This window comes from Paenarthrobacter sp. 10L412, from assembly GCF_056395565.1.
On record NZ_JBFTJT010000011.1, the window covers coordinates 1 to 109,604 of the forward strand.

The window sequence follows — 109,604 nt, forward strand, 5'->3', positions numbered from 1 at the left end:
ACGATGAAAGAGGAAAACACAGTGAGTAATCACCACACCGGGCGGGTTTGGAAGACCGCCGCCGCCACGATCGCCGGGGCGGTGTTGGCGATGTCCTTCTCCGTGGCCCCGGCTTCGGCCGCACCGTTGGTTGATGGGGACCAGACCGGTTCCATCACGGTCCACAAGTTCGAACGTCCCGCGACTCCGACGGGCCTGCCGAACAACGGCACGTCCGTGGATACCACCGGCCTGACACCGTTGGCCGGTATCGAGTTCACGATCCAGCAGGTCAACACCATTGACCTGTCCACCAACGCCGGCTGGGACGCGGCGCACAACCTCTCGGGCGTGTTCGCCCCGGCCAACGCCGCGGGCTCGATCACCGGTGCCGGTTACACCCTGGGCGCTGCCCAGGCGAAAACCACCGACGCTGCCGGGACCGCCGGTTTCACGTCCTTGCCGGTGGGCCTGTACCTGGTGACGGAAACGAACTACCCGGCCGGTGTGACACCGTCGGCCCCGTTCCTGGTKTCCGTGCCGTTGACGGACCCGGACAACAAGGACAACTGGATCTACGACGTCCACGTSTACCCGAAGAACTCCGTTGCCGGGGCCGARAAGACCGTCACGGAYGCCCCTGACGTGAAGCTCGGGGACCAGATCGACTTCACCATCACCGGTGACATCCCGAACGAAGCCGTCATCGATGGCTACAAGATCGTGGACGTYCTGGACCCGAAGCTGACCTACGTCGGCGCGTCCGCGACCCTCGTTGACGGCACGCCGTTGACGGCCGGCACGGATTACACCGTGAGCTTCGACGCCGCGACCAACACCGTCTCGGTCATCTTCACCGCCGCAGGCCGGGTCAAACTSGCTGCACACACCGAYACCCGGGTGCAGGTCATGGTCAACACCAAGGTCAACACCATTGGTGAGATCGAAAACGAAGCCCTCGTGTACCCGAACGCTKCCAGCTTCACCGTYGCACCGGGCCAGCCCGGTGGCCCGGTCGTYACGCCCCCGGTCGTGACCAAGTGGGGCGAAATGACGCTGCAGAAGGTCAACGAGAACGGTGCAGCCCTCGCTGGCGCTTCCTTCTCGGTTTATACCAACGAAGCCGACGCGAAGGCCGGAACGAACCCGGTGGACCTCAACGGCCAGACGGTCTTCACCGTCGCCGCTGACGGCACGCTGACGATCTCGGGCCTGCGCTACTCGGACTGGGCCAACGGCGCCGCCGTGGCACCCGGAACCCCGGACTACCGCACGTACTACCTGGTAGAGACCACCGCCCCGGCAGGCTACGAACTGCTCGCCGAGCCGGTGTCCTTCCTGATCAACGGCACCACCACCACGGTCGGTATCGACCTTGAAGTGAAGAACATCCCCTCCAACAGCGGCTTCCAGCTGCCGCTGACCGGTGGCGTCGGAACCGGCATTCTCTACGCAGCCGGTGCCCTCCTCGTCGTCGGTGCAGCCTTGATGTTCGTCCGCAACCGCCGCACCAGCAACAACTAACACCAACACCAGCAACAGCACCACAGCTGGTAAACAACACCGCAGGGGCCGCTACCCGCGGCCCCCGCAGTGACCCCAAGTGGGGAAGAACGCCAACCACGCGCTCTTCCCCACTTGCATTCCCACTTTGCAGTCCTATTAGCTGCTGCACTCTTCATAACTGCCGTCTTCCAACCGACTCACCCAGCTACAGGATTTTGATGACACAGGCACCAACCCGCACCCGTCGACTCCGGCATCTGACCGGACCCTGGAACCGGCAACGGCTCCTGATCGTGTTGGTGGCGGTCATTGGCGTCGGAATCCTGCTTTATCCCACGGCCGCAGCCTGGTTCTCGGACCGAATCCATGCCACCGAGATCAGCGGCTACGTGGATTCTGTCCAGACCATGAACCCCTCCGCGAAGAAGTCGCTCCTGGACCAGGCACGGGAGTTCAATGATGAACTGCCTTCAGGACCCCTCCGGGACCCGTACTCCTTGAATGAAGCAGGCGAGCAAACCACCATCGGTGCCGGCTCTGAGGCGTACAAGAAGATGCTGGCCGTCGGGCCTGGAGGAATGATGGGCCGCATCAGCATTCCCTCCATCCACGCAGATTTGCCCATCTTCCATGGCACGGACGAGGACACCCTCTCCAAAGGCGCCGGCCACCTCTTCGGGTCCGCGCTGCCAGTGGGCGGCAAAGGTACTCATAGTGTCTTGAGTGCCCACTCAGGATTCGTCAACGCCACTCTTTTCGACGACCTGGACAAAGTTCATGAAGGCGACGTCTTCAGCATCAACGTGCTTGATGAAACCATCTACTACAAGGTCGACCAGATCCTCACGGTACTGCCCGACCAAACCGAGGCCTTGCGCAAAGTCGAGGGCAAGGATTACCTGACGCTCATTACCTGCACACCCAAAGGCATCAACAGCCACCGACTCCTGGTTCGCGGCGAACGAACCACCGCACCCACCAGCGCTGATGGACCCCGTACTCTGCCGTCCACCACAACGGACCCCGGATTCCCTTGGTGGATCCTTGGCATCACCGGCTCGATAGCGCTGGCCATCATTGCCACCAAGCCACGCAGGCGATCCTCAGACGAAGAGCACTCGACCCTCTGACGAAAAGACAGGGCGCCGGGAGCGTTCAGCGCATAGTCTAGGCGCATGACGACTCGAGCCAATGAACTCACCGCCCTGGTCACCGGCGCCACGGCTGGGCTCGGTGCGGAATTCGCGCGCCAGCTCGCCGAAGCCGGACACCACCTCGTCCTGGTAGCCCGCGATGAAGAACGCCTCAAGGAAAAGGCCGAGGAGTTCGAACGCGACTTCAGTATCTCGGCGGAGGTTCTGTCCGCCGATCTGACCACCGACGTCGGGGTTTCCTTGGTGGCCGAGCGCTTGCGGGACGCTGCGCGACCTGTGGACGTCGTGGTGAACAACGCCGGGATCGGACTGCTGAAGTCGTTCGAGCAGAACGAGTTGGAGGAAGAAAAGCGGCATCTACGCCTCCACGTGCAGACACCGATGGAGCTGTGCCATGCGGCGCTTGAAGTCATGCTGGCTCGCGGAAAAGGCCGGATCATCAACGTTGCCAGCGTCGCAGCCTTCGCCAACAGGGGCACCTACTCGGCGGCCAAAGCCTGGCAGGTGACGTTCAGCCGCTGGGCGAACATTGCATATGGGAAGTCGGGCGTGCAGGTCACAGCGGTGTGCCCTGGCTTTACGCACACCGAATTCCACGACCGCATGGGCATGGATAAGTCCGTGGCGCCGCGATTCCTGTGGCTCGGCGCCGAGCGCGTGGTGCGGGAAGGGCTGGAGGACAACGCCGAGGGCAAGGCTGTTTCCATCCCGACGCGTCGATACAAAGTGGTGAGCTTCTTTGCGCGTATCTTGCCGGCGAAGTTTACTTCCGGCCCGCCGCGCCGGCCTCTGCAGCCTTAGGAACCGCAACGCCAGGTGCCCTGACCAACACCGCTACCGCGATTCCAATCACCGCTCCAACGAACGTCTCAACCGCGCGCTCCATCACCAGTACGCCCGGATCCATGGGCGATGCCAGTTGGGCGATCAGCAGGACCACGGGCGTGAAGAACACCATGGCCCAGCCGTAGTGCCGCGCCATGAACAGCTCAGTGGGGAACTGGCAAAGGACCACCACAATGGCCAGGACTATGGCCGTTTGGCCGGGGAAATACTGCAGCGGTGACAACGGAGTTGGGAAAAGTACGACGGCGACTACCGCCAACCCCAGGAACGTCCCCACGATGCGGTGGATGCCTCGGTGGACGCGGCTCGGGAGGTCCGCGCCTGCCAACGGCACGGCGGCTGCGGCCATGGCCCAATGCGGGTGGCCGCTCCCGCTCAGAACTCCGCACACGCCGGCAGCACCGACAGCGAGAGTGTAGCGGGCCGCATGAACAAGGGCAGATTGCCGTAAGGGTCCGCGGAGGACAGGGACATCGCGGGCAGCGCCCGGCTCCCACTTTCGGTGCCGAAGCCAGCCAGCGAATCCGACCAGAATCGAAAACGCCGCTGAAGCAGTGCCGATCAGCACCGCCGTCAGGAACGGAACGCTGGTGTGGACCGACGCGCATGCCCCCAGGGCGAGGATGCCGAAGAACGGCCCGATCGGTTTAAGGCGCACGGAGTCGGCATATAAGGAACCCGCACCGGCAAAGAGCGTTGCCACCAACACCAGCCACCAAGAGTGGATGTGGTTGACGGAAAGAAACGTGCCAATGGAGAGTCCGCCAACCAGAACCAGCGCGGCCTGGGCTTGATGTTTGAGCCGGAGTTGGTGGGTTTCATTGCGTCCGTACATTCCAGTGAGCGCGCCGAACACCGCATACATCATCAGGTCCGGACGGCCTACGAGAATCAGGACCAGCCCCGGAACTGCGACACTGAGGGCCACCCGAACGGCGGAGAGACGATCGTTGTTCGCCGGCCCAAGTTTATGGAGCTCCCGGGCGTGCGCCATGAATGCGGGCAGGAAAAACACCACCAATCATTCAGGGCTTGTGGGCGAGCTATCTGTATCGAAAATTATCAGGAGCAGCGGGTGGGCCGCCATAAGCCGGGTCACAACCCGTAGTAAGGCACTGGCAGTACCCCTTACGTCAGTACCTCCCATATGAGTCGAGAAGGTTGTTGACTGGATCAAGCGAGTTACTTGGATCAAAGGGAGGCGCATCATGCACACACGGACACTTGGGCAAGGTTTGAAGGTCTCGGCCATCGGTCTTGGCTGCATGGGTATGTCCCAAAGCTACGGACCCAACCCGGGGGACCGGACGGCGATGATCAAGGTACTTCGTGAAGCGGTGGACCTTGGTATCAACTTCTTTGACACGGCTGAGGTTTACGGGCCGTTCGTCAACGAGGAACTCGTCGGCGAGGCGCTTGCTCCTATCAAGGACCAGGTGGTCATTGCCACGAAATTCGGCTGGCGCATCGAAGACGGCAAGTCCGTTGGGTTGGACAGTTCTCCTGAACGGATCAAACGGGTGGCGGACGAGTCGCTCCGCAGGCTTGGGGTGGAGGCCCTGGACCTTTTTTATCAGCACCGCGTTGATCCAAAGGTGCCCATCGAGGACGTCGCGGGAGCTGTGGGTGAGCTGGTCCAAGAGGGCAAAGTACGCCACTTCGGCCTGTCCGAGGCCTTCGCCGCCACAATTCGTGCAGCCCACGCAGTCTTTCCCGTGACCGCCGTCCAGAGTGAGTATTCGTTGTGGACACGGGATCCGGAACCGGAGGTGCTGCCAACGCTCTCGGAACTCGGCATTGGCTTTGTCCCGTTCAGCCCACTCGGCAAGGGGTTCCTCACGGGCACCGTGGATCCGTCCACCCAATTTTCATCGGGTGACGTCCGCGGCACTATCCCTCGATTCACCGCAGAAAACCGCGCGGCCAACCAAGCACTGGTGGATCATGTGGCCGAACTTGCCGCCTCGAAAGGAGCAACACCTGGTCAGATCGCGCTGGCTTGGCTTCTCGCGCAGCAGCCATGGATTGTCCCGATCCCGGGCACGCGACGTCGGGAGCGACTAGAAGAGAATACTGCCGCGACCAACGTTGCACTCTCCGCTGATGAGGTTGCCGATCTGGATGCCGTGGCGAGCCGGATCGGGGTGCAGGGCAACCGCTACAACGATCAACACATGGGCCTCGTGGGAAGGTAACGGCAACACTGGAGCGCTGCCCGGCAGAGTCTGGGAAGATCAAGGTATGCCCGTTGCTTTCGTCTGCCGAACCCGCTCCGCCATGTCACCGCAGGAGCTGTTCGACCTGTCCCGAAACATCGACGCGCACGTGGGGTCGATGACCAAAAGCAGGGAAAAGGCGATAGACGGCGTCACCACAGGTCTGATTTCGGAAGGCGAGCAAGTCACCTGGCAGGCGTGGCACCTCGGAGTCCGTTTCCGCATGACCAGCCGCATCACGCGTATGGAGGCACCGGCGTCGTTCACTGACGAGCAGGTGCGCGGCCCTTTCAAGTACCTCCGCCATACGCACGAGTTCCGGCAGGACGGCAGCGGGACGCTGATGGTGGACACCGTGGAATTCGCTGCGCCGTTCGGCGCGCTGGGCCGCCTGCTGGAGAAGCTGGTTCTGGCCAGATACCTGCAGGACTTGATCGAAACCCGCAATGGATTCCTCGTCGGACAGGCACCTCCCGCACTGGATAAACGGTGATCCGGCTAGCTCGACCAGACGATCTGCCGCGTTTGCAGGACATTGAGCGGGCAGCGGGGGAAGCCTTCCGGGGCCTGGGCATGGATCAGATCGCGGATGACGAACCCTTCTCCTTGGACGAGATGAACGCCTACGTGACTGCCGGGCGTGCCTGGGTGTGGGTCGATGGGTTGGACTACCCCTTGGCGTATCTATTGACGGACATTGTTGATGGCAACGCGCACGTGGAACAGGTAACCGTGCACCCGGATCAAGCACACCAAGGACTCGGCCGCGAACTGCTGCATGCTGCACGGGTGTGGGCCAGGGGGCATGGCATGCAGCGCCAGACGCTGAGCACGTTCCGCGACGTGCCGTGGAACGCGCCGTACTACCGGCGCCTGGGGTTTCAAACGCTCGACGCCGGCAGCTGGGGCCCGGAGCTGGCCAAGCTCATGGAGCACGAAGCTGAGTTGGGGCTGACGCGTTGGCCTCGGGTCGCCATGTGGCGTCCAGTGGTTCCGCCGAGGTAGCTACTCAGCCACCAGCTCAACTTCGTAGCTGTCAGTGTTGATCAAATACGCGGCGTAGTGGTCCGGACCGCCCGCGTGCGGGTACTTCGACTCGAACATCTCGTACCAACCGGCGTCGGCACCGAGCGCGCGAATCCGGTCCACATTTTCCCGGGTGCCGGCATGGAAGGCCACATGATTTAGCCCGGGATCCGTGCGCCGGTGGGCCGTTCCGGTGATGGCATCGGTGCCTTCCACCACCACGTACGTGCCATTGAGCTTCCAACTGCACCCCGTGGGCCAGTCCTGGAAGGGTTTGTAACCAAGCTCGCCCAAGAGCCAGCCCCACTCCTCCCGGGCTCGTTCAAGGTGCGGCACCCAGATCTCAAGGTGATGGATGGAACCCACAGTTGTGTCAGGCATGGGCCGAGTCTACGAGATCAGGGCCTTGGCATGGCAGCGTCAGGACTCGACGGCGGGTTGAGCCTTACACGGACAGCGGCACCTGCGCAGAGGATCACGGCGAGTCCGCCAAACGCGGTGGTCCACGTCATCGATTCTCCCAAGAGGAGGCTTGCCCACGCGATGGTCATGACCGGTTGGACCAGTTGGATCTGGCTGACTTGCGCCATGGGGCCGATCGCCAGGCCGTGGTACCAGGCGAAGAATCCGAGGAACATGCTCACAATGCCCAGGTAAGCGAAGGACAACCACTGAACCGGTGTAGCCGAGGGCGCACCCGAACCCAGTGAAAGCAGTGTCAGCAGCAGCATCGCGGGGGAGGCAACCACCAGCGCCCACGAGATTGTCTGCCAGGGGCCGAGTTCCCGCGCCAGCAGACCTCCTTCCGCATAGCCTATGGCTGCCGCAATCACGGCGCCGAGGAGCAGGAGGTCAGCCCAATGAAGCTGACCGAAACCGCCGGACTGAACCAACGCGAAAACCAGAGCCGCAATAACACCTATGGCAGTCAGGACCCAGAACAGGAGCCGCGGACGTTCACGGCCCCGGATCACCGCTACCGTTGCCGTGGCCGCAGGCAGTAGCGCGATGACGATGGCTCCATGGCTTGCGGTGGTGGACGTCAGCGCGAACGTTGTCAGCAAGGGGAAACCCGCAACGATGCCACCGGCCACCACAGCCAGTCGAAGCCATTGGGTGCCCTTCGGGAAACGTTGGCGGGTCAAGCCCAAGGCCAGTGCTGCAAGAACGGCCGCAACCACGGCCCTGCCTGCCCCGATGAACAGGGGAGATAAGCCTTCAACGGCCACCCGGGTGAAGGGAACCGTGAACGAGAATGCGACAACGCCAAGAAGGCCCCACCAGACGCCTGTCGACGTCCGTCTGGATACCACTGGCCGCGAAAGTGTAGTAGCGCTACTATTGTGACTCATGAATAACGATAGCAGTTCCCGGATTGTCTCGCGACTAAAAGAATGGATCGCAGGGGCCGCGCCGGGAGCCAAACTGCCATCCACCCGCCAACTCGTGGCCGAATACCAGGCAAGCCCTGTAACGGTGCAGAAGGCCTTGAGAACCCTCACTGCCCAAGGCCTGATAGAAAGCCGCCCCGGCGTCGGCACCTTCGTCCGGGCATACCGCACCGCCAGACCGTCCGATTACGGCTGGCAAACAGCTGCACTCCGAGCCGCCCAAACACCGCGCCTGCTGAACTCTGGCGCTATGCGCAGCGCTTCGAACGATGTCATCGCCTTCCACTCCGGCTATCCGGACCGCGAACTCCTGCCGGAGCGGCTCGTCCGGGCCGCGCTTACCAGGGCTGCCCGCGGCGACGCTGCGCTGTCGCGGCCACCGGCCCAGGGCCTTCCCGAACTGCAATCCTGGTTCGCGCACGAGCTCAGCACCTCGACGCCGGTTGGCGTCACGCCGCCCCAGCCGAGCGACGTCGTCGTACTTCCCGGGAGCCAGAGCGGACTAAGCTCGATCTTTCGCGGCCTGGTGGGGCATGGGCGGCCACTGCTGGTGGAGTCGCCCAGCTACTGGGGTGCGCTGCTGGCCGCCGGCCAGGCCGGTGTTCGCGTCATTCCGGTGCCGTCCGGCCCTGACGGGCCGGATCCTGACGAGCTGGCGAGGGCTTTTGAGGAATCCATGGCCCGGATGTTCTACGCCCAGCCCAACTTTGCCAACCCCACGGGTGCCCAATGGTCTCCCGAACGGGGCGAGGAGGTCCTTCGGATTGTCCGTCAGCACGGAGCGTTCCTTGTGGAGGACGACTGGGCCCATGATTTCGGTATCACCGCGCAGTCCGTTCCGCTCGCCGCCAAGGACGATTCCGGCCACGTGGTGTACATCCGCTCCCTGACCAAAAGCGTCTCGCCGTCCATCCGCGTGGCAGCGATTATCGCCCGCGGTCCCGCACGGGAACGGATCATGGGTGCGCAGGCTGCGGAGTCGATGTACGTCAGCGGCCTGCTCCAGGCTGCAGCGCTCGACGTCGTCACTCAGCCCGGCTGGCAAACACACCTTCGCGGCCTCGGCCATCAGTTGCAGTCGCGCCGCGACTTGTTGGTCACCAGCCTGCGCGAACACGTTCCAGAGGCGCACCTTAGCCACCTGCCCAAGGGTGGTTTGAACCTGTGGCTGCGGATGCCGGACGGGTTCGACGTCGATCAGCTCACCAAGGATTGCGAAGCGGCCGGGGTTCTCATTGCCGCTGGAACAGAGTGGTTCCCGGCGGAACCTGAAGGCCCGTACATCAGGCTCAACTATGCGGGTCCCAATCCCGGCGGATTCCCCGAGGGCGCGCGGATTATTGGCGAGGCGGTCAGGGGTTTGCTGTCGGTTTAGGCGAGGGCTGCCGCTCGGGCGAGTGCCGCCGTCGAGCTTTAACAGCCGTAGCCACCAATCCCAAGGAGAGCGCCTTGGTATTGGTGGCTACGGTGGGCGGCGGGTTGCCGCGAACTATCTGAATCGCTGCGCAGAAGTTGCAGGCACGTGATCCCTAGGCTGGGGTCAGGTCCTTGTCACGCCGGCCAAACACTTCATCATCAATGGGCTGGCCGTCGAACGGCATTTCGTCCAGGTTGATGAGCGGGTTGGTGTCCTGGGTGGCAACGAGTTCGCGGGCCTCGGCGGCAGTGTCCACGCTGGGCATGGAACCGGGCAGGGGACGCTGGGCGGATTCGCGCAGGAAGTAGATTGCGATCGCACCCACGATGGACGTTCCCATCAGGTAGTAGGCCGGCATCATGTCATCGCCGGTTCCTTCAATGAGGCCCTGCACGATGAACGGAGTGGTTCCTCCGAAGATGGCCACCGAGAAGTTGTAGGCGATGCCCATTCCGCCGTAGCGGCTGGACGTCGGGAACAGTGCCGGGAGTGCCGAGGCCAGGTTGGCAATGTAGAACGTCACGGGGAACGCGATCAGGGCAAGCCCTGCCAGCGTAGACCAGATGTCGCCGATGCCGATCAGCATGAAGGCAGGAACGGAGAACGCGATGGTGCTGCCGGCGCCGATCCACAGCACGGGACGGCGCCCGATACGGTCGGACAACTTGCCCGTGAGCGGAATACACAGGGCCATGATTACCAGGACCGGGATGGTCAGCAGGGTGCCATGAACGGGGTCGTAGCCCTTTGAATCCGTAAGGTACGTAGGCATGTAGGAGGTCAACGCGTAGCCGACCGTGTTGGCTGCGGCGGCGAGGATCATGGCCAGCACAATCTGGCGCCAGTAGGCCTTGATAATGCCAACCGGGCCCTTGGCGACGTTGGCATCCTGTGCCGCGGCGTCCTTCGCGATGGCTTCCTGGGCGTCCAGGGTGGCCTGGAACTGCGGGGATTCCTCGATCTTGCTACGGAAATACACGGCGATCAGGCCCAGCGGACCGGCGATCAGGAACGGAAGCCTCCAGCCCCATTCCTCCATGGCTGCCTGTCCGAGCGTGAGCTGCAGGACCGAAACCAGTGCGGCGCCGAGGGCGAAGCCGATGTAGCTGCCCATATCCAGGAAGCTGGCGAAGAAGCCGCGGCGCTTGTCCGGGGCATATTCGCTCACGAAGGTTGTAGCACCGGCGTACTCACCACCGGTGGAGAAGCCCTGGACGAGCTTGAGGATCACCAGCAGCGCGGCGGCCCAGATGCCGATCTGCGCGTAGCCAGGCAAGAGTCCGACGGCGAACGTGCTTGCCGCCATCAGCATCAGTGTTGCTGCGAGCACCTTCTGGCGGCCCACCTTGTCGCCGAGCCAACCGAAGACGACGCCGCCAAGCGGGCGGGCGATAAAGGTGGCGGCGAAGGTGCCGAGAAGGAAGAGTGTCTGGACGGACTTGTCCGCTTCCGGGAGGAAGACGGGGCCCATGGTGGTGATGAGGTAGCCGAACACGCCGACGTCGTACCATTCCATGGTGTTGCCGACGATCGTGCCGCCGAGTGCTTTCTTCAGCATCGGCTGGTCCACAACATTGACGTCGGATTCTTTCAACCGGCGCTTGCTGCGGAGCTTCGTTTTCTTGGGGTTCTTTACAGTGTTGGCAGCGGCCGTTGTAGCGGCCGAAACCAGGTTTCCAGTGGCGTTCCTTGCGCCTGGCGGAGAGACGGTGTTGCTTTGGTCTATGGGCATTTGGGCTTCTCCTAGGGAGGTCATTTGCTTGCGACTTCTGGCTGCCCCGCTCCGGGCAGGTGTTCAATTTTACGCGGTTTCCCCCTCAAACCCCAGTTGAGATCCGATTTATGGGGTGTTTCAGGGGGCAATTTGCCTAGTTGTCTTACATCTTTTTGCCCGGTCTTGCCCTGCAATGGCGCGGAATCGGCGAAGTTTTTGCCCCGCCGGGCACGTTGTTACCAAATTGTTTAGCTGAGCCCATGAAACGGGGCGTTTTTGGGGTCAAAAGCTGACTGATCCCGGGCCTCTTCTTGCCGTCCTGTCTGGACGATACCCAGCACGATGGTTGCGTCCAGATCGTCGTCTGTCACCACCTGTGCACGCAGTCCGGATTGGTCCATGATCCTGGCGGTTTCTGGCGCCTGGTCTTCCGAGGTTTCAATCAGGAGGCAACCGCCCGGCGACAACCACTCAGCCGCGTGCTCTGCAACCCGGCGCTGGACATCCAAACCGTCAGTACCGCCGTCGAGCGCCACCATTGGTTCATGCAAGCGCGCCTCAGGCGGCATCATGCCGATGGAACCCGTAGGCACGTAAGGCGCATTGGCGAGCACAACGTCCATGCGTCCCCGAAGTTCAAGGGGGAGGGCGTCGTATAGATCGCCTTCGAAAACGCGCCCGCCACGGGGCTCTACGTTCTTGCGGGCGCAGCTCACCGCGGCCGGATCAATGTCCGCGGCGTATAGCTCGCAGCTCCCCAGAAGATCGCTGAGTGCCGCACCGATCGCCCCAGAACCACAGCAAAGATCGACGACGACGGCACCGGACCGTGCGATTTTCGCCGCCTGGCGCACCAGGAACTCCGTGCGACGCCGTGGAACGAAGACGCCGGGTCCAACAACCATGCGGCTCCCGCAGAAGTCCACCCAGCCGAGGATGTGTTCCAAGGGCATTCCCTTGACGCGCTGATCCACCATGTAGTCCAGATGGTCTGGACTCGTGGCGGCATTAATGAGGAGTTGCGCTTCGTCCTCAGCGAAAACGCATCCAGCATCGCGGAGGGTGGTGGCGACGGACATTCTCCAGGTCACGGGTGCCATGCTAGCCGAGGGGTTCACAAAAGCGCCGATTCTTGGTTAGGGTATGACGCATGGGAACACTGATTTTTGAGTAGACCGGCCTCCGCCCTTAGCGGCACAGCCGAGTTTCACCTGACAAAAATCCACGCCTGTTGAGGCCCTGCCTCCATGCCGTTCCCGTTGTCGACGCAATTTTTTTCGAACCGCAACGCCATGGTTTTGGTGCTTCTTCAGGACTCACATCTAAGAGGAGTCCACTTTTATGACTGCCAATCCTTCCGAAAACAACACCCCGGAGCCCGCTGACTCGGGAAATGACGCTGCTGCGTCGGGAAGCCCAAAGCCTGCCACCGGCGGCATCAAGTCCAAACTGACCGATGCCCAGAAAGCGATGCTCGCCAGTAAGTCCGGCGGCGGCGCTCCCGCTGGCTGGCAAAGCACGGGCAAGGGCCATAAGCCCACGTCCGCCAGCGGCAAGCAGGCCAAGACGGAGAAGAAGGTCCGCTGGTGATTCCTGGGCATAGGTAAGTCCTGCAGACAACCATCTTCGGCGCGCCTAGTATTGAAATTCCTTCGTTTCATAGGGAAAGGAAGAACCATGACTGCAACGAATCCAGCCGAAAATATCGATCCCGAGGTTGCCAGCCACTTGGTGGAGGCCATGGACATGGCTCCCATGCCTGAACCGGCAACCATTGACGTATCTCTGGGTTTGGACCAGGAACAGCACTGGCCCGACGGTAGCGGTAAACGCCGGCACACGAAGGACCGCGGCCAAGCCCTCGGACGGATGGGCCAGGGCGCTGCAGTGACGGCGATCCACCGGACCAGCCGCCCGCAGATGCCGCACTCGTCCTAGTCGCTGCCACCCGAGCCGACCCACGTAGGCAGCCCAACTGACTAGCACTTGTGGTTGTTATGAGCGCTGAGAACAACCACTAATGCCAGTCAGTTGGGCTGGCTTACGTCTTCCGGGGATTTGTCCGGACGCCACCCACGCCACACGGGATGCCGTAGTCTGCCTGGGCCCGTCCATTCTCCGAAGGTCACTTCTGCTACCAGTTCCGGATCCACCCAGCGGGCACCTGCTGCGTCCTCGCGCGGGATATCGGCGAACGGAGAATCAGCAACCACGCGGGGCCCCAGCTTCTCCATGACATCCCTCAGCTGCCACTCCTTGAACCCGGTGCCCACCCGGCCCACGTAGTGCAGCTTCCCGCCCTCCGGAATGCCCAACAGTAACGAGCCAAAGGTCCCGTTCCGGGCCCCGGCGCCGGGACGCCAGCCGCCCACGACCACTTCCTGGCTCAGCTCCAGCTTGAGTTTGATCCACGAGCGGCTACGCCGGCCGATCACGTAACGGCTATCTGCTTTCTTCGCCATCACTCCTTCCAAGCCGAGCTCACCTGCGCTTGCCATGAGGTCTTCGACGTCGTGGTCCAACACGGCCGAAAGGTGAAGCGGGCAGCCAGAGCGCAAGCGCCCGGCAAACGCCGAAAGCCGCTCCCGACGCTCACGGAAAGGCAGGCCGCTCAGATCCGTGCCGCCGTCGTACAGAAGGTCGAACAGCATCAGCTGCACCGGGACGGAAGCCCGGGCCCGTTCGATGTCTGCGGTTTTAACCAGGTTCATCCGGAGTTGCAGGCGGCCAAAATCAGGCCGTGAGCCCTTGCCAAGCGCCACGATTTCACCGTCGGCCACGAAATCGCCGTCGGGCCAGCAGGACCGGTCTGTTAGTTCGGGATAGGTGGCGGTGAGATCGTTGCCGTTGCGGCTCATCAGACGGATCTTGCCTTCAGTGCCGGTGATGATGGCCCGGATTCCGTCCCACTTCAGTTCGTACAGCCAGTCGTCGCCGCGAAGGTCGTCCACCGTGCCGGACGTGGCAAGCATCGGGGCGTAATTGGGCATTGGCTGGGGAGCGGCTGGCTTCGATGCTGCGGGGGGTGCGACCTTCTCGGAAGGGCCCTTGCGGAGCCGTCCGCCCGGCTGCTCCTTCATTAAGTGGATCAGCCAACGGTCACCGGTATTGATCAGCGCCAAACGTTTGGTCCCGTGCAGCCCACCTCCCGGCTGGCCCGTCAGCGTTGCGATCACTTCCTTGCCGTCCCGCCATTTCTCGCACGTGTACTCGCCACGGTCCCAAATGGTCATGGTCCCTGCTCCGTACTCACCTTTGGGAATGACGCCAGCGAAGTCTGCGTACTCCATCGGATGGTCTTCCGTATGTACGGCAAGGTTGTTCCGGTCGGGCGTCTCCGGGACACCACGCGGCAAAGCCCAGGACGCAAGGACGCCGTTGTGCTCCAACCGCAGATCCAGGTGGTAGCGCCGGGCGTGGTGCTCCTGAATGACGAAGATCCCGCCGGGCGGTGCAGGGTCGCCCGGCTTGGGCTGGTCTGAGGAGGAGCTTCCGGGCGACGAGGAGGCAAAAGCAGCCGACGACGCCGGGAACGGCTCCGGGGTCTTCTCCGGATCGCGCATCCCCACATATTTGGCGAGACGGTTCTCTGCAGTCACCACGCGCTCGCGGGTGCCTGAACCGCCGCCGGTTCCTGCGCCCTCGTCGTCATCCGTATACTCTCCGTGCGGCGGTAGGTGCCGTGAGGAGATAGGGGCGAAGTGGTCCTTGCCGGTCTTGACCCGCTTCATCACGGCCGTGTAATCAAGGTGGTCCAGGGTGCTTGAGGAGAGTTCGCGCCACGTGCGCGGTGCCGCGACCGTAGGGTGGGCTTTCCCCCGGAGCGAATAAGGGACGATCGTGGTCTTGTTGCCGCTGTTCTGGCTCCAGTCCACCAGCACTTTGCCGTTGCGGAGGGACTTCTTCATGTCGCTGACCACCAGATCGGGATGGTCGGACTCAAGGGCACGTGCCAGCTCATGGGCGAAGGCCGAGACCTGCTCGGACTTCAGCGTGCCCTCCAGCCCGGTGTAGAGGTGGATTCCTTTGCTGCCGCTGGTCACCGGCACTGGTTCCATTCCCATGTCCTGCAGGATGGAGCGGGCAAGTTTGGCCACTTCAACGCACTCAGGCAGGCCTGCGCCGGGACCGGGGTCAAGATCCAGGACGAAGCGGTCAGGCCGGAGCGGATTACCTTCAGCGTCAACCTGCCATTGGGGGACGTGGATCTCCAGCGACGCGATCTGTGCCATCCATGTGAGCGTGGCGAGGTTGTTGACCATGGGGTAGACGTTGGTGTGGTCCGAGTGCTGGATGGCGGTGCGGGGGATCCACTTGGGCGCGGAGTCTTCAAGGTTCTTCTGAAAGAACACCTGTCCCGGGTGCTCGGCGGTGCCCACCCCGTTGACCCAGCGCTTGCGGGTGACGGGCCTGTTGGCGGCGGCAGGAATGAGGAAAGGCGCCACTGCGGCGTAGTACTCCAGGACCTCGGCCTTGGTGGTTCCGGTCTCGGGGTAGATGATCTTGCCCAGGTTGGTGAGGGTCAGCTCGTGGCCTTCCACGTTCACCCGCTCCTGTTGCTTGCCTGCCACCTCTTCTCCTCTGCTGTCTTGTGCTGTTGACTGGGTGCATGAGGGCCATATGGAAGGGATCTATCGCGTTCGGTCTGGTCAACGTACCAGTGAAGCTTTACAGCGCCACGGAGGACCACGATATTGGCCTTCACCAAGTCCACAATAAGGACGGCGGACGCATCCGGTACCAGCGGAAATGTGAAATTTGCAGCGAAGTTGTTGCTTACGAAGATATCGACAAGGCCTACGAAGAGGAAGGCCGCACAGTGGTTCTCACGGCGGCTGAATTGAAGTCCTTGCCGGAAGAGAACAGCCGCGAAATTGAGGTAGTGGAATTCATCCCTGCCGAGCAACTGGACCCGATCATGTACGAGCGCAGCTATTTCCTGGAGCCGGATTCCAAATCCCCCAAGGCCTATATGTTGCTGCGGCAGACACTTGAGGACACGGACAGGATTGCAATTGTCCAGTACGCGCTGAGGCAGAAGACGCGGCTCGGGGCCCTGCGAGTACGCGGGGACGTACTCCTTCTGCAAGCCCTTCTCTGGGGCGACGAAGTCCGCGAGGCCAAGTTCCCCTCCCTCGAAACGGACATCAACATCTCGGATAAGGAACTCGAAATGTCCTCCGCGCTGGTGGATTCCATGGCCCACGATTTCGACCCCGAAGAATACACCGACGACTACCAGGTGCAGCTCCGCACGTTGATCGAGGCCAAGCTGGAAAAGGGCGAGGCACTGGACACGGAAGCCACGTTCGGTGTCACGGAGAGCGAAGGGGAAGGCGGCGACGTCATCGATCTCATGGAGGCGCTGAAGCGGAGCCTGGACAAGAAACGCGGCAAGGAAAAAGCGGCCGACGACGACGCTGCCGCCAGCAAAACTACCAGCAAGCCAAAGGCGCGGGCCAAGAAAAAGGCGTGACCCGGCGTCGGGCTCTGTTTTATTCGATAGTGGTTCCGAAACCTTTAGTGGTTGCGCAGCATTGAAATGATCTCGGACTTCTTCTTGCCGGAGTAGCCCTTGATTCCGAGTTCCTTGGCGCGGGACTTCAGTTTGTCCACAGTCCAATCGTCGTAGTCGCCGGACTTGCCTCCCTTGCGTCCTACTTCCTTGCGCCCCTGCTTGGCCGCAGCATTTGAAACACGGGCCGCTTTTTCCTTGGAAGCGCCTTCGTCGCGGAGTTCTTCATATAGCTTCGGGTCCTTCAGGCTCGAATTCTTCTTTCCAGGCATGATGCGTTTCCTTTCGCGTATTGATGACGTGCCTTTTTGCTCAGGGTGCATTTCCGCTCTTGCCGTTTCCGTTTTGCAGGGCCCGCCGGTGCAGCCAGAGCGGCATCCCCACAACGAGTACCAGCAGGACCATGATGATGAAGCTACCGGCAACCATCGCTGCTGTTCGGCCGGCGGTGACATCGAAGACCAGGGTGGCCGAACCTACAATCAGGATGGCTACGCCGGCCAATGCCCATTTGGTGATGGCATCGGCGCTGGAGACGAGAGTGGCTTTGAGGCCCCGGCGGAAAAGGCGGCGGTGCACGCTGACCGGAAGCAGGATCAAAGCAGTTGTCAGGGCCGCTGCCATGACATTGAAGAGGTAGAGGCCGCGTTGCCAGTCGTCCAGGTGCTCAAAGCGCGCCTGGAAAGGCAGGGTCAGCAGGAAGCCGCCCAGGATCTGGACACCGGTCTGGAGCACCCGCAGTTCCTGGATGAGCTCCATCCAGTTGCGGTCCATCCGTTCTTCAACGGATTCGTTCCTGCCGATCCTGGGAACCTGCTCCGGCTCTACCATTCGTACACCTCCAGATAGCTATTGGTGGACGCTGACACTACACCGGACTACGGTCGAACTGTCAGCATTCCTCGAACAATTTTCGAAGGCCTCAAAGGATTTCCAAGGAGGAAGAAATGAGTCAGGACGAACACCGCGTTGACCCGGAAGACGCTGCCGGCGGCTACGGCACGCCAACTCCTGAGCAGGAAATGCCAGGACAGGGATCGGAGCGTGAAACACCGGAACGGCCATCGCCGGGAACGCCTCCCGGACCGGGGGCACCACCTGAAGGCAGCCCAACTCCGGAAGACCCGGATACTTCTCCCGTTCCGGAATCACCGGACGAATTCCCCACTCCGCGGGATCCCGACGCGGCGCCCCCTCCCAGTACGGGCGGCTGAAGCACGGCGGCTAAAGCGACTGTTCGGGGGCGGGTATCCGGGAGCAGGTATCGGGTCCCGGATGCGCCGGAGGACTGCCCCTGGCTGCAGTTCCACTGCAGTGGGGCAGTCCTCACGTTCCGCGGTATTCATCGGCAGGCCGACCACAGTACTTGGCCGGTGCGGGTCATTGTCGCGGTGCGTGCCCTATACCGTATGTCCCCTGCGGCCCGACATGAAGCTGAGCAGCCAGCCGATAGCTGCGATGACGAGGAGGACGACGCCTACCCACAGCAGCCAGTTCAGGGCCGACGAGAAGCCGCCCACCAAGAGAAGGACAATTGCAACTACACCAGCAATGATCAGAAGCGTGTTCATGGTCAGCACATTCCTTTCTGGGGGAATCCGCAAAGAATCTTTTGGATTCCTGACTATGCATTCCTATTTACCTCGATTTACTTCCACGGGTACTTGGGAGCGTTCCACCGCCTCCGAGTGCCTTTTATCGCTATCACTTCCGGTCCGCCCTGAGGGGCGAAGTTCGCCAGATGTGAACAGCAACACTTCTCATTGTACTACTAAGCAACCTTATGAAAGAGTTATTGAAGTCGCCACTTGATGATTGACCCACATCGAAGGAATTCGACACCAGGGTTTTTCGCTTGCACCGGCCGTCCAAGGAGAGGAAAACATGAAAGCGTCACAGCAGCTTGCAGACAACCTTCAAATCGTCCTGACAGACCTGATCGAGCTACAGCTCCAAGGCAAGCAGGCGCACTGGAACATCGTCGGTCCGAACTTCCGGGACCTCCACCTCCAGCTGGACGAACTCGTGGCCGCCACCCGCAAATATGCGGATGACACGGCCGAGCGGATGAGGGCCCTTCACGCCCTGCCCGATGGCCGGAGCGGGACCATCTCGGCGGGTACGCGCCTTGAAGAATTCCCGGGCGGGCTGGTCAACACTAAGAACGCCGTCAAGCTGATTACGGACCGAGTGGAGCGCACCGTCCAGACCATGCGTGACGTCCATGACGAGGTGGACGAAGAAGACCCCACCACGGCGGACCTCCTGCACGAATTCATCGCCCGGCTGGAGCAGCTGGTGTGGATGATCAACGCCGAAATCATGAGCGCGGGAACCGCTGTCACCGATCCCGACGAAGCTTAACCGGGGCCACAGCAGACGCGATCCTCGGATTGAAAATGCCAAGGCTTCGGCGAAGTGACCTTTCCAAGCCCGGCATTGAACGCCGCAGGGCCGGTAAAGGGTTCAGTTACAGGTATCCCGACGGGAGCCTGGTAAGCCAAGAGGATCGCCAGCGCATTATTGCGCTGGCGATCCCGCCTGCGTGGACCGAGGTGTGGATCAGTCCCGACAGCAATGGGCACATCCAGGCCACGGGGGGTGGACGCGGCGGGTCGAAGCCAATACATCTACCACCCCCGATGGCGCGAACGTAAAGACACCGAGAAGTTCCAGCGGGCCGCGGAATTGGGCTCGGTGCTCCCTGCCGTGCGCAGGACTGTCACGCTGCACTTGAAAGACACCTCGTCTCCCCGGCAGCAGACCCTGGCCGCAGCCGTGCGTCTCATGGATCTCGGCGCTCTCCGCGTGGGCTCTGAAAGCTACATGCGTCAGAACGGCTCCTATGGACTCACCACGCTCAGGTGCCGACACGCCCGAATCAAGGACAACGCCGTCGGCCTGAAGTTCCCTGGCAAGAGCGGGCAGTGGTGGGACATCTCCATCCAGGATCCCGCGCTGGCAGCTTTCCTGGAGCCGCTGGCGCGCCGGCCCGGCAAAGAACGGTTGCTGGCCTACCGATCCGATGGTTCATGGGTTTCGGCGGATGCTGCCATGATCAACGAGTACCTGCGCGGAATTGCCGGAGCGGCCTACACTTCCAAGGATTTCCGCACCTGGAAGGGGACCTCGGCGGCAGCCCTGTCCTTATTGAAGTCCGAAGGCACCATGACGCGGCCCCAGGCTTTGGTGAAGGCCATGAAGGACGCTGCCCACCTGCTGGGCAACACCCCCACCGTGGCGCGTACCTCCTACGTGGATCCCAGGATCGTAGAGGCCTATCTGTCCGGGGAATTGCAGGACGTGAATCCGACTGAGGCCTCGATTGCCGCTTTCCTCATTGGGAAGCAGAGCTAGCTGGGCCGCGTGCCCCCGCCGGTTTGTTTAGCACTATCTCCTAGGTAGACCCTTACGGCATCGATCAAGTGGCCGACGTGCTGGTGCATCAGTTGCCCCGCAGTCTCAGCATCCCGCCGGGCCAAAGCAGCGGCCAGCTGCGCGTGGTCATGGGCCTGTTCGGAGACAACCTGGGAGTTTAGGGACACTTCTTCCAGAACGCTGGTCAGATTCGGATTGGCCGGTTCGATAAGGAGATGTGCCATGGACTCGAGGATTCTGTTGTGTGTTGCGGCGGCAACTGTGCGATGAAACAGGGTGGAGGAATCCCTGTTGGGGGTTGCCCCGGCCGCTACTGCGTCGCTATGGCTGGTGGCCTGGCGGGTGATCTCTTCGAGCTCCTCATCTGAGGCGTTTTCCGCGGCCAGTCGCGCGCCTTCGGATTCGACCGCGCGGCGGACCACCAGAATGTCCAGGAGTTCATTTAGGTCGGTAGTGCTGGCGGCCCGGACCAGATTTGCTCCGTTTTCCTGGGCGCGCAGGGCTGCCCTGAGTTCTTCAAGTCGCTGCTGGCCTAGTTCCGTAACCACCCGCCCTTGCTTCGGGCGCGGGATGAGGGTGAGGCCCTGTTGATCAAGTGAGCGCAGGAAGCGGCCGGCCGTTGCCTCTGCCACATGGATGCCGGACTCATTGAAAGCCTCTGCCAAACGGGACGAGCCTACGGGGCGTTCTGACTCCCGGATCAGGGTGAGTGCCAGGATTTCCATCTCAAGGTTCGGTGATGTCACCAGCGGCCTCCTTTCCCGTGGCGTAAGGGTTCGCGCGTCTGCATGGAAGCCATCTTCCCACAGCTCCCGGAGCAGGCACTGCTCAGGAAGCAGCTGTTGACTGCTGCGCATTAGTACTTCATCATTGGTGATGAAGTACTAATGCTGTCGAGGAACCTCGGTTCGAAGTGTGGGTGGATTCAATGAAAAGTTCTCAGAGTGATCTGGGGCCTGTGCGGGACTTCATCGGCTATGGCAGACATAAGCCCCAAGTATCCTGGCCGCAAAACGCAGCCGCCGTGGTGAATTTCTGCATCGCCTACGAGGAAGGCGCTGAGCGGAACATCCTCGAGGGTGATGCCCGGGGCGAGAGCCTCGGGCCGGGGCGTGAACCCAGGCCAGGACACCGGGACCTCGCCGTCGAGTCCATTTACGAATATGGCAGTCGGGCCGGGATCTGGCGGATTGCCGATCTGCTTGATGAGTACAGTCTTCCGGCTACGCTCTTCGCTCCAGCCGTTGCTTTGGAAAAGAACCCGGAGGTCTGCCAATGGGTGGCCGAACGGGGACACGACATCTGTGCACATGGCTGGCGCTGGACTGACCCCGCGGAACTGACGCAGGACCAGGAGAGGGAGCGGATCAAGCTGGCAGTTGAATCAATAGAGCAGACCTGCGGACGCCGGCCGGTTGGTTGGCGTTCGCGGACGGGGCCAAGCCTGTACACGCGTCGCCTGCTTGTCGAAGAAGGTGGGTTCATCTATGACTCGGATGCCTATAACGATGACCTTCCGTATTTTACAGAGGTCGGAGCCCGCGAGCACTTGGTGGTCCCGTACACCTTGACCTATACGGAAGGCCGGCTCGTCCAGCCCATGGGGTTCACAAGTCCATTCGATTTTTGGGAAACATGCCGCCGCGGCCTGGACGAGCTTAGGCGCGAAGGACACCGGGGTTTCCCAAAGATGATGTCGATCGGCATCCACCCCCGCCACACCGGACAGGCCGGCCGCATGGCGGGAATGCGCGACTTTGTCGAATATGCGCTGGGCGCCGGGGATGTGCTGTTCAGCACCCGTGAGGCGATCGCCAGGCATTGGATCCGGGAACGGCCGGCAGCGGGGGAACGACTTCAAGCATCAGCAAACGCAGGAGGAGAACAATGACGCATCAGATACTCGGAACTCAGCGCCGTACTGCGCACATCAATGGAAAACCTGTTGACGCCAAGGATTCCTTCGCTGTTCTGGATCCGGCGACAGGTCTGGAACTGGCCCACGTGGCGGCCTGTGGCCCCGATGAAGTGGACCAGGCGGTAAGCGCAGCACGCAGGGCTTTCGACGGCGGGTGGAAGCGGACAACGGCGGCTGAACGCGCCCGGATCCTGCGCAGTATTTCGTCGGCCATCGTGGCGAATGGGGACGAACTGGCCCGAATAGAGAGCGAGGATACGGGCAAACCATTGCGGCAGGCCGTGGTGGACGTCAACTTTGCCGCGCGCTTCTTCGAGTACTACTCCAATATGGTGGAGGCTGTCTTCGGCAGCATCATTCCCGCCGCGACGGACCGCATGACCTTCTCGGTCCGGGAACCTTACGGTGTCACCGGGCACATCACTCCCTGGAACTACCCATTGGGCCTGGCAACCCGAACGCTTGCGCCTTCCCTGGCGGCGGGAAACTGCTGCGTGCTTAAACCGGCAGAGGAAGCGCCGCTGTCCACGCTGCGCCTAGCCGAAATCATGTCTCAAGCTGGCCTGCCGGACGGCGTCCTCAATGTTGTCCCCGGTATCGGGGCAGAAGCGGGAGCCGCGTTGGCAGCGCACCCCGGCTTGGGCAAGCTCTCCTTTACCGGCTCCGTGCCGGTGGGCGTGAAGATCGGGCAGGCCACAGCAGCCAACCTCGTCCCGGCAGACCTGGAGCTGGGCGGAAAATCGCCCAACATCGTCTTCGCGGACGCAGACATGGACGCTGCTGCTTCGACCGTGGCCGCTTCGATCCTGCAGAACGCCGGCCAGACGTGCTCGGCCGGTTCCCGCCTCCTGGTCCATGACAGCGTCCATGATGAATTCGTCGACCGGCTCGTGCGTATCTTCCAGAGAACCACCCTCGGCCCGGGACTGGCGAATCCCGGCTTAGGCCCGGTGATTTCGCGCAAACAGCAAGCGAGGGTACTCGATTACATTGCCTTGGGCCGACGAGAAGGCGAACTCCTGGTCGGCGGCGGCGTGCCGGATGATGAGGCCTTGGCCGGAGGGAACTTCATCCTTCCCACAATCTTTGACGGCGTGAGCCCGACCGCCTCGATTGCCCAACAGGAAATCTTCGGACCGGTACTTACGGTGACCAGCTTCGATAGCACTGACGAAGCAGTGGAACTTGCCAATGGAACCGACTATGGACTGGTGGCAGGTGTATGGACCGCTGACGTTGGCCGCGCCCACAGGATGATCCGGGACCTGCATTGCGGCCAAGTGATGGTCAACACCTTCTCCAACGGGGTGGAACTGCCGTTCAGTGGGCGGAAACAGTCCGGATACGGGACGTCGAAGAGCTACGAGGCCCTACTTGGCTACACACAGTCCAAGGGTGCCGTGATCATGATGGCCGAACACTAATGGGCGCGTCACGAAACGGGCTGGTCGTTGCTGGTGGGCGGGTGGTCCTTCCCGAGCGAATTATCGACGCCGACCTTCTGGTTCGGGACGGAAAGATCGTGGCCCTCCGTGAACGATTGGGCCGCGACACGGCCGCCGAAGCTGCGGCCGAACTCTCCGGAGCTGAGACTGTGGACGCGAGCGGCCTGATGGTCATGGCTGGGATGATTGATACTCATGTCCACCTCCGGGACCCAGGTCACCCCCACCGCGAAACATTCAGCACCGGGACTGCAGCCGCCGCTGTGGGTGGGGTTACCACCGTGCTTGAGATGCCATCGGGGATTCCTGCGGTTGCGGATGCTGCGAGCTGGCACTACAAGAACGACGTCGTTGCGCCCAAGGCCATCGTCGATTATGGACTATATGGTGGCGCCGGTTACAGCAACACCGGGCGGATCGTGGAACAGGCCGCGGCCGGCGCGGTGGCATTCAAGTCGTTCATGAACGCTCCGGCGCCGGGAGCGGATCCCGGTTTCGATTCGCGGGCACTTCCGGACGACGCATCGTTTCTTGCCGCCATGAAAGCCATCGCGTCAACAGGGCGTGTCGCCGTCGTTCACGCTGAAAGCGACTCCATCTGCGGATGCCTTGCGGCGCAAATGAAAACAAACGGACGCAAAGACCTGCGCGCACATGCAGAGTCAAGGCCGCCCCTGGCCGAGGAGGAAGCAGTGGCCCGGGCCATCCTGTTAGCGGGCGCCGCCGGCGCCCGGCTTTCAATTGCCCACATCAGCACCGGAGCCGCAGTGGAGCGCGTCCGTCGGGCAAAGGCCAAAGGGCAGGTGGTAACGGCCGAGGCGTGCCCCCATCACCTGTTCCACACATTGTCTGCCAGCGAACATCTGGGCCCCTATGCCAAGATCAATCCGCCCCTACGTGAGGAGGCTGATGTTGTGGCGTTGTGGGCAGGCATCGCCGACGGCACGATCGACTACATCGGTACGGACCATGCCCCTTACACCACCGTGGACAAGGACAAAGGCTGGGATGACATCTGGAGCGCACCATCCGGAGTCCATGGGCTGGAGTCCGTCGTGCCCGCATTGTTGACCGCGGTCAACCAAGGGAAACTGACGTTGCCCCAGCTCACGCGGGCAATCTCCCTGCGCGCATCGCAGGTCTTCGGTCTCGTGTCCAAAGGCGAAGTACGTGAGGGCGCTGATGCGGACTTCATTCTGGTGGACATGGACCGAAGCGGCGTGATCGACCCGGGCAGACAGCACTCAGTGAGTCATGAAGCGGCGAAACTGTGGGCGGGACGCCTGATGCGCGGAGCTGTGGTTGCCACGTATGTCCGCGGACGGATCGTCGCCAAGGACGGCAAGGTGCTCGGCCAGCCCGGGTTCGGTCAGCTGGTCCGACCCGGCGGCGGCCGCCCATGACACCGGTAGGGATCATCGGCTGCGGAAGCACGGGGCTTGCCCTTGCCGCGCACGTGACGCAGCAGGGCGGGGCGGTACGGGCTATGGTTGACCAGAATCATCATTTGTTGGACAGGCTTCGCCGCTCAGGAACGCTCACGATGAGCGGTCATTTGGGAGACGCCGTATTTGCTCTTCCAGAGTTGTCTGAAGGCTACGACAGCCTCGCGGAATGCGGACTGATCTTCATTGCGACTACCGCGGACCGACATCTGGCTGTGGCTCAACGTCTTGCCAGCGTGCTGCACGAAGGCCAACTTTGTGTACTCGTCACGGGTTACGCCAACGGGGCATCCGCATTTGCGAAGGCGCTTACCGAAGCAGGGTTCTCAGGTGGCAAAGACTGCGTCGTTGCGATGAACACGACGCCCCACCTGTCGTACGCCCCTGGTGACGGTTCGGTACATATTTCCGCAGTGAAGAGCTGGTTCGAAGTCTCTGGGGCGACTGAGCTTGCCGCCATCAAAGGCATGTCCTTGCTGACGCCATGGCTTCCTGCGGCAACGCTGGCCAGGCACCACGTGGCCTCGTCCCTGAACAACCCGAACCCCGTCGCCCATGTACCCGCAGCTGTTCTGAACGCGGTCATAGCCTCTCAAGAGGCGCACGGATTGATCCCACCCCAGGGGGCGTTCCACTTGGGCGACTTCGGTGCACCGGCGCTGGAAGCATTGCGTAACGTGCTCGACGCTGAACGACTCGCTGTCATGAGAGCCCTTGGCATGGGCCGGCACGGCGTAAGCAGGAACGACTTCTCGTCGCGGGCCTACGGACCCAACGCACGGGAAATGTTACCGCCCCGGGTTGGTCCAACCTTCCAACGGCGCTTCGTCACAGAGGACGTTCCGTGCGGCCTCGTTCCCCTGGAAGTACTCGGCCAACGGTCAGGTGCTCCTACGCCAGCGATGACTGCCGTGATCTCCTTGATCTGCACGCTGGAAGGTCAGGACTTCAGAGAACACCCCGCTGTGCCCGGTCGGGTGGCTGATCTGGGACCAAGCGGCATGGCAGGACTGCGGTACCGGGTAGGAGCCCTGAAATGAGCGGAGAATCGCCGCACACTGGCAAGCGGATTGCCATCACGGGAGCAGCCCGGGGGATCGGGCGCGGGATTGCCGAGCGCTTCGCGGGCGCAGGTGCCCATGTCACCCTGCTCGACAAGGACGGGCCCGAAGCTGAGCGGACGGCAATAGGCATCCCCAATGCCACGGCCGTTGAACTCGACGTGACCGACGCCAGGGCTACGGAGGACTTCTTTGCTGACGCAGAGCACGCGTTCGACGTCGTCATAGCCAACGCCGGCGTGTCTCTGCCCAAACAGTCCGCACTGGACACCTCGGATAAAACCTGGGATTGGCTGATGGACAACAACCTCAAAGGGGCCTTCAATACGATGCGTTGCGGGGCGGCCCGCATGCTCAGGGATGGGGTTCCTGGAAGAATCATCGCCACATCCTCAGTGGCAGGCCTGACGGCCGAGCCCGGCTATGCCGTCTATGCAGCCGCCAAGTGGGGACTTATGGGGCTGGTGAAGTCAATGGCCATGGAGCTCGCACCTTCGGGAATCCTTGTCAACGGTGTGTGCCCGGGGGATGTTCAGACAAGGTTCCTCAGCGAGACAGCGGACGCCGGCATCTACAGCGGAGCGCTGGGTCGGCCTGCGCGCATAGAAGAAATAACTGGCGTCTACCTTTGGCTTGCCGGCCCTGAGGCAAGTTATGCCGTGGGTGAGATGGTCGTCCTGGACGGCGGTTTGTCCCTTTCCGCCATGTCCCGGTAGCCGTCCGGGAGCGGTAGACCCAAGAGGAAAAAAGTTATTGCATCATCATTGATGATGAAGTAGATTTGGTGGCACGGATCACACTGAAGCCCGGAGGGGCTCAGGCTCCGGCTTCACAAAAAACAAAGTGGCAGGCAATGGTGCAGCCGCTGTTTCCGGAAGCACTCAGCCCATCTCAGGAGGCAAAAAATGAGTTCACTAGACATAAAGGGCGGCAGCCCCAGACTTAATTCCATGCTGTTGAAGCTCTCCGAATCGGTCGACAAGATTCCGCTGACACGGACCCACTGGACAACAATCCTGCTGGTTGTCGCCGGTATGTTCTTCGACATCCTCGAGTCCAACTCACTTGGCCTGGCTGGCCCGCAGATTATTGCGACCTTCGGCATCTCCAAAGCCGAATTTGCCTTGATCAGCTCCATGACCTTCATCGGACTTACGATCGGGGCGTACCTGGGCGGGATGCTCTCGGATATCAAGGGCCGGAAGTTCGCCCTCGTAGCGAATCTCGTCGTTTACTCAGTGGGCGGCGTACTCTGCGCGCTGGCCCCAAACTACGAAGTTCTCATGGGGTCGCGATTGATAGTGGGTATCGGCCTTGGCGGCGAGCTGGCAGTGGGAATTGCGCTGATCTGCGAAATCATGCCCACCAAATACCGCGCCCAAGCGGTAGCCGCCCTCAATGTTGGTTCCGGTGGGCTTGGCAACGTCGTTGCCCCCGCTTACGCCGCCCTGGTCCTTGTAGCCCTGGGAAACTTCTTTGGTGGGCCGCAGGTTGCATGGCGTTGGCTGTTCGGCCTTCTGATCCTGCCGGTCCTTCTTGTTTTGGTGATTCGGCGCAACATGCCGGAATCACCGCGCTTTCTCCTCACGCGCGGCGACATTGCCGGCGCAAATCGAAGCCTGACCGCGTTGGCAGCGGGCAAGGTCCCTGACGATGAAATCCATATCCGTGAAGAAGACCTCCAAGCCACAGACGGTAACCGCATTGTCCGCCCCGAGAAGATTCGTTTGGGCGAGATCTTCACCAGCGGCCTGCGCCGCCGGACTGCAACGGCCAGTGGCGCGTACTTCATGGTTGTGGCCGCCCAGATGTCACTTCTGACCCTGATGCCAACCTTCCTTGTCGCCCGCGGTTCAACTCTTGGCCAAAGCCTGCTGTACACGCTGATCATGCAAATTGGCAGCCTCCTCGGTGCCCTATGTGCGGCAACCATCACGTATCGATTCAAGCGTCGCACGGTAATGGTCACTGGTGCCGTGCTTGGCTGCCTGGTTGGCCTGGGATTCGGTCTGCTGGCGAACACGGACCCGCTGATTCTGGTGTTCGGCTCCCTGTTCCAATTCTTCACACTCCTGCTAACCACCACGTTGTGGTCCTGGGCCCCGGAACTGTTCCCCACCAGGGTGCGCGGGTTCGGAGTCTCCTTCGTCAAGGGCACCGGTGGCCTGGGCATCATCGTCATGCCGCCGTTGATTGCTCTTATCTTCGATAAAGGCGGCCTTCCGGGGGTCTTCACCACCATGGCAATCATGTTCGCCATAACGGCCGTCCTGGCGTGGGCTGGTGTTGAAACCAAGGACCAGACGCTCGAAGAGGCCAACGAGGCGAGGCCCGTCTTCCATGGCTGAAACGCTGACGCCCGTTCCGGGCGGCACCATACGCATCGCTGCCGCCCGGAACCTTGCCTACCTACCCCACTACGTGGGAATCTCCCGCGGCTACTTTGCCGGCCAGGGGATCAACGTTGAGGTGATCGAGAAGCAGCCCGGACATGGCACTATCACCGATTCAGTGATCCGCGGCGAAGCCGAGCTTGTCCTGGGAAGCGTCGTTTTTGCAGACCGGCTCAACAGGACGACACCCAGCGTGATTGCTGCAGTGAGCAACACCCAGACCCGGCATTTCCTCTTTCAACGGGCCGCTGACGCCGTGATTGGTGGAAGCCCGGATTCTTTCGACTGGCAGGAACTGCGTGGCAGGGTTGTGCTCGTGGCCCCAAGTTTTGTCCCTACATCATGGGTCGCCTTCCTGGAGGTCCTGCACCAGCGCGGCATCCCCTTGGGAGACGTCAGGCTTCTGGTTGGCTACCAACCTGAAGCTGTGGTGGAGGAGTTCCTCAGCGGACCGGGAGACTTCCTCCTGGCCGGCGGTCAGGAAGCCCAGGACCCCCGTTTGCGTGAAGCGGTCCCCCTGGCCAATGGGCTAGGTCCCGTCCCATGGTCTGTCTACTGCTGCACCCGGGTGTGGGCGCAAGATCATGGCGCTGAACTCGATGCCTTCCGCGCTGCTTTGGAGGAAGCCCAGGCATGGCTGGCAGTGCAAAGCTCCGCCGATGTGGCTGCAGCAGCACGCGAATGGTTTGCTGCCATTCCGTTCGGGGAGCTGAAGGGCACGGTTGAACAGTTCCAGCGCATCGGGTTCTGGGCAAAGAAGCCGCAAGCAGTTCCGGGGGAGTTCAGGGCTTGGCAAGCCGCGCTCGTGCGGGCTGGGCTGCTCGCAAACGACACGGAACTCCTGGAAATGATCGAAGAAACCTCCGGCACAGAATTCCAAGGAGACGAGAATGACACAGACGCAGCTTGATCACCCCTACCTCTCCCGGGAGGTGAGCAGGGACGAAGATCAGCACGCCCTGGAACTCCACTCCAAGGCAACGGTGGTGGATACCTGCGGCGCGATTCCTCCGGGTGGAGATGGATCCTTGGATGATTCCATCGCCCTCCTGCGCCGTGGGGGAGTGGACTGCGTGGGCATGACCCTCTCAGCGGAGGAACACGATCAGCGGGCGGCCATGGACCAGATCACTTTCTGGAACCGCAATATCCGCAAGCACTCGAGGGACCTCGTGAAGGTCACATGCGCCGACGACATCCGGCAAGCCAAGGAGGATAGCCGAATCGGCGTTTACTACCTTTTCCAGAACGCCAAGCCATTTGGGGATGATCCCGGCAATGTAGAACTCTTCAAAGACATGGGGGTAGTCTCATCGGCGATCACATACAACAAGCGCAACTTCCTGGGCGACGGCTGCGCTGAGCCGGAAAACTCCGGGATCAGCAGCATCGGTCGCGACATGATTTCTGAGATGAACCGGGTGGGCATGTTGGTCGATCTCTCCCACGGCGGAAAGCGGACCCAACTGACTGCTGCACAGGCTTCAACCGCACCGCCATACTTCTCCCACAACAACTGCTACTCCGTGTTCGGAAACCGCAGAAATGCCACGGACGAGACTATGCAAGTGGTTGCCAGCAAGGGCGGCATGATGAGCACGATGCCCCTGGAAATCAACGATGAATACCAGCCCACGGTGGCCAACATGGTTGACCATCTCATGCATACTCTGGAAATCTTCGGCGCTGGAGGCGTAGGCGTCTGCACGGACTTTCCCAAGGGCAGACGGAGTGTCTATGACTCCGCATACATCGATGAACACGGATATCTCAATATCCAGTACGACGGCACGCTATACGTCAAGCGGATGAAATGGGAAGGCCCGGGCTGTCTGCACAGACCGCCGTGGTACCCCTACGCCGAGGGCATCAAAACCTACGAGGGCCTTCCCAACGTCACCCGGGAACTGGTCATCCGCGGGGTTGATGACAACACCGTGCTGGCCGCGCTCGGCGGCAACTTCATTGACCTGATGAGCCGGGTCGTCGGCTAGACGAGCATTCCGGTCCACGACACAGAGGTCCAAGACACAGAAAAGGCCTGAGGCCACCCAAATCCGGGTGTCTTCAGGCCTTTTCCGTGTCGCTGAGCGGTTTCGCGGTCTTACTCGGCGTCGTGGTCCGTTTCGAGGATCTTCACCAGGCTGTCCAGGGCTGCTTCTGCGCCTTCGCCTTCGGCGCGCAGCACTACGACGTCGCCGTGGGAAGCGCCCAGGCTCATGAGGGACAGGATGCTTGCTGCGTCCATGGCGTCATCGGCCGGCTCGCCTTCGCGGGCGATCGTGACCTCGAGGTCAAGGTCTCCTGCGGCTTCAGCGAAGATGGCTGCCGGGCGGGCGTGGAGGCCGACGCGGCTTGCGATGGTGGCGGTACGTTCAGGCATTGGTGCTCCTTAGATGTGGATGGTTGTGGGGAAGTCTAGAGGCCGAGCTCGTTCAGGATGGGAAGCTGGGCCCGGACGGCGCTGCGTGCCGCGGCTGAGTTGGGGGCTGCCAGGGCGGTCGCCGCGAGCTGTTGCGCCTGGGCAACAGTCACCGTGGCAAGTACGGTGGCGACGGCGGCAAGCGCCCGGGCACTCATTGACAGCGTCGCAACGCCAAGTCCAACGAGTACGACGGCGAGGGCCGGGTCCGCTGCTGCCTCACCGCAGACGCCAACCGGCTTGGCCGTGCCGCTTTCGCCGCTGACCTGCGCGGCGCCGTCGGCCGTTAGCTTGACCAACTGCAGGACTGCAGGCTGCCACGGATCGTTCAGGGTGGCGAGCGGCCCAAGCTGACGGTCCGCTGCCATGGCGTACTGGGTGAGGTCGTTGGTGCCCAGAGACGCGAAACTGACTTCGCGCAAAACTGTGGCTGCAGTCAGTGCTGCCGACGGCACTTCCACCATGACACCAGGGGTCTTGAGCCCGGCGGCGGCGCAAAGTGTGGCGAACCGCGCGGCCTCGTCCGCCGTCGAGATCATGGGTGCCATGACCCAGACCTCGGCGTTGTTGGCTGCTTCGGCGGCGGCGATAGCCTCGAGCTGCCGTTCGAGGACGCCGGGGGAGGTGAGGTCCGTGCGGTATCCGCGGACACCGAGCGCAGGGTTCGGTTCGTCGGCATTGGTGAGGAACGGCAGCGGCTTGTCAGCGCCGGCGTCCAGGGTCCGGACCACGACTTTTTTACCCGGGAAGGCTGCGAAGACCGCGCCGTAGGCGGCGATCTGTTCCTCCACAGTGGGTTCGTCGTCGCGGTCCAGGAAGCAGAATTCCGTGCGCAGAAGTCCAACGCCTTCGGCACCGGCGTCGGCCGCTTTGACCGCGTCCGCACCAGTGCCGACGTTTGCCAACAAGGGCACCCGGAAACCGTCCGCCATGGTGTTGTTCCCGCTGAAGGCGGCCAGCGTGGAAGCCTGGGTGGCCCATGCCTTGGCAGCCAATCGCAGGTCTTCACCGGGCTCAACTGTGATGGTGCCTGCGGCGCCGTCAACATAAACCTCGGTGCCGTCCGCGATCTCGTCCACGCCCAGGGCCGCGACAACGGCGGGCAAGCCGAGCGCACGGGCAAGGATGGCTGTGTGGGACTGCGGTCCGCCGCTGGAGGTAATCAGCGCGACTACCTTGGATGGGTCCAGCGTGGCAGTATCAGCAGGCGCCAGGTCCTCGGCCGCCAGGATGAAAGGGACATCGGAAGCCGGGATTCCCGGTGCCGGCAGGCCCCGAAGCTCAGACACGATGCGTGCCCGGACATCGAGGACGTCCGCCACGCGCTCGGCCATGTACCCGCCAAGGCCCTTGAGCGTCTCAGCCACCGTTCCGCCAGCTTCCCAGATTGCACGTTCAGCAGTCCGTGCACCGCCTGGAGCCTCGGGAGACAACAGCTTGATGGCCGATTTCACCAGCATGGGGTCGGCGGCCATCAAAGCCGTTGCTTCCAGGACTTCCTTGCCTTCTCCGCTGGCCGTAGCCGCGCGGGCCCTCAGTTCCGCCTGAACCGCCTTGGCAGCGTCCTTGATGCGCTGCCCCTGCGATTCAACCGTGACGTCGGCAGGAATGTTGACGTTCGCGTGCGGTTCCTGGACCGGTTTCGGCATTTGCTTTACCGGTGCCAGGACGCGCCCGGGAGCTACGCCTACGCCTGAGAAGGTCTGCATGTATCTGATCCTCTGATTGCTTGGGTGCTGTTGGGCTGACGGGGTATCGGGCGGCGCTTACACGCCTGCCGGGACGGGAACTGCCTCGGCCTCAACCGGCTTGCGGACAGCCCAGCGCTTGAGGGCAATCACCAGGAGGGCGGTGATGACCACACCGACAGCGATCGACAGGAAGAACAACAGGAAGTTGTCGATTGCGAAGAACACGAAGATGCCACCATGCGGAGCCTTGGACGTGACCGCAAATGCCATGGACAGTGCACCGGTTACGGCACCGCCCACCATGCTGGCAGGGATGACGCGGAGCGGGTCAGCAGCTGCGAACGGGATGGCGCCCTCGGAGATGAACGATGCACCCAGAAGCCAGGCGGCCTTTCCGTTTTCACGTTCAGCCAAGGAGAACAGCTTCTTGTCCAGCACAGTAGCCAAGGCCATGGCGAGCGGCGGAACCATGCCTGCTGCCATCACTGCAGCCATGATCTGCCACGGTGCCTGGTTTGCCACAGTTGCCGTGCCGAGGCCGGCAACAGCGAACGAATAGGCAACCTTGTTGACAGGGCCACCGAGGTCGAAGCACATCATGAGGCCAAGGATGACACCGAGGAGGATGGCGCCAGCGCCGGTCAGGCCCGAAAGGCCAGTGTTGAGTGCCTTGGTCAGTGCCACGATCGGCGCGCCGAGGATCAGGAACATGAGGCCGGAGGCCACCAGGGAGGCGAGCAGCGGGATGATGACAACAGGCATCAGGCCACGCAGCCAGCGGGGAACATCGAGCTTGCCGATCTGGAAGGCGATGTAGCCGGCCAGCAGACCACCAACAATGGCCCCAAGGAAGCCAGCGCCCATGAACCCGGATACAGCGCCGGCAACAAAACCGGGGGCAATGCCGGGACGGTCAGCGATGGCGTAAGCGATGTAGCCGGCCAGCGCGGGAACCAGGAATCCGAGGGACAGTGCGCCGATCTTGAACAGCACAGCACCGATGTACGCGCCCAGCGGACCCCATGCGTTGTTCGGGAATTCGGTGGGCAGGTTGAAGATGCTGTTTTCAACCAGCATCTTGTCAGCGAAGCCGGTGATGTCGTAGCCGCCAAGCAGGAAGCCGATGGCAATCAGCAGGCCGCCACCCGCTACGAACGGGATCATGTACGAAACACCCGTGAGGAGTGCGCGCTTCAGCTTCTGGCCGATGTGCTCGCCCTTTTCCTCAGCAGCACGCTCTGCCTGCTCTTCGGCACCGAAGTGCGGGACGCGGCGGGCGTGCGGGTCGTCCGCAGCAGCCAACGCTTCCTGGACCATCTTGGTGGGTTCGTCAATGCCGCGCTTGACCGGAGCGTTGATGACCGGCTTTCCGGCGAAGCGCTCCTTGCCACGGACGTCCACGTCGACAGCGAAAATCACTGCGTCAGCAGCGGCAATGATGGCCGGATCCAGCGGCTTGGCGCCGGAGGAACCCTGCGTCTCAACCTGGAGGTCCACGCCCATTTCCTGGGCCGCGGCAACCAGCGAGTCAGCCGCCATGTACGTGTGGGCGATGCCGGTTGGGCAGGCGGTCACGGCGACGATGCGCTTGGGTGCGGCAGCCGCCGTCGTGGTTGATCCGGCAGTGGCCCCAGCAGCAGCGGGTGCCGCGGCAGGTTCGGTGGCCGGAGCAGCCGGCTTGTCCGCCAAGGCCCCATCCACGAGGTCCACGATGTCCTGCTCAGTGGCTGCGGCACGCAGCGCTGCCGTGAAGTCCTTCTTGATGAGGGAGCGGGCCAGCTTGGAGAGCAGCTTCAGGTGCTCCTGGTCAGCACCGTCCGGCGCGGCAATGAAGAAGATGAGGTCCGCCGGGCCGTCCTTGGCGCCGAAGTCCACCTTGTGGGACAGGCGGGCCATGGCCAGGGCGGGCTCGGTGACTGCGGCTGAGCGGCAGTGCGGAATCGCTATGCCGCCGGGGACGCCGGTAGCGGTCTTCTGCTCGCGGGCGAAGGCATCCGTGAAGAGCCCTTCAACCTCGGAAGCACGGCCAGCGGCGGCGACTTTGCCGGCCAGGACGCGGATGACGTCGGCAGGGGAGTCGCCCAGGTTCTGGTCGAGGATGACCAATTGGGGTGTGATCAGCTGGGTCACTGTTAGTCCTTCTGGAGGGCCGTGATGGTTACGGCGTTGGGGGTTGTCTGGTGGACTGCAGGGACAGTGGAGCCCGGCAGCGAAGCAGCAGCGGCACCATGTGCCACGGCCTGACGAAGGCAGTCCTGGGCGGAACCGCCTTGGGTAGCAGCCAGCAAGTAGCCGGCCAGTGCAGAATCCCCGGCGCCCACCGTGCTGACGGCTTGGATGGGGGGATGGGTGGCAAGCCACGCCCCATCAGCCGTCACCAGGATTGCGCCCTTGGATCCGAGTGTTGCCAGAACGGCGCCCACACCGCTTTCGACGACGGCGGCAGCAGCTTGGGCGGCTTTTGCCGGGTCTGCTTCCAGTTCGTCAGCGGTTGAGACGATGGTGAAACCGGCAGCGGCAGCGAGCTCTGCGAGCTCTTCCGCGTTGGGCTTGAGGAGGTCGGGTTTTCCTGCGGCATCGCCTTTCAAAGCTGCCGCAAGCGGAGCCCCGGAAGAGTCGATGGCGATGCCGGGGATGGCAGTTCCATCAGTGTTCGACCGGAGCCGACGAGCGATTGTGGCGTAGAAATCCGCGGGCACTCCTGGTGGGAGCGAGCCTGCGAGAACCACCCAGCTGGCGCCACGGGAGCGCTCCAGCAGCAGCCCGATCAGGGCTTCCTGCTGTTCGTCGCTCAGCTCCGGGCCGGGTTCGTTGATCTTGGTGGTGACGCCATCCGGTTCGGTGAGGGTGACGTTGCTGCGTAGCGCTTGGCCGATAGGTAGGGCAGCGAAGGGCACGCCGGCGTCGTGCAGTCCGGAAAGTACCGGATCCGAGTCAGCGCCCGGAAGCACGGCGAGTGTTTCGAGGCCGGAAGCCACCAGGGCACGGGAAACGTTGACGCCCTTTCCGCCCGACTCCTGGTGGACGGCGACAGCACGCTGTACCTCGCCGCGGGCCAGCGGTGCCGGAAGTTCGACCGTGCGGTCCAGGCTTGGATTGGCGGTCAGTGTGACGATCATGCGATCACCACGTCGACGCCGGCTTCGGCCAGCGCTGCGCTGAGTTCAGCGGAGGGTTCACTGTCTGTAATCAAAGTGTCAACATCCTTCAGGGTGGCGAACTGGACCAATGTCTCGGCGTCCAGCTTGGAAGAATCGGCCAATGCCACAACGCGGCGGGCTGACTTGACGAAGGCGGCTTTTACCGCGGCTTCTTCAGGATCGGGCGTGCTCAGCCCGAAGACGGAGTGGATGCCGTTTGCGCCGACGAAGGCGATGTCCGGACGAAGCTTGTAGGCGGCCTCCACCGTGGACTGTCCGACGGCGGCTTGGGTCAGCCCGCGGACCCGGCCACCCAGGATTTGGAGGGCAATGCCGGCTGTGGAGGAGAGCTTGCCCGCGATGGGAATGGCGTGGGTGATGACCACGAGCTCTTCGTTGCCGTTGCCTGCGGGTGTCCGCTGGGCGAGCAGGTCTGCGAGGGTCTCGGTTGTGGAGCCGGCGTCCAGCAGGATGCTCCCCGTGGTGAGTTCCGGAATCAGGGCGAGTGCGGCAGCTGCGATGCGGTGTTTCTCGGACTGGCGCTGGATGGCACGCTCCAGGATGCTTTCCTCGCGGGTGCTCAAGCGGTCCGAAGGGACGGCCCCACCATGAACGCGGCGCAGGCTCCCCGAAACTTCGAGAGCTGCGAGATCACGGCGGATGGTCTCAGTGGTGATGCTGAAACGGTCGGCGAGGTCAGTGACGCTCACCCGTCCGCGCTCGGCGACGAGTGCGGAGATCAGTTGTTGGCGCTCTTCAGCGAACACTTACCCTCCATTGCGGTAAAGCCATTTATCAGTGCAGCCGCATCAGGTGACTGCTGTCACAACGATGTGGAATTGCTTGACTCTATCTTTGTTTGTGTTGGTAAGTCAATAGAAACCAACATAAACAAAGATCGCATTTGGTGGGCTGTTCGGCTGGGCTGCTCGGCGGGTACGTGGCTTTCAGGGCACGCCAAAGGGCATGCCACACTCCCTGTAGTGCGACATGCCCTTCCTTCGGATCCTGACTGGGGGATTTGCCGGGATCCGGTCTATGGGGTTGGAAACCTTCTAAAGAGGCGGTTGTCCAGTATCTGGCCGCGCCGGTGGAGACGGCACTGTTGGCCCCGGCGTCGGGTCCGGTACCGGGGGCGGCCCTGGCTCCGGCAGGGGAACCGGTTCGGGTGTGGGCCCCGGCTCCCTGGTGGGATCGGGATGCGAACGGTCCGGCGGGAAGTCACTCAAGGTCAAGCGCCCCGTAGGTGGGTGGCGCGCCGATGAAGTTCGCGCCTGACGCTTGGGGAGTACCTGCTGGTGTCCCACCCGGAGGCCGTGTAGTCGATCGGAAGATTGTCCGGGTCCGGTGGATCCGGAAGCTTGTGCTTTCCAGCCGGCCTGCGATCAGTCCCCGTAACTGGAGACTCGTCCTTCTTTGAATCGGTCTGCATGTTTTCCCTTCCTGTTCCTCTACCTCTGGCAAAACTGGTTTCGTTGCTCATGGCGCGTGATCACTTGATCTAGTCCGGGATTTCCATGCGGAAGCCACAGGGGCAGCCGAGGATGCGGGTATTGATGATGACCTCGTACATGCGTAGTTGGCCCCCAGGTTTCAGGACAAGCGGGGCCTGGATCCGCCGTAGCTCGCAACTACTGGTCCTCATGGGTTCCCCACAATGCAAGTACTGGCCCCCGAACTGCAGTATTCCCTGGGAAACCCCGGGGCGGTTCAGGACGACGGCCACCCTTTGTACCGTGGCGGTCTGGTCGTAGGAGTAATTGCAGGCGTGGCATTCGTAGGCCACATCTACCGTGTTGGGGGAGGGAGGATAGTGCGATTGGATCGAATCCACCACCAAATGTTGGTCAGTATTGCAGCGTGTACACCACAGGGGTTCGTCTGGTTGGTGGGCTTCGTCGGGAACTCTGGACTCGGGCTGGGCCGACATGGGATTTACCTCTGCATTGTTAATGCGGGGTGCCCGTCTGCATGAGCTGTAAAGCCTGTCCGGCAAAGCGGACTCTAGCTAGATTGTGCACATAGGTGCACGGCAGATGCAAGGATTCTGGAGCTTGTTCTTCCGGGAGTGACGAGTTGGCTCCGGACGATCGTAAACTGAATCATGGACGAAATGCACGTTGATTTTGCGGTGCCGGACGATGTCCCAGCGCCGCCGGATACTGTCCCATCGCTTGACGATGTTTCGGTGCCTGAACAACTCCAGGACTTGGTGATAGACAGCGATGATGTAGCGGGATTCCTGCATGATCTTGCCGTCTTCTCCGCGGCCTCCGTTTCCGAAGCCGTAGGCCTGGACGTCCTGTGCGGCATCACTTTGAGCAGGCGACGCCGCACTGCAACCGTGGCCGGAAGTACCCATGAAGCGAGGCTGATCGATGAAGTTCAGCAAGCTTACGGTGACGGCCCGTGCCTGGAGGCCATGCGTAGCCACACCACAGTGCATGTGCCCGATACTTCCACCGAGGAAAGGTGGTCCGAGTACTGCACTGTTATCGCCGAACGTGGGCACCTTTCGGCACTCTGTGTCCCGTTGGAGTTGGATGAGGGGGCAACGGCAGCCCTGAACTTCTTTGCCCCGAAGGCCAATGTCTACGACGACGAGACAATCCGGAATTGTGAGTTGTACGCCAGCCAGGCCGAGCGTTCCCTGAGGTTGGCCGTGAGGATTGGCATCAAGCAGCAGCATGCTGATGACCTTCAGGCAGCAATGCAGTCCAGGACAGTGATTGACTTGGCCTGCGGCATCATCATGGGCCAAAACCGCTGTAGCCAGGATGAGGCGTTCAGGATCCTCACCAAGGCTTCCAACGGTCGCAACCAAAAACTCAGGGACGTGGCTGAACAGCTCATCAAGGCTGTGGCGGACGAAGCTCCCGTGGCCCACTTTGAGCCCTAGGAGGAGTGGGTCCGGACCCACACCGGACCTTGCACACTTGTGACGCCCGCCACTAATGAACTACATTCATAGGTGGGTTAAGCAGATAGCCCTTGGAGCCTCATGACCTGAAACCATCCAAGATGGTACAAGAACTGCACCTTAAGCTGTGGCCACAATCGGCCGGCTCGCCGCGTGCATCCATGCAGGCCTCCTCGAGGAGCAATCAGCTTCTCCCGACGCGATTCAATATGTTGTCGGAACCCACCTCGCGGTGGATACGTGCATAAAGGAGAATGGCAATGACGCTTGGATCCCCAATTCCCGCCCCTAAACCCATGGTTGGGGCGAAACCCGCAACTTTTGACACCGCCACACGGCCTTGGTGCACAGTTTGCGATACTGATTCGTACATTTTTGTTGAGACCGTTGTAGAAGCAGAACCGAACCAGTCCGAAATCGTTGAAGTCAGCTACACCTGCAGTGAGTGCGATACGTTTTACGCCCACCCCGTGCCCCTGGCCGAACTAGTACCGGAGATCCAAACCGAATTCCTGTCTACGTCCGCAGCCGGCCTATGGTTCAGCTGCACGCATTGCGGCGAGCCCATGACGTTGGGACGCCCCTCCGAGAGCATCATCGAGCCACCCAGGAGCACTGACGACCTGGGCGGCCCGAGCCTGTTCGAGGTCTACCTGCAAACGCAGGTGCTCCATTGCCGCTGCGGTTTCCAGATGGAGGTTCCGCGCCACGTCGGCTAACCGCAGCCTCTAATTTCATTACTGCGGGGAGGGGTGGCTATGCGCACGTTTGGCGTCGAGGAAGAGTTGCTGATCGCAGATCCCGTTGACGGGATGCCGCTTCCGTTTGCCGCGGGCATTCTTGACATAGCTGCCCAACCCCACATGAACACGGCAAGCTATCCGGACGCCGGTGAATCCCTCAAATCCGAGTTCAAACAGGAACAGATTGAGGTCAATTCCCGGCCGTGCCGGACGGCGGGGGAGCTTCGCGACGAGATCCGCCTTGGGCGGGCGTTGGCCGACTCGGCTGCACGGACCTTGGGGGCCCGGGTGGCCGCTTTGGCTACGCCCCCCGAGTTCCACGCGACCCCCACCTTGGGCAACCAGCGCTACGCAACCATGGGAACCGAGTTCGGCCTCATTTCGCGCGAGCAGCTCACGTGCGGATTCCATGTCCACGTGGCGATCGAATCGCCGGATGAAGGTGCGGGCGTCCTGGACAGGATGCGCCAGTGGCTGCCGGTTCTCCTTGCATTGAGCGCGAATTCCCCGTTTTGGATGGGCTCCGATACAGGCTTCGCCAGTTACCGGACCCAGATTTGGAACAGATGGCCCACGGCCGGGCCCATGGATGTCTTCGGTTCGGCAGAAGGGTACCGTGAAGTGCTCGCGAACCTCCTGGGCACGGGCGTCCCCTTGGATGAGGGCATGATCTACTTCGATGCCCGTCTTTCCAGAGGACATCCCACGGTTGAGCTCCGCATCGCGGACGTCTGCCTGTACGCCGAAGACGCCCTCACCATCGCGGTGATTGCCCGGGCTTTGGTGGAGACTGCGGCGACACAATGGCGGAAGGGGGAGCCGCCGTCGGACGCTTTGACCAGCCTGTTGCGCATGGCCAACTGGCGGTCCAGCCGCTTTGGCATCAACGATCAACTGATTCACCCGTTGGACCACCGGCCCTATCCTGCCGCCGATGTGGCGGGGGCATTGTTGCGGCACGTGCGCGGGGCGTTGACTAAATCCGGGGACCTGGCACTCGCACGATCCGGTGTGGCGAAGATCCTGCGTCGCGGCACGGGTGAACGTCTTCAACGTCAGGCTTACAACCGGCGGCTTAGGCTCTCCGATGTAGTTTCTGCTGCCATCGCATCGACGCATGAGTACGGTGAACGCTCAAGCGCTGGGCTGTTGAGCCACTAACTCTGGACTGCGTATTGCGGAAAGCACGACGGCGGCAGGCGCCCCTTGTAAGTGCGCGGGTGACCTGCCGTCGTCGTACTGATGCTTGGGCGTTAGCCCTGGTTGATGCGGATCATGTTCCCGGACGGATCGCGGAAGGCGCAGTCGCGCGGACCCCACGGCTGAACAATCGGCTCCTGGAGGACTTCGGCGCCCGAGGCCCGCAGCTTTTCAAACGTGGCGTCGAGATCGTCCGTGTTGAAGACGAGCATGGGCATGACGCCCTTGGTGAGCAGCTCCTGGATAGCGTCGCCATCAGCCTGCGAGCGGCCGGCGTGCGGAGGGGACAGAACGAGCTCCAGGTCCGGCTGGGCATCGCTGCCGAGGGTAACCCAGCGCTGGCCGTCCGAGCCGACGTCGTTCCGGACTTCCAGGCCGAGGGCGTCGCGGTAGAAGGCGAGCGACTCATCGACATCGTTGACGGTGACGTGTGCGTACTTCAATGAAATGTTCATGTCTCACACGCTATTGCAGCTGTGAGGCGGGCGCTTCTTCAATCCTGCTCAGGTTCTTATTGCCGTTCCTTTCAGGGCGCGTTTGCTGCTTCGCGATGCAGGTGGGCATCGCCTTTACGGCATGGTGCTCGCGTGAGCGGTATTCGCTGGGCGTCACGCCGACGATCTCCGTGAAGCGGGAACTGAAGGAACCCAGGGATGTACAGCCCACCTCCATGCAAGCATCAGTAACGCTGGTTCCCGCCCGCAGCAGGGCCATGGCCCGTTCGATACGCCGGGTCATGAGGTAGTTGTAGGGCGATTCACCGTACGCGGCCTTGAACTGGCGGGAGAAATGCGCGGGGGACATGAGGGCGCCGGCTGCCATGGTGGGCACATCCAAAGGCCGCGCGTACTCACGATCGATGAAATCGCGGGCGCGCCGCAGATGGGCCAGGTTGGCCAGTTCCTGCGGTGTCATGGGGCCAGTCTACTAGGCTCGTCCCATGGATTCAGTGGTCTGGTCGAAGCCCGAAAACCAGCGCGGGGGCACCCCGTTGTTGGTGATGATGCATGGCTACGGCACCAGCGAGCAGCGCATGGTGGACCTGTTTCCGTCTCTTCCCGCGGAATTCACCTGTGCGGCCCTTCGCGGCCCGAAGGAAATCGGCGACCACTACGGTTGGTTCCTCCTGGACTACTTCCTGACGAACGACTTCGCCGATGTCATCACTTCCACCAACTCCGTTTTCAACTGGATCAACACCGTGAAGGAGAACCACAGCAGCGTCAGCCTGCTCGGCTACTCGCAGGGAATGGCCATGGCCAGCACGCTCCTGCGGCTGCGGCCCCACGCTTTCAAGGCAACTGTTGGGTTGTCCGGCTTTGTCCTGGACAACGACCTCCTGGCGCTCAGCGAATCCTTTGATTCACCTCCGCCCTTCTTTTGGGGCCGGGACAAGGCAGACCCGGTGATCAATGAAGACGCGATCGCCCACACCGAAGAGTGGCTGGAAGCGAACGTAGCCCTGACGGCGCGCACCTATCCGGGAATGGGGCACAGGATCGAGCCTCCGGAGCTTGTGGATGTCAGCGCGTTCCTCCGGTACTACGTCTTGAACGGGAACTGACGGTCTTGAAAGGGCGCTGACGGTGTTGAACGGGCACTGACGCGCTGGAGCAGGCTGGGGATTAGACGGCATCAGCCCCTGAGAATCAACCTTTGCGTGAGATTCGCGTCACAAATTCGCATTCGGCCACACACTATTGAATGACAAAATTGTAAGCGCTTACACTTTTGGCTTGCGGCCGCCCCAATGTGGGAGTTCCCCCGGGGCGCAGTGCCGTTCTCCCAACGTGTCATCGAGTATGGAAAGGGTTGAGGCCGTGTTGCATGGTTAGGGCTCACAGGGTGACAATCCAGGACGTTGCAGTCCTCTCCGGATTGTCCATTTGTACGGTGTCCAGGGCTCTGAGGAATCTCCCCAACGTTTCCGAAAAGGCCCAACGGCAAGTGGCGGAAGCCGCAAACAAGCTGGGCTACAAGGCCTCGGCAGCAGCATCAAGACTGGCCGGTGGCAGCACGGGTTCCGTGGCCATCATCGCCCCCACCGCAACAGCCTGGTTCTTCGCGCAGGCCGTGGAAGCCGCAGAAGAGGTCTTCGGCGACAGCGGCTATGACACCGTCCTGATCAGCCTTCGCAACAAGACCAGCGTCCGGAAGCAAGTATTCGGCGATCTTGAACGGTTGGCGCAAAGGGTGGACGGGCTGCTGCTGCTCAATGTTGACCTCGACCCGGAGGAAGTGGAAGCCTTGGAAGCTTCCGGGCTGCCAGTCGCCAGCGTGGGCATGCGGAATGTTCCGTGGGACAATGTTGGTATCGATGACGAGCACGCAGCTTGGCAGGCCACCCAACACCTGCTGGGGCTGGGCCATTGGGACTTGGCCGTTCTCTCGAGCAATGAACACTCCGTTGCGACTGAGACCCCACGGTTCCACGGCTTCAGGCGTGCACTGGATGAACACCACCTCACCGTCCACCCGGACCTTGTGGTGGCTGCTGGGCCAAGCATCGACGACGGCCGCCGGGCAATGACCGAACTCATCACCCGCGGCGCACGGCCCACTGCAGTGTTCGCCCATTGTGATGAAGCAGCGTTCGGCGCGCTGATGGCCTTGCGGGAGCATGGCCTGTCCGTGCCCAAAAACGTTTCCGTGATCGGAATCGATGACCACCCCATGAGCTGGTTCCTTGGACTGAGCACTGTGGCGCAACCCGTTGCCGACCAGGGTGCCTTCGCGGCGAACCTGCTGTGCGAACGACTTTTGAATACAGATCCCCCCAACCCACCCTCCAATCACCTGCTCGATACCAAGCTCATCGAACGCAAAACCACGCGCCACAAGCGCTGAACGGAACTATGCACATGACTGATCTTCGTAATGCCTGGACTGGCGCTTCGGCGCTCTTGTTCGACCTCGACGGCGTGCTGACGCCCACTGCCGTGGTGCACGAGCAGGCCTGGCAGGAGCTGTTCGACGCCTACCTCGCCGATGCCGGGCACCCGCAGGGATACCAGGAAAGCGACTACTTCGATCACATCGACGGCAAGCCACGCTTCGACGGCGTCCGGGACTTCCTGACCTCGCGCGGCATCACGCTGCCGGAAGGGCCCCTGGACGACGCCCCCACGAACGAAACCGTGCAGGGCCTGGGAAACCGCAAGAACGCAATCTTCAACGAGATCGTGGACACCCGCGGTGTCGATCCCTTCCCCGGCTCGGTCAAGTTCATCAACGCCGCGCTCGAGCTGGGACTCAAGGTCGCCGTCGTGTCCTCCTCACGGAACGCACCCGCCGTACTGAAGGCAGCCGGACTCGATCACCACTTCACGGTGGTCGTCGATGGCCAGGTAGCCGCCGCCGTCGGACTTCCCGGCAAGCCGGATCCGGCCACGTTCACTTACGCGGCGTCCCTGCTGGACGTCCCCACCCAGGAATGCATCGTGGTGGAAGACGCCGTTTCCGGCGTGCAGGCCGGCAGTGCCGGCAACTTCCAGGCCGTCATCGGCGTGGACCGCGGCGCTGGCCGCCAAACACTGCTCGACGCCGGCGCCACGCTGGTGGTCGACGACCTCAACGATCTTCTCTGACCCTACTTTTCGAAGGACCTCTTTAGCCCATGGCACTCATCAGCTCTGATCGGCTGCGCTTTCCCTGCGAGCCTTGGAAGCTCGTGGAAAGTATCCACGTCCCCGGTGACGAGGGAACCCTGGAAACGCTGTTCGCCCTTGGCAACGGCCACCTTGGCGTCCGTGGCGCCCATTCCACGCGTGGCGACGGCGAACTTCCCGGCACGTTCATCAACGGCTTCCACGAGATCTGGGACATCAAGCACGCCGAGAATGCCTACGGCTTTGCGCGTACCGGCCAGCGGATTGTGTACGTCCCGGACGCCAATAACTTCACGGTATCAATCGATGGCGAGGCTCTGAGCCTGGCCGAATCCACGGTGCTGGACTACCACCGGAGTGTGGACTTCTCCACAGGCGTCTATGAGGAAACCACCACGTGGGCTTGCCGCTCCGGCGCTACGGTCACCACGGTGGAGCGCCGCGCTGTCGGGTTCGATTCGCGCGGATGTCTTGGCCTGGAACTGTCTGTGAGCGCTGACCGCGACGTGTCCGCGGACATCGTTTCCGGCGTCGTAAACCGCCAGGACCAGCCTGTGGAGGACCACTCCGTCCACGATCCCCGTCGATCCGGTCGTCACGCCGGCCGTGTCCTGCTGCCGCTGCACCTCCAGGGCGCAGATGGCTCCTTGCGCCTGGCATGGGAGACCTCCGAATCCCGCCAGCGCATCGCCATGGCCGTGGATCACTGGATCTCCGCCGAAGGCCAGCCCTTCGAGACTGTCGTGGCAGAGGACGAATCATCCGTCCGCTATGTCCTGGCCATCAACAGCGGCGAAGCGTTCCGTCTGGAGAAAACGGTCAGCTACGTCGTGGCCGGGCGCACCCTGACGGACGATGACGACGGCGGCGAGAGCCTGGCGGCGGACGCCGAGGCAAACCTGGTAGCGTTCTCCGAAATCCTCGCGCAGAGCCAGGCCCACTACAGCCAGTACTGGACCACCGCGGATGTGGCCATCGGCGGGCAGCCCGAACTCCAGCAAGCCGTGCGGTGGGCCCTCTTCCAGCTTGCGCAGGCAACAGCCCGCGCCGGTGTCGCCGGAATTCCGGCTAAGGGCGTCAGTGGTTCCGGGTATGAGGGCCACTACTTCTGGGACCAAGAGGTCTACCTCCTCCCGTATCTGACGTACACCAACCCCGACGGCGCCCGGAAAGTGCTCGAATCACGGCACGCCATGCTTCCGGACGCGCGTGTACGCGCCAAGGAGCTCAGCGTGGACGGAGCCCTGTTCCCATGGCGCACCATCAATGGGTTGGAAGCCAGTGCCTACTACGCGGCCGGAACAGCCCAGTTCCACATCGCAGCGGCCATCGCGTTTGCGGCCAACCGATACGAGTGGGCCAGCGGCGACGCCAGCTTCCGTTCCCACATTGGTGCCGACCTGCTGATTGAGACGGCACGCATGTGGGTCTCCCTGGGCTTCTTCGGCAAGGATGGCCTCTTCCACATTCACGGCGTCACCGGGCCGGATGAATACACGGCCGTGGTCAACGACAACCTCTACACCAACGTCATGGCCCGGTTTAACCTCCGTGCCGCGGCTGCCTTGGAACACGAAGGCATCGCTGACACGGAACGTTTGGTGTGGCGCCAAGCTGCTGAGCGCATGTCCCTGCCCTACGATCCCCACCTGGAGGTCTTTAGCCAGGACAACGACTTCATGACCTTGGAGCCGTGGGATTGGAATACGCCCAAGTCCAAGTACCCTCTCCTGCTGAACTTCCACCCTTTGGTGATCTACCGGCACCAAGTCCTCAAGCAGGCCGATACCGTGCTGGCTATGTTCCTCCAGTGGCAGGACTTCTCAGCCGAGGAAAAGCAGCGTGCCTTCGACTTCTACGATCCCATCACCACCGGCGACTCCACCCTGTCCGCCTGCGTGCAGGGCATCATGGCTGCCGAAGTTGGGTATGGCGACGTTGCGCTGAAGCACTTCACCGAAGCGTTGTTCATTGATTTGGACAACTCACACGGCAATACGATCGATGGCGTCCACATCGCCTCCACCGGCGGAATTTGGAGCTCGTTGGTCTGCGGTTTCGCCGGAATGCGTGATCAGGGCGAGGTACTGCGCTTCGATCCGCGGCTGCCCGTGGAGTGGGAAGGCCTCTACTTCCGGCTCAAGGTCCGTGGTCGTTTGCTGTCTGTGGAACTCGTTCAGGGATCCATCGCGCTGGCGCTCGTTACAGGTTCGGGTTACAGCGATGAACCACTGCTGGTTCGGGTTCGGGATCACGACGTCACCGTCACCGCGGAGACCATCACGGTGCCGCTGGATACGGTACCCGTCCCGCCGCCGTCGATCTTTCCCAGCGTCTTCCCGACGGCAGGATTGCCGATCGTTCGGGCATAGACCGATAGTTCGGGCGTAGACCGGCACGGCTCTTTGGACTGGTTGCAGCATTAGCGGTTGTTCCCCGCCGTGGGAACAACCGCTAATGCGTCTCAGTGTGGCGAGGGAAACGTCGACGTGTGGTCCTCAATGAGGCCACTCGCTGCGATCTCCCTCAGCGTGTAAATGGCCTTGGCTGCTGCGCCTTTGTCCCTATAGGTGACGGTGAGCGCGAGTTCGATCCCGTCATCATCGACGAGGCGGACCCTGCAGTCGCCGCCAGTGGCGTCAACGACTTCGAAATGCCCCGCCACTAAGCGGCGCCCCGCTGCATTGCCTCTGCCGGATCTGTATCGGCCGCCTGTGTGTCGGTCGCATGCTGATCACTAAGTGAACGACGCCGATCCAACTCGTTGTTGATGAGCTCCAGGAGCGCTTGTGCCGGCTGGGACAAGTGATGGGTATCAGCAGAGCCCAGCTGATCGCAATGGATGAGGACGTGGCGGATGCGCTCAAGCTCGCGGGATGGAACCAAAGGCCACCGATGAAACAGCTGCCGTACGGCTATCGCCCCGAGGAGGGCGTCGGGTTTGTTGGTCGCGACATGGTGTCCTGCTGCTCTTCTTCGAGCGACAGCAGCCGCGGAAGATACGCCTCCATGTGCGAGGAGGATCTCGGATTTGAGGGAGTTGGGGGCCATGCGGACCTCCCGAATAGATCGAGGGAAGCCGGCTGCGTGACTTTCAATCAAGCTTACAGAATGTGAGTTATGTCATGTCAATGATTACGTGATCTGCAATAGTGGCAGGATGATCAACCAGCAACGGCTCTGGGACGAGGAAGCCGCCACCCAGTACGACACCCCAGGGGAAGGAATGTTCTCCCCTGAGGTGCTTGGCCCCACGGTGGAGGTCCTCTCGGAACTAGCAGGAGACGGTCCCGCGGTCGAGTTCGCCATTGGTACGGGCAGGGTGGCCATCCCCCTCTCGGAGGCGGGCGTCCGGGTCAGCGGCATCGAACTGTCCCACGCGATGATCGCCCGATTACGGGAGAAAGTGGGCGAGGACCGGATTCCAGTGGTTCAGGGCGATATGACCCTGGCACGGGTGGGCACCAACTTCTCGCTTGCCTACCTGGTGTTCAACACCATTGCCAATCTGCTGACCCAGGACGAGCAGATCCGCTGCTTCCAGAATGCGGCCAGCCATCTTGCGCCTGGCGGAAGGTTCGTCATTGAGCTCTGGGTGCCGCAGCTTCGCTCGCTCCCACCAGGACACGGGGGAACAGTGGAAGTAAGCGAGCCCGGGTACATCCTGGTGGACAGTTATGACGTGCTCCAGCAGCATGTCATTTCGCACCATGTGCGATTCGGTCCGGAACTGTCCGACGGACGGGCCGCACGCATCGACCGGACACCACACCGATACATATGGCCGAGCGAGCTGGACCTCATGGCGCGGATAGCCGGGTTTGAGCTTGAGTCCCGATGGGCGGATTGGGACCGCAGCGAATTCACCGCCGATTCACACAGCCACGTATCTGTGTACCGGCTGACGGAACTCTAAGCCTCCGGTTGGGGTTGTTAGGCTGGAACGCATGAATCGCCGCCTTGCAACATTGTCCGCCGTCCCCCTGTTTCTCCTCCTCGCCGGCTGCGGCTCCGTGGAGGAAGCCGCCGGGAATGCGGCCAGCGAAGCAGCCTCAAAGGTGGCCACTGCTGCTGCCGAGGAAGTCAACAAACAAATTTGTGCTGTGGTCCAGGACGGATTGGTGAGTGTTGAGGACAAGCAGGTACTCGGTGGGCTGGTCACTGCTGCCCGCACGGCCGGTGTTCCCGCCGAAATCACGACCCCGCTGAACCAGATTGCTGAGGCTGGCGACGACGTCCCGGCTGAGTCGGTCCAGGCATTAAAGGAAGCTTGTTCGGCGTAGCCCTCGTGCCGCATCCGCCCTGATATCAGTTCGAACTGGTGCGGTGCAGCAAGACGTTCTCCAGCAGCATCCCAGCCATGGAAAAGTGGGTAGCAGGCGAAGTTGGTGACCATGACGCTGTTGCCGGCGCCTCTGCCTGCAACGGTGAAGACGGTGCCGGTGAAGACGGCGACGGTGAAGTTGCTGGAGAGCGAGTGTGGCCGGGCAGGGGTGGGGCTTTGGATTGGTAGGCGTGTCCGGTGGGTGTGTTGATTTCCAGTTGGTGACGCCCGCCGGGGATTGTTTTTGTGTTCCAGCCGGGGTTTTCTTTGGTGTGGTTGCAGGCTTCGCAGAGCCCGGCGCCGTTGGCAAGGCTGGTGGTGCCGCCGTTGTGCCAGGGAATGACGTGGTCGGTGTGGCGGATGGGCGCATCGCAGTAGGGGGTGCGGCAGGTGTCGTCCCGGGTTTCGATGAAGCGTCTCATCCCGGGTGGGAAGAGCCGCGCTCTGGAGTCCATGGCCAGCAGTTCACCACTGGCGGGTGCGGTGTAGAGCCGGCGGAGCAAGACGTTGAAGTCCGGGCTCACGTCAGCTTGCCCGTCGACGCCCGCTTTCGCTTCTTGCCCAGCTTGTCCTCCGGTGATGAGGGTTCTGGCCCACCCGGCGGGGACTATTCCGTAGCCTTGGAGGCGTGCTGGTTCGCTGTTGCCTTGGAAGAGGGTCCGGTCGGTCATCACGAGGTTGAGGTTGACGCCCGTGATCCCGCCGGGTGTGCCGGTGAGGCGTTCGACGAGGGTGTCGGCCATGACCTGTCCGCGGTTCCGGGTGTCCCCGCCGGAGCGGGCCGAATCGGCGTGCCGTGTGAGCGCGGCGTAGGCGGCGACGCCTTGGGCAACGGGGAGCAACGCGGTGAGGATGGTCATGGCGTCCGGGGCCGGGCGGAGGCTGACGTGCCGTTCGGACGCGGCATGGGCGGCACGCTGGGTGACGGAGCGCGGATCGCGCCGGTAGGCTGCGGCTCGGGCGGCGGCGATGATGGTTTTGTCTCCGGCGCCGTCGAAGGTTCCGGTGTCGGGGGCGAGTTCCTCATCCACGGCGGCCCGGTCCTCAGCACTGAGGCAGGCGGTTTCCTTTACGAGGAGGGTGGCCCGCCATTCGTTCAGTTGTCCGGTTTCCAGGGCTGCCATGGTGCGGGGCATTTCCGAGACCAGGGCCTTGGCGAGTCCGAGGAGCCGGGAGCCTTTGTTGGGTGATTCACGCCGGGCCAGGGCGATCTGCGCCCCAACACCCTGGCCCTGCTCCGAGGCTGGCACACCGGCGGTGGCTTGTTCACGGCGCTGCCCAAGATCAAACGCCACAGCGATCTTGGCCTGCAGGGCCGTGATCGCTGACTTCACGTCCTCCAGCCCGCGAATCTGATCGATCAACTCGCTGCTGCCTGCGCCAACCCGGAAAGAGCCGACTCCGGCAAGCAACGCCCCAACATCGAACCCACGGGAGCCCGAGCCCTTAGAGCCAGCGGTCAAAGGCTCAGAAACGGGCACAGCGGAAACCGACATAGCTGCTTGGCTCTCTCGGTTCCGCTCCATACCCCTACTCTTCCAGCCGGCAGAAGCGTTAGGGACGGGCCAACCTGCCTATGTGGAAAACCTCGGATGGCTCGTGTGCGGCGTGCAACCCATGCCTCCCTGTGGTCACCCAGCACCGTGAATTAGGATCAGATACTAGGGAAACAAGCTTCACGCTTATCGAAGGATCATGGGATGGACGCAAACGGCCACGCTAAGGGCTATTGGTACGGCAGGGACCCTGGACAGAAAGCCCTTGCCGTTGACGTCCTCAATGCCCTCCGGGATTATCGTGTCTCGGAACAGGCCATGCGTCGAAGGACCCGCTCGGCCATGGGTATGGGTGAAAAGGACCTCTTGGCCTTGCGGTACCTTTTCGAAGCGGAAGCCGCGGGCAAGGTGATGAAGCCCAAGGACCTGGGCGATCGCTTGGGCATAACGTCGGCGTCAATGACTACGCTGATCGATCGTTTAGTGGATTCCGGCCACATTCGGCGGGAACCGCATCCCACGGATCGTCGGGCCTTGATTCTGCGGCCTACTGCCGGTTCGGATCAGGAAGTCCGGCACACGCTGGGCGGAATGCATCGCCGGATTTTGGACGTTGCCAGCGCCCTGGGCCCAGAAGAAGCGCGCGTGGTGATGAACTTCCTGCAAAACATGCGCGAGGCTTTGGACACGATCGACGAAGACCCAGTTGACGAAAAGGACGCGGGACTTAGCCCGTCATGACCTCAGGCTGCCGCGAGGAGATCATTCCGGCGCGTTTGGCACTGGACGTGCCTGGCGCAGGATGTGACAGTCAAGCTTGTGCTCCGAGCCCCAGGGCTTGAACCTCGGTGAGCTGTGGAAATTGCAGTGCCAGCCATGGGCTGAAGACAGCAGGAGTCCTCTCCAGGGCTTCTGCAACGAGTCCCGGCATCATCCATGCGTAGTCGGCGACTTCGAATGGATTTGGCCTGAGCGGTCCAAGGATCCGGGCCACATAGACCGGACAAATCTCATTCTCGACGATGCCTGAAGAGTCCACAGCGCGGTAACGGAAGCCGGGGAGGACTAGTTCGATCCGCCCGACGTCCGCTCCCAATTCGAAGCGGGCGCGCCGGAGAACCGCATCCTCAGGGTCCTCGCCGGGAGCTGGATGCCCGCAAAAGCTGTTGCTCCAGACACCTGGCCATGTCTTCTTCTCGGGGGAGCGACGTGTTAGGAGGAGCTCCCCGAGACCGTTGAGTATGTAGCAGGAAAATGCCAGATGCAGCGGGGTGTCTTGGGTGTGAACCCCCGCCTTGGGGGCTTCGCCGATGGGCCTGCCGGCGTCGTCGAGAAGGACGACCATTTCTGTCGCGTTCACCACACGCCTTCCCTTGGCGCCTTAACTTCAACATTGCTAGATAAGCTAGCTAGAAGCTTAGCATGTGAAGTTAGGCTATCCCAGGCTTATATCCACCAGGTCAGAGAGTTGCTGGGCGCCCTGTAAGCGCGGCAGCGCGGCACATGGGTCTGGGCAGTGCCTTAGGACTGCCCGCTGATCGTCAGCGTAATGAGCACTATGTTCAGGCCAACGATCAAGGTGGCACTGGTCCAGCCCGCTACCTTCAAGGGCTTGGAGTCCACATGGATACCCATGACCTCGCGCTTGCCCGTGAGTCTGATGAGTGGGATCAGCGCGAACGGAATTCCGAAGCTGAGCAGCACTTGGCTCAACACCAGTGCCAGCGTGGGCTCAACACCTGCTCCCAGGATGATCAATGCTGGAATCAGGGTGATTACACGACGGGTCAGCAAGGGGATGCGTACCTTGAGCAGGCCGCCCATGATGGTCGCACCCGCATAGCAGCCCACCGACGTCGACGCGAGGCCGGAAGCCAGCAAGCCAATCGCGAAGATGATGCCGATTGCCGGGCCAAGTGCAGAGGTGACGGCCGCGTGGGCACCGGCAATCGTATCCGTTCCCTCAATGCCCCTCAGGCTGGATGCAGCCAGCAAGAGCATCGAAATGTTCACCACGCCAGCAAGCAAAAGGGCGCCCGCAACGTCAAAGCGGGTAGCGCGGATCAGCCGTGTCCGCACAGCCGGGTTCTCGGAGAAGCCGTGCCGGTCCCTCGCCAAGGCCGAGTGTAGATAGATGGCGTGTGGCATCACGGTGGCGCCGAGCATACTTGCTGCCAACAGAACCGTATCCGTGCCCTCAAAGCGGGGCAGCAAACCGCCCAGTGCGCTTCCGGCGTCCGGTGGGTTGACGAACAAGCCGGACACAAAACCTACTGCGATGATTCCCAGTAATACCAGGATCGCGTACTCAAAGGAGCGCTGTCCGCGGCGGGATTGCAGCGCCAACAGCATCATTGAAGCGAGGCCGACGATGAGGCCGCCAGCCAGTAGTGGAAGCCCGAACAAGAGGTTGAGGGCAACCGCACCGCCAATCACCTCTGCCATGTCCGTGGCGCCGGCAACGATCTCGGCCTGCGCCCAGTAGAGGCGCCGGCGCTTGGTTCCAAGCCGCTTGCCGAGAATCTCCGGAAGGCTCAGGCCGGTTGCCAGGCCGAGTTTCGCTGATTGGTACTGCACAAGGACTGCCATGGCGTTGGCTGCAACCAGCACCCACACCAGCAAGTATCCGTAGTTTGCTCCGGCTGTCAGATTTGCGGCCACATTGCCGGGGTCGACATAGGCGATCGCCGCCACGAATGCAGGGCCGAGCAGGAGCAGGCGCGACCATACCTTTGCTGGCGCTGGTCGTCTTTGAAGGGTGGGGGCGGCCATTGTCGTATCCTCGTCATCGCGGAAGTCTGTTTCGAGGATAACCGAAAGTTAGGCATACCGAAAAGTAGTTCTTAGGCATTCCTTTTCGGAGCTGCTCCAGTCATGGTTCACGAGCGGCTTCAGGGCGCCTCGTTCAGTATAGGAAGATAGGCAACCAGTCACGGTTGTGGGCATGGACCAACGCCAGGAACAGCACGAAATCGAAGAGCAGATGAACTGACACAACGTATGTGAAGGACTTCGTCAGCTTGAACGTATAGCCCTGCAGCAGCGCGAACGGGAAGGTCAGCAGGGGACCCCAGGCCTGGTAGCCGATCTCCCACAGGAAGGACGAGAAGACCACGGCTTGCAGGAGGTTGGCGAGCCGGTCGGGGAAGTGTTGGCGCAACAGCGTGAACGTGGTGCAGATGAAGAACAGCTCGTCCCAAATACCCACTGAGTTCACTCCGAGGAAGAGGCGCCAGAAGATGCTCGGATCGGAGGCGTCCGGCCAATTGTGGTAGACGCCGGTCCGGATCAGGTAAGCCGGCAGGATGAAGTACCCAAGCGCTACAACGCCCACCAGGTATAGTTTCGCGGCGAGCGGCCATGGTCGGCCCGTGTTGACCGGAAATTTGATGATCTTTTCGTCGTACAGGTAGCGGGAAACAATCCACGGAACCAGCACGGCCAAAGCCAAGGCGCCACCCATGAGTGCCATGTGTTCGATGCTGAGATCCGCGTTCAGGGGTACCAAGCTGATGGTGACCATTCCGGCTGCTACCAACGCGAGGTGGCGCATCAAGCCGCGGTCGATAAACGCAGCGGTAACAATGCTCGCCGCGAGGAATGCGTAACCAAGAAAATCATTGCCCAGGGCGAAAAGCGGCACCCCGGACAGGGAGAGCAGCCCCGCTGGCAAAAGCTTCCAGGTGAGCGCGGTCCGGGATTCCGTGGAAATCGACATCACACCTCTAGCATCCCAGTGCTGGCTGCCACACGACACGGTTTTCCTATACTGCCTCAGGCCCCTAACTGGAACGGGGAAATTCTCTGTAAGATTCGTGGCAGGGCCCATGCTTTTCCGGGTCAGGTCATGTCTGGCTTAGCCAGCGGGGGATACTCATGAAGGAATATTCAATGGCTCAAGAAGCGGGCTCTTTTCCACCGGGCGGCGGTGCTGACCACCCATCAGCGGAGGGCGTTGAGGCGTCCACCTTTGCCCAGGACATGACCATGCGCGAACAGGTGATGGACATCATCGATGACATCCTCGCTGATTCTGATCCCAAGAGTGAAGGGGCCAGGAACAAACTTCGCCGGCTCGTCGAAGCTCGTCCAGAGGATCCCGAGGGCGCCTTGCTGGAGCACCTGCTTGAAACCCGGAAGAGCCCTGCCTCAGAGCCTGCGGTGCCGCTTCTGAAAGAGGTTTCCAGTGTCCACCTTGAGTCCTCTGACGCAGCGCGCACCGTGACTGTTCCCGTCAGCCAAGAGGTTCGGGAAGACATCCAGGCAATCCTCGCGGACAAGCTTTTGTTGACGGCCTTCCAGCCGGTCCACGCCCTGCCTGACGGAAACGTAGTGGGCGTCGAGGCACTGACCCGGTTTGTCGGGGCGGACGGCGCGGGTGCGGATGTCTGGTTCCGCGAGGCGGCGGAAGCAGGATTGGGGACTGAACTGGAGATCGCCGCCCTTCACTGCGCGCTGACTGCGGCCAAAGACGTCCCCCACGACATGTATGTTGCCTTGAACCTCACTCCGGCGACGTCCCGTGACCCGAGGGTGCGGAACCTGCTTGCTGCTGCGTCGCTGGCCCCGGACCGGATCATCGTTGAACTAACCGGCAGCCTGGAAGCCTTGGAAGGCCAAACGCGCGACGACGGACTCGGCCAGCTGCGCTCGCTCGGCTTGCGTGTTGCTGTCAGCGCTTCCGGGGCAGGTTTCGTTTCCATGGACCTTTTGAGCGAGCTGAGCCCGGACATCATCAAACTTGATCGCCATCTCATTGAAGGCATCGAAGGCAGCGAGGGACAACGGATCCGGGCCAAGGCCGTGGTCGAGCTCGCCCGGGAAGTTGGAGCTGCGGTGGTTGCGGAGGGCATCGAAACTCCCGCGGAACTCAAGGAAGTCACGGCGTTAAAAGTGACTGCCGCCCAGGGATATTTGCTCGGACGCCCCTCGGTTCACCCCTTGGACTGGTCCGCCTGGAGCATTCGCGCGCAAGCCGAGGCCCAGCCGACGGGCTAGTTTCCGAGGGGTTCTGTTTCACTGTGCGGAACCGTTCCCACGTACGTGCCCGGCGGCATTTCGGCGCCAAAAACAGGCCCGGGATCCGGCCGCTTGGGGTGCCGGTTGTCATCCGCCAGCCTTTGCGTGAGACGTTGAAGAACCCAGGGAACCAGGTGTTCCCGTGCCCAGACGATGTCGTCCGCCCTCGCCTCCCGCCAGCTGCGTGGAGGCAGGGCCTTGGGGATCATCGGCTCCAAGGTATGCGGGACATTGAGGGTATCCAGCACCATCATGGCGATGGTGTGCTGGCCTAGTGGGGAGAAATGCAACCGGTCCCGATCCCACATCTGAGGGTTGGTGAGCTGGCGCAGCGACCAGAGGTCTGCGATCACGGCGTCATGGCGGGCAGCGATGATGCGCATGTTTTCGTTGAAGATGGCTACCTTGCCACGGGTATGTCCGAGCACCGGCGTCGCACCCCAGTCCGGGCCCGCGAACAGCAGGATTGTTGCGCCGGTGGCGGCCAGAACCTTCACGCCGGCATCGAGTTCCAGTGCGAGTTTGTCGGGATCGCTCCTGTGGAACAGCAGGTCATTTCCCCCGGCATTGAGCGTGATGAGATCCGGCCGCAGGTCAAGGGCCGGGCCTACTTGCCCCGTCAGGATCTGGTGGAGCAACAGTCCTCGCACTGCCAGGTTGGCATAGGCGAAGTCCTCGTGGCCGGCGCTCAGTTCTTCCGCAACCCTGTCAGCCCAGCCCCGCAGTCCGCCGGGGCTGCCCGGCTCCGGATCGCCTACCCCTTCGGTGAAAGAATCGCCCATCGCCACGTAGCGGCTCCACGGGTGCAGGCTGGTCCCGAATGCGGCGGGACCACCCTGCGCCGGGCCATCGGCGCTGGAGGCGTTCATTCCCCCATATTGCGCTCTCCCACGGCGCAATGCCATGGCTTTGATGTGTCAACTGGGGCGGAACGGCGCCGGAGATGATGCACGACGGCGGTACGCACCCATGACACGTACCTCGCGGAAGGCGCGTACCGCCGTCGTTGTTTCAGAAGCGGATGTGGACTGCGAAGCTGTCCTCAGGGTGGCCGGTGTAACGTGACGCGGCGTTGCGGGCAGCGGCCGGTATATCGATGAAGCTCCGGGCTGTAGCGGTGAGCCCCGGGTAGTCGTCGAATGCCAGCGTCAACCGGCCGTCAGCAGCGTGTTTGATGTGCACCGTGATGACTGTTTTTGGCGTCTCCGGCGGAAGGCCGGCTGTGGTGAGCGAGTAGTACGGCGTGGTTCTTCCGCGGATATCGGCAGGAACGTTGGCCCGGATGGATCCTTCTTCCTCCAGTTCGGAGAGGCGGGCCTTGACGGTATCTTTGCAGGCTGTGACGCCGTGGGTGATGTCTGATACTTTGCTTGCGCCATTGCGAGCAAGGTAGTTGAGGATTTGGCTTCTGGTGAGTTGGGTTCGGGTCTTGCTGGTGGTTCGGGTTGGGGCTTTGATGGAAGTCGTTGTCATGGCCGTGTCCAAGCGGTCGACTTTTTTGTCATCATTTCCTATGGTTGGGCACCCAGTGGGGCGCAATGAGACGGGGCGGATTCGTCGTTGAATCCATCCGAATGGTGTGGTGGGCTGTGTTGTCCGATCGCGGGCTTTAGGGCGCCGAAACCGGTAGGACAGCCCCAAGCGATCCTTCTACGCCATGAAGGTGCCGCATCATGGCGATCCCGGCATCCTCAGCCGAGCCGTTTTCGATGGCTTCGAAAATGGCCGCGTGCTCAAGTCCGGATTCCTTCCTCCGGTCCACTACCTGGTTCAAGGTGCTGGACTGATTGGCCATGGCCTCATCGATATCGGAAAGCATCGATGCGAAGACGCCATTGCCACTGCTGCGGGCGATGATCGCGTGGAACTCGGAATTGAGGATGACCCACTGTTCCAGATCGTCTTCTTTATCCATGGCCAGCAGGATTTCCCGCAGTGATTCGACATCCTGCTGGCTGCGGTGTTCCGCGGCCAAGCTGGCGGCCGGCACTTCAATGTGAGGCCGTGCCTGCAGGAGTTCGCGTGCCGAGTACTTGCCCAGTTTCAGGTCCTGGCCAACTTTGTCGGCGATGACGAAAGTGCCCTTGCCCGTCCGGGTTACGGTCAGGCCCAAGGCATTTGAAGACTTCAGGGCCTCGCGCACCATGGTCCTGCTGACGCCGAACTGCTGCGCCAACGTGGCTTCCGAATCCAGGCGCGAACCTACTGGAAGGCTGCCGTCTTCAATGGCAGCCCTCAGGGTGGCAAGCACTGCCTCGGCGGCACCGACCCTTACGACTTTGGTTTGTCCAGCAGTCCAGCTGTCCAACAGGCTGATCATGGAATGAATATGGCATGGCTCACAGAGTGGGGCAACTTGTTACGCGGGGAGTTGCGCGGCTTGGCGTGTCTGAAGTGCCGCTTGACGGGCCTCCAGTTGGGTACGGTATCTCTATGGCGGCATCCGAGAAGCGCGATAAACCCGGCTCCACACTGCTGACCGTTGCCATTGCGTTTGCGGCGAACGCCCTCGTTGCGGCGGCCAAATCGCTGGCTGCCATCATCACCGGATCTGCTTCCATGACCGCCGAAGCCGCGCATTCCTGGGCGGACACCGGCAACCAGGTATTCCTCTTCGTAGCGGAACGGCGCTCCCGGCGCCCTAGGGACGACAGCCATCCGATGGGTTATGGCCGGGAAGCGTATGTCTGGTCCATGTTTGCCGCTTTCGGACTCTTCACCGCTGGCGCAGTGGTGTCCATAATGCATGGCATCCAGCAGATCATCACGCCAGAGCCGGCTTCGGACTTCCTGGTGGCATACGTGGTGCTGGCCGTGGCCTTTGTCCTGGAAGGAGTCTCCTTTGTCCAGGCCTTCCGCCAGACCAGGAAGATGGCCCAACAGCTGGAACGGAACACCCTGAAGCAGGTCCTGATCAGCTCTGATCCCACCTTGCGCGCCGTGTTCGCAGAGGATGCTGCTGCACTGATCGGCTTGGTGGTTGCATTTGCCGGCGTGTTCCTGCACCAGATCACGGGTTCGGCTGTGCCGGACGCCGTGGGCTCGATCGTCGTCGGTGTTCTGCTGGCGGTTGTTGCCGTTGTGCTGATCGACCGCAACCGGCGCTTCCTGGTGGGCCAAGGTGTAACGCCGGACATTGAACGTTCCATTGCCCGGCGTGTGCTCGAACACAGGGACATTGCCCGGCTCACCTACCTCCACGTGGAGTTTGTCGGCCCGCGCAAGCTTTACGTCGTGGCCGCCGTCGACCTGCAGGGTGACCACCCGGAACACCAAGTAGCAGTTGCCTTGCGCCGGATCGAGCGTGAGCTGGAGGACCATGAAACCGTGGAGGAGGCCGTGCTGACGCTGGCTACTCCGGATGAAACAGCCTGGTCTGGGGCGTAGCTTCTGGCCAGTGCCTTTGCTACTGGCCACTGCCCATCAGCCGCTGCATCTGCTCGCCTGTTTGCTCCCAAGCGCCGGTGTGTAGACCACGATGTGGAGATCGGGCCTATCTGACGGCGAGACCTGGTGGTGCTCCAGTTGCAGCACGCCCACTGCCGGGTGATGGAAAAGCTGCCAGTGGAGTCTTCCAGACGCGGGCGTTGCGGCCCGCGTCTGATTCAACTGAAAGCTAGGGCAACTTTACGAAGCTGCCGAGACTCTCCCACGTATGCATCTCGTTGTTGAGGACCGTTGTAGCGTTACCGGAACCTTTAGCTTCTCTGAGACCGTACTGGTATCCGGTTATGAAATATTCGTGCAGTTTTCCATCACTGGAAGACTGCGGTAGGAGGAGCGCAATGTATTCTTTGCCCACCTCAACATCGATGTCGTCCGTGATCTTTGCTTGAACATACTTCGTGTCGCTTGGCTTCTCGCCGTGATTCAAGCCGAGTATCTTGTCCTTTTGCGCCTGATTGAGGCTGCTCCAGTAATCATCGTAGGTTACGGTTCCGCCGACTCGGGAATATGTTACCTGAGCACCTGGCTTGAGGTCACCTTTATAAACTTCGCGAATCGTCATCTTGCCAACAGTCTGCGGGAAGACGCTTTGGTTTGAGACAGGACTGAATGTGCGCCCGCCATCGATGGATTCGATATAAACTCGCGCTACGATCGGATATTTATTATATCCGTAAAATGGATCCCGTGGATCCCAGAGGAAATCAATGTCCGACCCCGCCTCCTGAATTTGGTCAAGCGGGATATTGGCATATGCATCATTCGGTTTTATCGATGCAGTCACTCCAGACTGCTGATTTAGTTCTTGCTCGCGCTTCGGTACTTCGGATGCGCAAGACGTGAGGCCGATCATTAACGCTAGCCCAGCAGACGCCAACGATAGTCTTAACTTGTTCATTAGGTAGTTCTTCCCCTTTGACTGTGGATGACAACTAGCAGAATCCGAAGCATCAGTTATTGCCGAACCTGCCATTGCGGAGGATCCTGGCTTTCCTAGTACAGGCTGTTGACAGCGTCGTTATCAATAGCTGCAACTCTTTGTACAGTTCTTCCATACGCCGTCTGGCACATAATGCTGAAAGGGTTGCCGTTGTAATGGGCAAGCCCGAAGGCGTGGCCTATCTCATGAACGGTTGTCCCAATGGCTGCCTCATTCGACGTACTCGATGAAGCGTAGACATTGTTGTTTATGTGCACTTCTGCATACGTCCAGTTCGATGAAGAAGGGTTGACGGTTCCTCCGGTGCTGGAGAAGAAGCTTGTCCGTGCCAACGTGATCATTCCGCCGCCGAAGTACGCGTCGTTATTTTGGTGGAAATCGAGGGTGGAACCAAGGTTGCTGGTGACGAAGTGGATGTAGACCGGATTATTCCATCCTGGATACATCCAATTATTCGTCGCACTTGAAATAGCCCATTCCCAGTTGCCAACGCCCGATCCGTAGTTTAACCATGCGCCGATACTTCCAACACCGTTTTGGTATCGATGCCCGAAGATTGGTGTCGCCGCATGGGCGCTGGTCGCCGGCGCGATGGCCAAGAGTGCCGTGATAACAACTGCTATAAAGGACCTTTTCAGTGGTGTAGTCATAATTGCCTCTCATGGGTTATCCATGCGGGATGTGTTCTATGGAGTGCCGGATTGATCAATGACCTGTTAGCGCATCACATTTCCGCACACGTCTTCCAGAGAAAGATCGCCATGAATTATTACTGATGAGGATGTGGAGCTTGGATTGAGGCAAGCGTCCCCTCGCTGTCCTCGAGCCGGAGATGCCGGTCGTGGGATTAGTCTCAAGGGTTTGTGTGATTATTGTCAATACCTAGATGAGTTTATTAATTAACAGCTTCTGTGACGCGGTATGCCGATTAGTGAGATGCTCATAAAGCGGCAAATATTTAGTGGATTCTGCGTCACGTTCTGATTATTAGACACACTTAATAGGTAGCAACGCGTGTTGCAACATCGACGAAGCGCCAGTGTTGCCAAGCAACATAGTCGCTAGTTTCCCTTCCCCATCAGCCGCTGCATCTGCTCGCCTGCGTTGCTCCCAAGCGCCGGTGTGTAGACCACGATATGGAGATCCGGCCTATCCGACGGCGAGACCTGGTGGTGCTCCATCTGCAGCACACCCACCGCCGGATGATGGAAGAGACGTTCACGGGACTCGAAGCCCAGGATGTCGTAGCGGTCCCAGCTTTCCTGGAACTCCGGGCTGGCTTGCTTGAGCCGTTCAACTTGGAACTCAACATCAGGATCGCCAAGGCGCTGACCCGTTTCGGCCCTGAACTCGGCAAGGAACCGCTTGCTGGTCACGTCCCAATCCGGGAGCAGATCGCGGACGTAGGGATCCGTGAAGACGAGCCACAACAGGTTCCTGTCCGAGGCGTCGAACGTCCCTATGTTCGGGTACAGGGCCTCGTAGGCCTTGTTCCAGCCAGCAACTCCCCAGTCCGGCGAAAGTGCATAGGCAGGGTTGGGATCCAAGGCCTCCAGTAGCCGTTGTACGTGCGGGGGAGCATCAGCTGCAACGGGCCCCTTTGGCATGGCGGACGAATAGCCGCCTAACGACAGAACGTAGCTGAGCCCGGTGTCGGATAGATGCAGCGTGCGGGCTACGGCCTCGAGCACCTGCCGGGAAGGGCTGATATCCCGGCCTTGCTCAAGCCAGGTGTACCAAGTGACGCTGACTCCGGACAGGAACGCGATCTCTTCCCGGCGGAGGCCCCGCTCCCGGCTCCGCCCCACTGGAGGAAGTCCATAGTCAGAACGCAGGGCTTGGTTTCGGCGGGTCCTGAGGAAGAGTCCCAGTTCCTTGCGTCTCTCATCTTTCACGGACCCAACACTATTACTCTGGTACTTTCACTACTAGTAGCAGCACCGTCTTCCACCCGCCGTAGAACAACAGCAGGATGGTACACATGCCTGCACTTCGCTCCAGAACAGTCACTCACGGCCGCAACATGGCCGGCGCCCGCGCACTGCTGCGCGCCTCCGGCGTCGCCAACACGGACATCGGTAAGCCGATCATCGCCGTCGCCAACAGTTTCACCGAGTTCGTTCCCGGCCACACCCACCTTGCTCCTGTGGGCCGGATCGTCTCTGACGCGATCCTCGCCGCCGGCGCAGTGCCGCGCGAATTCAACACCATCGCCGTGGATGACGGCATCGCCATGGGTCACTCCGGCATGCTCTACTCCCTGCCGTCCCGCGACCTGATCGCGGACTCCGTTGAGTACATGGTCAACGCCCACTGCGCCGACGCACTGGTCTGCATCTCCAACTGCGACAAGATCACCCCGGGCATGCTCATGGCGGCCCTGCGCCTGAACATCCCCGTGGTGTTCGTTTCCGGCGGTCCCATGGAGGCCGGCCGCGTGACGCTGACAGACGGGTCCGTGCGCTCCCTGGACCTGGTGAACGCGATTGCCGACGCCGTGGACGAATCCATCTCCGATGAAGACATCAACCTCATCGAAGAGAACGCCTGCCCCACCTGCGGTTCCTGCTCGGGCATGTTTACCGCCAACTCCATGAACTGCCTCGCCGAGGCCATCGGCCTGGCCCTGCCCGGCAACGGCTCCGTCCTTGCAACCCACACCGCCCGCAAGGCGCTGTACGAGAAGGCCGGCACCACAATCGTCGAACTCGTGAAGCGCTATTACGACGGCGACGACCACTCCGTACTGCCGCGCTCCATCGCCACCGCCGAGGCCTTTGACAACGCCATGGCCCTGGACATCTCCATGGGCGGCTCCACCAACACGATCCTGCACCTGCTGGCCGCGGCCCAGGAGGCGGGGGTGGACTATGGCTTGGAAGAGATGGACGCCAAGTCCCGCCAAGTGCCCTGCCTGGCCAAGGTGGCCCCGAACGTCGCCGGAGACAAGACCTATTACATGGAGGACGTACACCGCGCCGGTGGCATCCCCGCACTCCTGGGTGAGCTGAACCGCGGCGGCCTCCTGCACAAGAACGTCCACTCCGTGCACTCTGATGACCTGGACGGCTGGCTGGACGACTGGGACATCCGCGGCGGCAAGGCCACCGAGGAGGCGCAGGCACTATGGCACGCCGCTCCCGGTGGTGTCCGCTCCTCCACAGCTTTCTCGCAGTCGAACCAGTGGACCTCCCTGGACACCGATGCGGAGGGCGGCTGCATCCGTTCGGTGGAGCACGCCTACTCCAAGGACGGCGGCCTGGCTGTGCTGCGCGGCAACGTAGCAGTGGACGGTGCCGTGGTGAAGACCGCAGGCGTGGACGAGTCCATCTGGACCTTCGAAGGCCCGGCAGTTGTGTGCGAGTCACAGGACGACGCCGTGGAAATGATCCTGAACAAGACCATCAAGGAAGGCGACGTTGTGGTCATCCGCTACGAAGGTCCCAGGGGCGGCCCGGGCATGCAGGAAATGCTCTACCCGACGTCGTTCCTCAAGGGTCGTGGCCTGGGCAAGAAATGCGCCCTCATCACGGACGGCCGCTTCTCCGGCGGCACCTCCGGCCTGTCGATCGGGCACATCTCGCCGGAGGCTGCCTCCGGCGGCGCCATCGCTTTGGTGGAGAATGGCGACATCATCAGCATCGACATCACGCAGCGCTCCCTCCAGCTGCAGGTCTCGGACGAGATCCTTGCCGAACGCCGTGAAAAACTCGAAGTCAACGGCGGTTACAAGCCGAAGAACCGCGACCGCCAGGTGTCTCCCGCGCTGCGTGCCTACGCCGCCATGGCACTGTCGGCGGACAAGGGCGCCGTCCGCGACGTCTCTTTGGTGGAGAACCTCTAAGCACAGGTCAGGACTGTTCGGGCGTTTCTCCGTTGGCGATGGCCTCGATCCAATCGATGGCTTCGTCCGGCATCTGCAGTCCCGGACCGTCCTCCTCGGCGACCCACCATGAATCAGCCGGTTGTGGTCCGCCGGCCCCCGCGATCTCGGCAACGATTTCCGGGGGCACGGCGGCGCCGTTGTTATTTATCAACCATTCACGGGTCATGGGACTCAACTGCGTCCACCACTGCTGGATGTTCATTTGACCTCCGCCTCCGCATAGCTGTCCAGTAGCTTCCGGGCCCGCTCGCCGTCGGCGCCTTCTTCTGCCAACGCGGACCGCATGTCTTCGAGCTTCTTTTCCCCGGCAGGGAAGGGCGGAAGCAGCGGGATGTCCGGGTCTGTCAGGACCTCCAGGACTGCAGGGCGGTCCAGCGAGAACGCGTAATCCCACGCGTCGCCGAGCTTGGCCGGGTCCTCCACGCGTATTCCGGCCAGGCCCAGCAGCTCCGCATAGGCGGCGTAAGGAAAGTCCGGGATCTCCTGGCTGGCATTGAACCGCGGTTCAGCCTCATTTTCACGCTGCTCCCAGGAGACCTCAGCAAGGTCGCGGTTGTTGAAAACGCACACCACGAACCGGGGATCGGCCCAGTTGCGCCACCGATGCGCCACGGTGATCAGCTCCGCGATGCCCAGCATCTGCATCCCTCCATCCCCGGCGAGTGCCACCAGGGGCCGGTCCGGGTAGGCAAGCTTGGCAGCCAGACCGTAGGGAATCGCACAGCCCATGCTGGCGAGCGTGCCGCTCAGATGGGCCGGGACTCCCGGCGGGAGGATCAGCTGGCGGGCGTACCAGTAAACGCAACTGCCGACGTCGATACTCAACTGTGCGTTGTCCGGAAGCCTGCCGTTGAGTTCGCGGACCACGAGTTCCGGGTTCACGGGATCTGCCGGTATGTTGGCGCGTTCCTCCGAGAGATGACGCCAGGCGCGGACCTGGGTTTCGACGTCGGAACGCCACTGGGTACGCGCACTTTCCGGCTGGTTGGGCTGCTGATCGAGCCGCTGGGTGAGTTCCGCCAGGCACGCGGCCGCATCGCCCACAACCCCAACCTCCACGGGGTAACGGTTGGCAACCTTCCGGCCATCAATGTCGATCTGGACAGCTTTGGCAGTTCCAGGTTCGGGGTAGAACTCCGTCCAGGGATCGTTGGAGCCGATGATCAGCAGTGTGTCGCAGTTGTTCAGGACGTAGGCACTGGCAGGGGTGCCGAGGTGACCCATGGTGCCGGCAGCGAAGGGCAGCGTCTCGTCGACGTGCGGCTTTCCCAGCAGGCTGGTGGTGATGCCGGCCTGCAGCTTTTCGGCCAGCGCCTGGACCTCGGTCCGGGCACCGCGGGCTCCCTGGCCCACCAGGAACGCCACCCGCTCACTTTTGGAAAGGATCTCGACGGCGGCATCCAGGTCTTCCTCCCGCGGCATCACCCGTGCGGGGTGCCATACAGGGGCGGTGACAACGATTCCGTGCTCATGTTCGAGATCGGGTGCCTCGGCGGACTGGATGTCGTGGGGGATGATCACGACGCACGGGGACTTCGTCTCCAGCGCTGTTCGGAACGCGCGATCCAAGAGCATGGGAACCTGTTCCGGGGAGCTGGCGAGCTGTGCAAATTGTGCCGCAACGTCCTTAAACACTGTCAGCAGGTCAATTTCCTGCATGTAGGCCGAGCCCAGGACGGTGGTACTTTGCTGGCCGATGATCGCCACCACTGGAACGCCGTCCATTTTGGCGTCGTACAGTCCGTTGAGCAGGTGGATAGCGCCAGGACCTTGCGTCGAAGTCACCACCCCGACGCCGCCGGTGTATTTTCCGTGCCCCACGGCCATGAAGGCGGCTGCTTCTTCGTGCCTTGCCTGCACGAATTCCACCGCATCCTGTGCTCTGCGGAGCGCGCCCATGAAACCGTTGATGCCGTCGCCGCTGTATCCGAAGACCCTGTCCACGCCCCACGCTTGAAGGCGTTCCACGATGAGGTCCGAAACTGTTCGTTCGGCCATGCCTGAAATTCCTCTCGCTAGGTACTATCGTCAATTGTTGACAATTGCTACGCTTGGTTCATCACCTGAAACCCGGGCCAAGCATCCGCCGAAGCCCCCTTGCGTGAAGGACCTCCCATGAAGAAGCGACGCCCCGCTACCCTGGCTCCAGAGCTCGTTGAAACATCGCGCACCGGGCACCACTGCCCAAAGACCGGATGGTGGTCAGTTGCGGGAGATCCGAGGGCCACGCGTCTCATTACCAAGGGCGAGGTGATGCCTGCCCTGCACGGGACTCCAGCTCTCTGGATCATGCGCGAAACAGCCGGCATCATGGGCGAAACAGCCGCCCGCCCTGCAGCCGATTTGATGGCAACTTCGTAGGTAATCAGCCCTCCTTCCGGAGGCCGGCTTGCTGCACAAGTTCGGTCAACCAGGGCCGGTGTCCTCTATGGAAGACCATCCCTTCCGGAAGCCCTTGCACGGTGGGAACAGAATCCGCTATATCGATGGTTACCCGTCCGCCACCCATGGGCGCGTTGGTGATATGCAGGTCGCCGTAGGACGCCGGCAGTTGGGGATCCATCCAGAACCCGCCACGTGAAACATGGGCGTCGTACCTCATCAGGCTGGTGACCAGTTGGATGGGCGAAGTGGCTGCCCACGCCTGCGGCGAGCACGCGGTGGGGTACGGAACGGGCTCGCTGTATTGCTCCCTGCTGAAGCCACAGAACAGCTCCGGCAGGCGACCCTCGGAGTAGTCGGCCGCTTCGAGCAAGGCTGTGGAAATTCGTTGGGCCTCTTCCACGAATCCGTAACGCATAAGACCGGCGGCAATCACGGCGTTATCGTGCGGCCACACAGAACCGTTGTGGTAGCTGGCCGGGTTGTAGGCGCCCATGTCGGTTCCGAGGGTACGAACTCCCCAGCCGCTGAACATCGCGGGAGACATCAGCCGTTCGGCCACCAGTGGCGCCTTGTCCTCGTCCACCAACCCCACCCACAGGCAGTGCCCCATGTTGGAGGCGCACGCGTCAACCTGCCTTTTCTTGCCGTCCAAAGCAATGGCGTAATAGCCGCGGTCCGGCATCCAGAATTGCTCGTTGAACCGGACTTTCAACTCCGCCGCCCGATCGGCGAGTTCCCCCGCCAAAGGTGCGTCACCGGCGTCGTACGCTATCCACGCCCGTGCCATGTACGCGTCATAGACGTACGCCTGAACCTCGCAGAGGGCGATAGGTGGCTCCGCGAGGCGCCCGTCCGCAAAATTGATGCCGTCCCACGAGTCCTTCCAACCCTGGTTGATCAGTCCGCGGTCATTGAGCCGCTGATACTCGACGAATCCATCGCCGTCCCTGTCGCCATAGTCCCGGATCCAGTCCAGGGCCCTGTCCGCGTTGGGCAGCAAGGCCGCAATGGTGTCCTTGGCGAACCCCCACCGGCTGACCGAACCCAGCAACACCACGAACAGCGGAGTGGCATCGATGCTGCCGTAGTAAACGGATTTGCCGCCGAGCGACAGGCCGCTGGAGACGTCAAGCCTGACCTCATGCAGGATCTTCCCGGGCTCTTCCTCGCTGATGGGATCCACCACCTTGCCCTGTCGGTCAGCCAGCGTTTGCAGTGTGCCCAGGGCAAGCGACGGATCAACGGGCATGGCCATCTCCGAAGCCCAGAGCGAGTCACGGCCAAACAGCGTCATGAACCACGGCGCTCCGGCCGCCACAACCACCCTGTCCGGGTGCGTGGGGTCTTCAATGCGGAGGGCGCCAAGATCGTCATAACTGCGCCGCAGCGTCCTCTCGATGGAGTGGTTGCCCATGTGCAACACGGGAATTTTGGCCACCCATTCCTGGCGACGCTGATCGCTGCGTGACAACTCGCCGACGGCGGGACGCACCACAGGCGCCGCAGGCGCCCCTCCCTCAGTTCCGGGAGCAATGGTGACCACGGCGCTCCAGTGCCCGCGTGGAGGGATGGTGGTCCGGTACCTGAGGCCCTCGCGGGTCGCCTCGGCAACATCGGAACTTACGACGACGGACTTCCGGACATCCTGCCACCGGGAGCGGATGGTGAGTGTGTTGTGGTGGTACTCGCGGGACTCCTCCCACTGCCTCTGGACCCGCGCTTCCTTGACTTCGAAAACGTCCGCGAAGTCCGAGCCCACTGCGAATTCGACCAAACATTCCACGGGTTCCATCGAATGGTTGCGGATGGTCACATGCTCCACCATTCCCACGCCTACTTCCCGTAAGCGCTCCACGATCAGCGGCGTATCCGCATACCCGTCAGACCGTGTCACGCGGCCGGCAAAGGCTGCCCTGTAGGGCTCTTTCGTCTGGGCGGTCAGGGGCTCCAGCGACTGGCCGTTGATAGTGAGGACCCAATATGACAGCACCCGGGTGTCCTGGAAAAACATGCCGTGGGGATGGTCCGGGTGAATGTCCCCGTTGGGCAGGGAGATGCAGAAGGACGTGCCTTCCACCAAGGTGACAGTCCCGGCGCCGAGGGGTCCGGCTGCTGTATCTGCATTCCATCCGGCCACTGAAAAGGCTCCTCTAAGAACCAGGGACGGCCGGTCCCTGTCCCGGGCTCCCGGCTGTCCTGCTGCATCGTCACCTCGACGGTACTCTTGCCGGCCTGCCGGGGCTAGGGCCTTGGTAGCTGTCAGCCTTGGGAGGCGACCAGCAGATCGTAGTCATCATCGATGTGGAAAAGCCGCCGTTCGCCGATGCGGTCTATTACCCAGATCGTTTGTCCGTCCGCAGTCCGATCGTCCACGGTGCCCCTGTGGTACTCAAAGCCGCGCAGGCTGAGGGAAACTACGTCTCCGGCTTCCAGGGAGTTCCAGAGCGATATCCTCCGGCTTTGCGCGCTGCACGCGGCAGGAGTACTTTCCAGGCTGCTTTTCCAGATGAGTTTCATGGGGAATGTTCTCCTTGGTGACGGGGCTGGCATCGGTGGCAGGGCGTCCGGTGAATATTTTCTCCTTCAAGCCTATCGTCGATTGTTGACAATTGCTAGGATGGAAACTGTGCTTTCCAAAGACGGCAGGCACGTTCAAAAGGGCGCAGCCCCAGAAGGAGAATCCATGATCAAGGCCACTGTCATGAGCGACGCAACAACGCAGGACCCGGGGGAGCACATCCCCAAAGCAACCACCAGCACGCCGGGCCAGACTGAGGTCTCGTTCCGTTTGTGGGCCCGCGACAACCACAAGACGGGCATCTGGGAGGTCACCCCGGGCGTGTTCAAGAGCACCCGCCCGGGTTACGACGAGATCTGCCAGATCCTCAGTGGCAAGGGGACCATCACTGAAGAAGACGGAACCAGCTTCGACATCGGTCCCGGAACGTTGTTCGTTACTCCGGCAGGGTGGACGGGCACCTGGACCATCCACGAGACGCTGCGGAAGATGTGGGTTGTCACGGACGTTCCCACAAACTAACTCCATACAGGAAGGGCCCGGTTCAAGTGAACCGGGCCCTTCCTGTATGGAGACTTTCCTAAGCAGTAATTCCCGTTACTTCCGGGCTGGCAGTGAGGTCCTCCACGGCCTTCTGCATATGGCGTTTGATGGCCTGCTGAAGTCCGCTACGGTCACGGGCCTCAAGGAGGTCCAGGATCTGCTGGTGCTCCTGCACAAGCACGTCAATGCGGGGGTATGCCACCTCCAGGCTCAAGATGCACATCCTGGATTCGGCAGCGAGAGTCTCATAAATGCGTATCAGCCGCGTGTTTCCAGTGCCTGAAACAAAGGCGGTGTGGAATTGCATGTCGAGGCGGGCAATGGCCTGCCAGTCCGAGGCCGCAACCTGCTTGGCCATGTTCCGGATGATGCCCTTGAGCTCCCGGCAGGTGTCCGCCACCTGCTCTGCGTCCGAGTCCAAAAGGGTGCTGGCTGCAGCCAGCTCCACGGCTTCACGGACAGCGTAGATCTCCTTGACATCCTGCGTGGAAAGTTCCAGCACGAAGACGCCCCGGTTGCGCTTGCTCACCAGGATCCCCTCCTGGCACAGCCGCTGGAGAGCCTCGCGGAGCGGACCCCGTGAAGTGCTCAGCTGGCTGGCCAAGGCGGATTCATTGACCTGCTGCCCAGGGCGGAAGGCCCCTTGGACAATGAGCTCACGCAGCTGGTCAGCGATCAGCTGTGCCGTGGGCCGGCCTTCCAATACGAACATTCCCTCCGGTGCCGCCATTGACATCCCCTCATTCCATGCTTCGGCAATTTGAAACTGTTAGACCGCTATTGCGGTGTACTTGTACTCCAGGAATTCTTCGATTCCAATTTTTCCGCCCTCGCGGCCGAGTCCGGATTGCTTGACGCCGCCGAACGGTGCCGCGGGGTTGGAAACCAGGCCGGTGTTCAGGCCGACCATTCCGACTTCCAGTTCCGCGGAGAACCTCAGGGCCTTGTCCATGCTCTCTGTGAACACGTACCCCACCAGGCCCCACTCAGTATCGTTGGCCAGGCGGAGAACTTCGTCCTCACTGTCGAACGCGGTGATTGCTGCGACCGGGCCGAAGATTTCCGTGCTCATCAGTGCGGCGTCCGTGGGCACATCCACCAGGACGGTGGGGGTGTAGAAATAGCCGGGACCTTCCGGACGGCTTCCGCCGGTCAGCACACGTGCTCCCTTGGAGACCGCATCTGCAACGAGGCTTTCAACCTTTTCCAGGCCCTTCTGCTCAATGAGGGGCCCGACGTCGGTGCCAGCAACAGCGCCGTTGCCTACCTGCAATTCTGACATCTTTTTGGAGAACTTCTCGCCAAATTCCTCTACGACGGAGCGGTGGACGAAGAAGCGGTTTGCTGCCGTGCAAGCCTCGCCCATGTTCCGCATCTTGGCCTTCATGGCACCGTCCACGGCCTTTTCGATGTCTGCATCGGCCAGGACGATGAACGGGGCGTTACCGCCGAGTTCCATGGAGGAGCGCATCACGTTGTCGGCCGCCTGCTTCAGCAGGACCTTGCCCACTTCGGTTGAACCGGTGAAGCTGATCTTGCGGGCAATGCCACTGTCAGTCCAGGTCCGAACCACCGTGGAGGCGGTGGATGTTGTCACAACATTCAGCACGCCGTCGGGAAGACCGGCTTCCTTGAACAGGGCGACCAAGGCAAGCGAGGTCAACGGTGTCAGCTCAGCAGGTTTGAACACCATGGTGCAGCCGGCAGCAACGGCCGGGGCGATCTTGCGGGCACCCATGGCGAGCGGGAAGTTCCACGGAGTAACCAGGACCGAGGGACCCACCGGTTCCTTGGTGATGAGGATACGGGTATTTCCATCAACGGAGGAGGCACTGTCACCGCCAATGCGGACTGCTTCTTCGGAGAACCAGCGGAGCATTTCGGCGCCGTAGGCCACCTCGCCCCTCGCTTCTGCGAGGGGCTTGCCCATCTCCGCGGTCATGATCGCGGCGAGCCGGTCCGTGTTGGCGATCACCAGTTCAAAAGCGCGTCGAAGGATATCGGCCCGCTGACGTGGAGTGGATTTGCTCCACTCTGCCTGTGCGCGACCCGCCGCCTGAATAGCCAAGGCAGCGTCTTCAGGACCGCCATCGGCCACGTGGGCAATCACTTCGTTCGTAGCAGGGTTCTCAACGGCGAAGGTGGCACCACTGGCTGCCTTCTGCCACGTTCCGTCAATGAACAGGTCCGTTGGGATGGTGGTGGGATCAAAGGAGGTGGTCATGGTCGCTCTTTCAGTGATCAGGGGGGACTAGGAGGTGGCCGTCTTGAGCGCCTGCGTGAACTTGGACAGGCCTTGCTGAATTTCATCGCTGCTGACATTCAGGGCGGGGATGAGGCGAATGACGTTGCCGTGCGGACCGCACGTGAGGAGCAGGAGCTCTTCCTTGATGGCGGCCTGTTGGACGGCGAGGGCGGTTGCCGCGTCCGGGGTGTTGTCGGCGGCGGTGAATTCGACGCCCTGCATCAGGCCGCGGCCACGCACATTGCCGATTCCCGCGAATTCCGTTTGCAGATTGTCCAGTCCTGCCCGCAGTTCGTCACCGCGCAGCAAGGCGTTCTCCACGAGGTTCTCCCGCCGGATCACACCCAAAGTTGCGACGCCGGCTGCTGCCGCGACTGCGTTTCCGCCATAGGTTCCGCCCTGGGAACCGGGCCACGCCTTGCCCATCAAATCGGCGGAGGCGGCGATTGCGGAGATGGGGAAGCCACTGGCAAGTCCCTTGGCGGTGATCACGACGTCGGGGCTGATTCCTGCCCAGTCGTGTCCCCAGAACTTGCCGGTGCGGCCGACTCCCGCCTGGACCTCGTCCAGGATGAGCACGATGCCGTGCTTGTCGGCGCGCTCACGCAGGCCTTGGAGGAATGCGACAGGGGTGGGGATGTACCCGCCATCGCCCAGAACGGGTTCGATGATGAAGCCGGCGGTATCGCTGGGGGCGCTGATGGTCATCAGAAGGTGGTCGAGTTCCTTCAGGGCAAAGTCGACGGCGGTGGCTTCGTCCCAGCCGTACCGGTACCAGTGCGGGAACGGGGCAACGTGGACGCCGCCCATGATGGGGGAGAACCCGGAGCGGAACTTGGTTCCCGCGGTAGTCAGGGAGGCTGCTGCTACGGTGCGCCCGTGGAATCCACCCTGGAAGGAGATGATGTTGGGCCGTCCGGTTGCCATGCGGGCCAAGCGGATGGAGGCCTCCACTGCTTCGGAGCCGGAGGTTGCGTAGAAGACGCTGTCCAGGCCCTGCGGCAGGACGCCACCCAGGAGTTCCGTGAGTTCCAAGAGGGGCTTGTGCATCACGGTGGTGTACTGGGCATGGACAATCTTGCCCACCTGTTCGCGGGCTGCGGCCACCACGTCGGGGTGGCAGTGTCCGGTGCTGGTGACGCCGATTCCGGTGGTGAAATCCAGGTACTTCTTGCCGTCTGTGGCGTGGATCCAACTACCGGACGCATAGTCCACGACCACCGGAGTGGCCTGCTTCAGGATGGGGCTAAGTGTTGCCATGGCTTCATACTTTCTTAGTAATTGTAGATTGTCAACAATACGCGAATTCGCGGGTCGTTAGCCCGCGAATCGCGTTGTGGTTGCTAGTTCTTGAACCTCTGTGGACGGACGAAGTCCAGGCCGTCAAAACCACCCTTGCCCAGCGCCTCGTTGGCAGCAATCTGGCCGTAGCCGGAAGCCATCTTGAAGCCGGCGCCGGAGAAACCTGTGGCGGAGTAGATCCTCCCTGACTCAGTGAAGAAGCCCAGGAGAGGCTGCGAATCCGGGGTGAACAGATCCGGGAAGGCATCCGACCGGACGATGCTGGGAACCAAGCCGGGGAAGAATTCGGTCACCGTCTCAATGGTTTCCGCAATCTCCGCTTCGGTAAGGTCCCTGGGCACTGAGTCTGCGGCCGGGGTTGGTGCCCCACGGCCATCGAGTGTGGCTTTCACAGTGACGCTGTCCACCGCCGGCGCCCCATACATGGAGCGATCGCCGGAAATCCTGATGAAGATGGGGAACTTTTCCGGGGTGAACTGGGTTGCGTCGCGGGCGACGAACCAGCTCAGGAAAATCCTGCGGGTTTCCGTGTGCGCCTTCAGGTAATCGGGCATGAGCTGCTGGGACCACCCACCGGAGGCGATGATCACCCGTTCGAAAGTCCAGGACTGTTCGCCCGAGGTGACGACAACGCCGTCGTTGGTTTCGGTGATGCTGCTGACGGGAGTATTGCTGAGGACCGTTGCCCCGTTGGCCTGTGCGGCTGCAACCGCAGCGGTAACTGCCCGATCCGTGCGAAGTGCGCCTCCGAAGGGATCGTAAACGGCGACATCGTCAGCCCGGAGATTGTGCTGCGGGTAGCGTTCGGCCATTTCCTCGCGGCTGAGGATCTGGTGGCTCGCACCGTTGATCCGGGTAGTTTCCAACAGCTTGGGAATGTACGGTCCATCAACAGTGCCAATGGAGAGTCCGCCACAGCGGGTGAGGATGTCCTGTCCCGTTTCTGCTTCGAGCTCGGCCCAGAGATCCCGGGAGCGTTCCAGGATGGGGTAGTAGTCCGGCCTTCCCCTGTAAAGCATCCGGAAAAGCCGGGTGTCGCCACCCACGGCACTCCTGCCATGGCCCGGGGCGTGTGCCTCGAATCCGACCACGGAATCGGACAGTCGTGAGGCCTGCCAGAGTGCCATGCTTCCGATGCTGCCCAGGCCGATGACGGCGAGTTTTCCGTCCATCGCTTACAGCACCTGCTTCAGGAACGCCTGGGTGCGTGCTTCCTTGGGGTTTTTCAGGATCTCCCGGGCATCTCCACGTTCCACCACGAAGCCCTCGTCCATGAAGATCAGGGAATCGGCCACTTCGCGGGCGAAGCCCATCTCGTGGGTGACTACCACCATGGTCATGCCCTTCTTGGCGAGGTCCTGCATGACGCCAAGGACTTCCCCTACCTTTTCGGGGTCAAGGGCGCTGGTGGGTTCGTCGAACAGGATGATTTCCGGATCCATGGCCAAAGACCGGGCGATGGCAACGCGTTGCTGCTGCCCGCCGGAAAGTTCGGCCGGGTAGCGGTCACCGAAAGCGCCGAGGCCCACGCTGGTGAGCAGTTCCTGGGCGCGCTTGGACGATTCCTTCTTGTCGGCACCCTTGACGAGCACCGGGCCGGACATGACATTCTCGCGGGCGGTCATGTTCGGGAACAAGTTGAACTGCTGGAAGACCATGCCTACCCGTGTACGTTGCTGGGCAAGCTTCTTAGGGGGCAGCGCGTGGTAGGCGTTGTCGGTCTCGTAGTACCCGAAATCGTCGCCGTTGACTTTCAGGATTCCGGAGTCCACGGTCTCCAGGCCGTTGATGCAGCGCAACAGTGTGGACTTTCCGGAGCCGCTGGGTCCGATGATGCAGCAGATTTCACCGCTGGCAATATCGAGGTCGATATCGTGGAGAACGGTCTTGTGCCCAAAGGACTTACGAATTCGGCGGGCGAGGATCGTGCCGTCGTTGCTCATCGTGCGATGCCTTCCGGTGCGGTCAATACAACCTTCCTGGCCTTGCGGGGGACCCGGGCGGAGGTATGGGAGTATTTCTGTTCGAGCTTGGACTGCGGGTAGCTCAGCAGCAGCGTCATCACCAGGTACCAGAGGCTCGCCACGATCAGCAGCGGGATGGTCTCGTAAGTACGTGCGTAGATGAGCTGGGCGCTCTGGAGAAGTTCCGCAACACCCAGGACGCTGACCAAGGATGTTTCCTTGAACATTCCGATGACCTGGTTGCCGGTGGCCGGAATGATGGAGGGCATGGCCTGGGGAATGATGATCTTGCGCATCTTGGTAGCTGCGCTCATTCCCAGGGAGTCCGCGGCTTCGATTTGTCCCTTGCCCACCGAGGAGAACCCGCCGCGGATGATTTCTGCCATGTACGCGGCTTCGTTCAACGTCAGGCCAACCAAGGCTGCGGTGATCGGACCCATGAGTGCATTCGTGTCGATCGCGGTACCGATGTCGGTAAACGGGATCCCGATGCTCAGGTTCGGGTACAAGGCCGAGATGTTGAACCAGAAGATCAACTGGACCAGGACCGGGGTACCACGGAACAGGGTGATGAAAGCGCCCGCCGTGGCCGCAATCGGCTTGACGCTGGAGGACCTCATGATCGCGATGACCAGGCCCAGGAGGGTGCCCAAGGCCATGCTTGCCACCGTAAGGAAGATGGTGAGCATCAGCCCGCGGAGGATCGATTCGTGGGTGAAGTACTTGGCCACGACGTCCCACTTGAAGTTGGGGTTGGTGGAGACCGAGAAGAGGATGCCCGCGCCAAGCAGGATGGAAAGCACCCAGGCGACGTATTCAAAAGTGCTTCTGCGACGAAGACGGGGCTTGAGTGCCGGATCAATGCCGTTCATTGTCGGTTTGCTTCCGTTACTGATGGTTTGCACCATGGGAGCACCTCTCCTAGTTGAGTTTCGCATCCGTGATGGCACCGGACTCAAGGCCCCAGTTGGCGAGGGACTTCTTGTACTCCGGGCTGTTCAGGACCGACTGGATGGCGGCCTGGAGGGCGGGAGTCAGGGCAGATCCCTTTTTGACGCCGATAGCGGTGAGGTCGCTGGAGCCAACGTTAACCTGGGGGGTCAGGATGGTGAAGGCTTTCGGCTGCTGCTTCTCGGCCCATGCGAGGGAGGTTGTGTCGTAGAAGATACCGTCGATGCGCTTGGACGCCAGTTGGGTCAGGGCTTCCTGGACGTTGGGCAGCGTCACGGCGTTGATCGCTGGCTGTCCCTTGGAGGTGCAGGTCTGCTCGTTAAGGGCCGGGAGGCGCTTGAGCTGGCCGGTCGAGCCCTGGGTAACGGCAATGTTCTTACCGCACAGCGTCTCATTCGTGAGCTTCAGCGGGTTACCCGCGGCTACGGCCACTGAGTTGCCGGCCTTGAAGTAGTCGATCATGTCCAGGACCTTCAACCGCTCATCGGTCTTGGACATCGTCGTGGCGGTGAAGTCGTAGCGGCCGCCGTCCAGGCCGGGGACGATCGTGTCAAACTTTGTGTCCTGGAACTTCAGCTTCAGGCCCAGCTTCTTGGCTACCAGGCGGGCGATGTCCGGGTTCAGGCCGATCGCCGTCGAGTTGTCCTCGGCGAGGAACGTCGTCGGCGGGTAGTGCAGGTCCATTGCGACGGTCAGCTCGCCCTTGTCCTTATAGGATGCCGGCAGGAGGCTCACGGCCTTCTCGTCAGGCTGGACGCCCTCGGAGATGTCTGTAGTGTTTGAGGTCTTGCTGCTGTCCGGTGAATCGCTGCTGTTGGCTGTTCCACCGCAAGCGCTCAGTGCGAGCAGTACGGCAAGTCCTGCGGCTGCAGTCTGGGCCTTGTTACGAATCTTCATGGTGCTTCCCTTCGAGGGAGTCGGTCACTGGGGAGGGAGAAGTTCTAGGTTGCAATGTGATCCGGATCTCTCCGTCATCTAATGCAATGCAACCCCCTCAACAGTAGATTGTCAACAATTGACAGAAACTTTTTTCGCGCTCTCCCTGTATGAGAATGGTTCTAATTACGACTCCAGAAACTGTTGACAATTTACAATTTGGCGGCCTAGAGTCGAATCATCGGGCAAGAACCTTCCAGCCCGCCAGGCACGATTTCGCGGTTCAGTTCGCCTCTTTCGATACCTCCACATACGCGGGGCCAGCCCCCTTCCATCTCCCGAAAAGAACGGAAACCCCATGGCAGAGACCAACTTCCGGCCGAAGTACATCTCCTTCGATGTCTACGGCACGCTGATCAACTTCGACATCGATCCCACCACCCGGCGGCTGCTTGATGGACGCATCTCCGAAGAGCAGTGGCCTACGTTCAAGAAGCAGTTCCGTGGCTACCGCTTCGACGAGGTCCTGGGTGACTACAAGCCGTATGAGGCGATCCTTCAGGACTCCTTTGACCGGGTGTGCAAGCGCTGGGGCATTGGGCCCACCGAAGGTGCCGGCGCAGCGTTCGCTGACGCTGTCCGCGGCTGGGTTGCCCACGAGGACGTGCCGGCCCCGCTGAAGCTCATGGGCGACAACTACCAGTTGGTGGCGTTGTCCAACGCGGACGACAGTTTCCTGGATATCAGCATCCCGAAGCTCGGTGCGGACTTCCACGCCGTGTTCACCGCTGAGCAGGCCCAGGCCTACAAGCCCCGCTACCAGGCCTTCGAGTACATGCTCGATACCCTGAACGCCAAGCCGGAGGACTTCCTGCACGTCTCCTCGCACACCCGGTACGACATGCACCCGATGCACGACATGGGCTTCCGTAACCTCTGGATGCTGGACCGTGGCTATGACCCCATTGGCGAGGGCTACGACCTCAACACCGTTAAGTCCTTGGACGAGCTCAACAAGCACCTCGGTCTCTAAGCCGACTTCCAAGCGAAAGGTCATACCGTGAAACTTGTTCCCTACTGGCTCGATACTGCAGAGCCTTCCGGCGATTACCGCCGCACTCCGGTCCCGGAGAACGTTGATGTTGCGATTATCGGTGCCGGTTTTACCGGGCTGTCAGCAGCCCTTGAATTCGCCAAGCAAGGCGCCAGCGTGGCCGTTTTCGAACGCCACGCTGTTGGCTGGGGTGCTTCGGGCCGTAACGGGGGAATGGCTACGACCGGTTTGGCCATTGGCTTCAGCACGGCAGTCAAGCGCTACGGGGCTCCCCGTGCGGTTGAGATGTTCCGCGAATACAACGACGCCATCGAAACCATCGAGAAGCTGGTGCACGACAATGGCATCGACTGCGACTTCAAGCGTTTCGGCAAGCTCTCCCTCGCGTTCCACAAGTCCCACTACGACGGCTTCCTGAAGTCCCAGGAGCTGCTCGCCAACCTGGTTGATCACCACGTGAAGGTCATCCCCAAGTCCGAGATCCACAGCGAAATCGGCACGGACTTCTACCAGGGGGCCATGATGGATCCGCTGGGTGCGGGTCTCCACGTAGGCAAGTTCGTGCACGGCCTGGCGAAGGTGGCAGCCGACAACGGCGCTGCCATCTGCGAGAACGCATCGGTCACCGAGCTGAACAAGGTCTCGGGGACCGTGCACGATGTGCACACCACCCGGGGGATTACCCGGGCCAAGCAGGTCCTGGTCGCCACCAGCGGCTACACGGGCAACATCACCCCGTGGCTGCAGCGTCGCGTGATCCCGGTGGGCAGCTTCATCATCTGCACGGAGCCTCTGTCCGAAGAGGTAGTGAACCGTATCCTGCCCAACAGGCGCCAGGCCTCTGACAGCAAGATGCTGACGTACTACTTCAGGATCACGCCGGACAACAGGCTGCTGTTTGGTGGCCGGGCCCGATTCGCTTTGTCCAGCCCGGATTCGGACGTCAAGAGCGCCGAAATCCTGCACAAGGCCATGACTGAGCTCTTCCCGTACCTCTCCAAGGCCAAGGTGGACTACATCTGGGGTGGCTTGGTGGATCTCTCCATGGACCAGATGGTCCATGCCGGCCAGCATGACGGCCTCTTCTACTCCCTCTGCTACAGCGGCCATGGTGTTCAGATGGCGGCCCACATGGGTAAGCGGATGGCCCACTACATGGCCGGCGACAAGTCGGCCAATGTGTGGGAAGACCTGAAGAACCCGCCGGTTCCCGGCCACTTCGGCCCGCCATGGTTCCTGCCCTTCATTGGCGGAGCCGCGAAGATCATCGACCGTATCAAGTAGACATTCCGCTAGCCAGGCAAGGTAAAGGTTCCCATGAGTTCATCAACAACCGTCGCTGGAGCGCGCCTAAAAACAGCTGAGGAAACGGCCTACAGGCGGGCAAGCGTCGCGGCGCTTCCCGGTGGCGCGTTCCTCGAAGGCCTTTGGGAGACCGCCGACAGGATCCTGGAAGTCCGGGACCCTGAAGACGGCGTGCTGCTGGGCACTGTGTGTTCTTCAACCCCACAGGATGTCCGCCGGGCGGTTGCCCACATTCACCGCCACCTCCTGGACGATGAATGGCCTCTCCGGGAACGCCGCGAGGCTTTGGAACGGGCCGCAGTGCTCCTGGCTGAGCAGTCGGTACGGTTTTCGGAGATCATCGCCGCCGAGAGCAGCAAGACCATCAACGAGGCCGAGCGCGAAGTACGCCGGTGCATCGAGACGTTGCGGCTTTCGGCGGCAGCTTCGAGCGAACTCGTCGGGGAGACTCTCGGCTTTGAGGACAGCATGGCGGGAGCCAACAAGATCGGCTGGTACAGCCGGAAGCCTGTTGGCATCATCGCCGCCATCACGCCATTCAACGATCCGCTGAACCTCGTGGCACACAAGCTGGGCCCGGCGCTGATCGGAGGCAACGGCGTCGTGCTTAAACCCTCGGGCCGCACGCCGCTGACCGGGCTGGCTTTCGTTCAGCTGTTGCTGGAGGCCGGCGTTCCGACAGGTCGCATTGCCGCGATCGTGTCCGGACCCGGGGTGTCCGAGGCGATCGTGACCGACCCCCAGGTGGACCTCATCTCCTTCACCGGTGGACCAGCGACGGCCGACCGCATTGCTGCCGCCGCAGGAGCCAAGAAGATCCTTTCGGAACTGGGCGGCAACAACGCTACGATCGTCTGCGCCGATGCTGAACCGGCGACCGCTGCTGAGGCAATTGTCGCGGGGGCGTTCGGCGTGGCCGGCCAGAACTGCCTGTCTGTCCAGCGCGTTTACGTCCACATTTCGCTGTTCGACGAAGTCCTTGAAAAGGTACTCACGGGAACCCGCGCGCTCCGCGTCGGAGCGAAGATGGACCGCAACACCGACATCGGTCCGCTGATCACAGAAGCGGAGGCCCGGCGAGTGGAGGCATGGGTGGAGGAAGCCAAAGCGGCGGGCGCCACCGTTCGTGTGGGTGGTCAGCGCCACGGCGCCTTCTACCAGCCAACCGTGCTGACAGATGTCCCGGCAGACGCCCGCCTCATCGTTGAAGAGGTGTTTGGCCCCGTGGTCAGCATCATGCCCTTCATCCAGATCTCTGACGCCATCCACGCGGCCAATGCCTCCGAATACGGGCTCCAGGCCGGTGTCTTCACTGAATCCATTGACCTGGCCCTGGCAATTGCCGACAAGCTGCAGGTGGGGGCGGTGGTCATCAACGAGACAAGCGACGTCCGGATCGATTCCATGCCCTTTGGCGGGTTCAAGAAGTCCGGCGTGGGCCGTGAAGGCGTCAAGCACGCAGTCCGCGAAATGACCGAACCCAAGAGCACCATTATCAAACTGGCGGAGCCCGCCACCCGCTGGCAGCAGCTGACGGGCACCTCAGAACGGAATGCATCATGACTACCCACAAAATCGCGGTCATCGCCGGCGACGGCATCGGCAAGGAAGTGGTCCCCGCGGCCATCGAAACCCTTGAGCGAATCGCTGAAATTCACTCCATCAACCTGAAGTTCACGCACTTCGGCTGGGGATCTGACTACTACGCCCAGCACGGCCGCATGATGCCGGTGGACGGACTGGAGCAGCTGGCGCAGCATGACGCCATTTTCCTGGGGGCCGTCGGCTCCCCGGAGGTGTCCGACGCTGAATCGCTGTGGGGGTTGTTGATTCCCATCCGCCGCGAATTCCAGCAGTACATCAACCTGCGGCCGGTAAAAACGCTCGACGGCGTGAAGTCGCCCCTGGCGAACAAGGAACCGATCGATATCCTCATCGTGCGTGAAAACAACGAAGGGGAATACTCGGAGGTGGGCGGACGCATGTACCGCGGACTGCCCCACGAAACCGCTGTCCAGGAAACCATCTTCACACGCTTGGGAGTGTCACGGGCCGCGCACTACGCCGCCTCGCTCGCGTCCTCCCGCAAGGGCCACCTGACCTCGGCCACAAAGAGCAACGGCATCATCCACACCATGCCTTTCTGGGACGAGGTAGTGGAAGAAACCACCCGCCTCTACCCTGACGTGACGCTCACCAGCGAACTGGTGGACGCCTTGGCTGCGCACCTGGTTCTCAAGCCCTGGACCCTGGACGTCATTGTCGCCTCGAACCTGCTGGGCGACATCCTCTCGGACTTGGGCAGCTCCGTCACCGGCTCCATCGGTGTGGCTCCCAGCGCGAACCTGAACCCCGAAGGTGATTTCCCATCCCTCTTTGAGCCGGTGCACGGATCTGCTCCGGACATCGCGGGCAAGGGACTGGCGAACCCGGTGGGCCAGATGTGGTCCGGCGCAATGATGCTCCAGCACCTGGGTCACCCGGAAGCTGCTGAACACCTGCAACTGGCCTTCGAGGCAGTGTTGCGCGAGGGCCTCGGGACCCGCGACGTTGGAGGCCCGTCGTCGACGTCGGAGTTCACTGCCGCTGTTTTGGCAGCGATCGATGTCATCGATGTGGTTGGCTCAATCCTGGACGGCACGGGAGCCAAGTCTGCGGGAGCGCCGGCGTCGTCATGACGGTTTCCGCTGAGCGCAAGAGACCTGTTGTCGCGGCGCTGTACCGGGAGGCTTTGCCGCCCCGGCTGGAGGAGATCGAAGCCCTGGCCGAGGTCCGACTGACCAAGGCCGAGGGACTGGCTGAAGCGATGGACGGTGCAGATGTCCTGTATCAGTGGCATTCGTTTTCCCCTGCCTTGCGGGAGAACTGGGACGCGGCGTCATCGCTGAAGTGGGTCCACGTAACAGCAGCGGGCGTCAGCCAGCTCCTGTTCGACGAGCTCATCCAGAGCGATGTGGTCTACACGAACTCCCGTGGAGTCCTGAGCCGTGCCATTGCGGAATTCGCGCTGGGCTTCGTCCTGGACATAGCCAAAGACTCGCAGGGCTCGCTCAGGCTTCAGCAGCAGCAGCGCTGGCAGCACAGGGTCACCCGTAAGATCCAAGGCCAGCGTGCCTTGGTGGTGGGCACTGGTTCCATCGGGCGGGAAATCGCGTCGCTGTTCCGTGCTGTAGGCCTGCAGGTCAGCGGTGCCGGGCGAAGCAGCCGTCCGGGAGATGAACTGTTCGACCACATCCATTCTTCCCGGGACCTGGCCGGGATCGTCGGCGACGTCGACTACCTCGTCCTGGCGGCGCCACTGACCACGGACACCAAGGGACTTGTGGACGCTGACGTCATTTCCGCCATGAAATCCACCGCACACCTCATCAATGTGGGCCGTGGGGAACTGGTTCAGACGGACGCGCTGGTGGAAGCCCTGACCTCCGGATCCATTGCCGGTGCAGCACTGGACGTAGTCCATCCCGAGCCGCTTCCCGCGGGGCATCCTTTGTGGAGCATGGACAACGTCATCATCACACCCCACATGAGCGGTGACACCGAGGACTATCTCGACGATCTGGGGCAATTGTTCGTGGACAACCTGCGACGGTTCAGCCAGGGCGAACCCCTGCAGAACATCGTGGACAAAACCCTTGGGTTCGTCCCGGCCTCCTGATCCAACCAACCCCACGTTCTGGTCCCCAGCCGTTCTCGTGCCAACTGCCGAAAGAAGGATGACATGCCTACTACCGTGAAGGCCTATGTAGCCTCTTCTCCCACCGCGGACCTCACCCCTGGCACTGTGGAGCGGCGCGATCCCGGTGACTTCGATGTGCAGATTTCCGTCAGATACACCGGAATCTGCCACTCCGACATCCACGCCGCCCGCGGAGACTGGGCCAGTAACTACCCCCTGGTGGTTGGCCACGAGATCGTCGGAGTGGTGGAAGCCATCGGTCCAAAAGTCACCCGTCATGCGGTGGGGGACCGGGTGGGGGTGGGCTGCTTCGTTGATTCCTGCAGGGAATGCGTCAATTGCCGGGCAGGCGAGGAGCAGTACTGCCTGCAAGGTGCCACGAGCACGTACAACTCGTTCGGCCGTGACGGGCTGCCCACCGCCGGCGGTTACAGCACAAGCATCGTGGTGGATGAGAACTACGTCCTCAGAGTCCCCGACGGCATACCCCTCCAAGAGGCGGCCCCACTGCTGTGCGCGGGAATCACCATATACGCGCCGCTGCGTAACTGGAAAGCCGGGCCAGGCAAGCGCGTGGCCATCATAGGTATGGGCGGACTGGGCCATATGGGCGTGAAGATCGCAGCGGCCTTGGGAGCCGAAGTCACCGTCCTTAGCCAATCGCTCAAAAAGCAGGAGGACGCCGTCCGGCTCGGCGCCAACAGCTACTATGCAACATCCGAACCCGCCACCTTCGAATATCTGAAGGGCCAGCTGGATCTGATCATCAACACCGTCTCCGCGGACATCGATGTGGATGCGTACCTGTCCTTGCTTGCCCTGGACGGCACCATGGTCCTCGTGGGCCTGCCCTCCAAACCGTTGAGCCAGCGCGCTTGGTCGCTGGTGGAATTCCGACGCAACCTTAGCGGTTCAAGGATGGGGGGAATCCGCCAAACACAAGAAATGCTGGATTTCTGCGCCGCCCACGGCCTGGGAGCAGACGTGGAAGTCATCCACGCAAACCAGATCAACGAAGCATTTGAACGGGTGCTCGCCAGCGACGTCCGCTACCGCTTCGTCATCGACGCCACAACGTTCTGAAGCTCCTGGTGGAGCGCAAATTGTTACAGACGCCAAGAACGCCATTTCGCGGAAATAAAGAGGTAAGGCTAACCTAAATAGTCTTCAATTTCCTTGTGCTTCCCCGGGCACACTTAACAGGCGGTTCCTTTGCGCAAACTCAGCCGATTCGCAACCCTAGGTCTTGCGTCCCTCCTTGCCCTCACGGGTTGTGGTCTGAGTGGGGCCCAGACGGGTGCCTCCGGGAAAGTCGCGGATACCAACCAGCGCATTGTGGTGGACAACTTCCGTGCGCCCGTGGCCAACTGGGCGCTGGAATCCGACTCCGCGTACATCCTGTCGCTGTCCGGGTGCCTGGAGACGCTGACCAAGTACGACTCCGCCGAGGGCAAGGTTGTTCCGTTCCTTGCCACCGAATGGAAGCAGGTCTCACCCCTTGAGTGGGACTTCACCCTTCGCCAGGGCGTCAAGTTCCAGGACGGAACCGACCTCACTGCCGAGTCGGTGGCGGCGGCCCTTAACACCGTCCTCAAGGCCAAGGTCCCTGCGCGGGCGTTTAACCCGGGCATTGTCAGCGGTGTCCAGGCCGTAGACGCCAAGACAGTTCGCGTGACAACACCTGCGGAGAGCCCGCTGGTTCCGTTCCGGCTTGCCAGCGTCAACACCGGCATCCTGTCACCGGCTGCTTACCAAGGCGCCACCGTGGACCCCTTCGGTCACTGCACCGGGCCGTTCGTTCCCGTGTCCGAGAAAGCCAAGCAGTCCTTGACGCTGGATCGCAACAAGAACTACTGGGGCGGCGACGTGCAACTCGCTGGAGCCGAAGTCCGCTTCATCACCAACGGCGCCACCCGCGCGGCACAGGTCCAAACCGGGGAAGCTGACATCTCGCTTTCAATCCCTGCCTCCGGCCTCTCCACGCTCAAGAACGCCCCTGAGGTTTCTGTTCTCAAAGCCAACTCGCCCCGCACGGCGACGCTCTACATGAACAATGGACGGGCTCCCTTCGATAACGTCGACTTCCGCAAGGCCCTGCGGTCTGCACTGGATCTAGATGCCCTGGCGGCCAGCGTCTACGAGGGCGCAGCCCTACCGGCAGCGGGACCGTTCGCATCTTCCGAACCGTGGGCTTCAGGCAAAGCAAGCCCACCCAAGCAGAACGTTGAGGAAGCAAAGAAGCTCCTCTCCGATGCTGGATACACCGCGGACAGGCCCTTGGAGATCATTGCCATCGTCGAACGGTCAGAATTCGCCGACGTCGCCACCGTGATTCAGGACAACCTGAAGAGCATTGGTGTCCCGGTCACTATCCAGGCCAAGGAATACGCCTCAGCTGAGCCGGACGTTCTGGCCGGCAACTACGACATGATCCTCAGCCAACGGAACAGGCTGATAGATATCGCAGATCCGATCGGCTTCCTCACCGCGGACTACACGTGCAAGGGCAGCTACAACCTCAGCCACTTCTGCAACGAGGAGTACGACTCCACCATTGCCGAAGCGGCCCGGACGTCCAACACCGAGGAACGCTACAAGCTCTACGCCAAGGCCGGCGAGATCCTGGATGACCAGGCCGTGAACCTCTGGCTGGTCAATGAACAAGCAACTGACGCTATCCGCAGCAACGTCCTCTCCTACGTCCAGGATCCCCTGTCCCGTTACGTCCTGACAGCACAGACCGCAAAGTCCGGCTCCTAGCAGCGAGCTGGGACCAACGAACCAAACCCGCATGATCACGTTCCTTGCGAAGCGGACGGCGACCCTCGTGGCCGCCGTCCTGCTGTCGTCTTTCGCCGTTTTCCTTATTCCCTACGTCACCCCGGGCGATCCCGTCCGCAAGATCATCCGTTCCCGGGTTGCCGGGGATGTTGTGGACGATTCCACTGTCCAGGCCCTCGGCCAAAGCCTGGGTCTCCACGATCCACTCCCTGTCCAGTATTTCCGCTGGCTCGGAGATTTCTTCAGCGGCGACATGGGGTTGTCGCATATCAGCCGGACGCCCGTGGTTGACCAGGTAATGCCCGCTCTTGGCATCACCCTCAGCCTGGTGATCGTGGCCTTGGGCATAGCGGTGGCGGTGTCGCTGCCCTTGGGAATCGTCGCAGGACTGAAACAAGGTGGAAAAGCCGACAAACTGATCACCACCATCACCCAGTCGTTCATCGCAATACCCGAGTACTGGCTGGCGCCGCTCCTGGTCTTGGTTTTCGCCCTCAAGCTGTCCTTCCTGCCGTCAGCTGGCTGGAACACCACATCATCCATAGTCCTGCCGGCGGTAACCCTCGCCCTGCGACCCATCAGCTTCTTCACCTCAGCAGTGCGCTCCGGCATGATCGATGCTTTGGAAGCAGAGCACATACAAGCCGCCAGGGCCCGCGGTCTCAGTCACGTCCAGACCGTCATGCGGCATGTCATACCCAACGGGCTGGTTCCGCTGTCCACTCTTTTCGCCGTATGGTTCGCGGGTCTCCTGGGAGGTTCGGTCATTGTGGAGGTCATTTTCGCGATTCCGGGCATGGGACGGCTCTTGTACGACGCCGTGGTGAACAGCGACATTCCCCTGGCGCAGGGCGGTGTTGTCGTCGTCGTTGCACTCGCCGTAGCGATCACCACCCTCGCGGACTTCCTCCATCGGATTCTCAGCCCTAAGGTGAGTGGCGCCCTTGCGTAACCTCTCAGCGGTAGACAAGGCCGCCGTCGTAGTTCTCGCCTTGGTGATAGCCGCTGTAGCGGCCGCGCCCTGGCTGACGCCGTTCCCGCCGGACGACCAGAACCTGGCCGCGCGCCTTGCATCGCCCAGCGCCAGCCACTGGCTGGGAACGGACCACCTTGGGCGGGACACGCTCAGCAGATTGCTCGACGGCGGTCGCTTCTCTTTGGTGGTGGCCGCACTGGCCACGGTGCTGACCGGACTCGTCGGCCTGGTGATCGGCGTGCTGAGTGCGCGTCGTAAGGGCTGGCTGGACGAATTCTTCACCCGTACCAATGATGTCCTGCTCGCCTTGCCGGAGATGGTGGTGGCGCTGTTTATCGTGGCTGCGATGGGTACCGGATTCTCGTCGTTGCTCGTGGCGCTCACCGTTACTGGATGGACACCGTTCGCCCGGCTTGCACGCACGCTTGCCTATGACGTGTCTGCACGCGGATTCGTTGAAGCGGCGCGCGTGGTGGGCTGTTCGCCGTCGTTCATTATTTTCCGCCACCTCGTTCCGCACCTGGCAGCGCCGATGCTGGGACAGGCGACGCTGCGGTTCGGGCAGCTCCTGATCAGCGTCGGAGCGCTGTCCTACCTTGGGCTCGGTGTCCAACCGCCGCAATCTGACTGGGGCTCCATGGTGGCAGCGGCCCAACCTTACGCAGAGCGGGCTCCGTGGGGGATCATCGCCCCGGGAATTGCCATCTTCCTGGTGGCTCTCTGCGTCACCCTGATCGGCCAGCGGGCCTCCCGCCGGGCAGCGGACCCCGTAGATGTCCTCGTGGAGGAGGGCCAGCATGCCTGAGCTCGTCATCGAGGACCTGACCGTCCGCAGCACGGCCGCACAGCCTCATGTCCTGCCAGGGCCACCGATCCTGTCCGGAGCTCCGGTCCTGTCCGGAGTCAGCCTGACGGTCCGGCCGGGAGAGTTCGTGGCCCTCGTGGGTGGCTCGGGCTCGGGAAAGACCATGACTGCCAAGTCCGTCCTGCAGTTACTGCCGGAGCCGCTGCGGATTGAGTCCGGGTCCATCAGACTTGGCCCGTTGGACGTGACCAACGCGCCGGAATCAGAATTGAACCGTATCCGCGGCGGTCGGCTGGGGATGTTGTTCCAGCAGCCCAAGAGGATGTTCAACCCGAACAAGACCATCCGCAAGCACCTGAAGGAACCCCTTAAGCTGCACGCTGGCCTCGGTGGCAAGCTGGCAGACCAGAAGATGCTGGAACTGCTCGCCGAGGTGGGCTTCGAAGATCCGGAATGGGGTGCGCGGGCCTACCCGCACCAGCTTTCCGGTGGAATGGCGCAGCGGGCAATGACCGCGATGGCGTTGGCAGGCCAACCCGAAATCCTGCTGGCAGACGAGCCCACCTCCGCTCTGGACAAAGTGCTGGAAAGCCAGATCCTGGAACTGCTGGACCGTGAGCGCAGGCAGCGTGGGCTCGGCATCCTGTACATCACCCACAACCTGGCGTCTGTGGCAGCCTTCGCGGACCGGGTCCTGGTGATGGATGCCGGGAAGATCGTGGAGTCCGGCACTACAGAGGCCGTTCTGGGCAGCCCCAATACCGCCTACACGCGGAAGCTTCTGGACGCATCAAACCTGTTGCCCACCAGCATCACGGACGTCACGCCGCAGGGGCGTAACGTGCTGACCCTGACGAACGTCATCAAACACTTCGGGCCTGGTAAGCGCTTGGGGCTGGGTAAGCGTCTTGGTCTTGGCAGCAGCCGCACCCGGCCCGCATTGAACTCGGTTTCGCTAGCCCTCAAGCAGGGCGAGATCCTTGGTGTCCTTGGCCAATCCGGGTCCGGGAAAAGCACCCTCGCCAGGGCAATCGTCGGGCTGGAAGGGATCAGCGGCGGTAGCATCACCCGCACCCTGGCGGCAGGAGAGAGCAGCCCGCCCACAGCTGTGCAGTTGGTTTTCCAGGAGCCCCACGATTCCTTCGACCCCCGCATGACGCTCCGCGCCAGCCTTGAGGCTCCCCTCCGCCAGCACGCTGGGCTTTCGTCCGCCGAAAGGTCACAGCGGCTTCAGGACGCCATGAAGGAAGTAGAACTGGAACCGTGCCTGCTGGACAGGCGCCCTGGACAATGTTCCGGTGGCCAACTGCAGCGCGTCACGATTGCCCGGGCGCTCCTGTTGGAACCCGAGGTTCTCATCTGCGACGAAGCGACGTCGGCCCTGGACGCCCTGACCCAGCGAACCATTCTTGACCTGCTGCAACGCCTGCACCGGGACAGGGGATTGTCGCTGATGATCATCACCCACGACATGGACGTAGTGCGGCACATGTGCCAACGCGTGGCTGTACTCTTCCAGGGCCGCCTGGTGGAACTCACCGACACCCACAAGTTCTTCGCCGAGCCCCAGCACGAGCACAGCAAGGATCTGGTGTCCGCAGCGATTCCCTGCCGGGGCCTGCACCTTAAGAAGATGCGCGCGGCGAGCTAGCCGTTTCCGTACAGCCCCATCAGCAACTCCGCAATCCGCTCGCGCTCCTGCGGCGGATCCTTCGTGGACCACGCGAGGTACACCGACACCGGCGGGGCATCGCGCACCGGACGGTAGATGATGCCCCTGCGCCGATACTGGTGAGCGGTGGATTCGGCAGTCATGCCGCGCGCCGCCCCGCTGCCAATTGTCGTCAACCAATCATCTACATCGTTAATGGGTACGATGTCCGGCCGCCCCTCCGCCGCCCACAAGTCAAGAGTTGTGCTTCCCGTCCGCAAGTCCATGGCGACCGGCCGCTGGGCCACCTGCGCCATGGTTACGGAACGTCGCGCTGCCAGGGGATCGTCCGAGGACATGGCACAGTACCGCTTCTCCTCGCCAATCCGGACGTGCTCGACGCCGGGCGCATCCGGAAGGCGTCGAAGGATAGCGAAGTCGGTGGTTCCATCTGCAAGGCCGCCGGTAGGGGAGTTGGAGTGCAGTAGCAGCAGCTCCACGTCCGGGATTACGGCCGCCCATCGTCGCTGGAACTCCATGGTGTGCTCGCCTAAAGCGGACCACGCGTAGCCGATCCGGATCTTTCCGGTACCGGACCGGGCCTCCCTTTCGAGGTCGCCCAGAAGTGAGAGGACGCGCCGTGCCTTGGCCACCACGCGCTCGCCGGAGGGAGTCAGGCCAACGCTGCGGGTGGTCCGTTCCAGGAGCCGTACCCCGAGAACCTGTTCCAGCCCGGAGATGTTGCGTGAAACGGCCGCTTGGGACATCCCGAGATCAATGGCGGCATCGGTGAATGTGCCTTCCTCGACTACAGCCAGGAGGCACCGTAATTGCCTCACCTCAACGTCCATACCGCCCATCCTATTCATGCACCCATCGCATAAATAGCCTCATCCATGCATTTAGCGGATACACGGTCCAAGCGCAGAATTTCACCATGATCGATACGAGGGCAGTTGGAGTAAAGCCATCCCGGAAGGCCGGGGGCGCGGCGACCCTCCTGGCCAGCGCACTGTCCAACCAACTTGGCGCCGCCACGGCATCATTCGCCTTTCCAGTCATGGGACCCATAGGTGTAGTGGCGGTGCGCCAGCTCGTGGCGGCTGCAGTTCTCTTGCCGATCGTCCGGCCCCGGCTGAGGGAATTGAGCTGGCGGCAATGGTGGCCTGTCCTTCTGCTCGCCGTTTCGTTCGGCACCATGAATCTCGGCCTGTACGCGTCTATCCAACGGATCGGCCTTGGACTTGCCGTCACCCTTGAGTTCCTTGGACCCCTGGCCGTGGCGTTGATCAGCTCGCGACGAAAGAGCAGTGCGCTCTGCGCTGTGATTGCTGCGTTCGGCGTCCTGGCCATCACCCGGCCCGAAGCATCCATGGACATCGTGGGGATTGGTTTGGGGCTCATCGCCGCTTGCAGCTGGGCCGCCTACATCCTCCTGAACCGGACCGTCGGCCAAAGAGTGCAGGGCATCCAGGGCACAGCAGCCGCAACAGGAGTGTCGGCGACGCTGTTCCTGCCTGTCGCCGTCGTGGTTTTCATCAGTCAACCAGTGGACGGCTTGGCTGTTCTTTGCGCTGTGGCGGCCGGAATCTTCGCGTCCGTGCTGCCTTACGTGGCCGATCTGATCGCGCTGCGACGGGTCCCGGCGAACATGTTCGGCGTGCTCATGAGCATCAACCCTGTGTTTGCTGCGGTCATCGGTGCGGTGATCCTGCACCAGGACCTGGCCGCGGGGCAGTGGGTGGGGATCGGGTTGATCGTCGCCGCCAATGCCGGGGTGTTGCTGCTGCGGGAGCGGGGGCGGGGGCAGAGTGCGGGCGGCCTTGGCCCTAAGCCGGAGCCTGCCCGCTCGACCCCCGGACCTGGAGTTGGGACGGCACCAGGTGCAGCCGCGCAGGGAGATCGGGAGTTGTGAGCCGCTCGAGGATGAACTTGCCGGCCTCTACGCCCACGGCGAGGTTGCCGTTGTCCACGGACGTCAGCGACAGGTGCCGGATTTTGGCCAGGTAAGTGTTGTCGTAACCCACCAGTGAGAGGTCGTCGGGCACGGAAAGTCCGAGGTCGTCTGCAGCCGAAAGCGCGCCGATGCACGCGACGTCGTTGTACGCGAAAATCGCAGTGGGCCTCTCCGGCCCGGCCAACAACCTGCTTGCTGTGCTGTAGGCGCTCTCTTCGCTCATGCCGCCGCCCGGTACCGCAAGAGGTTCCAGCCCGGCGTCGTGCATGCTGCGTTCGAACGAGACGCGCCGCAGCTTTCCCACCTCGCCCGGCCCCTGAAGGTGCGCAATGCGCTGGTGACCCAGTGCGATGAGGTGCTCCGTCGCTTGGCGCGCTCCGGCGTCGTCATCATTGACCACGATGTCGACGCCGGCAAGTACCGGTTCGCGCGTCCCGGCGAGGACCACGGGGATGCTCTGCGCAGCCTTCTCAATCGCAGCAGATTCGTTGGTGGTACCCACTACCACCAGGCCATCCACTCGCTGCTCCAGGAGTGTCTCCACCGAGCTCCGGCCCACCCGCTGGTCAGTATATGAATCGGCGAGAACGGGTGAAACGCCTGCTGAGTGAAGAGCTGCCGTGAGTCCCTCGAGGAGTTCCACGAACCACGGATTCCGGATGTCGTTGAGCATCACGCCGATGGTTCCGCTGCGCGGCCCGGAGAGTCGCTGGGCCAGGCGGTTGGGCCTGTAGCCCAGGTTTTCCATGGCTTCCATGACGGCACGACGACGGCTCTCACTGACGTTGGCAGAGCCCTGTAAGACGAGGGAGACCAAGGACTTGGAAACACCCGCGACGCTTGCGACATCGCGGATGGTTGGCTTGGTTCCCGGCGCGCCGGCCGGGGATGGTGCATCAGGCATGGGGCTCTCGTTCCGGTCTGTCAGGTTCGTTCCAAGCTTAGAGGGCTTGACGCCGCCCCTTCTTAGACTCCATTATGGACCGGTCCAAGTAAATTCCAAAACATCAAAGAGGATCTCCATGAGTGCACCCAACACGCGGCGTCTGATCGCCGGAATGGTCGGAGGAGGCGTTGGCGCGGATATTGGCAAGACGCATCGCTATGCCATGCGCTTGGATGACCATTTCGAGCTGCAGGCAGGAGTCTTTGGCCGGGACATCAGCGCTTCGCGGGCGATCGCCGTCGAGCTCGGGGTGCCTGAGGACCGAAACTATGCGGACTACCGTGAAATGGCCGCGGCAGAGTCGGCGCGCGAAGATGGCGTAGACGTTGTGGTGGTGGCGACGCCCAACGACAGCCACTTCGAGATCGCCAGCACCTTTCTCGAAGCGGGCATCTCGGTGGTGTGCGAGAAGCCGCTGACCAGGGACTCAGCCAATGCAGCCGCACTGGTCCGGATCGCTGCGGAAAACGACGCCATTCTTGCTGTTCCGCACTGCTACTCGGCCTACGCGATGGTTCGCCAAGCTGCCCGCATGGTCCGCAATGGTGAACTGGGCACCATCCGGTTTGCCGACGTCGAGCATGCATCCGGCTGGGCGGCCACGCCCTTGGAGGAGTCTGGCCACAAGCAGGCCATGTGGCGTACGAATCCCGACATCGCCGGGTTCCCGAGCGTCGTTGGAGACCTTGGCACGCATGCCTTCCACTTGCTTCGATACATCACCGGGCTGGAAGCAGAGCGCCTCTCCGGCCGCCTGAAAACGCTGGTTCCAGGACGTCGGGTATTCGACCACGCAACGGTGGAGTTGGAGATGTCCGGGGGTGTCCCGGCGCGCGTTTGGGCCAGCATGGCTGCCACCGGCCACAATCACGGGCTACGCATCCGCCTTTACGGTGACACAGGCAGCCTCGAGTGGCAGCACGAGGATCCGCACCACCTCAAAGTCCAGGATCTGAACGGGGCTACGACCATCCTCACGCACGGCCTGGGCACCCTTCACGACGACGCAACGCGGCTCACGCGGGTCGGTCTCGGCCACCCGGAGGGCTTCCTTGAAGCTTTCGCCAACTTCTATTCGGACCTTGCCGAGGTCCTGCGCGCGCGTCGCGACGGCTTGGCGCTTCCCGGCCGTGAGTTGTCCTTCCCCACCGGCATCGATGGGCTGATCGGCGTCCAATTCGTCGAGGCCGTGGCCGCATCGCATCAGGAGGACTCGGCTTGGAAAGTGCCCGCCTTTACGGAGAAACCCGCCTTCACAGAGAAAGCAGTAGTGTGATGAAGCTCCGTTTCGCGCTCATCGGGGCTGGCTTCATCGGATCGGTCCACGCCGCAAACCTCGCCGCCCATCCCGGCATCGATTTCCGCCTCGTGTACGACGTCGACCAGCAACGTGCACAGTCCCTGGCCGGCATGCACGGGGCTGCTGTAGCCGCGGCCCTGGATGACGTCTTCGATGCTTCGGCGATTGACGCCGTCTTCATCGCCTCCTCCACGGACACCCACGCCGGGCACCTCCGCCGCGCTGCTGCCGCCGGCATCGCAGTGCTCTGCGAGAAGCCGATCGACTTGGACCTTGACCACGCCCGCGATGTCGCTTCGTTTGCGCAGCAGACTGGCGTTCCGGTGATGGTCGACTTCAATCGCCGCTTCGATCGCGATTACGCCGAGCTCAAGCGCGTGGTGGACACGGGCCAGATCGGCAAAGTGGAGCTGATTCAGCTGACATCGCGTGGTCCCTCCATGCCTCCGCTGTCCTACATCGCCACCTCAGGCGGCCAGATGCGTGACCAGACCGTGCATTTCTTCGATCTCGCTCGGTGGCTCAGCGGCCTGGACCCGGAAGAGGTTTTCGCGACAGGTTCGGCCTTGGCGGAGCCGGGCATCGTGAAGTACGACGACGTCGACACCTCCGCGGTCACGTTGCGGCTGCCGGGAGGTGCTTTGGTACAGATCGATTCTGTGCGCCGGACTGGATATGGCTACGACGAACGCATCGAAATCATGGGCTCGACCGGAATGGTGGAGGCCCGTCGTCACAGGAACGGTACTGTTTCCCGGTACAGCGGAGGCTCGGTATTGGACGACGGGCTGCATCCCGGGTGGTTCGAACGGGTGCAGCCGACGTATGCAGCGGCCCTCGCCGCCTTCGTCTCTTCCTTGGAGGGAGGATCGGATTCCATGCCGTCGCTGGAAGACGGACTCAAAGCCCAAGCCATTGCAGAAGCTGCGGTTATCTCCCTTCGCAGCGGCCGCATGGAACCGATCAAATATTGACCCAACTGAGTCGCATTAGAGCGCGTTTAGAGCCGTCAAAACGCGCTCAGCTGCGACTCAGTTGGGTGTGAACGCGGCGCGGAAGGCTGCCAACGCTGCGTCGCCCGCCTGGATCCCCTGGCCACCGATTGCACTGGCCTCCATGCCAATCACGCCCGTGTACCCGGCGTCGCGGAGTGCTTTGGCGATGGCCGGGTAGTTGATCTCGCCCGTCCCTGGTTCGAATCGACCCGGGACGTCGGCAACCTGGATCTCGCCCGTAAAGGACTGGGCTGAGCGAACCAGCTCTATGAGGTTCCCTTCACCGATCTGTGCGTGGTAGAGGTCCAGCATCATCTTCATATTGGGGTGGTTCACGGCCGTGACCAGCGCCAGTGTGTCCTTGGCGCGTGCCAAGGGAATGCCTGGGTGGTCCAGGATCGTGTTCAGGTTTTCCAGCGCAAACACGATGCCGTGCTTTTGGCCCAGTTCAGCCAGCTGTTCCAGCGTGCGGAGGCCCGTCAACCACATCTCGCCCGTGGATCGCTGGACCGGCCGGACAGCCCGCCCGCCTTCACCGAGTGCGGCGGGGTGAACCACCATGCGTTCGACGCCCAGCTCAAGTGCAGTGGGGATCAGCTTCTCGGCGGAGGCCAGGACTTCATGCGCAGTGTTGGGATCAATGACGCTGCCGCCGAAGTAGCCACTCATGGAGGAGAACCTGGCGCCGGTTGCTGCGAGGGCTGCGATGTCCCGGCCGCGGGTGTCCCAAAGCTCCACCTCGAAGCCTTGATCGTGAATGCGGCGCACGCGATCGATCAACGGCAGCTCGCCGTAGACCATCTCGGCGCAGACCGCCAAGCGGAAGCTCATGCTCCCTGCCCTGCGGCCTGAAGCTGTGCCGTTGAATGCGTTTCGGCTGGGCGAAGGTCGGCGATCGAGGACACCTCGACGGGCAGCCCCGTCTGGGCTGACCTGAAAGCGGCCAAGGCAACCGCCAAGGCGTTGCGAGCATCCACCCCACCGGGAGCAGCGATAGCGGCGGGCGGGTTTGCCGGCGTCGTGCGTGGATTCACTGTGCCGCGCCGCGCCGCGACGTCGTCCGCGAAGTGGGCCAGCTCTGCCGTATAGGCGTCGTGGAAGAGGTCGATGTTCAGGCGAGTGGTGTCTGATCCGATGCCTGCGGCTGTGTAGCTGGTGGCGTTGGTGGCCTGTGGGCTGCCGGCGGTGACCATGCCGGCAGAGCCGAACACTTCGCCGCGGACGTCGTAACCGTACAGGGCGTTGAAGTTTGCTTCCGCTACAGCGATGGCGCCGTTGCTGTAGGTGACAGTGACAACCGCGGTGTCCAGGAGGCCACCGGCCTTGGCTTCTGGGGCAACCAACGCATCCGCCACTGCGTGGACCTTCACGGGGACTGCGCCCGGATTCAGCCAGTTCAGGGTGTCGAAATCGTGGATGAGGGTTTCCAGGAAGATGGTGCCGGGGGCGATCCTCTCCGGGTTGCTGATGCCGGCCTCGGTGCCGGGATCGCGAGTCAGGGAGCGGAGCAGCTGCGGGACTCCGACTGCGCCGTCGTCGATCAGCTTCCGGGCGGCGGCGAAATCCGTGGAGTAGCGGCGATTGAAACCGAAACGAAGTACGACGCCGGCGCTTGCCGCAGCTTCGATGGCGGAGTCGAGTTCGGCGATGGTCCGCCCGCCGGGCTTCTCGCAGAACACGTCCTTACCGGCTTTGGCGGCAGCGGCGATCAGCTCGGAATGGAACCGCAGGGGAGTGGCGATAAGTACGGCGTCCACGTCGGGATCGGCGAGGACGTCGGCAACATCGGTGCTGATTTTAGCGACGCCGAGGCGGCTTGCGAGGGCTTCCACGGCAGGTAGGACTGGATCAGCGATGGCTTCCAACCGTGCGTTCGGGCTCCTCAGGGCGATGGATTCGGCGTGGAATGCGCCGATCCATCCGGCGCCGATCACAGCGATGCGGACAGGCCGGTCCTCGATGACCGGGTGCTGAAGGTACGTCATTGTTGTTCCTCGATTCAGGCGTCTAGAACGTTCTAGTCAAGCAATGCTCGCATGCTCGGACCGAAGATGTCTAGATCGTTCTAGCCGCCTCTTGCTGTACTCCGTCTAAGCGGCATCGTTCCGCCGGGCACGGGCATGAGGAAGGTGACGCCCCAAGGCGAGCCTGATGAGCGGGGTCAGTAACAGGAGGAGCAGGACGCTGCCAAAGCCAACAATGCCCGCAAAGAAAACAAGTCCGGCCATGAACAGGAGGTGGATGTCGGGCGCATCGGCGAGCGGTAGGACGGCCGATATTGCCGATACCTGGTTGAGGATGTTCATTTGTGGCTCCTGCCGCGCATCAGTTGCTCGTTCCAACACCTGTTAAGTGCACTGAGGAGAAGAAAAATGTCGCCGTTGTGGCAACACTTTCAGGGCTGCAGGATCACGACGCGCGCAGAAGCATATCCTGGGCCAGTTTCACCACAATCTTCTTGTCGTTGCCGGGGTCCAAGGGGTCGTACCAGAGCGTAGTCTCCTGCCCATCAACCACCGGGTCGGCGGCGTTGATCAAGAGGGGACGCTGCACCCAGCGTTGGATGCCACTTGAGTCATGAAAGGTGAAGGTCACGGTGGTGAGGATCTTGGTGCTGTCGCGGAACGCCAGATACCCTTTGTCGCTGACTCTCGCGGACGTCATGATTCCTGTGCTCATGACACGGGCCTCACGTTCGGCACCAGCCCGCCGCTTCTGCGCGGCCATCACTCCCAGGATCGCCAGGAGCAGGCATACGGCGAGGCAGCCGACGCCTATCCACGTCAGTATGGCCGGGTATTCGAGTCCGACGGCGGCCGCCGCCACACCGATGGCCGCGCCAAGCCACATCAGCGATCCGCCCAGAGTGAGCCCAAGTTTGCGGTGCTTCATCACGATGGCTGTCCAGGCGATGGAGCTCAGGACAATCAGGGGGATGCTGGAGACGACGCCCACCATTGCCAGGACCGGAGGCTCCTCCGACTCGAAGGCTGCAATGTGGGGCCAGCCAAAGCCGGCAGCCAACCCAGCGACGAACTGGAAGGCAAGCGCCAGCACCACGGCAAGCGGGCCCGGGCGCTTGTTGGCGCGTAGTTTCCTGAGGGCGACGGGATCCACGGTGCTCATGGGGTCATTAAACAGGTCCTGTGGAAAACAGCCAGAGCGCTCGCCGGAAAACAGCGATGGAATGTTGCCCAGAGAACGCTGATCGGGGAATGCCGAAGATTATTCCAAAAGCCCGCGTCACGTTTCCGCAGGTCAAAGCACATAAACAGTGCCCAAGTCGTTGTGCCGCGTAATGTGCCGTTGCCCTTTTCGGCGCATGTCCGCGGACAACGCTGAGTTGTCAGTGATGGATGTGGTGGGTTCTGGGGCCCACCCGGGGCGCCGTCACTGCGATACCGGGCTAGTGCGGTCGGTCGTCTGAGTCGCGGCCGGCCGCACGTCTGGGGCAAAACTCCTTTGAGCAGTTTGCGTCTTAGATCGTTCTATAGACTGGCTGCGGGCAAAGGAGGGCCATGATGGGAAAACGTCCCACGTTGATGGATGTGGCTGAAGCGGCCGGGGTTTCCCGTGCGCTTGTTTCCATCGTCATGCGGGACGCCCCTGGAGCCTCTGAAGCCACGCGCGTCAAAGTCCAGCAAGCGGCGAAGGAACTCGGCTACCGCCCCGACAGCCGTGCACGGCTTCTGCGCAGCAGCCGGACGAGGCTTCTGGGCGTCAGCTTTTCCACATCGCACCCGTTCCACGCCGAAATCGTCGACGCCGCCTACGCCGGAGCAACTTTGCGCGGCTACGATATCGCGCTGAGCGCCGTTGCCAACGGCCGGCCGGAATCCCGGGCCGTCGAATCTCTCCTGGATCTGGGCTGTGAAGCCCTGATCATGATTTCTCCAGCGCTGGGGGAGGACGAGTTAGCCGGTTATGCCGCAAGGCTCCCAGTGGTCAGCCTGCTGCGCGACGACGTCGGCGAATCCCTGGACTCGGTCAGCAGCGATGACGACGCCGGTATCCGCATCGCGCTGGAATATCTCACCTCGCTGGGGCATCAGAGAATTGCCCACGTGGACGGTGGGGACGCTGTCTCGGGTCCACAGCGGCGCGAAGCATTCCGGGCAGAGATGGCTGGCCGGGGGCTCGAATCCCGGGTGATTCCCGGTGGAGCCACCGAAGAAGACGGCCTCCGGGCTGGTCGAGAGCTTCTGGATGACCTGCCCACCGCCGTCGTTGCCTTCAACGATCGCTGCGCACTGGGCATCTGGGAAAGCTTCCGGGCGGCTGGGCTCAGGGTCCCTGAGGATGTGTCCGTCCTGGGTTACGACGATAGCCAGTTCGCCCGCCTTAGTTACGTCCAGTTGTCCTCCGTCAGCCAGGACGCCCCGCTCCTGGCGCGGGCCGCCGTCGACCGTGCCATTGATCGGCTGGAAGGCTCGACCCCACCCGCGCACCTTGTGCGGACACCGCACCTGGTCATCCGCAGCACCACAGGGCCCGCCCCGAAATGACGCGCGCGGGTCGGTAGCTTCCTGACCTTCTTTGCGGGCCAAAGCCGCACTTTTCCCGCGATCTGGGTCCCTTTTTGTCTCAATGAAGGTCAGGAAGCCATGCACATTATGAAGCGCCCGACGGCGGGGCGTCGTCGTCGTCGTCGATGTCCGGACCTTCGGCAGGATCCTGGCTGTGGATGCCGGTATCGTGCGAAACCCAGCCCTCCGTTTCTCCCTCTGCAGGAGCGTCGGTGTGGTGCCGGATGATGTGTTCTGTCTTGTCGTTTGCGTTCATTACGGATACTCCCTGTCCTTGCTTGGACTGCTTCCGTGAGTGCACCCAAGTCTACGCCGGGTCGGCTCTCTTGAGAGGTCCGCTCTGCGCTGAATCCTCGCCCGGAAACGCGCAGAACAGGCCTCTCAACGGGCCAAACAAAGCTGGCAGTGGCATAGGCTGAACGCAGTAGTTCTCCGCGAAACGACTAACTGCCATGCAGAGGTGAAGATGCCCAAGCGACCCAACCCGGCGGTGAAAATCGCCCAAGAGACAGCCCATAACGCAGTATTCGACGCCCAAGGCAACACCAAGCCGGGCGTACACAATGTCTTGCTGCGCGCCGTCGAAATCCAGCGGCCACTTGTCCTGGCAAACCTGCGCAGAATGCAGCGCCGGCATCCAAAGGCAACTCCCGCGCAGCTTGCCGCGAAACTGGAGCGCGACTACCTGGCCGCCATCACAGGCGGGGGAGCCGCAGTGGGGGCTACCGCCGTCGTGCCCGGTATCGGAACAGCAGCTTCGCTGGGTCTCTCTGCCCTTGCAACTGTCGGGTTTCTGGAGACGACAGCACTCTACGCGTCGACGCTGGCGGAGCTGCACGGCATCCGGCTGACGGATCCGGAACGCGCACGGACGATGGTCATGGCCATCATGCTGGGCGAGGAAGGCACCTCGCTGCTGGGAGCCCTGAGCGGCCAGTCTCTCGGACGAGGCAAAGGCGTGACCAATGCATGGGGAACGACACTCACCAAGAAGATCCCGGGCAGCGGCTTTGGCGTCATTCGGGATGCCATCCAGCGGGCGTTCCTGAAGAACCTCCTGAAGCGGCAAGGCTCTGCGTTCCTCGGACGGGCCCTGCCGTTTGGTGTGGGTGCCGTGGTGGGTGGTGCCGGCAACCTGATGATGGGCCGCGCCGTAGTTGCAACTGCCAAGGAAGCGTTTGGGCCCCTGCCCGATACGATCCCCGGCGAACTGCTCGCAAGCGCACCCACCGACGAGACCAACAACAACGATTTGACGCTGGAAGGCGGTAACAGTGGACCTCAACGCTGATCTGGGGGAGTCGTTCGGCTCCTGGACCATGGGCGACGACGCCTCGATGTTCCGCATCGTGAGCAGCGCCAACGTGGCCTGTGGTTTCCACGCAGGAGATCCCCTAACCATGCTGGACAGCTGCCGTGCCGCGTTCGAACTCGACGTTCGCGTTGGCGCGCACGTGGGGTACCGGGACCTGGCCGGCTTTGGAAGGCGTTCGCTGGACATGACCTTCGACGAACTGTTCGGGGATGTCCTCTATCAACTCGGCGCCCTGGACGGGATGGCCCATGCGGTGGGAGCGTCCGTGGATTACGTCAAACCGCACGGCGCGCTGTACAACAGGATCGTCCACGATCCCGACCAAGCTGAGGCTGTAGTTGCTGCAGTCCACGCCTACGATCCCGGGCTGCCGGTGCTGGGATTGCCGGGCTCAGCATGGCTGAAGCTGGCCGAGGAATCCGGACACCCCGTCTTCCGGGAAGCATTCGTGGACAGGGCGTACCTTCCTGACGGCACACTGGTCCCGCGATCCGAGGAAGGCGCCGTGCTGCACGATCCCGCCGCGGTGGTTGCCCAGGCTGTTCGAATCGCGACGCGGAAGGAAGTGGTAGCCGTGGACGGAACGGTTGTCCCGGTAAGTGCCGATTCCCTCTGCATCCATGGTGATACTCCGGGCGCTGTGAACATGGCCGCGGCCGTTCGGGCAGGCTTGGAGGAGGCAGGGGTGGAGATTGATGCGTTCGCCTAGTTTGGGCTGGAACGCACCTTGCAGACGAGGTTCTTGAGGAGGTTGTAATGGGTGCCATTGCTGTTGATCCGGGCCCCTCGACCCTGGCCCTTGCACCTGACCAGGTTTTGGATCGGGCTTCCCTGCACCTTGCCAACGCGCTGCTGGGCAACCCGACCTCCGCGGGCGGCCTGGAGATACTTTTGGGTGGTCTCCGGCTTCGGTTCGTCACGGCCTCGGCCCTGGCGGTCACCGGCGCGGAAGGCGTGGTCAAGCTCAACGGCGCCGAACTGCCTTTCAACAAGGCTGTTCGCGTCAGCCCTGGGGCGGTGTTGGAGTTTGGGCCGGCGCTGTTCGGGATCCGGTACTACCTGGCCGTTCAGGGTGGCATCGAATCCCAGGCGGAACCCCTTCGCGCCGGCGGCACGCTGACTTTCGGGCGCCCCCACGGCCACAATATTCCTGCTGAGAACCACGCCTCGCGTCGGGCCCTGGACCCCGAACGTCCGGTGGTCGCCCGGGTGGAGCGCGGTCCGCAAGCCCAAAATTACGACGCCGGCACCTGGCTTCGGCTGACCAGCGAACCATGGATCCTCTCGCAGGAATCGGACCGGGTAGGTGCCCGGTTGGTGGGGCGCCCACTTGAGCCAGCTGGGGTGACGGGCGTCGCTGGCGTGGGGGGCACCGCTGGGCCGGCCGCGACTCCAGCACCCCAGGCACAACCCTTGCTGTCAGGCTCGGTCCTGCTGCCGCCGTCGGGCTTTCCCGTCATTGCACTGGCCGGACACCCGCCGACGAGCAAGTCCCCCGTGATCGCAGTTGTTCGCGATGAAGATCTGGACCTGCTGGGCCAAGCGCGTCCGGGACAGATGGTTCATTTGCTGGGCTGAGTTGAAAAGATCACTGGCAGGTTTTCTCACTGATGCTGGGTAGTGAGAAATGAATGCCGCGATTTTTTCATAAATGGCGATTCGTGAGAAAATCGACTGCGCAAAAGGAGTTCCCGCGTACGCCACTGACCGCCTAGCCAAACAGCAGGTGCGCCACCGTGAAGATCGCGAGGCCAGCCAGGGCACCCACAACCGTTCCGTTGATGCGAATGTACTGAAGGTCCTTGCCCACCTGCAGCTCGATCTTCTGGGACGTTTCCTCGGCATCCCATCGGGCCACCGTGTCTGAGATGACGCCGGCGATGTCCGATCGGTAGGTGTTCACCAGGTAGCCCGCGGCATCGCCGATCCACGTGTTGACCTTGCCTGCGAGCTCGTCGTCGTTGACCAGCCGGGAACCGAAGTCGCGGACGGCGCTCTTGAACCGCTGGCTGAGCTCACTGTCGGGATCGTCGACGGCGGTGAGCAGCGCATTCTTGACTGTTCCCCATGTGCGCGAGGCCAGTTCCCGGACTTCAGGATCGCCAAGGATCTGGGCCTTGATGGTCTCGGCGCGCTCGATCATGGCGGGATCATGCTGCAGGTCCTGCGCCAGGTCCGTCAGGTAGGCGTCGATCGATTTGCGCACTTGATGGTTCTGGTCATTTTGCACCGCACGTATGAACTTCAGGAGTTCGACGTACACCTTGTCGCTCACCAGCCCGTCCACGAACGTGGGCACCCACACCGGCGAACGGTCCGAAACCAGCCGGTTCACCGTCGTATGGTTCGCATCCACCCAATCGGCGGCACGATCAACCAAGAGGTCCACCAACTTGTGGTGATGCCCGTCAGCGAAGATCCGTTCCGCCATCCGCCCCACGGGCGGTCCCCACGGCGGGGTGAGCAGATGCTTGCGGACCATGCCCTCGATTACCGCCTGCACGTCGTCGTCATTCAGCACGGTGAACGCGCCGCGGATCATCGCGCCGCCTTCCTTGGCCACACGTTCGGCGCCTCCCGGTCCGGATAGCCACCGGCCGGCCTTGCGGGCAATATCAATGCTCGCCAACTTGTCCTGGACAACCTCCTGGGACAGGAAGTTGCTCTCCACGAACTCACTCAGCGATTCGCCGATCTGGTCCTTCCGGCGCGGAATGATGGCTGTATGCGGGATCTTCAAGCCCATGGGGTACTTGAACAGTGCCGTGACCGCGAACCAGTCAGCCAAAGCGCCGACCATGCCACCCTCGGCGGCAGCCCTTACATACTCAAGCCACGGGTACTGCTTCTGGAAAGCGAACGCCACCATGAACACAACGGCCATGCCTATCAACAGCGCCAGGGCCAGCCGTTTCATGCGGCGCAGCGCGGCTGCCTTTTCCTCGTCTCCGGCAGAACGGCCGACGACGGCGGATCCCGGTTGAGTGGCTCCGGAAGCTGTCGCTTGGGCTGGCTGGGCGTGGTTGGTGACGTCTTCGGCTGGGATTTGTTCAGAGTTCACCTGCATTAGCCCAGCGTAGCCCCGTGCGTGCAGCCGCGTGGGCTACCGTGGCTGCATGACTAGCGACGAATCCGCCCCTCGCCGGCCCAAGGTCTACGCACACCGCGGTGCCAGTGCTGCGTTCGCGGAACACACACGTGCGGCATACCTCAAGGCGATTGCGGACGGAGCTGATGGCGTTGAGTGCGACGTTCACTTGACCCGGGACCAGCACGTCGTCCTTCTGCATGATGCCAACCTGGACCGCACTTCCACGGGCACCGGACCGGTCTCGGAGAAGACCCTCGAGGAACTCCGGGCCTTGGACTTCTCCTCCTGGAAGGGTGCCCGGATACCGGATGCGTACGGCGGGATCGCTGATCAATTCCTCACCTTGCCGGAACTGCTGGACATTCTGCGCGGGGCCGGGCGCGAGATCGGTTTGGCGATCGAGCTCAAGCACCCCAGCCCCTACCAGCTCAATCTTGAGGACAGGGTTCTGGACGTGCTGCTCAGTGAGGGATGGACCCCCGGGGAGTCCCGGCTGGAGAACATTCAGGTCTCCTTCATGAGCTTCGATTCCGACTCGATCCAACACCTGCTGAAGACGGTCCCAGCCCAGCACATTTGCCAGTTGGTGGACAATTTCTCCGTGCAGGAGCTTCGGCAAGAGCTGGGTCTGGGACCGATCACGGCAGGTGCGGTGGCCAACGTCATGAAGGCAACCCAGTTGGAGGCTGAACGCATCCTGGATCATGGTGAGGTGGGAATTGCCGGACCGGGCATCGACTACGTGAGGGAACACGCCCGCAACGTGCAACGGTGGTTGGAATCCGGGAGCGTCTTCAGGGTCTGGACCGTGGACTCGGAGAAGGACGTAGCTCTGTGCCAGGGATTGGGCATCCATGAAATCACCACGAACAAACCCGCGCAGGTGTTGGCCCAGCTTCAGGTCCCAACCAGGTAGCAGTTGAGCGCGTTTTGGGCCCCCAAAACGCGCTCAACTGCGACCCAGTTGGGTACATTTTAGGGTGGCCCACCGCGCTTGTGATTGAGTGGTCTCATGTCATTCCGTTGGTCAGCCCGTGCCACCCAAACCACCTCTGCCATCGGTCTGAGCGCACTTCTCCTGGCCAGTGCCATGAAGCATTTCCGCACCCCGGGGTTCTATTACCCGGTGGTACCTGACTATTTGTGCCGCGTGGACGAGCCGGGAAGCCAGCCGAATGGTTCACTGGCTCTTATGTCCCGTGAGGAATGGGTCGCTTCCAGCGGCCTGCTCGAGGCGACGGCCGCCGTCGGGCTTCTCATCCCGGCCACCCGCAAAGTGGCTGCCGACGCTACGACAGCCATGTTTACCGTATTCCTCGCAGGGCATATTGATGCCCTCCGCCGTGCATATGGTCCCAACGGCACGCCCAGCCAACGACGCATGCACACCCTTAGGCTGCCTCTTCAGGTTCCGCTCATCCTGTGGTCCTGGAGCCTGCGGAAGTGAGTGGAGGTCCAGCAGTTCCCTTGAAACTCAGGGAGTCGCCAGCGTTCAAGATTGCCGTGTCGCTGAGCATTGCCACGGGCTTATACGGCGTGTCCTTTGGCGCACTTTCTGTGGCGTCAGGCTTCGATTTCTGGCAAACAATGGTGCTGAGTCTTTTGCTGTTCAGTGGAGGCTCGCAGTTCGCATTCATCGGCGTAGTGGCAGGTGGGGGGTCCGGGGTGGCAGCCATGACGGCCAGCGCTTTGCTCGGGCTGCGTAACGGCATTTATGGCATGCAGATCAATGCCATGCTGCGTCCACGTGGGTGGCGTCGCTACATCTCAGCCCATGTCACCATCGATGAGTCAACGGCGACGGCGTCCGGCCAGTCGGATCCCGACGAGCAACGCCGCGGGTTTTGGACCGCCGGTATCGGAATATTCATTCTCTGGAATATCTTCACTGCCATCGGTGCCCTGGCCGGCGATGCGATGGGTGACCCCAAGCAGTGGGGCTTGGACGGGGCTGCAGTTGCTGCGTTCCTGGCATTGCTGTGGCCGAGGCTGAAGGGGCGCGAACCCTGGGCGATTGCCGCTGCTTGCGCTCTTGCGACCATTCTCGCCGTGCCGTTTGTTCCCTCCGGCGTTCCCATTCTGGTGGCTGCGCTGGTGGCCGGTGTGATCGGTTGGTTCAGCCATGCACGGATGGATGAGGGACTTGAACCGGACGTAGACCCATACGCAGAAATGCGAGACCACGCGCACGGACACCACCGCGGCGGGAAAAGGGGAGCCGAATGAACCTCTGGCTCTGGATACTCATCGCGTGCGCTCTTGCTTACCTCACCAAACTGGTGGGCTACTTTGTCCCGGCCAAGCTGCTTCAGAGTCCCAGGATCATGCACATCGCAGGCACCATGACCATTGGGTTGCTGGCGTCTCTCACGGTGGTGAATGCCCTCGCGTCCGGACAGGGTTTGGTATTGGACGCGCGCATTGGCGCACTGGCGGCGGCCGCCGTCGCTCTTTGGCTCCGTGCGCCGTTCCTGGTGGTGGTTTTTTCCGGTGCTGCCGCAGCGGCACTGCTGAGGCTGCTCGGCTGGGGCTAGCCGGCTTTAGGTGAGACTGGCTGGGTTTTCTTTTTCACTGCAGCTAGGCCCCGTCAGCCGCGTGGCAATGTAGCTTCGAGAACTGGCCATGCCGTTGAGCGCTGTGATGACGCTGTCGCTGTCGATGATGTGCCAGACGAGCTGATGCCGGTTCGGCACGCTCATCAACCATCCAAGGTCTTCACGGACCTGCTGTCCGGTCAGCTCCGTCGCTAGCCCCGGCAGCAGCATGGCTTTGCTGGCTGTGTAGACCGAGTCACTGAGCAGGGCCGTGAAGGTCCCTTCTCCTGGCGCCTACAGGGTCTCAAGCTGTTCATTGTCCAGAGCACGTAGGTTTGTCATCCCCTGCGACCGCAGAGCCTCCCAACCGCCGAACTTTCTGGCGTGGTCATGGCTGAAGACTGCAACTGTTTCAGGAAGATCCAGAGCGAGCATCTCCACGACCCCGGGAGCGAACTCCCGATGCGGGTAGACCTCGAGGCTGGGAAGACTGGATTCCTCACAGAGGCGAGCATAGGTTTGACGGCCCACTTCCTCTAGGGACATTTCCTCGAAGGGATCTGCTGCCTCGAAGCTTGCCAGCACTCGTTGGAGATGCTGTCGGATGGTGTCCCGCCACTCTGACTCCGGTTGGTTATGGCAATTTGCAGCCACGTTCCAGAAACCGTATCCGCGGCCTTCTGCATCAATGGCGTGGTCAGGGTGGACCTGCACTTCGAAGCCCAGCTCAGCGAACACCTCACGCGCAAGACCCCGGAACTCGTCGGCCTTTGCGACCGTGAAGAAGGTCAGATCTACATCGGACGGTTCCGGCCGAGGCTTTTGGTCGGTTGTATGACCGCGCGCCTCGATCACTTCACCACGTTCAATCGCCAGCATTGAAAGGAGATCCGTCATGAACGAATATTGCGCCCCATAATATGGATGAACGGGAGTCGCGGAAGTTCCCAAAATCTATCCAAGGCTTGCAAATGCCTAATGTCAAATACCTCGGCTTAGGTGGCCGAGTACGAGAATATTTGCTTAATTAAAGAAAATTTTCGCGTTTCCGCGTCATGTTTCCTCAAAACATCGCACCGATTTGTGGGGAGGTTTATGTTCAAACTTGCCACCCCCCGGTGTCGACGTCTAATCATGGCTTGCCAGCAGGTCGTACTGCCCGCCGCAGATTCGAGGCTGACTCAGTTCACGCGAACTCCGCGTTGCAGCTCAAAATCGAAAGGAAAGCCGGGAGCCGGGGGCCCGCTGTACGTCCAGGGCCTCATCGGCAGGGCACGGAATGGTTTCCACGGCTAAACGCCAGCGGACCGGTGGATCTCCCGGAATGATTTCTCCAGCGATTGTATTATTACGAGGCCGTGCATATACTCGGTGCAGTTATCTCACTGGGGAGGTGACATTTTGGGGAATTGAGGGAAACTTGTTTCGTGCAATTAAGCCATTCAAACGCGCACGCATTGCGGTGATCGCCGGAGTCGCGGCCGCCATGATTATGGTCGGATCTCCCGCTGCGCAGGCGTACTGGAATTATCGGTACAAGGACGGCTACAGCTTCCAGAATCAAAAATGGTCGAGTATATCAGGCACCGACTCAGGCGGACGCGTCAACGTTGGCCAACCAGGTGCCTACTTTCTAAATCCCACCGAATACAGCGCAACCTTCGACGGGGCGACTGGGTACTGGCTAAACAGCATGTATGCCGCTGCCGGAGGCTGGGCGGGCTACTACCACTCGCCCAACTACGGCGCCTTCGAGCAATGCTGGTGGAACGCGAACGCGGACATGCCCAACGCACAGCCGCAAACTCTCTGCGAACAGTTCAAGGACTGACGTTGACGAATTCAATGGACATAATTTGGTACGGAGGCAGGAAATGAAGAAGCGCTCAACAGCAATCATCATCACCGGAGGTCTTTCCTTGGCTGCTTTTGCAATGGGGATTTCACCCTCCATGGCACAACCCATAACGCCTCTGGACAACGCAACGTTGGTTCCCGCGATCTCGCAACCCCAAACAGGGGAGGATTTGAACGTAGCCAACAGCCTCCCGCGGCAGCTCGCGGCAGAGTTCGATCGTTCGACGGTGAGGGTCGTCGCGCAGAACGCCCTCGGAAGGTACTCGGTGGCTCTCGATGCGACGGGTCAACAGGTCTGCGTCATTAGCCAACCCACGGGCAAGTCGGGCCTAGTCGGTGCGTCTTGCCTACCCAAGCAAGAGTTCGTTCAACGAGGGGTCAGTGTCGGAGTTCAAGAAAACGGCACGTCGGTCAGGACGACCGAAGCGTATCTCCTCCCAGGGGATGTCGACACGGCTCCACTTAGGGCCATGGCCACACCTAGCGGCGCATTGACTGGCAGGGACACTGCGCACATCATCGTTCAAACGGGAAACACCACGCTTCCTCAACAGGTCGAGCTCGGCAGGAGCAATAGTGCAGTCAAGTTCCAGTTCAACACAATCATCCGGCCATTCAAGGAGGGCGTTGTCTCCCCTGACATACGCTAAGCACCTCATTGCCGCCGCATCGACAGTCGTGACTGTTCTGGTTATTGGCTACCTTTCAATCCAGGCGGAAGGAATGACGAAGGGCTACCTTTTTGATTTGTCCGGCGCGCCAGCCCTTTCCGTTGTCAAAAGGTTTCCTTGGGAGATCCAGATCGGGGCTATCCTGTTCGGGCTTGCCGTGATAGCGACGTATTGGAAATTCACGATAACCAGAAGTGTCCGGGGTGTTGTTCTGGCAACCCTTATCGTTGCGGCAATAGGTGGCGGATTGTTCTTTGACGCGGTCCATGCAGCTCCCACCGGCCTTGTGGCCGTCTCGTTTGTCATGGGTGGAGTCTCTTTCTTCACTTTGGCGCTGATCGCTGGTGTCCTGACGGACCTGATCTTTCGGCCCGCAACAGACACGGCGGAAAGTTCGACTAGAACCAGAATGTCAACCAAAGCATAGAAAACAGGAGGGTAAAGCCATGAGCATTTACCCTCCTGTTTTCTCGGTCGCTCTCCTGCCAGGATTCGACCTGAAACCATCCACAGACGGGAAAAGGACTGGTGCGTGGTCACGTACCGGTCATTCTGCTCCCTCTGAATAAGAGCGTTCTCTCGCTTGGTGAATGTACCACGGACCCAATTTGCCGCGCCGCTTCGCTAGACGACTGCTCCGGCGAGCCGCCTGTCGGCAGCGGCGGTGCTCTTGGCTGCATTCAAAGCAGGCGTCGATACATTCAGCCAGCTTCTCCCTGTCCAGCCCGCTGGTTCCGCTCGGGTGGGCGCTGATCATCGCGCTGATGTGGTGGGTCATAGCCAGCTCCTGACGGCTTGAGCTCGACGGACGGCCGGCCAACCCGGGCGTTAATCCCACCCTGGACCCGGTTGCGGCCTACCTCCAGATGCTGGTTACGGCCTTGCTACAGACGCTGGCTGGGAGTGAACGCTGGCGGTAGTTAGACGTCCTCCGTCAGGGTCACGCCCGGGATGGGTGATTGTTCCGGGAGCGGGCGGGACGGACGTTCGGTCCGGATGGCATCTTCAATGAGCGCCACAGGACGCTTCCAGGCTTCGGAACCGGGTTCCATGGTGTCCACGGCTCCGATCAGCATGGCCAAGAGCCGGACCATATCCTCGATGGTGATGTCGCGGCGTAGTGAACCCTGACCTTGACCGCGCTCCAGGAGCGTGGCCATGGAGCCGATGAGGCCGCCGGTTATGCCCATGAGGAGTCCGCGTCGGCCTGCGACGGCGTCCAGCAGGTTGGCGTCTTCGCTCGCCACCTGCATGACGGCATCGATGACGTTGATGAGACCCTCGGCGGCATCCATGCCTTCGAGGGATGCGTCCGCAACAGGATCTACATGCTGGCGGAGTTGGCGGGAGAGGGCCGCAAGTACCAATTGTTCTTTATCGGAGAAGTTGCGGAACAGCGTTGCCGGACCCACTCCTGCCGTGGCGGCGATGGTCTGCAGGGGAACTTCGGGGCCGTGTTCCCGGAAACACTGCCGGGCTGCGGTGATGATTTTGTCCACATTTCGTGCAGCGTCGGCCCTGAGGGGCTTGCGTTCGGAGGGCTGTTCCATGCTTGTCAGGGTAGCAACGGACCGGGGTTGACCCCTTGTTACGCGGGAGTAGGCCGTTATGTGACAAACCAGTACGTGAAACACTGGATTTCATGTTGCTTGCATTCTCAGTCGCCCCTTCAGGCCAGCCCGCATCCGCCACCAACGGCGGACCCGCCCCCGACGCCTCCGTGCACGACGCCGTCGCCGCTGCGGTTAAGATCGTCCGGGAATCCGGATTGCCGAATCAGACGGACTCCATGTTCACTACCATCGAAGGCGAATGGGACGAGGTCTTTGACGTCGTTAAGCGGGCCACGGAGGCCGTGGGCCGCTTCGGCAGCCGCGTCTCCTTGGTGATCAAAGCGGACATCCGGCCCGGTTACAGCGGTGAGCTGACTGGCAAGGTGGAGCGTTTGGAAGAAGCTATTTCCACCACGGACTAGCTCTTTCCCCTGTCAGTGACCAGTGCAAGACTGGGGGCCATGATTGAACACGTGGCTGAACCCGGTTGGATTGACGTCGAGCATTACCTGACTGACGTCGTCGTGCGTCCTGATCCTGCCCATAAGCGCGCCCTGACATCTGCAGTCGAGGCGGGCATGCCA

114 protein-coding genes and 1 pseudogene (1 of these 115 running past the window's edge) are annotated in these 109,604 nt (G+C 61.9%); 60 read left to right on the forward strand and 55 right to left on the reverse strand.

The features are described 5' to 3' along the window. The 3 genes from AC1DD7_RS16095 to AC1DD7_RS16105 all read left to right on the forward strand — a co-directional run. Positions 1-1,503, forward strand: a 1,503-nt coding sequence (locus AC1DD7_RS16095; RefSeq protein WP_477515769.1) for a SpaH/EbpB family LPXTG-anchored major pilin, incomplete at its 5' end; no start/stop codon positions are given. 200 nt (positions 1,504-1,703) lie between these two features. Continuing rightward, positions 1,704-2,615, forward strand: coding sequence for a class C sortase (locus AC1DD7_RS16100; RefSeq protein WP_477515770.1), 912 nt, complete (start codon positions 1,704-1,706; stop codon positions 2,613-2,615). 45 nt (positions 2,616-2,660) lie between these two features. Next, positions 2,661-3,440, forward strand: coding sequence for an SDR family NAD(P)-dependent oxidoreductase (locus AC1DD7_RS16105; RefSeq protein ID WP_477515771.1), 780 nt, complete (start codon positions 2,661-2,663; stop codon positions 3,438-3,440). On the opposite strand, the gene AC1DD7_RS16110 is transcribed toward AC1DD7_RS16105, so the two are convergent. Next, entirely contained in the window at positions 3,403-4,479 is a 1,077-nt protein-coding gene (locus tag AC1DD7_RS16110) for an FUSC family protein (RefSeq protein WP_477515921.1), read from the reverse strand. The two genes, AC1DD7_RS16105 and AC1DD7_RS16110, sit on opposite strands and share 38 nt — an antisense overlap. Before the next feature lie 214 nt (positions 4,480-4,693). On the opposite strand from AC1DD7_RS16110, the gene AC1DD7_RS16115 reads away from it, so the two are divergent. Genes AC1DD7_RS16115 through AC1DD7_RS16125 form a run of 3 tightly spaced genes read left to right on the forward strand, consistent with a single transcriptional unit; the run spans position 4,694 to position 6,706 of the window. After that, positions 4,694-5,680 (forward strand): aldo/keto reductase, encoded by a 987-nt coding sequence (locus AC1DD7_RS16115; protein WP_477515772.1) that lies wholly within the window; start codon positions 4,694-4,696, stop codon positions 5,678-5,680. A 46-nt stretch (positions 5,681-5,726) separates the two neighbouring features. After that, entirely contained in the window at positions 5,727-6,194 is a 468-nt protein-coding gene (locus AC1DD7_RS16120) for an SRPBCC family protein (RefSeq protein WP_477515773.1), read from the forward strand. Next, complete coding sequence (locus AC1DD7_RS16125) at positions 6,191-6,706, forward strand: GNAT family N-acetyltransferase (protein WP_477515774.1); 516 nt, start codon at positions 6,191-6,193, stop codon at positions 6,704-6,706. The genes AC1DD7_RS16120 and AC1DD7_RS16125 overlap by 4 nt, the downstream gene beginning before the upstream one ends. On the opposite strand, the gene AC1DD7_RS16130 is transcribed toward AC1DD7_RS16125, so the two are convergent. Together AC1DD7_RS16130 and AC1DD7_RS16135 are read right to left on the reverse strand one after the other, a co-directional pair. After that, a complete protein-coding gene (locus AC1DD7_RS16130) occupies positions 6,707-7,108 on the reverse strand; it encodes a VOC family protein (protein ID WP_431117549.1) in 402 nt (133 codons plus the stop codon). Between the two features lie 17 nt (positions 7,109-7,125). Continuing rightward, complete coding sequence (locus AC1DD7_RS16135) at positions 7,126-8,079, reverse strand: DMT family transporter (RefSeq protein WP_477515775.1); 954 nt, start codon at positions 8,077-8,079, stop codon at positions 7,126-7,128. Between AC1DD7_RS16135 and AC1DD7_RS16140 the strand changes: the two genes are divergently transcribed. Beyond that, positions 8,078-9,493 (forward strand): aminotransferase-like domain-containing protein, encoded by a 1,416-nt coding sequence (locus tag AC1DD7_RS16140; protein WP_477515776.1) that lies wholly within the window; start codon positions 8,078-8,080, stop codon positions 9,491-9,493. The two genes, AC1DD7_RS16135 and AC1DD7_RS16140, sit on opposite strands and share 2 nt — an antisense overlap. Before the next feature lie 154 nt (positions 9,494-9,647). Here the strand turns inward: AC1DD7_RS16140 and AC1DD7_RS16145 are convergent, their stop codons facing one another. Both AC1DD7_RS16145 and AC1DD7_RS16150 read right to left on the reverse strand, forming a co-directional pair. Next, positions 9,648-11,267, reverse strand: a complete 1,620-nt coding sequence (locus tag AC1DD7_RS16145; protein WP_477515777.1) for an MFS transporter — start codon at positions 11,265-11,267, stop codon at positions 9,648-9,650. A gap of 230 nt (positions 11,268-11,497) precedes the next feature. After that, a complete protein-coding gene (locus AC1DD7_RS16150) occupies positions 11,498-12,349 on the reverse strand; it encodes a putative protein N(5)-glutamine methyltransferase (RefSeq protein ID WP_477515922.1) in 852 nt (283 codons plus the stop codon). Between the two features lie 241 nt (positions 12,350-12,590). Here AC1DD7_RS16150 and AC1DD7_RS16155 point away from each other — a divergent pair, with 241 nt between their 5' ends. After that, positions 12,591-12,839 (forward strand): hypothetical protein, encoded by a 249-nt coding sequence (locus tag AC1DD7_RS16155; RefSeq protein WP_477515778.1) that lies wholly within the window; start codon positions 12,591-12,593, stop codon positions 12,837-12,839. An 87-nt stretch (positions 12,840-12,926) separates the two neighbouring features. Next, entirely contained in the window at positions 12,927-13,187 is a 261-nt protein-coding gene (locus AC1DD7_RS16160) for a hypothetical protein (protein ID WP_477515779.1), read from the forward strand. A gap of 89 nt (positions 13,188-13,276) precedes the next feature. On the opposite strand, the gene AC1DD7_RS16165 is transcribed toward AC1DD7_RS16160, so the two are convergent. Next, complete coding sequence (locus tag AC1DD7_RS16165; RefSeq protein WP_477515780.1) at positions 13,277-15,820, reverse strand: ATP-dependent DNA ligase; 2,544 nt, start codon at positions 15,818-15,820, stop codon at positions 13,277-13,279. A 38-nt stretch (positions 15,821-15,858) separates the two neighbouring features. Between AC1DD7_RS16165 and ku the strand changes: the two genes are divergently transcribed. Then, on the forward strand, positions 15,859-16,725 hold the full coding sequence (gene ku / locus AC1DD7_RS16170; protein ID WP_477515781.1) for a non-homologous end joining protein Ku: 867 nt from the start codon (positions 15,859-15,861) through the stop codon (positions 16,723-16,725). A 44-nt stretch (positions 16,726-16,769) separates the two neighbouring features. Here ku and AC1DD7_RS16175 read toward each other — a convergent pair whose 3' ends face one another. Then, positions 16,770-17,036 carry a DUF7218 family protein gene (locus AC1DD7_RS16175; protein WP_224094779.1) on the reverse strand — a complete coding sequence of 89 codons (267 nt, stop codon included), beginning with the start codon at positions 17,034-17,036 and terminating at the stop codon, positions 16,770-16,772. 40 nt (positions 17,037-17,076) lie between these two features. Next, positions 17,077-17,595 (reverse strand): DUF6328 family protein, encoded by a 519-nt coding sequence (locus AC1DD7_RS16180; protein ID WP_477515782.1) that lies wholly within the window; start codon positions 17,593-17,595, stop codon positions 17,077-17,079. 116 nt (positions 17,596-17,711) lie between these two features. Here AC1DD7_RS16180 and AC1DD7_RS16185 point away from each other — a divergent pair, with 116 nt between their 5' ends. Further along, positions 17,712-17,978: a hypothetical protein gene (locus AC1DD7_RS16185; protein ID WP_477515783.1), complete on the forward strand. Its 267-nt coding sequence runs from the start codon at positions 17,712-17,714 to the stop codon at positions 17,976-17,978. A 186-nt stretch (positions 17,979-18,164) separates the two neighbouring features. Here the strand turns inward: AC1DD7_RS16185 and AC1DD7_RS16190 are convergent, their stop codons facing one another. Continuing rightward, the gene (locus AC1DD7_RS16190) at positions 18,165-18,335 is read right to left on the reverse strand and encodes a hypothetical protein (RefSeq protein WP_223935420.1); all 171 of its coding nucleotides are present in this window, start codon (positions 18,333-18,335) and stop codon (positions 18,165-18,167) included. A 313-nt stretch (positions 18,336-18,648) separates the two neighbouring features. Here AC1DD7_RS16190 and AC1DD7_RS16195 point away from each other — a divergent pair, with 313 nt between their 5' ends. Both AC1DD7_RS16195 and AC1DD7_RS16200 read left to right on the forward strand, forming a co-directional pair. Beyond that, a complete protein-coding gene (locus AC1DD7_RS16195) occupies positions 18,649-19,128 on the forward strand; it encodes a Dps family protein (protein ID WP_477515784.1) in 480 nt (159 codons plus the stop codon). A 35-nt stretch (positions 19,129-19,163) separates the two neighbouring features. Beyond that, positions 19,164-20,121, forward strand: a pseudogene (locus tag AC1DD7_RS16200) (DNA topoisomerase IB). Here AC1DD7_RS16200 and AC1DD7_RS16205 read toward each other — a convergent pair. Beyond that, positions 20,118-20,888 carry a FadR/GntR family transcriptional regulator gene (locus tag AC1DD7_RS16205; RefSeq protein ID WP_477515785.1) on the reverse strand — a complete coding sequence of 257 codons (771 nt, stop codon included), beginning with the start codon at positions 20,886-20,888 and terminating at the stop codon, positions 20,118-20,120. The pseudogene AC1DD7_RS16200 and the gene AC1DD7_RS16205 sit on opposite strands and share 4 nt — an antisense overlap. 182 nt (positions 20,889-21,070) lie before the next feature. On the opposite strand from AC1DD7_RS16205, the gene AC1DD7_RS16210 reads away from it, so the two are divergent. The 8 genes from AC1DD7_RS16210 (at position 21,071) to AC1DD7_RS16245 (ending at position 30,398) form a co-directional block, all read left to right on the forward strand. Then, positions 21,071-22,033: a polysaccharide deacetylase family protein gene (locus AC1DD7_RS16210; RefSeq protein WP_477515786.1), complete on the forward strand. Its 963-nt coding sequence runs from the start codon at positions 21,071-21,073 to the stop codon at positions 22,031-22,033. Further along, positions 22,030-23,484, forward strand: a complete 1,455-nt coding sequence (locus tag AC1DD7_RS16215) for an aldehyde dehydrogenase family protein (protein WP_477515787.1) — start codon at positions 22,030-22,032, stop codon at positions 23,482-23,484. Before AC1DD7_RS16210 ends, AC1DD7_RS16215 begins: the two co-directional genes overlap by 4 nt. Then, a complete protein-coding gene (locus AC1DD7_RS16220) occupies positions 23,484-24,908 on the forward strand; it encodes a dihydroorotase (protein ID WP_477515788.1) in 1,425 nt (474 codons plus the stop codon). The genes AC1DD7_RS16215 and AC1DD7_RS16220 overlap by 1 nt, the downstream gene beginning before the upstream one ends. After that, positions 24,905-25,990, forward strand: a complete 1,086-nt coding sequence (locus AC1DD7_RS16225) for an NAD/NADP octopine/nopaline dehydrogenase family protein (protein WP_477515789.1) — start codon at positions 24,905-24,907, stop codon at positions 25,988-25,990. The genes AC1DD7_RS16220 and AC1DD7_RS16225 overlap by 4 nt, the downstream gene beginning before the upstream one ends. Then, positions 25,987-26,727 (forward strand): SDR family NAD(P)-dependent oxidoreductase, encoded by a 741-nt coding sequence (locus AC1DD7_RS16230; RefSeq protein ID WP_477515790.1) that lies wholly within the window; start codon positions 25,987-25,989, stop codon positions 26,725-26,727. Before AC1DD7_RS16225 ends, AC1DD7_RS16230 begins: the two co-directional genes overlap by 4 nt. Positions 26,728-26,916: 189 nt before the next feature. Beyond that, a complete protein-coding gene (locus AC1DD7_RS16235; protein WP_477515791.1) occupies positions 26,917-28,359 on the forward strand; it encodes an MFS transporter in 1,443 nt (480 codons plus the stop codon). Continuing rightward, positions 28,352-29,314, forward strand: a complete 963-nt coding sequence (locus AC1DD7_RS16240) for an ABC transporter substrate-binding protein (RefSeq protein ID WP_477515792.1) — start codon at positions 28,352-28,354, stop codon at positions 29,312-29,314. Before AC1DD7_RS16235 ends, AC1DD7_RS16240 begins: the two co-directional genes overlap by 8 nt. Beyond that, positions 29,295-30,398, forward strand: a complete 1,104-nt coding sequence (locus AC1DD7_RS16245; RefSeq protein ID WP_477515793.1) for a membrane dipeptidase — start codon at positions 29,295-29,297, stop codon at positions 30,396-30,398. Before AC1DD7_RS16240 ends, AC1DD7_RS16245 begins: the two co-directional genes overlap by 20 nt. A gap of 110 nt (positions 30,399-30,508) precedes the next feature. Here AC1DD7_RS16245 and AC1DD7_RS16250 read toward each other — a convergent pair whose 3' ends face one another. The 7 genes from AC1DD7_RS16250 to AC1DD7_RS16280 all read right to left on the reverse strand — a co-directional run bounded on the left by AC1DD7_RS16250 (position 30,509) and on the right by AC1DD7_RS16280 (position 37,491). After that, positions 30,509-30,787, reverse strand: coding sequence for an HPr family phosphocarrier protein (locus AC1DD7_RS16250; protein ID WP_223935423.1), 279 nt, complete (start codon positions 30,785-30,787; stop codon positions 30,509-30,511). A 35-nt stretch (positions 30,788-30,822) separates the two neighbouring features. After that, entirely contained in the window at positions 30,823-32,535 is a 1,713-nt protein-coding gene (ptsP, locus tag AC1DD7_RS16255; protein WP_477515794.1) for a phosphoenolpyruvate--protein phosphotransferase, read from the reverse strand. 57 nt (positions 32,536-32,592) lie between these two features. Next, positions 32,593-34,647 (reverse strand): PTS fructose transporter subunit IIABC, encoded by a 2,055-nt coding sequence (locus tag AC1DD7_RS16260; protein ID WP_477515795.1) that lies wholly within the window; start codon positions 34,645-34,647, stop codon positions 32,593-32,595. A gap of 2 nt (positions 34,648-34,649) precedes the next feature. Further along, the gene (locus AC1DD7_RS16265; protein ID WP_442016340.1) at positions 34,650-35,636 is read right to left on the reverse strand and encodes a 1-phosphofructokinase family hexose kinase; all 987 of its coding nucleotides are present in this window, start codon (positions 35,634-35,636) and stop codon (positions 34,650-34,652) included. Then, positions 35,633-36,424, reverse strand: a complete 792-nt coding sequence (locus AC1DD7_RS16270) for a DeoR/GlpR family DNA-binding transcription regulator (protein WP_442016341.1) — start codon at positions 36,422-36,424, stop codon at positions 35,633-35,635. Before AC1DD7_RS16270 ends, AC1DD7_RS16265 begins: the two co-directional genes overlap by 4 nt. A 464-nt stretch (positions 36,425-36,888) precedes the next feature. Then, positions 36,889-37,089, reverse strand: a complete 201-nt coding sequence (locus AC1DD7_RS16275; protein WP_477515796.1) for a hypothetical protein — start codon at positions 37,087-37,089, stop codon at positions 36,889-36,891. Positions 37,090-37,158: 69 nt separating this feature from the next. Then, a complete protein-coding gene (locus AC1DD7_RS16280; protein WP_442016343.1) occupies positions 37,159-37,491 on the reverse strand; it encodes a hypothetical protein in 333 nt (110 codons plus the stop codon). Positions 37,492-37,761: 270 nt separating this feature from the next. Between AC1DD7_RS16280 and AC1DD7_RS16285 the strand changes: the two genes are divergently transcribed. From AC1DD7_RS16285 to AC1DD7_RS16295, 3 genes are all read left to right on the forward strand, one after another. Beyond that, positions 37,762-38,556, forward strand: a complete 795-nt coding sequence (locus AC1DD7_RS16285) for a GAF and ANTAR domain-containing protein (RefSeq protein WP_477515797.1) — start codon at positions 37,762-37,764, stop codon at positions 38,554-38,556. Between the two features lie 281 nt (positions 38,557-38,837). Further along, positions 38,838-39,296, forward strand: a complete 459-nt coding sequence (locus tag AC1DD7_RS16290) for a hypothetical protein (RefSeq protein WP_216922500.1) — start codon at positions 38,838-38,840, stop codon at positions 39,294-39,296. A 39-nt stretch (positions 39,297-39,335) separates the two neighbouring features. After that, positions 39,336-40,481: a glutamate--cysteine ligase 2 gene (locus AC1DD7_RS16295; RefSeq protein WP_442016345.1), complete on the forward strand. Its 1,146-nt coding sequence runs from the start codon at positions 39,336-39,338 to the stop codon at positions 40,479-40,481. A 92-nt stretch (positions 40,482-40,573) separates the two neighbouring features. Here the strand turns inward: AC1DD7_RS16295 and AC1DD7_RS16300 are convergent, their stop codons facing one another. Beyond that, on the reverse strand, positions 40,574-40,975 hold the full coding sequence (locus AC1DD7_RS16300) for a VOC family protein (protein WP_216922497.1): 402 nt from the start codon (positions 40,973-40,975) through the stop codon (positions 40,574-40,576). Positions 40,976-40,985: 10 nt separating this feature from the next. After that, entirely contained in the window at positions 40,986-41,435 is a 450-nt protein-coding gene (locus AC1DD7_RS16305) for a helix-turn-helix transcriptional regulator (protein WP_442002890.1), read from the reverse strand. Positions 41,436-41,460: 25 nt separating this feature from the next. Between AC1DD7_RS16305 and AC1DD7_RS16310 the strand changes: the two genes are divergently transcribed. From AC1DD7_RS16310 to AC1DD7_RS16325, 4 genes are all read left to right on the forward strand, one after another. Then, positions 41,461-42,084, forward strand: coding sequence for an alpha/beta hydrolase (locus AC1DD7_RS16310; protein ID WP_442016346.1), 624 nt, complete (start codon positions 41,461-41,463; stop codon positions 42,082-42,084). Positions 42,085-42,365: 281 nt separating this feature from the next. After that, positions 42,366-43,367 carry a LacI family DNA-binding transcriptional regulator gene (locus tag AC1DD7_RS16315; RefSeq protein WP_477515798.1) on the forward strand — a complete coding sequence of 334 codons (1,002 nt, stop codon included), beginning with the start codon at positions 42,366-42,368 and terminating at the stop codon, positions 43,365-43,367. 8 nt (positions 43,368-43,375) lie between these two features. Next, entirely contained in the window at positions 43,376-44,107 is a 732-nt protein-coding gene (locus AC1DD7_RS16320; RefSeq protein WP_477515799.1) for an HAD family hydrolase, read from the forward strand. A 29-nt stretch (positions 44,108-44,136) separates the two neighbouring features. Then, the gene (locus AC1DD7_RS16325) at positions 44,137-46,500 is read left to right on the forward strand and encodes a glycoside hydrolase family 65 protein (protein ID WP_477515800.1); all 2,364 of its coding nucleotides are present in this window, start codon (positions 44,137-44,139) and stop codon (positions 46,498-46,500) included. Positions 46,501-46,592: 92 nt separating this feature from the next. On the opposite strand, the gene AC1DD7_RS16330 is transcribed toward AC1DD7_RS16325, so the two are convergent. Beyond that, positions 46,593-46,793, reverse strand: a complete 201-nt coding sequence (locus AC1DD7_RS16330; protein ID WP_442016350.1) for a YegP family protein — start codon at positions 46,791-46,793, stop codon at positions 46,593-46,595. Then, positions 46,793-47,179, reverse strand: coding sequence for a hypothetical protein (locus AC1DD7_RS16335; protein ID WP_442016351.1), 387 nt, complete (start codon positions 47,177-47,179; stop codon positions 46,793-46,795). The genes AC1DD7_RS16330 and AC1DD7_RS16335 overlap by 1 nt, the downstream gene beginning before the upstream one ends. 109 nt (positions 47,180-47,288) lie before the next feature. Between AC1DD7_RS16335 and AC1DD7_RS16340 the strand changes: the two genes are divergently transcribed. Next, the gene (locus AC1DD7_RS16340; RefSeq protein WP_477515801.1) at positions 47,289-48,044 is read left to right on the forward strand and encodes a class I SAM-dependent DNA methyltransferase; all 756 of its coding nucleotides are present in this window, start codon (positions 47,289-47,291) and stop codon (positions 48,042-48,044) included. 31 nt (positions 48,045-48,075) lie between these two features. Next, positions 48,076-48,411 (forward strand): hypothetical protein, encoded by a 336-nt coding sequence (locus AC1DD7_RS16345; RefSeq protein WP_477515802.1) that lies wholly within the window; start codon positions 48,076-48,078, stop codon positions 48,409-48,411. Between the two features lie 25 nt (positions 48,412-48,436). Here AC1DD7_RS16345 and AC1DD7_RS16350 read toward each other — a convergent pair whose 3' ends face one another. Next, positions 48,437-49,978 carry an HNH endonuclease gene (locus AC1DD7_RS16350; protein ID WP_477515803.1) on the reverse strand — a complete coding sequence of 514 codons (1,542 nt, stop codon included), beginning with the start codon at positions 49,976-49,978 and terminating at the stop codon, positions 48,437-48,439. A 174-nt stretch (positions 49,979-50,152) separates the two neighbouring features. Between AC1DD7_RS16350 and AC1DD7_RS16355 the strand changes: the two genes are divergently transcribed. Next, a complete protein-coding gene (locus tag AC1DD7_RS16355) occupies positions 50,153-50,689 on the forward strand; it encodes a MarR family winged helix-turn-helix transcriptional regulator (protein ID WP_477515804.1) in 537 nt (178 codons plus the stop codon). A gap of 70 nt (positions 50,690-50,759) precedes the next feature. Here the strand turns inward: AC1DD7_RS16355 and idi are convergent, their stop codons facing one another. The 3 genes from idi to AC1DD7_RS16370 form a co-directional block, all read right to left on the reverse strand. Continuing rightward, on the reverse strand, positions 50,760-51,308 hold the full coding sequence (idi, locus tag AC1DD7_RS16360) for an isopentenyl-diphosphate Delta-isomerase (protein WP_477515805.1): 549 nt from the start codon (positions 51,306-51,308) through the stop codon (positions 50,760-50,762). Positions 51,309-51,469: 161 nt separating this feature from the next. After that, positions 51,470-52,720 carry an Nramp family divalent metal transporter gene (locus AC1DD7_RS16365; RefSeq protein ID WP_477515806.1) on the reverse strand — a complete coding sequence of 417 codons (1,251 nt, stop codon included), beginning with the start codon at positions 52,718-52,720 and terminating at the stop codon, positions 51,470-51,472. Positions 52,721-52,853: 133 nt separating this feature from the next. Further along, the gene (locus tag AC1DD7_RS16370; protein ID WP_477515807.1) at positions 52,854-53,669 is read right to left on the reverse strand and encodes a CPBP family intramembrane glutamic endopeptidase; all 816 of its coding nucleotides are present in this window, start codon (positions 53,667-53,669) and stop codon (positions 52,854-52,856) included. Positions 53,670-53,839: 170 nt separating this feature from the next. On the opposite strand from AC1DD7_RS16370, the gene AC1DD7_RS16375 reads away from it, so the two are divergent. Further along, the gene (locus AC1DD7_RS16375; RefSeq protein WP_477515808.1) at positions 53,840-54,946 is read left to right on the forward strand and encodes an EAL domain-containing protein; all 1,107 of its coding nucleotides are present in this window, start codon (positions 53,840-53,842) and stop codon (positions 54,944-54,946) included. Here the strand turns inward: AC1DD7_RS16375 and AC1DD7_RS16380 are convergent. From AC1DD7_RS16380 to AC1DD7_RS16390, 3 genes are all read right to left on the reverse strand, one after another. Further along, positions 54,943-55,836 carry an SGNH/GDSL hydrolase family protein gene (locus AC1DD7_RS16380; RefSeq protein WP_477515809.1) on the reverse strand — a complete coding sequence of 298 codons (894 nt, stop codon included), beginning with the start codon at positions 55,834-55,836 and terminating at the stop codon, positions 54,943-54,945. The genes AC1DD7_RS16375 and AC1DD7_RS16380 overlap by 4 nt on opposite strands. A 142-nt stretch (positions 55,837-55,978) precedes the next feature. Next, positions 55,979-56,440 carry a helix-turn-helix domain-containing protein gene (locus tag AC1DD7_RS16385; RefSeq protein WP_442016360.1) on the reverse strand — a complete coding sequence of 154 codons (462 nt, stop codon included), beginning with the start codon at positions 56,438-56,440 and terminating at the stop codon, positions 55,979-55,981. Positions 56,441-56,576: 136 nt separating this feature from the next. Continuing rightward, positions 56,577-57,284: a FadR/GntR family transcriptional regulator gene (locus tag AC1DD7_RS16390; RefSeq protein ID WP_431120094.1), complete on the reverse strand. Its 708-nt coding sequence runs from the start codon at positions 57,282-57,284 to the stop codon at positions 56,577-56,579. A gap of 116 nt (positions 57,285-57,400) precedes the next feature. On the opposite strand from AC1DD7_RS16390, the gene AC1DD7_RS16395 reads away from it, so the two are divergent. After that, complete coding sequence (locus AC1DD7_RS16395; protein ID WP_477515810.1) at positions 57,401-58,354, forward strand: cation diffusion facilitator family transporter; 954 nt, start codon at positions 57,401-57,403, stop codon at positions 58,352-58,354. 36 nt (positions 58,355-58,390) lie between these two features. Here AC1DD7_RS16395 and AC1DD7_RS16400 read toward each other — a convergent pair whose 3' ends face one another. The 4 genes from AC1DD7_RS16400 to AC1DD7_RS16415 all read right to left on the reverse strand — a co-directional run bounded on the left by AC1DD7_RS16400 (position 58,391) and on the right by AC1DD7_RS16415 (position 61,249). Beyond that, complete coding sequence (locus AC1DD7_RS16400) at positions 58,391-58,507, reverse strand: hypothetical protein (RefSeq protein WP_442016443.1); 117 nt, start codon at positions 58,505-58,507, stop codon at positions 58,391-58,393. Between the two features lie 76 nt (positions 58,508-58,583). Beyond that, positions 58,584-59,198, reverse strand: a complete 615-nt coding sequence (locus tag AC1DD7_RS16405; RefSeq protein ID WP_477515811.1) for a hypothetical protein — start codon at positions 59,196-59,198, stop codon at positions 58,584-58,586. Between the two features lie 209 nt (positions 59,199-59,407). Beyond that, positions 59,408-60,004 carry a matrixin family metalloprotease gene (locus tag AC1DD7_RS16410; protein WP_442016363.1) on the reverse strand — a complete coding sequence of 199 codons (597 nt, stop codon included), beginning with the start codon at positions 60,002-60,004 and terminating at the stop codon, positions 59,408-59,410. 411 nt (positions 60,005-60,415) lie between these two features. After that, entirely contained in the window at positions 60,416-61,249 is an 834-nt protein-coding gene (locus AC1DD7_RS16415; protein WP_442016364.1) for a helix-turn-helix transcriptional regulator, read from the reverse strand. 86 nt (positions 61,250-61,335) lie between these two features. Between AC1DD7_RS16415 and ilvD the strand changes: the two genes are divergently transcribed. Beyond that, complete coding sequence (gene ilvD, locus AC1DD7_RS16420; RefSeq protein WP_477515812.1) at positions 61,336-63,198, forward strand: dihydroxy-acid dehydratase; 1,863 nt, start codon at positions 61,336-61,338, stop codon at positions 63,196-63,198. 7 nt (positions 63,199-63,205) lie between these two features. Here the strand turns inward: ilvD and AC1DD7_RS16425 are convergent, their stop codons facing one another. Next, a complete protein-coding gene (locus AC1DD7_RS16425; RefSeq protein WP_442016366.1) occupies positions 63,206-63,442 on the reverse strand; it encodes a hypothetical protein in 237 nt (78 codons plus the stop codon). After that, on the reverse strand, positions 63,439-65,238 hold the full coding sequence (locus AC1DD7_RS16430; RefSeq protein WP_477515813.1) for a thiamine pyrophosphate-requiring protein: 1,800 nt from the start codon (positions 65,236-65,238) through the stop codon (positions 63,439-63,441). Before AC1DD7_RS16430 ends, AC1DD7_RS16425 begins: the two co-directional genes overlap by 4 nt. Positions 65,239-65,355: 117 nt before the next feature. On the opposite strand from AC1DD7_RS16430, the gene AC1DD7_RS16435 reads away from it, so the two are divergent. Next, complete coding sequence (locus AC1DD7_RS16435) at positions 65,356-65,601, forward strand: hypothetical protein (protein WP_431117604.1); 246 nt, start codon at positions 65,356-65,358, stop codon at positions 65,599-65,601. Between the two features lie 4 nt (positions 65,602-65,605). Here the strand turns inward: AC1DD7_RS16435 and AC1DD7_RS16440 are convergent, their stop codons facing one another. Together AC1DD7_RS16440 and AC1DD7_RS16445 are read right to left on the reverse strand one after the other, a co-directional pair. Beyond that, positions 65,606-67,762: an amylo-alpha-1,6-glucosidase gene (locus tag AC1DD7_RS16440; RefSeq protein ID WP_477515814.1), complete on the reverse strand. Its 2,157-nt coding sequence runs from the start codon at positions 67,760-67,762 to the stop codon at positions 65,606-65,608. 122 nt (positions 67,763-67,884) lie between these two features. Next, a complete protein-coding gene (locus AC1DD7_RS16445; RefSeq protein WP_224094845.1) occupies positions 67,885-68,142 on the reverse strand; it encodes a hypothetical protein in 258 nt (85 codons plus the stop codon). Positions 68,143-68,308: 166 nt separating this feature from the next. Between AC1DD7_RS16445 and AC1DD7_RS16450 the strand changes: the two genes are divergently transcribed. After that, positions 68,309-68,665 (forward strand): cupin domain-containing protein, encoded by a 357-nt coding sequence (locus tag AC1DD7_RS16450; RefSeq protein WP_223947637.1) that lies wholly within the window; start codon positions 68,309-68,311, stop codon positions 68,663-68,665. Positions 68,666-68,723: 58 nt separating this feature from the next. Here AC1DD7_RS16450 and AC1DD7_RS16455 read toward each other — a convergent pair whose 3' ends face one another. The 7 genes from AC1DD7_RS16455 to AC1DD7_RS16485 all read right to left on the reverse strand — a co-directional run bounded on the left by AC1DD7_RS16455 (position 68,724) and on the right by AC1DD7_RS16485 (position 76,045). After that, positions 68,724-69,416, reverse strand: coding sequence for a GntR family transcriptional regulator (locus AC1DD7_RS16455; protein ID WP_477515815.1), 693 nt, complete (start codon positions 69,414-69,416; stop codon positions 68,724-68,726). 39 nt (positions 69,417-69,455) lie between these two features. Continuing rightward, positions 69,456-70,910, reverse strand: coding sequence for an NAD-dependent succinate-semialdehyde dehydrogenase (locus AC1DD7_RS16460; RefSeq protein WP_477515816.1), 1,455 nt, complete (start codon positions 70,908-70,910; stop codon positions 69,456-69,458). 27 nt (positions 70,911-70,937) lie between these two features. Continuing rightward, positions 70,938-72,191, reverse strand: coding sequence for an aspartate aminotransferase family protein (locus tag AC1DD7_RS16465; RefSeq protein WP_223947640.1), 1,254 nt, complete (start codon positions 72,189-72,191; stop codon positions 70,938-70,940). Between the two features lie 83 nt (positions 72,192-72,274). Then, the gene (locus AC1DD7_RS16470) at positions 72,275-73,405 is read right to left on the reverse strand and encodes an FAD-dependent oxidoreductase (protein ID WP_477515817.1); all 1,131 of its coding nucleotides are present in this window, start codon (positions 73,403-73,405) and stop codon (positions 72,275-72,277) included. Between the two features lie 3 nt (positions 73,406-73,408). Continuing rightward, positions 73,409-74,176 carry an amino acid ABC transporter ATP-binding protein gene (locus tag AC1DD7_RS16475; RefSeq protein ID WP_223935463.1) on the reverse strand — a complete coding sequence of 256 codons (768 nt, stop codon included), beginning with the start codon at positions 74,174-74,176 and terminating at the stop codon, positions 73,409-73,411. Next, complete coding sequence (locus AC1DD7_RS16480; RefSeq protein ID WP_477515818.1) at positions 74,173-75,105, reverse strand: amino acid ABC transporter permease; 933 nt, start codon at positions 75,103-75,105, stop codon at positions 74,173-74,175. Before AC1DD7_RS16480 ends, AC1DD7_RS16475 begins: the two co-directional genes overlap by 4 nt. Before the next feature lie 13 nt (positions 75,106-75,118). After that, on the reverse strand, positions 75,119-76,045 hold the full coding sequence (locus tag AC1DD7_RS16485; protein WP_477515819.1) for an ABC transporter substrate-binding protein: 927 nt from the start codon (positions 76,043-76,045) through the stop codon (positions 75,119-75,121). A gap of 337 nt (positions 76,046-76,382) precedes the next feature. Between AC1DD7_RS16485 and AC1DD7_RS16490 the strand changes: the two genes are divergently transcribed. The 10 genes from AC1DD7_RS16490 (at position 76,383) to AC1DD7_RS16535 (ending at position 88,275) form a co-directional block, all read left to right on the forward strand. Beyond that, positions 76,383-77,057 (forward strand): haloacid dehalogenase type II, encoded by a 675-nt coding sequence (locus AC1DD7_RS16490; RefSeq protein WP_477515820.1) that lies wholly within the window; start codon positions 76,383-76,385, stop codon positions 77,055-77,057. Positions 77,058-77,084: 27 nt separating this feature from the next. Beyond that, entirely contained in the window at positions 77,085-78,362 is a 1,278-nt protein-coding gene (locus tag AC1DD7_RS16495) for an NAD(P)/FAD-dependent oxidoreductase (RefSeq protein WP_477515821.1), read from the forward strand. Positions 78,363-78,395: 33 nt separating this feature from the next. After that, positions 78,396-79,946, forward strand: a complete 1,551-nt coding sequence (locus tag AC1DD7_RS16500) for an aldehyde dehydrogenase family protein (RefSeq protein ID WP_477515822.1) — start codon at positions 78,396-78,398, stop codon at positions 79,944-79,946. Further along, entirely contained in the window at positions 79,943-81,061 is a 1,119-nt protein-coding gene (locus AC1DD7_RS16505) for a tartrate dehydrogenase (RefSeq protein WP_477515823.1), read from the forward strand. The genes AC1DD7_RS16500 and AC1DD7_RS16505 overlap by 4 nt, the downstream gene beginning before the upstream one ends. Next, a complete protein-coding gene (locus tag AC1DD7_RS16510; protein WP_477515824.1) occupies positions 81,058-82,041 on the forward strand; it encodes a D-2-hydroxyacid dehydrogenase in 984 nt (327 codons plus the stop codon). The genes AC1DD7_RS16505 and AC1DD7_RS16510 overlap by 4 nt, the downstream gene beginning before the upstream one ends. Before the next feature lie 63 nt (positions 82,042-82,104). Next, positions 82,105-83,145, forward strand: coding sequence for an NAD(P)-dependent alcohol dehydrogenase (locus AC1DD7_RS16515; protein WP_477515825.1), 1,041 nt, complete (start codon positions 82,105-82,107; stop codon positions 83,143-83,145). Between the two features lie 129 nt (positions 83,146-83,274). Further along, complete coding sequence (locus AC1DD7_RS16520) at positions 83,275-84,822, forward strand: ABC transporter substrate-binding protein (protein ID WP_477515826.1); 1,548 nt, start codon at positions 83,275-83,277, stop codon at positions 84,820-84,822. Between the two features lie 31 nt (positions 84,823-84,853). Then, positions 84,854-85,795, forward strand: a complete 942-nt coding sequence (locus AC1DD7_RS16525; protein WP_477515827.1) for an ABC transporter permease — start codon at positions 84,854-84,856, stop codon at positions 85,793-85,795. After that, the gene (locus AC1DD7_RS16530) at positions 85,779-86,624 is read left to right on the forward strand and encodes an ABC transporter permease (protein WP_477515828.1); all 846 of its coding nucleotides are present in this window, start codon (positions 85,779-85,781) and stop codon (positions 86,622-86,624) included. Before AC1DD7_RS16525 ends, AC1DD7_RS16530 begins: the two co-directional genes overlap by 17 nt. Beyond that, a complete protein-coding gene (locus AC1DD7_RS16535; RefSeq protein WP_477515829.1) occupies positions 86,617-88,275 on the forward strand; it encodes an ATP-binding cassette domain-containing protein in 1,659 nt (552 codons plus the stop codon). Before AC1DD7_RS16530 ends, AC1DD7_RS16535 begins: the two co-directional genes overlap by 8 nt. On the opposite strand, the gene AC1DD7_RS16540 is transcribed toward AC1DD7_RS16535, so the two are convergent. Beyond that, the gene (locus AC1DD7_RS16540) at positions 88,272-89,126 is read right to left on the reverse strand and encodes a LysR family transcriptional regulator (RefSeq protein ID WP_477515830.1); all 855 of its coding nucleotides are present in this window, start codon (positions 89,124-89,126) and stop codon (positions 88,272-88,274) included. The genes AC1DD7_RS16535 and AC1DD7_RS16540 overlap by 4 nt on opposite strands. A gap of 86 nt (positions 89,127-89,212) precedes the next feature. Here AC1DD7_RS16540 and AC1DD7_RS16545 point away from each other — a divergent pair, with 86 nt between their 5' ends. Beyond that, the gene (locus AC1DD7_RS16545) at positions 89,213-90,190 is read left to right on the forward strand and encodes an EamA family transporter (protein WP_477515831.1); all 978 of its coding nucleotides are present in this window, start codon (positions 89,213-89,215) and stop codon (positions 90,188-90,190) included. On the opposite strand, the gene AC1DD7_RS16550 is transcribed toward AC1DD7_RS16545, so the two are convergent. Beyond that, complete coding sequence (locus AC1DD7_RS16550) at positions 90,105-91,136, reverse strand: LacI family DNA-binding transcriptional regulator (RefSeq protein ID WP_431117639.1); 1,032 nt, start codon at positions 91,134-91,136, stop codon at positions 90,105-90,107. The two genes, AC1DD7_RS16545 and AC1DD7_RS16550, sit on opposite strands and share 86 nt — an antisense overlap. Positions 91,137-91,254: 118 nt before the next feature. Here AC1DD7_RS16550 and AC1DD7_RS16555 point away from each other — a divergent pair, with 118 nt between their 5' ends. Together AC1DD7_RS16555 and AC1DD7_RS16560 are read left to right on the forward strand one after the other, a co-directional pair. Next, complete coding sequence (locus AC1DD7_RS16555) at positions 91,255-92,454, forward strand: Gfo/Idh/MocA family protein (RefSeq protein WP_477515832.1); 1,200 nt, start codon at positions 91,255-91,257, stop codon at positions 92,452-92,454. Beyond that, complete coding sequence (locus tag AC1DD7_RS16560; protein WP_477515833.1) at positions 92,454-93,452, forward strand: Gfo/Idh/MocA family protein; 999 nt, start codon at positions 92,454-92,456, stop codon at positions 93,450-93,452. Before AC1DD7_RS16555 ends, AC1DD7_RS16560 begins: the two co-directional genes overlap by 1 nt. 57 nt (positions 93,453-93,509) lie before the next feature. Here AC1DD7_RS16560 and AC1DD7_RS16565 read toward each other — a convergent pair whose 3' ends face one another. The 4 genes from AC1DD7_RS16565 to AC1DD7_RS16580 form a co-directional block, all read right to left on the reverse strand. Next, on the reverse strand, positions 93,510-94,304 hold the full coding sequence (locus AC1DD7_RS16565) for a TIM barrel protein (protein WP_477515834.1): 795 nt from the start codon (positions 94,302-94,304) through the stop codon (positions 93,510-93,512). Further along, the gene (locus AC1DD7_RS16570) at positions 94,301-95,458 is read right to left on the reverse strand and encodes a Gfo/Idh/MocA family oxidoreductase (RefSeq protein ID WP_477515835.1); all 1,158 of its coding nucleotides are present in this window, start codon (positions 95,456-95,458) and stop codon (positions 94,301-94,303) included. The genes AC1DD7_RS16565 and AC1DD7_RS16570 overlap by 4 nt, the downstream gene beginning before the upstream one ends. A 105-nt stretch (positions 95,459-95,563) precedes the next feature. Continuing rightward, complete coding sequence (locus tag AC1DD7_RS16575) at positions 95,564-95,779, reverse strand: hypothetical protein (RefSeq protein ID WP_431117646.1); 216 nt, start codon at positions 95,777-95,779, stop codon at positions 95,564-95,566. A gap of 103 nt (positions 95,780-95,882) precedes the next feature. Continuing rightward, entirely contained in the window at positions 95,883-96,599 is a 717-nt protein-coding gene (locus AC1DD7_RS16580) for a hypothetical protein (RefSeq protein WP_477515836.1), read from the reverse strand. A gap of 392 nt (positions 96,600-96,991) precedes the next feature. Here AC1DD7_RS16580 and AC1DD7_RS16585 point away from each other — a divergent pair, with 392 nt between their 5' ends. Then, a complete protein-coding gene (locus AC1DD7_RS16585) occupies positions 96,992-97,978 on the forward strand; it encodes a LacI family DNA-binding transcriptional regulator (RefSeq protein ID WP_477515837.1) in 987 nt (328 codons plus the stop codon). A 106-nt stretch (positions 97,979-98,084) separates the two neighbouring features. On the opposite strand, the gene AC1DD7_RS16590 is transcribed toward AC1DD7_RS16585, so the two are convergent. Further along, on the reverse strand, positions 98,085-98,255 hold the full coding sequence (locus tag AC1DD7_RS16590) for a hypothetical protein (protein WP_477515838.1): 171 nt from the start codon (positions 98,253-98,255) through the stop codon (positions 98,085-98,087). A gap of 210 nt (positions 98,256-98,465) precedes the next feature. Between AC1DD7_RS16590 and AC1DD7_RS16595 the strand changes: the two genes are divergently transcribed. From AC1DD7_RS16595 to AC1DD7_RS16605, 3 genes are read left to right on the forward strand one after another with little or no spacing between them, the layout of a single operon-like run. Beyond that, a complete protein-coding gene (locus tag AC1DD7_RS16595; RefSeq protein ID WP_477515839.1) occupies positions 98,466-99,290 on the forward strand; it encodes a hypothetical protein in 825 nt (274 codons plus the stop codon). After that, a complete protein-coding gene (locus AC1DD7_RS16600; RefSeq protein WP_431117654.1) occupies positions 99,274-100,023 on the forward strand; it encodes a LamB/YcsF family protein in 750 nt (249 codons plus the stop codon). Before AC1DD7_RS16595 ends, AC1DD7_RS16600 begins: the two co-directional genes overlap by 17 nt. A 47-nt stretch (positions 100,024-100,070) precedes the next feature. Continuing rightward, positions 100,071-100,892 (forward strand): 5-oxoprolinase subunit C family protein, encoded by an 822-nt coding sequence (locus AC1DD7_RS16605; RefSeq protein ID WP_477515840.1) that lies wholly within the window; start codon positions 100,071-100,073, stop codon positions 100,890-100,892. A 133-nt stretch (positions 100,893-101,025) separates the two neighbouring features. Here AC1DD7_RS16605 and AC1DD7_RS16610 read toward each other — a convergent pair whose 3' ends face one another. Further along, entirely contained in the window at positions 101,026-102,381 is a 1,356-nt protein-coding gene (locus tag AC1DD7_RS16610; RefSeq protein WP_477515841.1) for a DUF445 domain-containing protein, read from the reverse strand. 49 nt (positions 102,382-102,430) lie between these two features. On the opposite strand from AC1DD7_RS16610, the gene AC1DD7_RS16615 reads away from it, so the two are divergent. The 4 genes from AC1DD7_RS16615 to AC1DD7_RS16630 all read left to right on the forward strand — a co-directional run bounded on the left by AC1DD7_RS16615 (position 102,431) and on the right by AC1DD7_RS16630 (position 104,939). After that, a complete protein-coding gene (locus AC1DD7_RS16615; RefSeq protein ID WP_477515842.1) occupies positions 102,431-103,321 on the forward strand; it encodes a glycerophosphodiester phosphodiesterase in 891 nt (296 codons plus the stop codon). A gap of 96 nt (positions 103,322-103,417) precedes the next feature. Next, positions 103,418-103,852 (forward strand): DoxX family protein, encoded by a 435-nt coding sequence (locus AC1DD7_RS16620; RefSeq protein ID WP_477515843.1) that lies wholly within the window; start codon positions 103,418-103,420, stop codon positions 103,850-103,852. Next, positions 103,849-104,631, forward strand: a complete 783-nt coding sequence (locus AC1DD7_RS16625; protein WP_477515844.1) for an AzlC family ABC transporter permease — start codon at positions 103,849-103,851, stop codon at positions 104,629-104,631. The genes AC1DD7_RS16620 and AC1DD7_RS16625 overlap by 4 nt, the downstream gene beginning before the upstream one ends. Then, on the forward strand, positions 104,628-104,939 hold the full coding sequence (locus AC1DD7_RS16630; RefSeq protein ID WP_477515845.1) for an AzlD domain-containing protein: 312 nt from the start codon (positions 104,628-104,630) through the stop codon (positions 104,937-104,939). The genes AC1DD7_RS16625 and AC1DD7_RS16630 overlap by 4 nt, the downstream gene beginning before the upstream one ends. A 6-nt stretch (positions 104,940-104,945) precedes the next feature. Here the strand turns inward: AC1DD7_RS16630 and AC1DD7_RS16635 are convergent, their stop codons facing one another. Beyond that, positions 104,946-105,104 (reverse strand): hypothetical protein, encoded by a 159-nt coding sequence (locus tag AC1DD7_RS16635; protein ID WP_477515846.1) that lies wholly within the window; start codon positions 105,102-105,104, stop codon positions 104,946-104,948. Positions 105,105-105,233: 129 nt separating this feature from the next. Next, on the reverse strand, positions 105,234-105,836 hold the full coding sequence (locus tag AC1DD7_RS16640) for a hypothetical protein (RefSeq protein ID WP_477515847.1): 603 nt from the start codon (positions 105,834-105,836) through the stop codon (positions 105,234-105,236). A gap of 523 nt (positions 105,837-106,359) precedes the next feature. Between AC1DD7_RS16640 and AC1DD7_RS16645 the strand changes: the two genes are divergently transcribed. Next, positions 106,360-106,770: a hypothetical protein gene (locus tag AC1DD7_RS16645; RefSeq protein WP_477515848.1), complete on the forward strand. Its 411-nt coding sequence runs from the start codon at positions 106,360-106,362 to the stop codon at positions 106,768-106,770. Positions 106,771-107,501: 731 nt separating this feature from the next. On the opposite strand, the gene AC1DD7_RS16650 is transcribed toward AC1DD7_RS16645, so the two are convergent. Together AC1DD7_RS16650 and AC1DD7_RS16655 are read right to left on the reverse strand one after the other, a co-directional pair. Further along, positions 107,502-107,735, reverse strand: a complete 234-nt coding sequence (locus tag AC1DD7_RS16650) for a hypothetical protein (RefSeq protein ID WP_477515849.1) — start codon at positions 107,733-107,735, stop codon at positions 107,502-107,504. A gap of 652 nt (positions 107,736-108,387) precedes the next feature. Beyond that, positions 108,388-109,017, reverse strand: coding sequence for a TetR/AcrR family transcriptional regulator (locus AC1DD7_RS16655; RefSeq protein WP_477515850.1), 630 nt, complete (start codon positions 109,015-109,017; stop codon positions 108,388-108,390). A gap of 92 nt (positions 109,018-109,109) precedes the next feature. Here AC1DD7_RS16655 and AC1DD7_RS16660 point away from each other — a divergent pair, with 92 nt between their 5' ends. Together AC1DD7_RS16660 and AC1DD7_RS16665 are read left to right on the forward strand one after the other, a co-directional pair. Beyond that, positions 109,110-109,442, forward strand: a complete 333-nt coding sequence (locus AC1DD7_RS16660) for a thiamine-binding protein (protein WP_477515851.1) — start codon at positions 109,110-109,112, stop codon at positions 109,440-109,442. Between the two features lie 39 nt (positions 109,443-109,481). Then, on the forward strand, positions 109,482-109,604 hold the beginning of the coding sequence (locus AC1DD7_RS16665; protein ID WP_477515852.1) for an O-methyltransferase. The gene runs 549 nt beyond the window's last position; only the first 123 of its 672 coding nucleotides appear in the window; it begins with the start codon at positions 109,482-109,484; its stop codon lies off the right edge, out of view.

Excerpts from the sequence above, each read along its gene's own strand:
- AC1DD7_RS16100 (WP_477515770.1), top strand. The coding sequence starts at position 1,704 with ATGACACAGGCACCAACCCGCACCCGTCGACTCCGGCATCTGACCGGA.
- AC1DD7_RS16105 (WP_477515771.1), top strand. The coding sequence starts at position 2,661 with ATGACGACTCGAGCCAATGAACTCACCGCCCTGGTCACCGGCGCCACG.
- AC1DD7_RS16110 (WP_477515921.1), bottom strand. The coding sequence starts at position 4,479 with ATGGCGCACGCCCGGGAGCTCCATAAACTTGGGCCGGCGAACAACGAT.
- AC1DD7_RS16115 (WP_477515772.1), top strand. The coding sequence starts at position 4,694 with ATGCACACACGGACACTTGGGCAAGGTTTGAAGGTCTCGGCCATCGGT.
- AC1DD7_RS16120 (WP_477515773.1), top strand. The coding sequence starts at position 5,727 with ATGCCCGTTGCTTTCGTCTGCCGAACCCGCTCCGCCATGTCACCGCAG.
- AC1DD7_RS16130 (WP_431117549.1), bottom strand. The coding sequence starts at position 7,108 with ATGCCTGACACAACTGTGGGTTCCATCCATCACCTTGAGATCTGGGTG.
- AC1DD7_RS16140 (WP_477515776.1), top strand. The coding sequence starts at position 8,078 with ATGAATAACGATAGCAGTTCCCGGATTGTCTCGCGACTAAAAGAATGG.
- AC1DD7_RS16135 (WP_477515775.1), bottom strand. The coding sequence starts at position 8,079 with ATGAGTCACAATAGTAGCGCTACTACACTTTCGCGGCCAGTGGTATCC.
- AC1DD7_RS16145 (WP_477515777.1), bottom strand. The coding sequence starts at position 11,267 with ATGCCCATAGACCAAAGCAACACCGTCTCTCCGCCAGGCGCAAGGAAC.
- AC1DD7_RS16150 (WP_477515922.1), bottom strand. The coding sequence starts at position 12,349 with ATGGCACCCGTGACCTGGAGAATGTCCGTCGCCACCACCCTCCGCGAT.
- AC1DD7_RS16155 (WP_477515778.1), top strand. The coding sequence starts at position 12,591 with ATGACTGCCAATCCTTCCGAAAACAACACCCCGGAGCCCGCTGACTCG.
- AC1DD7_RS16160 (WP_477515779.1), top strand. The coding sequence starts at position 12,927 with ATGACTGCAACGAATCCAGCCGAAAATATCGATCCCGAGGTTGCCAGC.
- ku (WP_477515781.1), top strand. The coding sequence starts at position 15,859 with ATGAGGGCCATATGGAAGGGATCTATCGCGTTCGGTCTGGTCAACGTA.
- AC1DD7_RS16175 (WP_224094779.1), bottom strand. The coding sequence starts at position 17,036 with ATGCCTGGAAAGAAGAATTCGAGCCTGAAGGACCCGAAGCTATATGAA.
- AC1DD7_RS16180 (WP_477515782.1), bottom strand. The coding sequence starts at position 17,595 with ATGGTAGAGCCGGAGCAGGTTCCCAGGATCGGCAGGAACGAATCCGTT.
- AC1DD7_RS16185 (WP_477515783.1), top strand. The coding sequence starts at position 17,712 with ATGAGTCAGGACGAACACCGCGTTGACCCGGAAGACGCTGCCGGCGGC.
- AC1DD7_RS16190 (WP_223935420.1), bottom strand. The coding sequence starts at position 18,335 with ATGAACACGCTTCTGATCATTGCTGGTGTAGTTGCAATTGTCCTTCTC.
- AC1DD7_RS16195 (WP_477515784.1), top strand. The coding sequence starts at position 18,649 with ATGAAAGCGTCACAGCAGCTTGCAGACAACCTTCAAATCGTCCTGACA.
- AC1DD7_RS16210 (WP_477515786.1), top strand. The coding sequence starts at position 21,071 with ATGAAAAGTTCTCAGAGTGATCTGGGGCCTGTGCGGGACTTCATCGGC.
- AC1DD7_RS16215 (WP_477515787.1), top strand. The coding sequence starts at position 22,030 with ATGACGCATCAGATACTCGGAACTCAGCGCCGTACTGCGCACATCAAT.
- AC1DD7_RS16220 (WP_477515788.1), top strand. The coding sequence starts at position 23,484 with ATGGGCGCGTCACGAAACGGGCTGGTCGTTGCTGGTGGGCGGGTGGTC.
- AC1DD7_RS16225 (WP_477515789.1), top strand. The coding sequence starts at position 24,905 with ATGACACCGGTAGGGATCATCGGCTGCGGAAGCACGGGGCTTGCCCTT.
- AC1DD7_RS16230 (WP_477515790.1), top strand. The coding sequence starts at position 25,987 with ATGAGCGGAGAATCGCCGCACACTGGCAAGCGGATTGCCATCACGGGA.
- AC1DD7_RS16235 (WP_477515791.1), top strand. The coding sequence starts at position 26,917 with ATGAGTTCACTAGACATAAAGGGCGGCAGCCCCAGACTTAATTCCATG.
- AC1DD7_RS16240 (WP_477515792.1), top strand. The coding sequence starts at position 28,352 with ATGGCTGAAACGCTGACGCCCGTTCCGGGCGGCACCATACGCATCGCT.
- AC1DD7_RS16245 (WP_477515793.1), top strand. The coding sequence starts at position 29,295 with ATGACACAGACGCAGCTTGATCACCCCTACCTCTCCCGGGAGGTGAGC.
- AC1DD7_RS16250 (WP_223935423.1), bottom strand. The coding sequence starts at position 30,787 with ATGCCTGAACGTACCGCCACCATCGCAAGCCGCGTCGGCCTCCACGCC.
- ptsP (WP_477515794.1), bottom strand. The coding sequence starts at position 32,535 with ATGCAGACCTTCTCAGGCGTAGGCGTAGCTCCCGGGCGCGTCCTGGCA.
- AC1DD7_RS16265 (WP_442016340.1), bottom strand. The coding sequence starts at position 35,636 with ATGATCGTCACACTGACCGCCAATCCAAGCCTGGACCGCACGGTCGAA.
- AC1DD7_RS16275 (WP_477515796.1), bottom strand. The coding sequence starts at position 37,089 with ATGCAGACCGATTCAAAGAAGGACGAGTCTCCAGTTACGGGGACTGAT.
- AC1DD7_RS16285 (WP_477515797.1), top strand. The coding sequence starts at position 37,762 with ATGGACGAAATGCACGTTGATTTTGCGGTGCCGGACGATGTCCCAGCG.
- AC1DD7_RS16290 (WP_216922500.1), top strand. The coding sequence starts at position 38,838 with ATGACGCTTGGATCCCCAATTCCCGCCCCTAAACCCATGGTTGGGGCG.
- AC1DD7_RS16295 (WP_442016345.1), top strand. The coding sequence starts at position 39,336 with ATGCGCACGTTTGGCGTCGAGGAAGAGTTGCTGATCGCAGATCCCGTT.
- AC1DD7_RS16300 (WP_216922497.1), bottom strand. The coding sequence starts at position 40,975 with ATGAACATTTCATTGAAGTACGCACACGTCACCGTCAACGATGTCGAT.
- AC1DD7_RS16305 (WP_442002890.1), bottom strand. The coding sequence starts at position 41,435 with ATGACACCGCAGGAACTGGCCAACCTGGCCCATCTGCGGCGCGCCCGC.
- AC1DD7_RS16310 (WP_442016346.1), top strand. The coding sequence starts at position 41,461 with ATGGATTCAGTGGTCTGGTCGAAGCCCGAAAACCAGCGCGGGGGCACC.
- AC1DD7_RS16320 (WP_477515799.1), top strand. The coding sequence starts at position 43,376 with ATGCACATGACTGATCTTCGTAATGCCTGGACTGGCGCTTCGGCGCTC.
- AC1DD7_RS16325 (WP_477515800.1), top strand. The coding sequence starts at position 44,137 with ATGGCACTCATCAGCTCTGATCGGCTGCGCTTTCCCTGCGAGCCTTGG.
- AC1DD7_RS16335 (WP_442016351.1), bottom strand. The coding sequence starts at position 47,179 with ATGGCCCCCAACTCCCTCAAATCCGAGATCCTCCTCGCACATGGAGGC.
- AC1DD7_RS16340 (WP_477515801.1), top strand. The coding sequence starts at position 47,289 with ATGATCAACCAGCAACGGCTCTGGGACGAGGAAGCCGCCACCCAGTAC.
- AC1DD7_RS16345 (WP_477515802.1), top strand. The coding sequence starts at position 48,076 with ATGAATCGCCGCCTTGCAACATTGTCCGCCGTCCCCCTGTTTCTCCTC.
- AC1DD7_RS16350 (WP_477515803.1), bottom strand. The coding sequence starts at position 49,978 with ATGGAGCGGAACCGAGAGAGCCAAGCAGCTATGTCGGTTTCCGCTGTG.
- AC1DD7_RS16355 (WP_477515804.1), top strand. The coding sequence starts at position 50,153 with ATGGACGCAAACGGCCACGCTAAGGGCTATTGGTACGGCAGGGACCCT.
- AC1DD7_RS16365 (WP_477515806.1), bottom strand. The coding sequence starts at position 52,720 with ATGGCCGCCCCCACCCTTCAAAGACGACCAGCGCCAGCAAAGGTATGG.
- AC1DD7_RS16375 (WP_477515808.1), top strand. The coding sequence starts at position 53,840 with ATGGCTCAAGAAGCGGGCTCTTTTCCACCGGGCGGCGGTGCTGACCAC.
- AC1DD7_RS16380 (WP_477515809.1), bottom strand. The coding sequence starts at position 55,836 with ATGAACGCCTCCAGCGCCGATGGCCCGGCGCAGGGTGGTCCCGCCGCA.
- AC1DD7_RS16385 (WP_442016360.1), bottom strand. The coding sequence starts at position 56,440 with ATGACAACGACTTCCATCAAAGCCCCAACCCGAACCACCAGCAAGACC.
- AC1DD7_RS16395 (WP_477515810.1), top strand. The coding sequence starts at position 57,401 with ATGGCGGCATCCGAGAAGCGCGATAAACCCGGCTCCACACTGCTGACC.
- AC1DD7_RS16410 (WP_442016363.1), bottom strand. The coding sequence starts at position 60,004 with ATGACTACACCACTGAAAAGGTCCTTTATAGCAGTTGTTATCACGGCA.
- ilvD (WP_477515812.1), top strand. The coding sequence starts at position 61,336 with ATGCCTGCACTTCGCTCCAGAACAGTCACTCACGGCCGCAACATGGCC.
- AC1DD7_RS16425 (WP_442016366.1), bottom strand. The coding sequence starts at position 63,442 with ATGAACATCCAGCAGTGGTGGACGCAGTTGAGTCCCATGACCCGTGAA.
- AC1DD7_RS16430 (WP_477515813.1), bottom strand. The coding sequence starts at position 65,238 with ATGGCCGAACGAACAGTTTCGGACCTCATCGTGGAACGCCTTCAAGCG.
- AC1DD7_RS16435 (WP_431117604.1), top strand. The coding sequence starts at position 65,356 with ATGAAGAAGCGACGCCCCGCTACCCTGGCTCCAGAGCTCGTTGAAACA.
- AC1DD7_RS16445 (WP_224094845.1), bottom strand. The coding sequence starts at position 68,142 with ATGAAACTCATCTGGAAAAGCAGCCTGGAAAGTACTCCTGCCGCGTGC.
- AC1DD7_RS16450 (WP_223947637.1), top strand. The coding sequence starts at position 68,309 with ATGATCAAGGCCACTGTCATGAGCGACGCAACAACGCAGGACCCGGGG.
- AC1DD7_RS16455 (WP_477515815.1), bottom strand. The coding sequence starts at position 69,416 with ATGGCGGCACCGGAGGGAATGTTCGTATTGGAAGGCCGGCCCACGGCA.
- AC1DD7_RS16460 (WP_477515816.1), bottom strand. The coding sequence starts at position 70,910 with ATGACCACCTCCTTTGATCCCACCACCATCCCAACGGACCTGTTCATT.
- AC1DD7_RS16465 (WP_223947640.1), bottom strand. The coding sequence starts at position 72,191 with ATGGCAACACTTAGCCCCATCCTGAAGCAGGCCACTCCGGTGGTCGTG.
- AC1DD7_RS16470 (WP_477515817.1), bottom strand. The coding sequence starts at position 73,405 with ATGGACGGAAAACTCGCCGTCATCGGCCTGGGCAGCATCGGAAGCATG.
- AC1DD7_RS16475 (WP_223935463.1), bottom strand. The coding sequence starts at position 74,176 with ATGAGCAACGACGGCACGATCCTCGCCCGCCGAATTCGTAAGTCCTTT.
- AC1DD7_RS16480 (WP_477515818.1), bottom strand. The coding sequence starts at position 75,105 with ATGGTGCAAACCATCAGTAACGGAAGCAAACCGACAATGAACGGCATT.
- AC1DD7_RS16485 (WP_477515819.1), bottom strand. The coding sequence starts at position 76,045 with ATGAAGATTCGTAACAAGGCCCAGACTGCAGCCGCAGGACTTGCCGTA.
- AC1DD7_RS16490 (WP_477515820.1), top strand. The coding sequence starts at position 76,383 with ATGGCAGAGACCAACTTCCGGCCGAAGTACATCTCCTTCGATGTCTAC.
- AC1DD7_RS16500 (WP_477515822.1), top strand. The coding sequence starts at position 78,396 with ATGAGTTCATCAACAACCGTCGCTGGAGCGCGCCTAAAAACAGCTGAG.
- AC1DD7_RS16505 (WP_477515823.1), top strand. The coding sequence starts at position 79,943 with ATGACTACCCACAAAATCGCGGTCATCGCCGGCGACGGCATCGGCAAG.
- AC1DD7_RS16510 (WP_477515824.1), top strand. The coding sequence starts at position 81,058 with ATGACGGTTTCCGCTGAGCGCAAGAGACCTGTTGTCGCGGCGCTGTAC.
- AC1DD7_RS16515 (WP_477515825.1), top strand. The coding sequence starts at position 82,105 with ATGCCTACTACCGTGAAGGCCTATGTAGCCTCTTCTCCCACCGCGGAC.
- AC1DD7_RS16525 (WP_477515827.1), top strand. The coding sequence starts at position 84,854 with ATGATCACGTTCCTTGCGAAGCGGACGGCGACCCTCGTGGCCGCCGTC.
- AC1DD7_RS16535 (WP_477515829.1), top strand. The coding sequence starts at position 86,617 with ATGCCTGAGCTCGTCATCGAGGACCTGACCGTCCGCAGCACGGCCGCA.
- AC1DD7_RS16540 (WP_477515830.1), bottom strand. The coding sequence starts at position 89,126 with ATGGACGTTGAGGTGAGGCAATTACGGTGCCTCCTGGCTGTAGTCGAG.
- AC1DD7_RS16545 (WP_477515831.1), top strand. The coding sequence starts at position 89,213 with ATGATCGATACGAGGGCAGTTGGAGTAAAGCCATCCCGGAAGGCCGGG.
- AC1DD7_RS16550 (WP_431117639.1), bottom strand. The coding sequence starts at position 91,136 with ATGCCTGATGCACCATCCCCGGCCGGCGCGCCGGGAACCAAGCCAACC.
- AC1DD7_RS16555 (WP_477515832.1), top strand. The coding sequence starts at position 91,255 with ATGAGTGCACCCAACACGCGGCGTCTGATCGCCGGAATGGTCGGAGGA.
- AC1DD7_RS16560 (WP_477515833.1), top strand. The coding sequence starts at position 92,454 with ATGAAGCTCCGTTTCGCGCTCATCGGGGCTGGCTTCATCGGATCGGTC.
- AC1DD7_RS16565 (WP_477515834.1), bottom strand. The coding sequence starts at position 94,304 with ATGAGCTTCCGCTTGGCGGTCTGCGCCGAGATGGTCTACGGCGAGCTG.
- AC1DD7_RS16570 (WP_477515835.1), bottom strand. The coding sequence starts at position 95,458 with ATGACGTACCTTCAGCACCCGGTCATCGAGGACCGGCCTGTCCGCATC.
- AC1DD7_RS16575 (WP_431117646.1), bottom strand. The coding sequence starts at position 95,779 with ATGAACATCCTCAACCAGGTATCGGCAATATCGGCCGTCCTACCGCTC.
- AC1DD7_RS16580 (WP_477515836.1), bottom strand. The coding sequence starts at position 96,599 with ATGAGCACCGTGGATCCCGTCGCCCTCAGGAAACTACGCGCCAACAAG.
- AC1DD7_RS16585 (WP_477515837.1), top strand. The coding sequence starts at position 96,992 with ATGATGGGAAAACGTCCCACGTTGATGGATGTGGCTGAAGCGGCCGGG.
- AC1DD7_RS16590 (WP_477515838.1), bottom strand. The coding sequence starts at position 98,255 with ATGAACGCAAACGACAAGACAGAACACATCATCCGGCACCACACCGAC.
- AC1DD7_RS16595 (WP_477515839.1), top strand. The coding sequence starts at position 98,466 with ATGCCCAAGCGACCCAACCCGGCGGTGAAAATCGCCCAAGAGACAGCC.
- AC1DD7_RS16605 (WP_477515840.1), top strand. The coding sequence starts at position 100,071 with ATGGGTGCCATTGCTGTTGATCCGGGCCCCTCGACCCTGGCCCTTGCA.
- AC1DD7_RS16610 (WP_477515841.1), bottom strand. The coding sequence starts at position 102,381 with ATGCAGGTGAACTCTGAACAAATCCCAGCCGAAGACGTCACCAACCAC.
- AC1DD7_RS16615 (WP_477515842.1), top strand. The coding sequence starts at position 102,431 with ATGACTAGCGACGAATCCGCCCCTCGCCGGCCCAAGGTCTACGCACAC.
- AC1DD7_RS16620 (WP_477515843.1), top strand. The coding sequence starts at position 103,418 with ATGTCATTCCGTTGGTCAGCCCGTGCCACCCAAACCACCTCTGCCATC.
- AC1DD7_RS16630 (WP_477515845.1), top strand. The coding sequence starts at position 104,628 with ATGAACCTCTGGCTCTGGATACTCATCGCGTGCGCTCTTGCTTACCTC.
- AC1DD7_RS16635 (WP_477515846.1), bottom strand. The coding sequence starts at position 105,104 with ATGAGCGTGCCGAACCGGCATCAGCTCGTCTGGCACATCATCGACAGC.
- AC1DD7_RS16640 (WP_477515847.1), bottom strand. The coding sequence starts at position 105,836 with ATGACGGATCTCCTTTCAATGCTGGCGATTGAACGTGGTGAAGTGATC.
- AC1DD7_RS16650 (WP_477515849.1), bottom strand. The coding sequence starts at position 107,735 with ATGGACCGCGTCAAAGAACAATCCGCCACCTATTGCCGCAACGATAAG.
- AC1DD7_RS16655 (WP_477515850.1), bottom strand. The coding sequence starts at position 109,017 with ATGGAACAGCCCTCCGAACGCAAGCCCCTCAGGGCCGACGCTGCACGA.
- AC1DD7_RS16660 (WP_477515851.1), top strand. The coding sequence starts at position 109,110 with ATGTTGCTTGCATTCTCAGTCGCCCCTTCAGGCCAGCCCGCATCCGCC.